This is a genomic window from Halomonas sp. HNIBRBA4712 (assembly GCF_043558675.1).
Lineage (GTDB): Bacteria > Pseudomonadota > Gammaproteobacteria > Pseudomonadales > Halomonadaceae > Vreelandella.
This window is the reverse complement of record NZ_JBIFXR010000005.1, coordinates 170,075-282,305: the sequence shown is the minus strand read 5'-3', so window position 1 is coordinate 282,305 and position 112,231 is coordinate 170,075. Positions and strand designations below refer to the sequence as shown.

The 112,231-nt window shown below is 61.3% G+C and carries 110 protein-coding genes (2 of these 110 cut by a window edge); 68 read left to right on the top strand and 42 right to left on the bottom strand.

Annotation, left to right across the window (positions count from 1 at the left end):
• The 16 genes from ACGK9R_RS12205 to ACGK9R_RS12130 form a co-directional block, all read left to right on the top strand.
• On the top strand, positions 1-767 hold the 3' portion of the coding sequence (locus ACGK9R_RS12205) for an amidase (RefSeq protein ID WP_394581619.1). It extends 397 nt beyond the left edge of the window; 767 of the gene's 1,164 nt are visible here — the last part of the coding sequence; the start codon falls outside the window, past its left edge; its stop codon occupies positions 765-767.
• Positions 748-1,893, top strand: coding sequence for an acyl-CoA dehydrogenase family protein (locus ACGK9R_RS12200; RefSeq protein WP_394581617.1), 1,146 nt, complete (start codon positions 748-750; stop codon positions 1,891-1,893). Before ACGK9R_RS12205 ends, ACGK9R_RS12200 begins: the two co-directional genes overlap by 20 nt.
• A 36-nt stretch (positions 1,894-1,929) precedes the next feature.
• Complete coding sequence (locus ACGK9R_RS12195) at positions 1,930-2,274, top strand: IacB protein (protein ID WP_394581615.1); 345 nt, start codon at positions 1,930-1,932, stop codon at positions 2,272-2,274.
• Between the two features lie 66 nt (positions 2,275-2,340).
• On the top strand, positions 2,341-3,615 hold the full coding sequence (locus ACGK9R_RS12190; protein WP_394581613.1) for a Rieske 2Fe-2S domain-containing protein: 1,275 nt from the start codon (positions 2,341-2,343) through the stop codon (positions 3,613-3,615).
• A gap of 3 nt (positions 3,616-3,618) precedes the next feature.
• Complete coding sequence (locus tag ACGK9R_RS12185) at positions 3,619-4,104, top strand: aromatic-ring-hydroxylating dioxygenase subunit beta (protein WP_394581611.1); 486 nt, start codon at positions 3,619-3,621, stop codon at positions 4,102-4,104.
• The gene (locus ACGK9R_RS12180) at positions 4,104-4,862 is read left to right on the top strand and encodes an SDR family NAD(P)-dependent oxidoreductase (protein WP_394581609.1); all 759 of its coding nucleotides are present in this window, start codon (positions 4,104-4,106) and stop codon (positions 4,860-4,862) included. The genes ACGK9R_RS12185 and ACGK9R_RS12180 overlap by 1 nt, the downstream gene beginning before the upstream one ends.
• 16 nt (positions 4,863-4,878) lie before the next feature.
• A complete protein-coding gene (locus tag ACGK9R_RS12175) occupies positions 4,879-5,832 on the top strand; it encodes a PDR/VanB family oxidoreductase (protein ID WP_394581607.1) in 954 nt (317 codons plus the stop codon).
• A gap of 21 nt (positions 5,833-5,853) precedes the next feature.
• Positions 5,854-6,405, top strand: a complete 552-nt coding sequence (locus tag ACGK9R_RS12170) for a TRAP transporter small permease subunit (protein ID WP_394581605.1) — start codon at positions 5,854-5,856, stop codon at positions 6,403-6,405.
• On the top strand, positions 6,395-7,729 hold the full coding sequence (locus ACGK9R_RS12165; protein WP_394581604.1) for a TRAP transporter large permease subunit: 1,335 nt from the start codon (positions 6,395-6,397) through the stop codon (positions 7,727-7,729). The genes ACGK9R_RS12170 and ACGK9R_RS12165 overlap by 11 nt, the downstream gene beginning before the upstream one ends.
• 41 nt (positions 7,730-7,770) lie before the next feature.
• Positions 7,771-8,799 (top strand): TRAP transporter substrate-binding protein, encoded by a 1,029-nt coding sequence (locus ACGK9R_RS12160; protein WP_394581602.1) that lies wholly within the window; start codon positions 7,771-7,773, stop codon positions 8,797-8,799.
• 116 nt (positions 8,800-8,915) lie between these two features.
• Positions 8,916-9,107: a 2-hydroxymuconate tautomerase gene (locus ACGK9R_RS12155; RefSeq protein WP_394581600.1), complete on the top strand. Its 192-nt coding sequence runs from the start codon at positions 8,916-8,918 to the stop codon at positions 9,105-9,107.
• A 27-nt stretch (positions 9,108-9,134) separates the two neighbouring features.
• Complete coding sequence (locus ACGK9R_RS12150; RefSeq protein ID WP_394581599.1) at positions 9,135-10,064, top strand: flavin reductase; 930 nt, start codon at positions 9,135-9,137, stop codon at positions 10,062-10,064.
• Positions 10,065-10,115: 51 nt separating this feature from the next.
• Positions 10,116-10,682, top strand: coding sequence for a nuclear transport factor 2 family protein (locus tag ACGK9R_RS12145; protein ID WP_394581597.1), 567 nt, complete (start codon positions 10,116-10,118; stop codon positions 10,680-10,682).
• 12 nt (positions 10,683-10,694) lie between these two features.
• A complete protein-coding gene (locus ACGK9R_RS12140; protein WP_394581638.1) occupies positions 10,695-11,705 on the top strand; it encodes a ketopantoate reductase family protein in 1,011 nt (336 codons plus the stop codon).
• 15 nt (positions 11,706-11,720) lie between these two features.
• On the top strand, positions 11,721-12,503 hold the full coding sequence (locus ACGK9R_RS12135) for a class II aldolase/adducin family protein (RefSeq protein WP_394581596.1): 783 nt from the start codon (positions 11,721-11,723) through the stop codon (positions 12,501-12,503).
• A 7-nt stretch (positions 12,504-12,510) separates the two neighbouring features.
• On the top strand, positions 12,511-13,428 hold the full coding sequence (locus ACGK9R_RS12130) for a ketopantoate reductase family protein (RefSeq protein ID WP_394581594.1): 918 nt from the start codon (positions 12,511-12,513) through the stop codon (positions 13,426-13,428).
• Positions 13,429-13,527: 99 nt separating this feature from the next.
• Here ACGK9R_RS12130 and ACGK9R_RS12125 read toward each other — a convergent pair whose 3' ends face one another.
• Entirely contained in the window at positions 13,528-14,580 is a 1,053-nt protein-coding gene (locus ACGK9R_RS12125; protein ID WP_394581592.1) for a TRAP transporter substrate-binding protein, read from the bottom strand.
• 430 nt (positions 14,581-15,010) lie between these two features.
• On the opposite strand from ACGK9R_RS12125, the gene ACGK9R_RS12120 reads away from it, so the two are divergent.
• From ACGK9R_RS12120 to ACGK9R_RS12110, 3 genes are read left to right on the top strand one after another with little or no spacing between them, the layout of a single operon-like run.
• Positions 15,011-16,117 (top strand): NAD/NADP octopine/nopaline dehydrogenase family protein, encoded by a 1,107-nt coding sequence (locus ACGK9R_RS12120; protein WP_394581590.1) that lies wholly within the window; start codon positions 15,011-15,013, stop codon positions 16,115-16,117.
• 24 nt (positions 16,118-16,141) lie between these two features.
• Positions 16,142-17,152, top strand: coding sequence for a 3-hydroxyacyl-CoA dehydrogenase NAD-binding domain-containing protein (locus tag ACGK9R_RS12115; protein WP_394581588.1), 1,011 nt, complete (start codon positions 16,142-16,144; stop codon positions 17,150-17,152).
• Positions 17,149-18,216 carry a TRAP transporter substrate-binding protein gene (locus tag ACGK9R_RS12110; protein WP_394581587.1) on the top strand — a complete coding sequence of 356 codons (1,068 nt, stop codon included), beginning with the start codon at positions 17,149-17,151 and terminating at the stop codon, positions 18,214-18,216. Before ACGK9R_RS12115 ends, ACGK9R_RS12110 begins: the two co-directional genes overlap by 4 nt.
• 16 nt (positions 18,217-18,232) lie before the next feature.
• Here ACGK9R_RS12110 and ACGK9R_RS12105 read toward each other — a convergent pair whose 3' ends face one another.
• Positions 18,233-19,222 (bottom strand): AraC family transcriptional regulator, encoded by a 990-nt coding sequence (locus tag ACGK9R_RS12105; protein ID WP_394581586.1) that lies wholly within the window; start codon positions 19,220-19,222, stop codon positions 18,233-18,235.
• Positions 19,223-19,378: 156 nt separating this feature from the next.
• Between ACGK9R_RS12105 and ACGK9R_RS12100 the strand changes: the two genes are divergently transcribed.
• The gene (locus tag ACGK9R_RS12100; protein WP_394581584.1) at positions 19,379-19,855 is read left to right on the top strand and encodes a MarR family winged helix-turn-helix transcriptional regulator; all 477 of its coding nucleotides are present in this window, start codon (positions 19,379-19,381) and stop codon (positions 19,853-19,855) included.
• Between the two features lie 85 nt (positions 19,856-19,940).
• On the opposite strand, the gene ACGK9R_RS12095 is transcribed toward ACGK9R_RS12100, so the two are convergent.
• Positions 19,941-20,955, bottom strand: a protein-coding gene (locus ACGK9R_RS12095) for an IS630 family transposase (RefSeq protein ID WP_394581582.1) whose coding sequence is annotated in 2 segments (ribosomal slippage) — positions 19,941-20,567 and positions 20,569-20,955 — 1,014 coding nt in all. Because the reading frame shifts where the segments join, the coding sequence is not laid out codon by codon here.
• Between the two features lie 67 nt (positions 20,956-21,022).
• Between ACGK9R_RS12095 and ACGK9R_RS12090 the strand changes: the two genes are divergently transcribed.
• The 4 genes from ACGK9R_RS12090 to catA all read left to right on the top strand — a co-directional run bounded on the left by ACGK9R_RS12090 (position 21,023) and on the right by catA (position 24,050).
• Positions 21,023-21,361 (top strand): hypothetical protein, encoded by a 339-nt coding sequence (locus ACGK9R_RS12090; protein ID WP_394581580.1) that lies wholly within the window; start codon positions 21,023-21,025, stop codon positions 21,359-21,361.
• Positions 21,362-21,566: 205 nt separating this feature from the next.
• Positions 21,567-22,682 carry a muconate/chloromuconate family cycloisomerase gene (locus ACGK9R_RS12085; RefSeq protein ID WP_394581578.1) on the top strand — a complete coding sequence of 372 codons (1,116 nt, stop codon included), beginning with the start codon at positions 21,567-21,569 and terminating at the stop codon, positions 22,680-22,682.
• A 40-nt stretch (positions 22,683-22,722) separates the two neighbouring features.
• On the top strand, positions 22,723-23,013 hold the full coding sequence (gene catC, locus ACGK9R_RS12080) for a muconolactone Delta-isomerase (protein ID WP_394581576.1): 291 nt from the start codon (positions 22,723-22,725) through the stop codon (positions 23,011-23,013).
• A gap of 65 nt (positions 23,014-23,078) precedes the next feature.
• Entirely contained in the window at positions 23,079-24,050 is a 972-nt protein-coding gene (gene catA, locus ACGK9R_RS12075) for a catechol 1,2-dioxygenase (RefSeq protein WP_394581574.1), read from the top strand.
• A 446-nt stretch (positions 24,051-24,496) separates the two neighbouring features.
• On the opposite strand, the gene ACGK9R_RS12070 is transcribed toward catA, so the two are convergent.
• A complete protein-coding gene (locus ACGK9R_RS12070; RefSeq protein WP_394581572.1) occupies positions 24,497-25,399 on the bottom strand; it encodes a LysR family transcriptional regulator in 903 nt (300 codons plus the stop codon).
• Positions 25,400-25,836: 437 nt separating this feature from the next.
• A complete protein-coding gene (locus ACGK9R_RS12065; RefSeq protein ID WP_394581571.1) occupies positions 25,837-26,541 on the bottom strand; it encodes a hypothetical protein in 705 nt (234 codons plus the stop codon).
• A 324-nt stretch (positions 26,542-26,865) separates the two neighbouring features.
• Here ACGK9R_RS12065 and mscL point away from each other — a divergent pair, with 324 nt between their 5' ends.
• Positions 26,866-27,357 (top strand): large conductance mechanosensitive channel protein MscL, encoded by a 492-nt coding sequence (mscL, locus tag ACGK9R_RS12060; protein WP_394581569.1) that lies wholly within the window; start codon positions 26,866-26,868, stop codon positions 27,355-27,357.
• Between the two features lie 101 nt (positions 27,358-27,458).
• On the opposite strand, the gene ACGK9R_RS12055 is transcribed toward mscL, so the two are convergent.
• The 5 genes from ACGK9R_RS12055 to hemC all read right to left on the bottom strand — a co-directional run bounded on the left by ACGK9R_RS12055 (position 27,459) and on the right by hemC (position 32,657).
• Positions 27,459-27,878, bottom strand: coding sequence for a hypothetical protein (locus tag ACGK9R_RS12055; RefSeq protein ID WP_394581568.1), 420 nt, complete (start codon positions 27,876-27,878; stop codon positions 27,459-27,461).
• A 359-nt stretch (positions 27,879-28,237) separates the two neighbouring features.
• Positions 28,238-29,497 carry a heme biosynthesis HemY N-terminal domain-containing protein gene (locus ACGK9R_RS12050; protein ID WP_394581566.1) on the bottom strand — a complete coding sequence of 420 codons (1,260 nt, stop codon included), beginning with the start codon at positions 29,495-29,497 and terminating at the stop codon, positions 28,238-28,240.
• Positions 29,494-30,903 carry a uroporphyrinogen-III C-methyltransferase gene (locus tag ACGK9R_RS12045; RefSeq protein WP_394581565.1) on the bottom strand — a complete coding sequence of 470 codons (1,410 nt, stop codon included), beginning with the start codon at positions 30,901-30,903 and terminating at the stop codon, positions 29,494-29,496. The genes ACGK9R_RS12050 and ACGK9R_RS12045 overlap by 4 nt, the downstream gene beginning before the upstream one ends.
• Before the next feature lie 13 nt (positions 30,904-30,916).
• Positions 30,917-31,699: a uroporphyrinogen-III synthase gene (locus tag ACGK9R_RS12040; RefSeq protein ID WP_394581563.1), complete on the bottom strand. Its 783-nt coding sequence runs from the start codon at positions 31,697-31,699 to the stop codon at positions 30,917-30,919.
• A 13-nt stretch (positions 31,700-31,712) separates the two neighbouring features.
• A complete protein-coding gene (hemC, locus tag ACGK9R_RS12035) occupies positions 31,713-32,657 on the bottom strand; it encodes a hydroxymethylbilane synthase (protein WP_394581561.1) in 945 nt (314 codons plus the stop codon).
• A 157-nt stretch (positions 32,658-32,814) separates the two neighbouring features.
• On the opposite strand from hemC, the gene ACGK9R_RS12030 reads away from it, so the two are divergent.
• From ACGK9R_RS12030 to ACGK9R_RS11995, 8 genes are all read left to right on the top strand, one after another.
• Entirely contained in the window at positions 32,815-34,890 is a 2,076-nt protein-coding gene (locus tag ACGK9R_RS12030) for a putative bifunctional diguanylate cyclase/phosphodiesterase (RefSeq protein WP_394581559.1), read from the top strand.
• Between the two features lie 99 nt (positions 34,891-34,989).
• A complete protein-coding gene (argH, locus tag ACGK9R_RS12025) occupies positions 34,990-36,393 on the top strand; it encodes an argininosuccinate lyase (protein WP_394581557.1) in 1,404 nt (467 codons plus the stop codon).
• The gene (locus tag ACGK9R_RS12020) at positions 36,390-36,503 is read left to right on the top strand and encodes a lipoprotein (RefSeq protein WP_394581556.1); all 114 of its coding nucleotides are present in this window, start codon (positions 36,390-36,392) and stop codon (positions 36,501-36,503) included. Before argH ends, ACGK9R_RS12020 begins: the two co-directional genes overlap by 4 nt.
• Positions 36,503-37,774 carry a diaminopimelate decarboxylase gene (gene lysA / locus ACGK9R_RS12015; protein ID WP_394581554.1) on the top strand — a complete coding sequence of 424 codons (1,272 nt, stop codon included), beginning with the start codon at positions 36,503-36,505 and terminating at the stop codon, positions 37,772-37,774. The genes ACGK9R_RS12020 and lysA overlap by 1 nt, the downstream gene beginning before the upstream one ends.
• Positions 37,774-38,607 carry a diaminopimelate epimerase gene (dapF, locus tag ACGK9R_RS12010; RefSeq protein WP_394581552.1) on the top strand — a complete coding sequence of 278 codons (834 nt, stop codon included), beginning with the start codon at positions 37,774-37,776 and terminating at the stop codon, positions 38,605-38,607. The genes lysA and dapF overlap by 1 nt, the downstream gene beginning before the upstream one ends.
• Positions 38,608-38,623: 16 nt before the next feature.
• Positions 38,624-39,334 carry a DUF484 family protein gene (locus ACGK9R_RS12005; protein ID WP_394581550.1) on the top strand — a complete coding sequence of 237 codons (711 nt, stop codon included), beginning with the start codon at positions 38,624-38,626 and terminating at the stop codon, positions 39,332-39,334.
• The gene (locus ACGK9R_RS12000; RefSeq protein ID WP_394581549.1) at positions 39,327-40,229 is read left to right on the top strand and encodes a tyrosine recombinase XerC; all 903 of its coding nucleotides are present in this window, start codon (positions 39,327-39,329) and stop codon (positions 40,227-40,229) included. The genes ACGK9R_RS12005 and ACGK9R_RS12000 overlap by 8 nt, the downstream gene beginning before the upstream one ends.
• Positions 40,226-40,969, top strand: a complete 744-nt coding sequence (locus tag ACGK9R_RS11995; RefSeq protein ID WP_394581547.1) for an HAD family hydrolase — start codon at positions 40,226-40,228, stop codon at positions 40,967-40,969. The genes ACGK9R_RS12000 and ACGK9R_RS11995 overlap by 4 nt, the downstream gene beginning before the upstream one ends.
• 8 nt (positions 40,970-40,977) lie before the next feature.
• Here the strand turns inward: ACGK9R_RS11995 and yihA are convergent, their stop codons facing one another.
• Positions 40,978-41,640, bottom strand: a complete 663-nt coding sequence (gene yihA / locus ACGK9R_RS11990; RefSeq protein ID WP_394581546.1) for a ribosome biogenesis GTP-binding protein YihA/YsxC — start codon at positions 41,638-41,640, stop codon at positions 40,978-40,980.
• A gap of 227 nt (positions 41,641-41,867) precedes the next feature.
• Between yihA and ACGK9R_RS11985 the strand changes: the two genes are divergently transcribed.
• From ACGK9R_RS11985 to dtd, 6 genes are all read left to right on the top strand, one after another.
• Positions 41,868-42,506, top strand: a complete 639-nt coding sequence (locus ACGK9R_RS11985) for a thiol:disulfide interchange protein DsbA/DsbL (RefSeq protein WP_394581544.1) — start codon at positions 41,868-41,870, stop codon at positions 42,504-42,506.
• Positions 42,507-42,508: 2 nt separating this feature from the next.
• Positions 42,509-43,339, top strand: coding sequence for an endonuclease/exonuclease/phosphatase family protein (locus ACGK9R_RS11980; RefSeq protein ID WP_394581542.1), 831 nt, complete (start codon positions 42,509-42,511; stop codon positions 43,337-43,339).
• A 161-nt stretch (positions 43,340-43,500) separates the two neighbouring features.
• Positions 43,501-44,049 carry a TRAP transporter small permease subunit gene (locus tag ACGK9R_RS11975; RefSeq protein WP_394581541.1) on the top strand — a complete coding sequence of 183 codons (549 nt, stop codon included), beginning with the start codon at positions 43,501-43,503 and terminating at the stop codon, positions 44,047-44,049.
• Positions 44,050-44,057: 8 nt separating this feature from the next.
• Positions 44,058-45,461: a TRAP transporter large permease subunit gene (locus ACGK9R_RS11970; RefSeq protein WP_394581637.1), complete on the top strand. Its 1,404-nt coding sequence runs from the start codon at positions 44,058-44,060 to the stop codon at positions 45,459-45,461.
• A gap of 9 nt (positions 45,462-45,470) precedes the next feature.
• Entirely contained in the window at positions 45,471-46,292 is an 822-nt protein-coding gene (gene thiD / locus ACGK9R_RS11965; protein WP_394581540.1) for a bifunctional hydroxymethylpyrimidine kinase/phosphomethylpyrimidine kinase, read from the top strand.
• Between the two features lie 4 nt (positions 46,293-46,296).
• Positions 46,297-46,737, top strand: coding sequence for a D-aminoacyl-tRNA deacylase (gene dtd / locus ACGK9R_RS11960; RefSeq protein ID WP_394581538.1), 441 nt, complete (start codon positions 46,297-46,299; stop codon positions 46,735-46,737).
• Here the strand turns inward: dtd and ACGK9R_RS11955 are convergent.
• Positions 46,734-48,674 (bottom strand): ABC-F family ATP-binding cassette domain-containing protein, encoded by a 1,941-nt coding sequence (locus ACGK9R_RS11955; protein ID WP_394581536.1) that lies wholly within the window; start codon positions 48,672-48,674, stop codon positions 46,734-46,736. The genes dtd and ACGK9R_RS11955 overlap by 4 nt on opposite strands.
• Positions 48,675-48,699: 25 nt before the next feature.
• On the opposite strand from ACGK9R_RS11955, the gene ACGK9R_RS11950 reads away from it, so the two are divergent.
• The 7 genes from ACGK9R_RS11950 to ACGK9R_RS11920 all read left to right on the top strand — a co-directional run bounded on the left by ACGK9R_RS11950 (position 48,700) and on the right by ACGK9R_RS11920 (position 54,983).
• Positions 48,700-49,272: a TIGR02444 family protein gene (locus tag ACGK9R_RS11950; RefSeq protein WP_394581534.1), complete on the top strand. Its 573-nt coding sequence runs from the start codon at positions 48,700-48,702 to the stop codon at positions 49,270-49,272.
• A gap of 180 nt (positions 49,273-49,452) precedes the next feature.
• Entirely contained in the window at positions 49,453-50,520 is a 1,068-nt protein-coding gene (gene dctP / locus ACGK9R_RS11945; protein ID WP_394581533.1) for a TRAP transporter substrate-binding protein DctP, read from the top strand.
• 209 nt (positions 50,521-50,729) lie between these two features.
• On the top strand, positions 50,730-51,308 hold the full coding sequence (locus tag ACGK9R_RS11940) for a TRAP transporter small permease (RefSeq protein ID WP_394581532.1): 579 nt from the start codon (positions 50,730-50,732) through the stop codon (positions 51,306-51,308).
• Positions 51,309-51,337: 29 nt separating this feature from the next.
• The gene (locus tag ACGK9R_RS11935; RefSeq protein ID WP_394581530.1) at positions 51,338-52,621 is read left to right on the top strand and encodes a TRAP transporter large permease; all 1,284 of its coding nucleotides are present in this window, start codon (positions 51,338-51,340) and stop codon (positions 52,619-52,621) included.
• A 45-nt stretch (positions 52,622-52,666) separates the two neighbouring features.
• Positions 52,667-53,110: a universal stress protein gene (locus ACGK9R_RS11930; RefSeq protein WP_394581528.1), complete on the top strand. Its 444-nt coding sequence runs from the start codon at positions 52,667-52,669 to the stop codon at positions 53,108-53,110.
• Positions 53,111-53,256: 146 nt separating this feature from the next.
• Positions 53,257-53,949 (top strand): FKBP-type peptidyl-prolyl cis-trans isomerase, encoded by a 693-nt coding sequence (locus ACGK9R_RS11925; RefSeq protein ID WP_394581527.1) that lies wholly within the window; start codon positions 53,257-53,259, stop codon positions 53,947-53,949.
• A gap of 2 nt (positions 53,950-53,951) precedes the next feature.
• Positions 53,952-54,983 (top strand): poly(3-hydroxybutyrate) depolymerase, encoded by a 1,032-nt coding sequence (locus ACGK9R_RS11920; RefSeq protein ID WP_394581525.1) that lies wholly within the window; start codon positions 53,952-53,954, stop codon positions 54,981-54,983.
• 23 nt (positions 54,984-55,006) lie between these two features.
• On the opposite strand, the gene ACGK9R_RS11915 is transcribed toward ACGK9R_RS11920, so the two are convergent.
• Entirely contained in the window at positions 55,007-55,612 is a 606-nt protein-coding gene (locus tag ACGK9R_RS11915) for an SCO family protein (protein WP_394581523.1), read from the bottom strand.
• Positions 55,613-55,614: 2 nt separating this feature from the next.
• Positions 55,615-56,115 (bottom strand): hypothetical protein, encoded by a 501-nt coding sequence (locus ACGK9R_RS11910; protein ID WP_394581521.1) that lies wholly within the window; start codon positions 56,113-56,115, stop codon positions 55,615-55,617.
• A 136-nt stretch (positions 56,116-56,251) separates the two neighbouring features.
• Here ACGK9R_RS11910 and ACGK9R_RS11905 point away from each other — a divergent pair, with 136 nt between their 5' ends.
• Together ACGK9R_RS11905 and ACGK9R_RS11900 are read left to right on the top strand one after the other, a co-directional pair.
• A complete protein-coding gene (locus tag ACGK9R_RS11905; protein WP_394581518.1) occupies positions 56,252-57,169 on the top strand; it encodes an AEC family transporter in 918 nt (305 codons plus the stop codon).
• A gap of 271 nt (positions 57,170-57,440) precedes the next feature.
• Positions 57,441-57,578: a DUF2256 domain-containing protein gene (locus ACGK9R_RS11900; RefSeq protein ID WP_394581516.1), complete on the top strand. Its 138-nt coding sequence runs from the start codon at positions 57,441-57,443 to the stop codon at positions 57,576-57,578.
• A 53-nt stretch (positions 57,579-57,631) separates the two neighbouring features.
• On the opposite strand, the gene trmB is transcribed toward ACGK9R_RS11900, so the two are convergent.
• Genes trmB through thiS form a run of 3 tightly spaced genes read right to left on the bottom strand, consistent with a single transcriptional unit; the run spans position 57,632 to position 59,452 of the window.
• Positions 57,632-58,384 (bottom strand): tRNA (guanosine(46)-N7)-methyltransferase TrmB, encoded by a 753-nt coding sequence (gene trmB, locus ACGK9R_RS11895; protein WP_394581514.1) that lies wholly within the window; start codon positions 58,382-58,384, stop codon positions 57,632-57,634.
• A 24-nt stretch (positions 58,385-58,408) separates the two neighbouring features.
• A complete protein-coding gene (locus tag ACGK9R_RS11890) occupies positions 58,409-59,203 on the bottom strand; it encodes a thiazole synthase (protein ID WP_394581512.1) in 795 nt (264 codons plus the stop codon).
• Between the two features lie 27 nt (positions 59,204-59,230).
• Positions 59,231-59,452 (bottom strand): sulfur carrier protein ThiS, encoded by a 222-nt coding sequence (thiS, locus tag ACGK9R_RS11885; RefSeq protein WP_394581510.1) that lies wholly within the window; start codon positions 59,450-59,452, stop codon positions 59,231-59,233.
• A gap of 138 nt (positions 59,453-59,590) precedes the next feature.
• On the opposite strand from thiS, the gene ACGK9R_RS11880 reads away from it, so the two are divergent.
• A complete protein-coding gene (locus ACGK9R_RS11880) occupies positions 59,591-59,971 on the top strand; it encodes a DUF423 domain-containing protein (RefSeq protein ID WP_394581508.1) in 381 nt (126 codons plus the stop codon).
• A 9-nt stretch (positions 59,972-59,980) separates the two neighbouring features.
• Here the strand turns inward: ACGK9R_RS11880 and ACGK9R_RS11875 are convergent, their stop codons facing one another.
• Positions 59,981-60,988 (bottom strand): LacI family DNA-binding transcriptional regulator, encoded by a 1,008-nt coding sequence (locus ACGK9R_RS11875; protein WP_394581506.1) that lies wholly within the window; start codon positions 60,986-60,988, stop codon positions 59,981-59,983.
• A gap of 400 nt (positions 60,989-61,388) precedes the next feature.
• Here ACGK9R_RS11875 and ACGK9R_RS11870 point away from each other — a divergent pair, with 400 nt between their 5' ends.
• The 5 genes from ACGK9R_RS11870 (at position 61,389) to ACGK9R_RS11850 (ending at position 67,208) form a co-directional block, all read left to right on the top strand.
• A complete protein-coding gene (locus ACGK9R_RS11870) occupies positions 61,389-62,441 on the top strand; it encodes a sugar phosphate isomerase/epimerase family protein (RefSeq protein ID WP_394581504.1) in 1,053 nt (350 codons plus the stop codon).
• Between the two features lie 31 nt (positions 62,442-62,472).
• Complete coding sequence (locus ACGK9R_RS11865; protein WP_394581502.1) at positions 62,473-63,642, top strand: Gfo/Idh/MocA family protein; 1,170 nt, start codon at positions 62,473-62,475, stop codon at positions 63,640-63,642.
• Positions 63,635-65,182, top strand: coding sequence for a sugar ABC transporter ATP-binding protein (locus ACGK9R_RS11860; RefSeq protein WP_394581500.1), 1,548 nt, complete (start codon positions 63,635-63,637; stop codon positions 65,180-65,182). Before ACGK9R_RS11865 ends, ACGK9R_RS11860 begins: the two co-directional genes overlap by 8 nt.
• Positions 65,179-66,165, top strand: coding sequence for an ABC transporter permease (locus ACGK9R_RS11855; RefSeq protein WP_394581498.1), 987 nt, complete (start codon positions 65,179-65,181; stop codon positions 66,163-66,165). The genes ACGK9R_RS11860 and ACGK9R_RS11855 overlap by 4 nt, the downstream gene beginning before the upstream one ends.
• Before the next feature lie 74 nt (positions 66,166-66,239).
• A complete protein-coding gene (locus ACGK9R_RS11850) occupies positions 66,240-67,208 on the top strand; it encodes a substrate-binding domain-containing protein (protein WP_394581496.1) in 969 nt (322 codons plus the stop codon).
• 42 nt (positions 67,209-67,250) lie between these two features.
• Here the strand turns inward: ACGK9R_RS11850 and ACGK9R_RS11845 are convergent, their stop codons facing one another.
• Together ACGK9R_RS11845 and ACGK9R_RS11840 are read right to left on the bottom strand one after the other, a co-directional pair.
• Positions 67,251-67,835 (bottom strand): NTP transferase domain-containing protein, encoded by a 585-nt coding sequence (locus ACGK9R_RS11845; RefSeq protein ID WP_394581494.1) that lies wholly within the window; start codon positions 67,833-67,835, stop codon positions 67,251-67,253.
• Between the two features lie 3 nt (positions 67,836-67,838).
• Positions 67,839-68,810 (bottom strand): XdhC family protein, encoded by a 972-nt coding sequence (locus ACGK9R_RS11840; protein ID WP_394581492.1) that lies wholly within the window; start codon positions 68,808-68,810, stop codon positions 67,839-67,841.
• A 187-nt stretch (positions 68,811-68,997) separates the two neighbouring features.
• Between ACGK9R_RS11840 and ACGK9R_RS11835 the strand changes: the two genes are divergently transcribed.
• Genes ACGK9R_RS11835 through paoC form a run of 3 tightly spaced genes read left to right on the top strand, consistent with a single transcriptional unit; the run spans position 68,998 to position 72,683 of the window.
• The gene (locus ACGK9R_RS11835) at positions 68,998-69,555 is read left to right on the top strand and encodes a 2Fe-2S iron-sulfur cluster-binding protein (RefSeq protein ID WP_394581490.1); all 558 of its coding nucleotides are present in this window, start codon (positions 68,998-69,000) and stop codon (positions 69,553-69,555) included.
• Entirely contained in the window at positions 69,552-70,502 is a 951-nt protein-coding gene (locus ACGK9R_RS11830) for an FAD binding domain-containing protein (RefSeq protein ID WP_394581488.1), read from the top strand. The genes ACGK9R_RS11835 and ACGK9R_RS11830 overlap by 4 nt, the downstream gene beginning before the upstream one ends.
• A 3-nt stretch (positions 70,503-70,505) precedes the next feature.
• Positions 70,506-72,683 (top strand): aldehyde oxidoreductase molybdenum-binding subunit PaoC, encoded by a 2,178-nt coding sequence (paoC, locus tag ACGK9R_RS11825; RefSeq protein WP_394581486.1) that lies wholly within the window; start codon positions 70,506-70,508, stop codon positions 72,681-72,683.
• On the opposite strand, the gene ACGK9R_RS11820 is transcribed toward paoC, so the two are convergent.
• Entirely contained in the window at positions 72,680-73,096 is a 417-nt protein-coding gene (locus ACGK9R_RS11820; RefSeq protein WP_394581484.1) for a PaaI family thioesterase, read from the bottom strand. The genes paoC and ACGK9R_RS11820 overlap by 4 nt on opposite strands.
• A gap of 86 nt (positions 73,097-73,182) precedes the next feature.
• A complete protein-coding gene (locus ACGK9R_RS11815; protein ID WP_394581482.1) occupies positions 73,183-75,357 on the bottom strand; it encodes a malate synthase G in 2,175 nt (724 codons plus the stop codon).
• 248 nt (positions 75,358-75,605) lie between these two features.
• On the opposite strand from ACGK9R_RS11815, the gene ACGK9R_RS11810 reads away from it, so the two are divergent.
• The 3 genes from ACGK9R_RS11810 to ACGK9R_RS11800 all read left to right on the top strand — a co-directional run bounded on the left by ACGK9R_RS11810 (position 75,606) and on the right by ACGK9R_RS11800 (position 78,729).
• The gene (locus ACGK9R_RS11810; protein ID WP_394581480.1) at positions 75,606-76,631 is read left to right on the top strand and encodes an alpha/beta hydrolase; all 1,026 of its coding nucleotides are present in this window, start codon (positions 75,606-75,608) and stop codon (positions 76,629-76,631) included.
• A 57-nt stretch (positions 76,632-76,688) separates the two neighbouring features.
• On the top strand, positions 76,689-77,897 hold the full coding sequence (locus ACGK9R_RS11805; RefSeq protein ID WP_394581478.1) for an MFS transporter: 1,209 nt from the start codon (positions 76,689-76,691) through the stop codon (positions 77,895-77,897).
• Positions 77,898-77,973: 76 nt separating this feature from the next.
• Positions 77,974-78,729 (top strand): glutaredoxin family protein, encoded by a 756-nt coding sequence (locus ACGK9R_RS11800; RefSeq protein ID WP_394581476.1) that lies wholly within the window; start codon positions 77,974-77,976, stop codon positions 78,727-78,729.
• A 13-nt stretch (positions 78,730-78,742) separates the two neighbouring features.
• Here the strand turns inward: ACGK9R_RS11800 and ACGK9R_RS11795 are convergent, their stop codons facing one another.
• Complete coding sequence (locus ACGK9R_RS11795; RefSeq protein ID WP_394581473.1) at positions 78,743-79,885, bottom strand: MFS transporter; 1,143 nt, start codon at positions 79,883-79,885, stop codon at positions 78,743-78,745.
• Between the two features lie 89 nt (positions 79,886-79,974).
• On the opposite strand from ACGK9R_RS11795, the gene ACGK9R_RS11790 reads away from it, so the two are divergent.
• Entirely contained in the window at positions 79,975-80,859 is an 885-nt protein-coding gene (locus ACGK9R_RS11790; protein ID WP_394581471.1) for a LysR family transcriptional regulator, read from the top strand.
• 49 nt (positions 80,860-80,908) lie between these two features.
• Positions 80,909-81,739, top strand: coding sequence for a sulfurtransferase (locus ACGK9R_RS11785; RefSeq protein WP_394581469.1), 831 nt, complete (start codon positions 80,909-80,911; stop codon positions 81,737-81,739).
• 15 nt (positions 81,740-81,754) lie between these two features.
• Here the strand turns inward: ACGK9R_RS11785 and ACGK9R_RS11780 are convergent, their stop codons facing one another.
• Positions 81,755-83,584 carry a CocE/NonD family hydrolase gene (locus tag ACGK9R_RS11780; protein WP_394581467.1) on the bottom strand — a complete coding sequence of 610 codons (1,830 nt, stop codon included), beginning with the start codon at positions 83,582-83,584 and terminating at the stop codon, positions 81,755-81,757.
• A gap of 27 nt (positions 83,585-83,611) precedes the next feature.
• Entirely contained in the window at positions 83,612-85,042 is a 1,431-nt protein-coding gene (locus ACGK9R_RS11775) for a YfcC family protein (protein WP_394581465.1), read from the bottom strand.
• Positions 85,043-85,112: 70 nt separating this feature from the next.
• Between ACGK9R_RS11775 and ACGK9R_RS11770 the strand changes: the two genes are divergently transcribed.
• The gene (locus ACGK9R_RS11770) at positions 85,113-86,078 is read left to right on the top strand and encodes a LysR family transcriptional regulator (protein WP_394581463.1); all 966 of its coding nucleotides are present in this window, start codon (positions 85,113-85,115) and stop codon (positions 86,076-86,078) included.
• 114 nt (positions 86,079-86,192) lie between these two features.
• Here ACGK9R_RS11770 and ACGK9R_RS11765 read toward each other — a convergent pair whose 3' ends face one another.
• From ACGK9R_RS11765 to ACGK9R_RS11740, 6 genes are all read right to left on the bottom strand, one after another.
• Positions 86,193-87,704, bottom strand: coding sequence for a YifB family Mg chelatase-like AAA ATPase (locus tag ACGK9R_RS11765; protein ID WP_394581460.1), 1,512 nt, complete (start codon positions 87,702-87,704; stop codon positions 86,193-86,195).
• Positions 87,705-87,797: 93 nt separating this feature from the next.
• Positions 87,798-88,664, bottom strand: a complete 867-nt coding sequence (locus ACGK9R_RS11760) for an ABC transporter substrate-binding protein (protein ID WP_394581457.1) — start codon at positions 88,662-88,664, stop codon at positions 87,798-87,800.
• Between the two features lie 114 nt (positions 88,665-88,778).
• Positions 88,779-90,881, bottom strand: coding sequence for a TonB-dependent siderophore receptor (locus ACGK9R_RS11755; RefSeq protein ID WP_394581456.1), 2,103 nt, complete (start codon positions 90,879-90,881; stop codon positions 88,779-88,781).
• Between the two features lie 154 nt (positions 90,882-91,035).
• The gene (locus ACGK9R_RS11750; RefSeq protein ID WP_394581454.1) at positions 91,036-91,974 is read right to left on the bottom strand and encodes an AraC family transcriptional regulator; all 939 of its coding nucleotides are present in this window, start codon (positions 91,972-91,974) and stop codon (positions 91,036-91,038) included.
• Between the two features lie 28 nt (positions 91,975-92,002).
• The gene (locus tag ACGK9R_RS11745) at positions 92,003-94,129 is read right to left on the bottom strand and encodes a TonB-dependent receptor (protein WP_394581452.1); all 2,127 of its coding nucleotides are present in this window, start codon (positions 94,127-94,129) and stop codon (positions 92,003-92,005) included.
• A 184-nt stretch (positions 94,130-94,313) separates the two neighbouring features.
• A complete protein-coding gene (locus ACGK9R_RS11740; RefSeq protein WP_394581450.1) occupies positions 94,314-94,724 on the bottom strand; it encodes an accessory factor UbiK family protein in 411 nt (136 codons plus the stop codon).
• Between the two features lie 342 nt (positions 94,725-95,066).
• Here ACGK9R_RS11740 and ACGK9R_RS11735 point away from each other — a divergent pair, with 342 nt between their 5' ends.
• The 3 genes from ACGK9R_RS11735 (at position 95,067) to glnK (ending at position 97,215) form a co-directional block, all read left to right on the top strand.
• Positions 95,067-95,405 carry a P-II family nitrogen regulator gene (locus ACGK9R_RS11735; protein ID WP_394581448.1) on the top strand — a complete coding sequence of 113 codons (339 nt, stop codon included), beginning with the start codon at positions 95,067-95,069 and terminating at the stop codon, positions 95,403-95,405.
• Positions 95,406-95,462: 57 nt separating this feature from the next.
• A complete protein-coding gene (locus tag ACGK9R_RS11730; protein WP_394581446.1) occupies positions 95,463-96,710 on the top strand; it encodes an ammonium transporter in 1,248 nt (415 codons plus the stop codon).
• 166 nt (positions 96,711-96,876) lie between these two features.
• Positions 96,877-97,215: a P-II family nitrogen regulator gene (glnK, locus tag ACGK9R_RS11725; protein WP_252108177.1), complete on the top strand. Its 339-nt coding sequence runs from the start codon at positions 96,877-96,879 to the stop codon at positions 97,213-97,215.
• Between the two features lie 211 nt (positions 97,216-97,426).
• Here glnK and ACGK9R_RS11720 read toward each other — a convergent pair whose 3' ends face one another.
• Positions 97,427-98,203, bottom strand: coding sequence for a ferredoxin--NADP reductase (locus ACGK9R_RS11720; protein WP_394581443.1), 777 nt, complete (start codon positions 98,201-98,203; stop codon positions 97,427-97,429).
• A gap of 163 nt (positions 98,204-98,366) precedes the next feature.
• On the opposite strand from ACGK9R_RS11720, the gene ACGK9R_RS11715 reads away from it, so the two are divergent.
• Complete coding sequence (locus ACGK9R_RS11715) at positions 98,367-99,293, top strand: LysR family transcriptional regulator (RefSeq protein ID WP_394581441.1); 927 nt, start codon at positions 98,367-98,369, stop codon at positions 99,291-99,293.
• Positions 99,294-99,302: 9 nt separating this feature from the next.
• Here the strand turns inward: ACGK9R_RS11715 and ACGK9R_RS11710 are convergent, their stop codons facing one another.
• From ACGK9R_RS11710 to phnD, 8 genes are all read right to left on the bottom strand, one after another.
• Complete coding sequence (locus ACGK9R_RS11710) at positions 99,303-101,222, bottom strand: methyl-accepting chemotaxis protein (protein ID WP_394581440.1); 1,920 nt, start codon at positions 101,220-101,222, stop codon at positions 99,303-99,305.
• Between the two features lie 183 nt (positions 101,223-101,405).
• The gene (locus ACGK9R_RS11705) at positions 101,406-103,508 is read right to left on the bottom strand and encodes a methyl-accepting chemotaxis protein (protein ID WP_394581438.1); all 2,103 of its coding nucleotides are present in this window, start codon (positions 103,506-103,508) and stop codon (positions 101,406-101,408) included.
• A gap of 111 nt (positions 103,509-103,619) precedes the next feature.
• Entirely contained in the window at positions 103,620-105,536 is a 1,917-nt protein-coding gene (locus ACGK9R_RS11700; protein WP_394581436.1) for a methyl-accepting chemotaxis protein, read from the bottom strand.
• A gap of 331 nt (positions 105,537-105,867) precedes the next feature.
• Complete coding sequence (locus ACGK9R_RS11695; RefSeq protein ID WP_394581434.1) at positions 105,868-106,299, bottom strand: host attachment protein; 432 nt, start codon at positions 106,297-106,299, stop codon at positions 105,868-105,870.
• Between the two features lie 90 nt (positions 106,300-106,389).
• Entirely contained in the window at positions 106,390-107,199 is an 810-nt protein-coding gene (phnE, locus tag ACGK9R_RS11690) for a phosphonate ABC transporter, permease protein PhnE (protein WP_394581433.1), read from the bottom strand.
• Positions 107,193-107,999: a phosphonate ABC transporter, permease protein PhnE gene (gene phnE / locus ACGK9R_RS11685; RefSeq protein ID WP_394581431.1), complete on the bottom strand. Its 807-nt coding sequence runs from the start codon at positions 107,997-107,999 to the stop codon at positions 107,193-107,195. The genes phnE (ACGK9R_RS11690) and phnE (ACGK9R_RS11685) overlap by 7 nt, the downstream gene beginning before the upstream one ends.
• Positions 107,986-108,783, bottom strand: a complete 798-nt coding sequence (phnC, locus tag ACGK9R_RS11680; RefSeq protein WP_394581429.1) for a phosphonate ABC transporter ATP-binding protein — start codon at positions 108,781-108,783, stop codon at positions 107,986-107,988. Before phnC ends, phnE (ACGK9R_RS11685) begins: the two co-directional genes overlap by 14 nt.
• 53 nt (positions 108,784-108,836) lie before the next feature.
• Complete coding sequence (phnD, locus tag ACGK9R_RS11675) at positions 108,837-109,817, bottom strand: phosphate/phosphite/phosphonate ABC transporter substrate-binding protein (RefSeq protein ID WP_394581425.1); 981 nt, start codon at positions 109,815-109,817, stop codon at positions 108,837-108,839.
• A gap of 148 nt (positions 109,818-109,965) precedes the next feature.
• Here phnD and ACGK9R_RS11670 point away from each other — a divergent pair, with 148 nt between their 5' ends.
• The gene (locus ACGK9R_RS11670) at positions 109,966-110,565 is read left to right on the top strand and encodes a histidine phosphatase family protein (protein ID WP_394581423.1); all 600 of its coding nucleotides are present in this window, start codon (positions 109,966-109,968) and stop codon (positions 110,563-110,565) included.
• Here the strand turns inward: ACGK9R_RS11670 and ACGK9R_RS11665 are convergent.
• Together ACGK9R_RS11665 and ACGK9R_RS11660 are read right to left on the bottom strand one after the other, a co-directional pair.
• On the bottom strand, positions 110,562-111,290 hold the full coding sequence (locus tag ACGK9R_RS11665) for an amino acid ABC transporter ATP-binding protein (RefSeq protein WP_394581636.1): 729 nt from the start codon (positions 111,288-111,290) through the stop codon (positions 110,562-110,564). The genes ACGK9R_RS11670 and ACGK9R_RS11665 overlap by 4 nt on opposite strands.
• Before the next feature lie 60 nt (positions 111,291-111,350).
• On the bottom strand, positions 111,351-112,231 hold the 3' portion of the coding sequence (locus ACGK9R_RS11660) for an amino acid ABC transporter permease (protein WP_394581421.1). The gene runs 220 nt beyond the window's last position; the window shows 881 of its 1,101 coding nt (coding positions 221-1,101); its start codon lies off the right edge, out of view; the stop codon is at positions 111,351-111,353.

The window sequence follows — 112,231 nt, the reverse complement described above, 5'->3', positions numbered from 1 at the left end:
TGAAACCTACCTTTGGTCGTCTTGGTCGAGAAGGCATCATGCCCGCGGTGAGCAGCCTCGACTGTGTCGGCCCCTTGACGACAAATTTGCAAGATTTAGTCGACTTCATGGCGGCGGTAGATCCCACCTTTTCGGTGGCGACAGCCGGAAAGATGGCGTCGTTGGGGATTATCAGCGTCGATGCCGAATCGCCCATTCTGAATGGGCTGAAACAGCAGCTCGACAAAGTGGATATCAAAAAAGAGAGCGTCATCCTGCCGCTGATGGCTGAAGCCTTTCATGGGGCCATGACGGTCATCAACCGGGAAACCTACCTTGCCTGTGAAGCGCTGCTAGGCAGCGGCAAGGTTGGAGACGATGTCGCCAGACGTTTGAGGGCAGCGGCCTCGACCTCCGATTTAGAGCTTGCCGAAGCCGAGCGAGTACGCCGCGCCTTTACCAATGAAGTCGACCGTCTGCTGATGCGTCATGACTATCTGATATTGCCCACACTCCCGCATTTTCCAATGAAAACGAGCGAGGCATTGGCAGGTCGCCAGGATTTGAATATTTCGCTTTTCGTACGTCCTTTCAACCTCTCTGGTCATCCCGCTTTATCCATTCCTTTACCGTCATATCAGGGGCTACCTGTTTCCATGCAGGTGATAGGGCGTAGCGGTGACGATGCAGGCGTATGCCGTGCCGGTTGGCAACTGATGGGTCAGGCAGTACCACCGGAGGCAACAGCTAAACAACAAGGAGGCAACCATGACGCAGTACGTCGATAAAGAGCAGTGGGGAGGCAGGGAGCGGTTTGACGCATTACTCGATGATATCCGCGCTCGACGCGAAGAGATCGAGGCGCTACGCCACCTTCCCAAGGATATCATCGACCAATTCAAGTCCATTGGCGTCTACCGTGCGATGGTGCCTGCTCGATTCGGTGGTGATGAAAAGTCCCCGGCGGAATTTCTGCGCATGGTTGAAGCGATTTCAACTGCCGATGGGTCGGCGGGCTGGGTGGCGAGTTTTGGCATGAGCCCCGCCTATCTTGCCGCCTTGCCTGAAAGCACGTTGGAAGAAGTCTGGCGGGAAAGTCCGGATGTGGTATTTGCCGGGGGTATCTTTCCACCGCAGCCTGCCGAGCGTACCGAGCGTGGCTTCAAGGTAAACGGTCGCTGGAAGTTTGCCAGCGGCTGTATGGGCGCATCGCTTTGTGGTGTGGGCATTCTACCCGAAGAACAAGGCGCGCTGCCGCGGATGGCGGTCATGCCACGCTCTCAAGTGCAGATCGATCCGACCTGGAACATGATCGGAATGGTGGGTACCGGCAGCCATGACCTGGTGGTGGAGAAGATCGAAGTCCCCGAAGAGTGGACCTTCGTTCGTGGAGGAAAGCCTACCATCGATGGCTCTTTCTTTAGCTATCCATCGCTCTCTTTTGCCGCCCAGGTGCTTTCGGTCACCACGCTTGGCATGGCGCGAGAGGCGCTCGACATCGTCCGCAACTCTGTGAAGGGGCGAAAATCGATCACCGGCGCGCCTAATCTTGGGGAGCGCGAGTACGCGCAAATTGCGATCGCCAAGGCGGAAGCTCGGGTGCAGTCGGCTCGCCACTTTTTCTACATGAGCACGGATGACGCTTGGCGCGCCATCGAGCAAGGCGGTGTTCCAAGCCGCGATCAGGTAAACCTTTTACGGTTATCCACTACCCATCTGACGCACGAATGTGCGGACGCTATCCAGTCGCTCTATCGCATCAGTGGAATGAACGGTGCTGACAACGCTCACCCATTATCACGCATCCTGCGCGACTCTCAGCTATGCACTCAGCATGCCTTCATGGGTGAGGTGACTTGGAAGAATGCGGGTGCCATTTTCTTCGGACACGATCCGTTACCGGGCTATCTGTAGCCGACTCTTGATCCACTCATTACGGAGAACATCACTATGCAACGCGTACTTTTCTGTATCGGTATCAACCAGAACTTCATGAATGCCACCGCCGATGAAGGCAAGCAGGTCTGGCAGGCCTTCAGTCAGATGATGCAAGGCATCGATAACCTGCCCGGCGTTAATATTCTGGGCATCATGGATGATGACCGCATCATGGTCGGTCCTTCCGCCACGGCTCCCTGGACGGCGTACATCATGGCCGACGTGCCGGACTACGATACGGTCGTTGAGGCCTGCAACTTCTTCCGTACCACGCCCGTCGGTGATGGCACCTACAAACTCTGGAAGTACGCTCGTGTTGAAGCGCGTATCGGTCGTGAACTGGTCGTTCCCGAATAACTACCGCTTTCCAAGGAGCAGAGGTGGCGCACAAGGCCGCCAGTTAACGCTATCAGGAGAAGTACTGTGAACCAGCTGATTGATATCAAGAATATTACTTTGGACCCGGAGCGGTTGGTCGAGAGCGACAAGGTGGCATCAACGATGTACACCAGCGAAGTGCTTTTTGGGCAAGAGCAAGAGAAGATCTTTCGCAAGACTTGGGTATGGGTCGCCCACGAAAGCGAAATACCTGATAAGGGTTCGTTCAAGCTCTCTACCGTCGGTCGTGAGCCGGTCATCGTCGTGCGTGATCGAAAGCAGAATACCCATGTGATGCTCAACCGCTGCCGGCATCGAGGCGCTACGGTGTGCGAGATCCACAAAGGCAAGACCTCCTCTTTCCAGTGTCCTTACCATGGCTGGGGATACGGGCTGGATGGCAGTCTGCGGGCCATTCCGCACCCCGAACAGTACGGCGAGGCGTTTGACAAGGCCCAAAATAGTCTCTTCTCCCTTCGCACCGAAACCTACAACGGCATGATCTTTGCCACCTTCAACGATGATATCGAGCCGCTCGAGGAGTTTCTCGGGGCTGCCAAAAAGTGGATCGATCTGTTCATGAAGCAAGGCGGCGGCTATCCGGTGAAGACTATGGGCGAGCACCAGTTTTCGGTCCCCATGAACTGGAAAGTTCAGCTCGAGAACACCACCGATGCCTATCACTTTCCCATCGTACATAAATCCTTCTTGCAGTCGCTCGATGCCGAAGCCGAAGACACGTTCACCTTTCTGGACGGTGAGGGGTTTGTGGAGGATTTGGGCAACGGACACTCCGTCATGGTCATGATTCCCGAACTGGTGGATCTCGAAGAGGATCTGGAACGCAAGATCCCGGAGCGTTTCGAGGAACTGGCTGAGGAGCTGCGCGCCGATGGCTACCCGGACGACCAGGTCCGCCGAATCGTCAGGGCTGTCGGTGGCTCTGGCTTCAACCTCAATCTCTTTCCCAATGTGGCGTGCTCGATGGCGTTTTTCCGGGTGTTGACGCCGGTTGCCGTGGACAAGACCGATATTCGCCATATTGCCTTGGGTATGGAGGGGGGCCCCGATGCGGCCAACCGCCTACGCCTGCGTTTGCATGAGCACTTCCAAGGGCCAATGGGCTTCGGTTCTCCCGACGATGCGGAGGTTTGGGAGCGTATTCAGCGCGGCGTCGAGGGCGGCACCGAACTGCCGATCCTGGTAAACCGCGGGCTCGAGAAGGAAGAGCAGGGCGAGGCCGGACCGCGTGGTCACGTATCGGATGAGACGGGCATGCGCGCCGCTTATGGCATGTGGAAACGGATGATGCAGGAGTAAGAAATGAACAATGCCGAACACGACAATTTGCTATGGCAAGTCACGCAGTTTCTGTGGAGCGAAGCGGCCATGCTCGATGCAAAAGAGTATGACACTTGGCTGGCGCTATGGCAGCCCAAGGGGCTCTACATCATTCCTGTCGAGGAAGCCGAGAACTACGCCGACGTCCTCAACCTCTGCTACGACGACGATAAAATGCGGCGCGACCGTATCAAGCGGTTTCAGGATGGCTTCTCGATTTCATCGGCGCCGCCTGCGGTTACCGTGCGGACATTGTCGCGCTTTGTGATCGAAGCGGACGACGGCCAAACGGTCACGGTTTCCTGCGCCCAGCATCTGGTAGAAGACAAATTCGGCCGTCAGCGCCTTTGGGCCGCCAACGTGCGTTACACCCTGACCATCACTGACTCAGGCTTCACGCTCGAGGAGAAAGTGGTTCGCTTGCTCAACTCGGACGGAGTGCTGAATTCGTTCAGCTATTTATTCTGATGGCTACACCACTACCCGACAAGCTTCAAACCGCCGTCGTGACAGGTGGCGCTCGCGGTCTCGGCGTTCACATCGTGCGCGAGCTACATCGCGCTGGTTTTCGCGTCGTGATCACCGATATTGACCCCACTCCTGCCGAAGCGCTCGCCTCCGAGCTGGATCTGGCGGGGGAAACCGCCGTGACCGCTAAGCTGGATGTCGATAAGCCGGAAGACTTCCAATCGGTGCTGGATAAGGTCGTTGCACGCTTCGGTAGCTGCGAAGTGCTGGTCAACAACGCCGCGCGCACGGCCGTGCAAGGGGTGCTCGATATCTCCCCGTCAGATTTCAACGCGGTTATGGCGACCAACGCCGGCGGTACGTTTGCAGGGTGCCAAGTCTTCGGGCGCCACTTCAAGAAAAAAGGCTACGGTCGCCTTATCAATCTCGCATCGCTCGCGGGTCAGAATGGCGGCACCGCGACCGGTGCGCATTATGCCGCATCCAAGGGCGCCATTTTGACGCTCACCAAGATTTTTGCTCGCGATCTCGCTAAAGACGGCGTGACATGCAACGCCATTGCCCCGGGGCCGCTGGATACGCCCATGGTCCATGACGTGCTGGGTGACAATCTGGACAAGGCGCTTGCCAACATTCCGGTTGGGCATCTGGGCGCTCCTGAGCTGGTGGCCCGGATGGTGACTTTCCTGGCAAGCCCCCAAGCGAGTTTTGTCAATGGTGCCTGTTGGGATGCCAACGGTGGCATTTACATGCGCTGAGCAACGGGAGATGAACATGCAAGATGATCTTTTGACACTGCGCATTGATCGCCGAGAAATTCAGTCCAGTGACATCGCGGTGATCGACCTTGTCGCCGTGGATGGAAGTGAGCTGCCGCCTTTTGAGGCGGGAGCCCATGTCGATATCCATCTCGGCGAAGGACTGATTCGCCAGTACTCGTTGAGCAATCCTCCGAGCGAGCGCCATCGTTACCGCTTGGGCGTATTGCTTGATCCTGACTCTCGCGGTGGCTCCCGGGCGGTACACGAGACGCTTCACGAGGGCGTTGAGCTCAAGGTGAGCGCACCGCGTAACCTGTTCCCGCTGGCGCCCTCGGCCCATACGGTGCTGGCCGGCGGTGGTATCGGGGTGACGCCAATGATTGCCATGGCGTATGAGCTACAGGCCGCAGGGCGCTCTTTCGAGCTCCATTACTGCGCCCGGTCGCGAGAAAGAGCCGCTTTCATTGACGAACTTCAGAGTGCCTTCGGCGACGCCGTGGTGCTGCACTTCGATGACGGCGAGGCCCTTCAACGCCTGAATATTGACGAGGTACTGGCCGCACAGCCCAGCGATACCCATCTGTATGTTTGCGGCCCTACCGGCTTTATGAACTGGGTCATGGAGACCGCTAAACAGGCAGAGTGGCCCAATGCCTGTGTACATTCCGAGTTCTTTACCGCCGAGGTCGATACTACGGGCGGGGCCTTCGAGGTGGAGGCGGCTGCCAGCGGTGTGACCGTTCAGGTAGAAGAAGGCATGTCGATTGCCAACGCCTTGAAGGCTGCTGGTGTGAAGGTCAACGTATCCTGCGAAGAGGGCGTATGCGGTACGTGTATCTGCGACGTGATCGAGGGAACGCCAGACCATCGCGATCAGTTTTTAAGCGACGAAGAGAAGGAAGAAAACGACCAGATTGCCGTGTGCTGCTCGCGCGCCAAGAGCCCCAGGCTCGTTATCGATATTTGAACTGACTAAGGGAGTGCCGTCATGCAGCCTTTTGGCACACGGTTTTGCGAGCGGGTTCTCAACCTCTGTGGTATCGGTTTACTGCTGATCGCCCTGATCATTGGCCTTGGCGTGCTGATGCACTTGGTGGGGTGGTCCCAGCTGCTTGAGTTTGATGCTTCCTACACGTTAATAGGGCGGAGTATCACGTTCAACTCGTTGATGGGGCTCCAAATACTGCTCTTTACCTATGCCATGATGCTGGCGGCCGCTCCCGTTTTATGGCTTGACCGCCACGTCAGAGTCGATGTGTTGCATGCGCGTCTTCCCGCTCGCGGCCGGCTCATCATCGACTTGATTGGTCATCTCGTCCTGGGCGTTCCCTTCTTGGTACTGCTACTGCTGCCTGCTTATCGCTTCGCCGAACGGGCGTACATGACGGGCGAGCGCTCAACCGATGGTGGCCTGGTCGATATTTATATCATCAAGGCGGCACTCCCCATTGGGATGACGCTGTTCCTGGCCGTGTTGATACTGATGACCGCGCGACATACCTGGCGTTTAATGGCCAGTAGGAGGTCGCGTGCTGCTTGATATGTGGATGCCGCTGACCATGGTGCTCCTGCTTTTTATCGGTATTTTATCGGGCTATCCGGTAGCGCTGGTTCTGGGCGGTATATCGGCGATTTTTCTTCTGCTCTCGGATTTGCCACTGGCTTTTGCCAATCTGATGCTGACTCGGGTCTACGCCAATGCGTTGAACAATTGGCTTTATATCGCGATCCCCATGTTCATTCTAATGGGGTTGCTGTTGGAAAGAACCGGATTGGCGCGGGAGGCTTTTCGAGTCAGTGAACGTATGCTGCAGCGCCTTCCCGGCCATTTGGCACTAACGGTACTGTTCATTGGCGGACTCATGGCGGCAACCACCGGGGTCGTGGGCGCATCGGTGGTGCTGCTGACCGTGCTAGCGTTGCCCCGCATGCTGGATGCGGGTTATTCCGCACCCTCCGCTTCGGGGTTGATTTCGGCGTCGGGTACGCTGGCCATTTTAATGCCGCCTTCCGTCATGCTGATCATTCTATCCAGCCTGGTCGGTGTTCCTGTGGGTCATCTTTTTCGAGCGGCGCTGGTACCCAGTGCACTGCTACTACTGCTCTATATGCTCTATTCGCTAGGACTCGCCTGGTGGGGAGCTGATCGTAACGCTATCCCTGCTGATGAGAGTGACGCAGTATCGTCCGAGCCTCAAGGACTATGGCGCAATGCGCTGGCGCTTTTTCCATTTTTAATACTGATCCCTGCAGTTCTTGGAACCATTGTTTTCGGCGTGGCAACGCCTACCGAAGCGAGCGGGGTCGGCGTTTTAGCGGTACTTCTCTTTGCAGGCGTCATGGGCAAGATAGATGGTTCGGCCGTCATGACGGCGGCCAGAGAGGCCGTTATCTCTACCGCCATGATCATGATGCTGGTCATGACGGCTACGTGCTTTTCTCTGATTTTCAAAGGGGTCGGGGGAGATGGTTTGATTCGCAGCAGTCTGGAGCTACTGGGAGGAGGGAGCTGGAGCGTACTTTTCCTGATCCTGCTACTGGTCTTCCTGTTGGGATTCTTTCTGGACTGGCTGGAAATCTCTCTAATTTTAATGCCTATATTCGTTCCCATCGTGACACAGCTTGATCTAGCTAATGGCCTCAACGGCGTGTCGTTATTGGTATGGTTCGCCATTGTATTTGCCATCAACCTGCAAACCTCCTTTTTGACGCCCCCATTTGGCGTCTCGCTCTTCTATTTGAAAGGGGCAGTGGGTGAGCGTGTTTCAACTTTGGACATCTATAGGGGAGTAATGCCTTTCATCGCTATTCAGCTGTTTGTGTTGCTGATGATCCTGATCTTTCCAGGAATATTGATGCTGTAACGTGTTCAACAAAAACGACAACCTTAAACGGAGTTGAAACCATGACATTTCCTTTAAAGAAAACCCTTATCGGTGCCAGCCTATCGATGCTGGCATCCTCCGCGATGGCCCAAACGCTTACCCTTCAATCGGCTTTTCCATTCAGCCTAGAGGTGATCGATAGCTCGATCCATCGGTTCGTCGAGAATATTGCCACGGCGACCGACGGTGAATTGACATTCACTCCTTACGATGCGGGTGCTTTTTCTCCTCCGTTTGAAATCCTGGAGAACGTAGGCAACGGGAGTCTCGACGCCGGCTGGTCGGCTGCGAGCTACTGGGCGGGGCAGATACCCGCCGCTGCGCTCTTTCAAAGCATCCCTTTCGGCCCCGATGTGCCCAAGTACTTGGCTTGGCTTTATGGCGGAGGTGGCCTGGAGCTTTGGGAAGAGCTCTACGCGCCGCACAACGTTGTGCCTATTCCCTGTGGCAGCATGATTTCCGAAGCGGGCGGCTGGTTTACGCAGGAGATCAACAGCGTGGACGATTTACAGGGCATGAGCATGCGCATCAGCGGGCTGGGCGGCCAAGCCGTCAGTCAACTGGGGGTGTCGCCCGTCTCAATCCCCGCTGGCGAAACATTTCTAGGGCTGGACACAGGACGTATTGGAGCTGCGGAACTTAGCTTCCCGACGATAGATACGAGTGCAGGCTTTTATGAAGTGGCCAAACATTACTACTTTCCCGGTTGGCACCAGCCTGGCAGTTTGAACGAACTGCTCATCAACGCGGACGTATGGGCTGGGCTTGCCGAAAGCCAACAGGTGTCGGTGCGTAATGCCTGTAGTGACCTGAGTATTCAGATGTACGCGCACGACATGCAGGCGCAGTCGGCCGTACTGAATGAGTTTCGCGATGCAGGTGTGACCGTGGAGCGCTTTCCCGACGATGTCATGAGCGCACTGCAAGCGGCGTCAGAGACAGTGCTGGAAGAGGCCGCTGAAGCGGATGCAGACTTTGCCGAAGTGATTCAGTCGTATCAAACATTCAGCGAAAGTTACGATGAATACCGTGAACTAACGGCTTTCTAATACCCGCTCCGGGGAACGGCCATAGGCCATGGCCCCGGAGCCTTTCATGATGCAAGCCGAGTCAGGCGTGACAGAGCCTGACGCATTACTAATAGAAACTCATAACGAGGATATTCATGCCTACCGTTCACGTTTACATGATGTCGGGTAGAACACAGCAACAAAAAGAAGCGCTCATTAGTGAAGTAACTAACGCCATCGTTTCTTCCCTGGGCGCTCCCAAAGAGAATGTGCGCGTCATTATAAGCGAAGTTCCTAAAAGCGAGTATGGAATTGGCGGTGTAACAGGTGAAAAGCTGGGGCGCTGACGTTCTATTAATAATAAAAGGTGGACCATGAGTATTGATACAAGAGACTTCAGAAACGCACTGGGCAAGTTTGCTACGGGCGTTACCGTCATTACTACCCAGGATGAGCGAGGTGAACAGTACGGTGTAACGGCGAGTAGTTTCAACGCCGTTTCCATGACGCCTCCGCTGATTCTCTGGAGTATCGATAAGAGCGCTTACAGTAAGGAGGTCTACTGTCAGGCCGAGCACTTTGTCGTCAATGTGTTGGCCAGCGACCAAGTGGCCATTTCCAACCGCTTTGCCCAGCGCGGCGAGGACAAGTTCAAGGATATCAAGATTGAAAAAGGGGTGGGAGGCAGCGCTCGCATTGTCGGCGCGGTCGCCCATTTCGAGTGCAGAACCTGGCAGGTTTACGAGGGAGGTGATCACTTCATCATCGTGGGTGAAGTGCTCGAGTATGACTATCAGGATGGCTGCGGATCGCTGGTCTTCCATGGTGGGCGCTACGCACTGCCGGAACCGCACCCCATGATGCTGCCCGGTATCGATCACTCGACCGGTGACGGCGTGCTGGGTCAGCATTTTCTTTACCTGCTACGCCAATCATTGGCTGCCTATCGCAGGGACTTTTATCCCCGGTTGAGCCATCTAGGCGTGGATGAAAAGGAGTGGCGGGTACTGACACTGCTTCTGGATCGAGGTCCTCAGCCATTCACTCAGGTTGCCCAAGGCGTCGCTCAACCGCCGGAAGATTGCGAAGACACGTTGAGTGGACTGGTCCGCCGCGATTTGGTGACCGAGTCTTCGGGCGAGCGCCAACTGGCACTTTCAGCGGCCGGTACCGAGCTTGCGAACAAATTGCTCAAGATGGCGCAAGAGCATGAACAGAAGGTGTTCGATAGCGTCAGCGATGAGGAAATGCGCCATATGAAGTCCGGACTGGTGCATGTCATCGAGCAGCTCGGTTCACGCTAAAAGAAGAGCGTGAGCGACCTTCATCACCACTATGAACCGGGGACAAGAGCGATGAACGAAGTGACGGCCAGCGAATTCAAGGCGCTACAGGAGCGTGTCAATAAACTGGAAGCCGAGGCGGAGATACGCCGCCTCCAGGCGCGCTATATGTTTCTATGCGATACGCCCTTGCCCGAGTATGGCGTCAGCAGTGATGCCGAACGTATCGATCATATCATGGCGCTCTATTCCGAGGATGCGGTGTGGGAGGGAGTCGGCGAGTATTATGATGGACAGTTTGGACGTCTCGAAGGGGCGGCCGCCATTCGTAGTCACTTCGAGAAATTCTGGGGCGAAAAAAAGGACCCTGAGCTGCTGCTCAATGTGCACTATCTGACTTCCGAACAGATCCACATCGAGGGCGACACGGCAACGGGGCAGTGGGTGCACTGTCAGCCTTGGATATTTTCGGACGGCAGCTCCCTGCTACGCTCATCGCGCCTCAACAACGCCTTTGCCAAACAGTCGGATGGGCGCTGGTTGATTACTCGAACGCGTACGGAAAACGTATTCGTGGCGCCGATGACGGCCGGCTGGGCATCGGATTTCTGCACCACCTCTGTACTACTCAAGCCCTGAGGTAAGTACTTGATGAACTCAATCGTGTCGCCGCGCATCGCCATCGTCGGAGCAGGTGCCATTGGCATAACGTTGGCCGCCCGGCTAGCGAAGGCAGGCCATCGCGTCAGTGTATTGGCACGCGGAGAGGCGCTTGCGGCTATCGAGCAGCGGGGTGTCGAGTTGAATGATAGGCAGGGCCATCACTCGGCAAGGGTAACGGTGTCCGATCAAAGCGCTGACCTCGGCGTTCAGGATATCGTGCTTCTCTGTACCAAGGCACACGCGGTACCCGAACTCTTGCCAGCGCTGTCTCCTCTCTTTGGAGAGCATACTTGGCTTGTCCCTCTGCTGAATGGTACGCCCTGGTGGCTGTTCATGGGCGGTCGCGAAACCGAGGGCCATATCGAGGCGGTCGACCCGGGCGGGCACCTGATCGAGCAGCGACCGGCTGAGTGCATTCTGGGATGTGTCGTGTATATCACCGCACGACTCGATGCGCCGGGACGGGCAGTATCAACAACGCCACATCGGTTGGTGCTGGGCGAAATCGCATCGCTTTCCCCTGAGCGCCAGCGCCGTCTTGGCGAGGTTGTCGAAGTATTGACATCGTCAGGAGTTGAAACACGTCATACGCCTCGTATTCGCGATGCTGTATGGAGCAAGATTGCCGCGAATCTGAGCTCCAACCCGCTCTCGGTGATCACCCGCACAACGCTTGACACTCTTTATGGCCATCCCTGGTTACAAAAAGTGGTAGAGGCGCTCTACGAAGAGACCCGGCTTACCGCACAGGCCCATGGCATTCAGCTGGAGATAACCCTGCAAGAACTTCTGGAAATCGGAACCGCCACGCAGGGCGTCAAGACATCCATGCTTCAGGACTATCAGCGTGAGCGCCCGCTTGAACTTACCGCCATTGTAGAGGGCGTGATCGAGTTGGCAGACAGAAAGGGAGTTGCCGTCCCTGTCACCAGGACCATCGTTTATCTCACTCATTATTTGGAAAGCGCGGCGCATCGCCAACGCGAGCAGGCGCCCTGACAGGAGAACGTATCAATGAATATTCAGCCCATCGTAATGCCCGCTCGGATCGAAAAACCGAATTATTGTAGTGAGGAAGAGTGGCAGCAGCGGATCAAATTGGCCTATTGCTATCATCTGGTCGACTTTTTTGGCTGGACGGAGTCCATTTTCAATCATATTTCCGCCCGCGTACCGGGTACCAACGGCCACTATCTGGTCAACCCCTTCGGGCTCAATTATACGGAAGTCACTCCGCTCAATCTGCTGAAAGTCGATCTGGAGGGGAACAAGGTCGAAGAGTCCGAGTATAACGCCAACCCGGCAGGCTTTGCGCTGCATAGCGCTGTGCACGGCGCGCGCGAGGACATCCACTGTATGCTGCATACCCATACCATTCCGATCTCTGCGGTAGTGCAAAAGAAAAATGGCTTTGGTCATCACGACTTTTATGGTGCTCAGCTGTACGGACGAGTGGGCTATCACGAGTTCGAGGGCATCACGTTATTCGAAGACGAGAAGAAGCGTATGTTGGAGAGCCTTGGTGATAAACACATTCTCGTGTTGCGTAATCATGGTATCGCCGTTGGTGAATCCAGCATCGAAAAAGCGATCTTTCTTCTTTGGACCGTTCAGAGAGCCGCCGAGAATCAGTGCGCAGCCGGTGCGCTGGGAGGCGATGACGTCGAAATCGACACTGAGATCAGTCAGAAGTGTGCCAACCTGACATCGCAACTGATTCGCAAAAGTGGCTTTGCCAACGAGTTCTTCACCGCCATGGTACGTAAGATGAAAACTGAGCGGCCGCTACCGTTCTAACGATATGATGAAAATCGCTATCATTGGAGCCGGTGCCATGGGCTGTCTTTTTGCCGCTCGGCTCGCTCTGAGCGGCAACACAGTGCGTCTGATCGATGTCGATTCAGACACATTGGCGGCCATTCGCACTCGGGGGATTAGCCTGAGCTTGGCAGGACAGGTGGAGCAGGTACGCGTGCCTATTGGTCTGGCTGAGCAACTCCGAGAAGACATCGACCTGATACTGATACTCACCAAAGGAAGTGCGACACGAACGGCGATCAGGGCTGTAAGACATATCATTACACCTCAAACGCGGGTACTGACATTGCAAAATGGGCTGGGTAACGCTGCCTTGATTGCCGAGTACGTCGATACCACTCGAGTTTTACAAGGGATTACCACTATCGCGGCGGACTTACGGGCGCCGGGCGTGGTGCATGGCAACGTTAAGGGTGCCATTCACTGGTGGTACTGTACGGGGGAGGAGGACGCATGGATGAAAAAGTTACATGAGGTCCTGATTGGCGCTGGTTTAACTAGCTGTCCGGATCCGGCGGTCGAGAGCAGAATCTGGGAGAAAGCGGCATTCAATGCGGCTCTCAATGGCCTCTGTACGTTGCTTGATCGTGCTGTGGGAGCGGTGGGGGAGCATGCCCAAGGCAAGAACTTGATCGAAGAGGTCGTGAGCGAATGCAGCAGTATCGCCGCGCAATGCGGTATCGCCTTCAACCGGCCGCGCGTGGCGGCCAGTATCGAGAAAGCCCTTCGCTGTCAGGCAGACCATTTGCCATCCATGCTGCAGGATCGTCGCGCAGGCCGTGCCACCGAAGTGGAAAGTATTCATGGGGCGCTGGTCACCACCGCCAGACAGCACCACTTGCGAGTACCGGTACTCGAAACGCTTTACCGCCTGCTGGCCGTGGGAGAGCCCGGCGTTTCCTGACATCGTGCCGATGGCGTCAGAGGCGGTAATCCCTTCACTACACCTTATTTATAATAAAACAGGGATATTACGGAACAGTAGTGCTGCTAAACAGGAGCACTATTGGTCGTACTGCTCGATGAGCTCGAGCATTCGATCATAGAGTGCCTGAGCAGGCAGTCCTTGCGCGGCGATTTTCTCGACATGCTGCGCATTGAGGGGCTCAAGGCGTGCCGACCAACGAGCCTGCTCCTCCTCATCCAGCGTGATGGTGGTCAAATCGTGGTTTTCCTGTGACCAGGCAAGCGACTCCTGAACATGATTATCGAGATAATGGCCTGCAAATTGGGAGGCTTCAGCGCCCAGCTGGTCGATTGCAAGCTGTACGTCCTCGGGCAGGGAGTCCCAGCGTTGGCGGCTCATGACGGCCAGCATGACCACGTTGGACAAGGGATAATCGACGATATAGTCGAGGTAGCGCGCGTACTGAAGGTCCATCAGTGTTTCCCGTGAAGAGGCAATCCCCTGCACAATACCAGCCTGTAGCGCTTCGCCTGTTTCGGCCTGAGACATGCCAATGGGCACGGCCCCCAGCGACCGCATGGTTTCCGACTCGCCGGGTACGCGAATTTCAAGACCCGTTAGGTCCTCGAGAGTGCGAACTTCGTTACGCGTTTGAAGGTACCCCGGCTCAGAAGTAAAGACGGTAATGACCTTGAAGTCCTCGAGATTGAACTGTTCTTGGGGGAACTCCTGGACGAGCTGGTAAGCCACCTGACTGGCTACCTCGGCGTTTATATCCAGACCGTTGATATCGCCAATCATGTTGAGTAGCGGAAAGCGTGCGGGCTCATAGGAGGTGGTGGTCAAGCCGATATCGGCGACGCCGTTAAGCACGCCATCCAGCATGTTACTCGCGGTAAGCAGAGTCCCGCCCGGAAACGTGTTGACCGTCACTTGGCCCTCGGTGCGCTTCTCCAGCTCTTCGGCCCAGAACTGCATTTGCATCCCCGGAAACGTCTGAGCCGGCGCGAAAAAGGCGTAGTTGAGCTTGATGTCGCTCGCCAGCGTAGCGCTGCTCAGCAACACGCCTGCCAAAAGAGAACCCAAGCGTAATGCAGGCGAGCGTAATGAGGGGGCAGGAGTCGAGCAAGTGTCGTCAGTCATGAGCATATTCTCTCGTTTATTATTGGCTGGATGCCATTGTTGAAAGCGCAAAAGCATTCAACATCACATGAAAAGTTAAGTAAATAGCCAGATCGATTATCGTGGAAGTCGTGGTTCATGACGTTTTGCAAGATGAGTTCCTGATTTAAGTAAAATCATTTTGAATCAATACGATGCGTATCAACATAGAGCGGCGAACAAAAACAACGCGCTACTTTTGATCATTTGAAGCACCTTCATGGCGCAGGATCGGGTCGCTCAGGTTTGCTCAAGGCAGCTCCGTGCCATTCTTCGTCCAGCCGTTGGCACTCCTTGGACGCTTTTTCATATGTTTGCGTTTTTTGTATATCGACCGCGCATTATGAATAGCGGCTGCGTGAGAAGTGGCTATACCGTGAAAACTTCTAATACGTCATGACAGCAGTGGGAGAAGACGATGAAGGTCAGCGTGATTGGTGGTGGACACGGGTGTTACGCGGCGGCTATCGAGATGGTCGAAAAAGGCTTCGATGTCACACTGTGGCGCCGTGACAGTGAAGCCCTGAAAGAGCTGAGCCAGCTAGGCTATCTGAATGTCAAGGACGCACGAGGGGAGCGGCAAATTCAAATAGGAAGTGGTCAGGGAGAACTGGCGCTGACCAGTGATTTGACGGAGGCCACCCGTCAGGCAAACCTAGTAATTATTCCATTACCCTCGACCTCTCACGACGCGCTTGCCGAGCAGTTAGGGCCGCTACTTCAAGATGATCAGGTCGTCTTTTTACCGCCGGGCACGTTTGGTTGCTACCTTTTCCACCGCGCGATGAAAGAAGCCGGTAATACCAGTCGCGTCGCGTTCTGTGAAACCGGTACGTTACCTTATCTGGCGCGTAAACATGGCCCCAACAAGGTCGTGATCAGCGTTTATGCAACTCGCCTTCCGACAGGGGTTTTCCCCAGTGAGCTTTCGGAGCATGCGTTTTCGGTACTCCGTGAAGCGTACCCCAGCGTTGAGCCCATCGAAGATGGCCTGAGCGGAGCGCTCATGAATGCAGGCCCCATCATTCACCCTCCTCTGATCATCATGAATGCCGGTCCGCTGGAGCACTTCGATGCTTGGGATATTCACAACGAAGGTACGCAACCTGCTATTCGAAGCGTCACGACTGAGCTCGATAACGAGCGGATTGCCGTGCGTGAAGCGCTTGGCTATCAACCTTCTCATTTCCCGCTGGCCAATCACTATGCCAGCGAAGGCGAAGAGTGGATGTATGGACGTGGGGCCCATGGAAAACTGACGGACAGCGGTGATTGGCGAGAGAACATCGAGTTACATAGTCACCGTTACATGATGGAGGATACTCGGCTAGGCCTATCGCTGATTGTATCGGTTGGCCGTTGGGTGGGGCAGCCGACGCCCGTCGCTGAAGGGTTGTTGAATATCGCATCCGCTATTACCGGACGAGACTTGTACGCCGAAGGGCGCACACTGGAAAACCTTGGGTTGGATTCGCTATCGCAGGACGAGATGCGTCAGCTCATGACGCACGGTATCCAGCGCTGAGACACGACGATGGGAGAGAACAACGTGCAGAATCCGATCATTGTACTGGGTGCAGGTCGAATGGGTGAAGGCATTGCGCTTTCGTTCATTCTGGCCGGACAAGCGGTTGTGCTGGTCGATTTCAAGGTGCGTGAGCCCAATGAGCGAGCGCGCTATTACGATCAGGCGCGAAGCCGTTTGACGACAGAGCTCACGTATCTTCGAGATCAGCGGTTGGTGCAGACCGAGCAGATAGCCTCCATGGTGTCGCGCTTACAGTTTATCGACCATCAAGGGGCGACCGTCCCGATGAGCGGCCGGCTGGTATTCGAAGCGTTGCCAGAGGTGCGTGAGCTCAAGCAGAAAGGACTGGCGTGGGCCAGTCAACAGTTGCCGGAGAACGTCGTGATCGCCTCGACGACCTCTACGTTTCTGGTGAATGAACTTTCCGAGATGGTCACCAATCCTGCGCGTTTCATGAATGCGCACTGGCTCAACCCTGCCCACTTGATGCCTCTGGTTGAGGTCAGTCGTAGTACCGACACCGAGTCACGTTATATCGACGAGCTGTACGGTGTTCTCAAAGGCATCGGTAAGGTACCGGTGTTATGCGAGGCGGCCCCTGGCTACATCGTTCCTCGTCTACAAGTCCTGCTGATGAACGAAGCCGCTCGTCTCGTCGAGGAAGGCGTGGCTAGTGCCAAGGACATCGATGTGGCCATGCGCGTCGGGCTGGGGCTGCGCTACTCCGTACTTGGCGTGCTGGAGTTTATCGACTGGGGCGGCGGCGATACGCTTTATTACGCATCGAATTATCTATGCGACAAGCTCGACGAGCGCTTCAAATCGCCCGACGTGATCGCTCGTAACATGCAGGAGCGCCGGCGCGGTTTTCAGGATGGGCAGGGCTTTTTTGACTATGAGGGCAGCGACCTGGCACAACACCGCCGCCAGCGCTCGGATGATTTTCTCAAGCGGCTAGCACTATTGGAACTCATGCCAGTTGTCGAAGACCGCCCGAATTCATCAGGGCACTCAAGAGGAGTGGAGTCATGAAAACCTATAAGCGGATAGGCAGGTTATCGCTATTGGCCGCTGCTGTCGCCTTGACGGGATGTGGCGATCAGGATGATGAAAGCTCAACCAGCACGCGTGACGATGATCGTGAGGTGATCCGGCTCAGTTACGCTTTCTTTGCACCCGCTCAGAGTTTTCCAGCTATACAGATGGAGCGCTGGGCGAATGAAGTGAGCGAACGGACCGATGGCAAGGTAGACGTCGCGCTGTTTCCTGGCGGGACCCTGCTGAGCGCCAATAACATGTACGATGGAGTACTGAACGGCGTGGCGGATATCGGTCTTTCGGCAACCTCCTATGAGCCTGGTCGTTTTCCACTGATCAATCTGGCCGGGAGCCTGACCGGTCAAAACGTCAATTCTGAAATTGCCAGTCGAACGGTCTATCAGCTCACACAGGAATATGGCCAACAGATGAGCGGATTGGAAAATTTCAAAGTCATCACGGCCTTCACGTCGGAGCCGGCCTATCTACAAACCATCGAGCCGGTGCGTCAACTGGAGGATGCACAGGGTCTGGAGATCAGGATTTCGGGTGATAACTCCAGAGCTCTGGATGCTTTGGGTATGACGGCCGTAGGGATGTCCCAAGCTGAAACCGGAGAGGCGTTGCAGTCCGGGATCATCGATGGGTACGCGTCTTCTCGCGAAGTACTGATGGACCTGCAGTTTGCTCGTACCGTCAAGTACGTCACCGATTATCCCTTGACCAATACCATCTTCGCGGCGGTGATGACCCAGGAGAAATGGGCGTCACTACCTGCCGAGGTGCAGGAGGTGATGGAAGAGCTGGCGCCAGAAATGGCCGGATTCACCGGGCACTATCTGGATGAGCAGATTCAGCGTTCTCTGGAGTGGTCGCAAGCTGAAGAAGGCGTTGAAATCATTTCGCTTACGCAAGAGGAAGCAGCTCGATGGAACGAACGGTTAGCGCCGATCAACGAGGCGATTTTAAGTGACGCAGAGGCGCAAGGCTTGCCCGCTCGCGAGTTCGAGACACGCATGAAGGAGCTCGTTGACACTTACCGTGCCGAGCCCCTTTAACACGCAAAAAGGCGGTTCACGCCGTGTGGTGACGGTTATTTTGCAGGGTCTGTACCGGCGTAACGCCATAGACTTTTTTATAACGGCTGGCGAAATGCCCGGGATTATTAATGCCGTGCTGCAGAACGATATCGGTCACACGGCTGCCTGGCCGGGCGTTAACCAGCGTTGCATGCACGCTTTGCATACGCTGCTGAATAAGGTAGCCCTTGGGTGAAAGTCCCATGAACCGCTGGAAACCATACTGCAGTGTGCGTGCCGAGACCCCCACAAGGCGTGCCAGTGTTTCAAGCGCAATGTCCTTGTTCAGGTGCTGATCGATATACTGTTTGGCGTTTTTCACGTGGTGCGGTAATGGCGACGTATTCAATTGAAGACGTTCACTGTAATTATGTTCGAATAGCCCCAGTAGACTGTCATAAAGATACTCCTCCATTCGCTTCAGCTGCTCCTGAGCATTTGGCGAGTGAAGTTGAAAGTCCGTGAGGTTGGCAAAATACCGGATGGTATTGAGCAAAAAGTCGGTGGTGGAGGAGTGGCCGGGCGCATGGTGCTCAAAGATGAGCGGAAAAGAAATTGGCTGCTGGAGCCGGTAGGCGAGCCGCTGTTCCAACCGGTAGCGCGGAATGCGCATGATAATGTTATGGCAGTGTGGTGAGGTTTGAATCAAGGCTCTTTGGCAGGGCGAACTGACGGTAACCCCGCCGCGCACCATATTGATCTGGTGATCGGCGTAAACGATCTTTCCTTGGCCTTCAAGCGTTACACGAAAGAGATAAACGTTGGACTCCATCTCTGGATCGATTTCGACATTTGCACCATACTGCAGCTCGATAATCGATAGCTGATCAAAGCTGATTGCACTCATTCTGGAGGCCAGCGGTTGACCGCCGAATAAGCGCATATGGTGAGGGCACAGATAATGAGCCACCCGCTCCCGGATATCGTCCTCAGAGTCAGTGTGAAGAACTCCATGTTTTTGCAGCATAAACGACGTTGTCGCCATGTTTCACCTCAAAGGATTGGCCTCATCGATACATCTGAATGGTGAGTGGGCGTGCCATCCAACAGCGTCGAAGACAACCCTTTTCATGGGCGCTCCCACTTATACTGTATGGGGTATATGCTAGAATAATCTACTATTTTTTCAGGAATGATATATATGGTCGACAAGGAAGGGCTATCCTCCTCGTTTTTTCCCCTCGCCAACGATTTTCGTTCACGTGATTTTCCCTTTTATTGGGTAGCGAGGTTGAATGCAAAGCATGGTGCCGATGTCGATTCCTTGCTGAAACCGCATGGGTTGAGTTCATCGAAATGGCGCATACTGATGATCCTGCATGAGCACGGTCGCCTTAGCATGTCCGAAATCTCGGTACATGCTGTCGCAAAGTTATCAACCATTACCAAAACGGTATACCGTATGCAGGAAGCCGGGCTATTGATAACCGAAGCGAGCCAACAGGATGGACGTGTTACGGAAGTTGACATTACTCCGCTCGGAGAGGAGAAACTGGATATCGCCCGGCAGGTTACCAGCCGACTAGTGAAGAAGGCATTTGGCGATTTTAGCGCCCAAGAAATTATTTATATTAACCAGTGTTTAAGTAAAATGTTTCATAATCTTAGCTCTATATGAGTTTGGTGACAACTTGATTATTATTGCTTCTTAATGAAGATTTTGTTACTGAATCCGTTGAAAAAGTTCTTGTCATCGTAAGTGGTTATGCATAATTAATCGTGCGATCCATGCCGTAGCCCCTGAGCAGTCGGCGGACCTCATCGCAAAGCCGGTCAAACGATAGATAAGCTCCCAGGGGAAGCCAGTCGTATTTGATCCGTCGCCACAGGATTTCGATCAAGTTCAGCTCTGGCGAGTAAGCGGATAGGTAGACCAGATGCACGCGATGCGACATCCACTCCAGAATCTTGCGCTTGAACGCCCTGGAGCGATGCATGCTGGCATTGTCCAGAACCACCACGGCGAAGGCATCAGGGCTCTTCTGAGCCACATACTGATCAAACGCCTCGATGACGGTCTCCGCGGTGACCGACTCGGTGGTCGTGTGGTACACCAGCTTCCCTTTTCGGCTCACGAACCCGAGCACGTTCAGCCGATAGCCATGTGAGTACGCCGTCACCTCCCATGGCTTGCCGATAGCGCTCCACGCACAGGGTATCGCTGAAGACTGTGCGAAACCTGACTCATCGAAGTAGTAAAGCTCGTGCTCGCCTCGATCTTCCTGTTCCTGGAGCACTTTCAGAAGGCCCTGGGTATTGCGGAAATCTGTCTCATCACGTCGACCTTTCAGTGAGTGCCTAATGCGTTTGAAGCTATTTTGATTTTTTTTTCAATGCCCGGCGCAAGGTATCCGTACTGAAGGTTTTTCCTGTTTCCTTCTGCAGCCGAGCCTGCAGGCTGCGTAGCTGATGGGGCTGATCCTCCACCAGGGCCTGTAATCGCTCTCGATCGCTGTCATCAAGAATCGGGTTGCGTCCACTACGGGGTTTATCGGCGAGCTCTTCAAGGCCGGAGGCTTCCCACTTCTGGAACCAGATCGTCAGGGTGTTTCTTCCAACCTCCAGAATGTCGCTGATCTGGGCGATGGTATAGCCTTGACCGCTCAAGAGGATCGCATGAGCGCGACGGCGCGAGGCACGTTTCTGACCGTACTGATGCACATCCACCAACGCCTGTCGGTCGGCTTCTGTCAAAGAAGAGATGAAGCGCCTTGCCATGCTGCCGTCCTGATCTAGAATTCTACCAGCATTATGCCTGAAAATATCTGCCTAGGCACTTAGCAGTGTGAAGATCGTCTTGAGCGTTTTCGAGCATGTGCGCTGCCGGCATAACGCCCTTGAGGTTAACGATGTCGAACATGCGGAAATTGGTATTGGCGATGACAAGAGAACACTTATCGATAACCTTGAAAACCGCTTTGGTTGGCTGTGGCATTACGGTTCTCATCATGATGCTATCGCGGCGCATGAGTATCTGAAAAAAATAGCGTGTGAGCCGTCAAAACTCGAGTATATCGTTCCGCAGTTATTCTTTAGTCGTATAGCAAGCCAGCCAGGCAACGAGGCGAAAGGGTCCCTGGATAGCCGTGTCTTTGATAAAAAAAGATGTTATCCAACACTATAAAATCTGAATTACGCGGATCTCAATAGTCTAACATCGATAGTCTCATGTCATGCGGCCACGCATGGAAGTCGCTGCATATCAACAGAAACACAAACTCTTGTGATACCTAATTGGTATGGCTAAGCACTTAAACAATATTGGTTCCTGCTTTGATGGGGAAGCACACTGTTCGATAGCTAAATGATGACCTGATGCCGGAGCTTCCATGCCTATTGTTATCCAGCAAATTGAGACGCTTCTGGTCGATCTACCGACCATTCGCCCCCACAAACTGTCCATGACGACCATGGCGTGCCAGACCATGGTGATTGTTCGTATGCGTCACTCGGATGGCATCGAGGGGCTTGGCGAAGGTACGACCATTGGCGGCCTTGCCTACGGACCGGAAAGCCCTGAAAGCATCAAGTGCAATATCGATACGTATCTTGCGCCCCTACTGATCGGGCAGCCCTCTAGCAATCTTAATAACGCGCGTGCCCTGCTCGCGCGACATACTCGCGGCAACATGATTGCCAAGTCCGCGCTGGAAATGGCCCTGCTCGATGCGCAAGGTAAGCGTTTGGGCCTGAGCGTTGCTGAGTTGTTGGGAGGTGTGCGTCAGGAGCATATGCCCGTACTCTGGACGCTCGCTAGCGGCGATACCGCTAAGGATATCGACGAGGCCATGCTGCGTTTGGAGCAGCGCCGCCACTGTGATTTCAAATTGAAAATCGGAGCCAACCCGGTGGATCACGACGTGCGCCATGTCGCAGCCATCAAGAATGCGCTGGGTGATCGGGCCAGCGTACGTGTAGATGTCAATCAAGCCTGGGATGAGTCTACCGCCGTTCGAGGTATCCAAGCGTTACAGGACGCAGGCATCGAGTTAATCGAGCAGCCCATCGGTGCGCGCGAGCAGGTAGGCCTGGTCCGTTTGGCCAACCGCTTCAACGTACCCATGCTAGCCGACGAAGCGGTACTGGATTCTCGTGATGCTCTGGACCTGATAAGTGCGGGGTTCAGCGGCGCCTTTGCTCTTAAAATCGCCAAATCCGGGGGGATTTATGGCGTACTCGAACTAGCGCATGTCGCTCAGGCGGCTGACGTTGGCTTGTATGGCGGCACATTGTTGGAAGGCACGATTGGTACAGCGGCCTCGCTTCATGCCTGGGCCACTCTGCCAACCATGGCCTGGGGAACAGAGATGTTCGGCCCCCTCTTGCTACAAGACGATATCGTCGAGTCGCCTCTTGAATACACCGAATTTGGGGTGGCACTACCCTCCGGACCCGGGCTCGGCATCACCCTGAATGAAGACAAGCTGGCGTATTATGCGCGTTAATCAACGCGGCGTACGTTAAGACTGAAAACAGGAGAGCTTCATGCTGTTTCAAGTAGAAATGACCGTCAAGTTGCCGCCGGATATGTCCGCTGAGCAGGCCACCAACATCAAAGCCACCGAAAAGGCTTACTCTCAGGGTCTGCAGCGCCAAGGAAAATGGCGTCACCTTTGGCGAGTAGCTGGCAGCTACTCGAACGTCAGTATTTTTGACGTGAAAGATAATGCCGAGCTGCACGACTTGGTCAGTAATCTACCGCTTTTTCCCTATATGGACATTAGCGTCAAGCCGCTTTGCCGCCACCCCTCTTCTGTGCGTGACGACGACAGTTAATAGGTGGCAAATACAGCCAAGTCTCTTTTTAAATAAAACTTTATAATAATTTTGAGAGCTGAACCATGACCGTAAAAATCTTCGACACGCCCGAAGTCCAGACCTTCATCCGTACCATCGCCGGTTTCGACCAAAACGGTGGCAGTGATCGCGCCAAGCACATCGTCCAGCGCTTGGTGGGCGATCTGTTCAAGCTCATCGACGACTTCAACGTCACCGAGGAGGAGTACTGGGCCACCGTCAACCTTCTCAACGCCTTGGGTAGCCAAACCCAGTTCGGCCTGCTATCGCCGGGGCTCGGTTTCGATCACTTCCTTGACATGCGCCACGACGCTATCGATGCTGAGGCCCAGCTTACCGGTGGCACGCCGCGCACCATTGAGGGCCCGCTGTATGTCGCCGGCGCGCCGGAAGCCGAGGGCTTTGCGCGCATGGATGACGAGGGCACCGAGGGCGAGACCATGTGGCTCACCGGTCAGGTACGTAACGTGGACGGCACGCCGATCGCCGGCGCAAAGGTCGAGATCTGGCACGCCAACGACAAGGGAGGCTACTCCTTCTTCGACCCGTCCCAGTCCGAATACAACCTGCGCCGCACGATCTACACCGATGGCGAGGGCCGCTATACCGCCCGCAGCATCATACCCTCCGGATACGGAGTGCCGGAGGGTGCGCCCACCGACGTGGTGCTCAAGGCGCTGGGCCGCCACGGTGAGCGTCCGGCCCATATCCACTACTTCGTCTCCGCCCCGGGCCACCAGCACCTGACTACCCAGATCAACCTGGCCGGCGATCCGTACACCTTCGACGACTTCGCCTTCGCCACCCGCGAGGAGTTGGTAATCCCTGCCGAGCGGATCGAAAGCCCGGAAGAGATCGCTCGGCGTGAACTCGATGGCCCGTTCTCGGAAGTCGTGTTCGATGTCGAGCTGACCGCCGCCGCTGCGCCTGAGCTACAAACACGCCACATCCGTCCACGGGCGAAGGAAGACGAGCAGGATCTGGCCAGCAAGCTGGCGGGCACCGCGAAGGTCTAGCCCACTCGCCGCCCCGTTAGCTTCAGATATGTGATCCCATGATGACGTCCCCGGACCGGTCGTCATGGGCTCCAATGCCAGGTCATAACAACCCAAGCGCGATCATGGCTATAAAGCTCGATCAACTCGGAACCCGCGTTCGCAATGCCATTAAGAACGATCCGGCTAGCTGCTGTCCAGCTGTCACCGCAGCATGTTCAACGGACACCGACGTCTTCGAGCTCAAGATAACGTACGTGTTCGAGGGCAACTGACTATTTCTAGCTCACAAGAGTCCGGTGGCAAAGCCGGGTGACTTAATAACAGCATCATGGTCGTTCAGTCGGTGATCATTCGGGACCCTACAAGTAGTAAGTCAAGCTGGTCATCGAGTATTATAAAAAAGTCAAAATAACGCTACTTGGTAATATCTTTACAGTTTCGAGCCGTTATTGAACTTGGCAGTGCTACGGATAACGCTTGGTGTGACGATTATCAATCAATATATTTAAAATATGATTGGCTTCCAGCATGAGTGGGGAAGGTTTTTCTCCTCGCCGACGACTACAAATAACCGGCGATGAAATAGTCTTATCCTCTAGGTAAACATAAGAAATGCCGTCGCGTTGAACTCTTTTCATTTGTTCTGGGACTAAAGTGATACCAATTCCTGAGGCAACGAGACTCAATGCTGTTTGCACTTCGTGAGCCTCTTGTACAACATCGACTTTCAAGCCCCGACGGCGAAAAATGCCGAGTACCATATCTGCCAGGCTGGGGCGTGGTTTGGCAGGAAATAGGATAAGAGGGTAGCAGGCTAGCTCCTCGCAGGATGGCGAAGTGCCTTCCAGAGGATGTCCGGTTGGCAGGGCTGCGATAAGTGTTTCATTAAAAAGAACTTCCTGTTCGATATCCGGGTCATCTATACGTAGGCGCCCAAAGCCCATATCGATACTACCGGCCTTGAGTGCCTGAACTTGCTGTACCGTAGTAAGTTCCGATAGCGTCAGTTCGATATTGTCCAGACGCCTCATGTCCCGAACCAGCATGGGCAATTGACCATAAAAAACAGAAGGCACAAAACCGATACCAAACAGGTCTCGTTTTTTGCGCGCCATATGCCGGGTAGCATCAATAGTGACTTCGACTTTCTCCAGGATTTGAAGTGCATGTTGTTGAAAGAAAACCCCCGGAGGCGTTAAACGCAAACCACGGGAGCTTCTTTCGAAAAGTTCGGCACCCACCTCTTGTTCCAGCTGTTTGATTTGGCGGGACAGGGGGGGTTGGGACATATGTAAGCGTTCAGCCGCGCACGTAAAGTTCAACTCCTCAGCGACCACACAAAAATACCTTAGATGGCGTAACTCCATGGTCCCCTCCCGGGCATACATGACAACAAGGCAAGACTATGAGGCGACTTTTATCGATCAAGCGCCACTAGTTTAACAATATCCGAGCAGTCATAATTGCTTATATGGTTTCGACCTTGGTCTATATTTGCAGTTTGTTGAAGACGGGTGGCTATATAAATCGTAGGAGCCAAAAGGTAGCCAAACATCCAGTGGCGAAATTTGTGCCTTGGTAGGCATGATGGTTGAAGCGGCGCAGCAATAGGGCAGACGTGTATTCCGTAACCAATGTAGCCAACTACTCGGACTATAAACTTGTCAAGTTGCAGAGCTGGAGACTGGTTGCAGGGGAGTACGCTAACTTTATGATACGGGCCGCCATGAACCGGGTCAGGCCTTGATGGTTCTCAAAACGCGGCATCGATACATTCATGCTATTTGTAAACTCGCTTGGTTTTTTAAAAATAGGGCGCCAGCCTGGCCCGTAGCCGGGTGCGATAAGCGGCGTCGCTGATGCGGCTGTTGGTCAACATATTGTCCAGCAGCGCGGCGCGTTTTTTCGCCGAGGTTGGCAACGCCTTGACGTGGGTGTCGATCCAGACCAGGCGACCCTGGTCATCCACCAGCAGGTTATCCAGATGCAAGTCGCGGTGGTAGTAGCCCGCGCGGGCAAGTTCGACGACTTGCGCAGCCAGCGTGTCGATGAAGACCGTGCGCTCGGTTTCGCTTAGCGTTTCGAAGTGGGCGCTTCCCGTAACGCAGTTCTCCAGCCGCTCCATGGCGTAGAGCGAACCCAGTGGATTCAGAAAGTTGAGCGCTACGCCGTAGCAGCGAACGTCGACGGTGTTCTGTCCCAGCTGCTGCAAAATACGGCGGCTGGCGAACTCCTTGTACGCATCATACGAGCCGGTCAGGCGCTTGGAGATGATGTCCCGCCCCAGCCAGCGCCAGAAGTGCTCTTTGGGCGAGTACTTGTCGCGCACCAGTTTGAACAGCGTACTGGACTGGGCTTGAAAGAAGAAATGGCTGCTGGCGTGGCGGTCGAGCTCCGGCAGCGAGACGAGCTTCTGGCCGCTGCCGATTCCTGGGGTGGGGTGAACGCGGTGAACCAGATACCAGCCGGTCCGTTGTTCGAAATGAAAACGCTGCAGCTTTTTAAGCATGAAGGATAACTCAGTCGATCATCCGCTCAGGGGCCGAATGACGCAGGATAGGGCGCCAGGAGCCAGCCGCTAACGCCATGACGGCACCGATAGGAATCGTCTTTGAAAGAATGCAGACGCCAAAGCGTAATTGAAACGCCGCTAAATTCAAATGTTTTGCCGAATACGCGAAGCGCCGGGCGGACAATAGGCGAATACTCCTTATACTGACGTGAGGCTTTTGATGGGAACGCCGCTTTCGCGTCAAGCGCGCTGGCTTCGCTATCAAAAGCCGGAAGGCATGACGAAGGTCATCGAGAACGAATCTGTACGAGGAACACTGCAATGTCCGGGTTTTTCAAGGAATTTCGCGAGTTCGCGGTAAAAGGCAACGTCATCGACATGGCGGTGGGTATCATCATTGGCGGCGCCTTTACGCTGATCGTGCAGCGGCTGGTGGCGGACATTATGAACCCGGTCATCGGGCTTCTGGTCGGCGGGATCGACTTCTCCAATATCTTCATCGTGCTGCGCGAGGGCGCCGTGGCCGGGCCGTATCTGACGCTTGCGGCCGCCCAGCAGGCAGGCGCGGTGACGCTCAACATCGGGCTGTTTCTCAACGCGGTGATCAGCTTCACCATTGTCGCCTTCGTGGTGTTCATGCTGGTGCGCACCATCAACCGGTTGAAGCGCGAGGAGGTGGAGGAGCCCAAAAGCCCGGTGGAGAAGTCCTGCCCCTACTGCTTCATGACCGTGCCGATCAAGGCTACCCGCTGCGGGCACTGCACGTCGGAGCTGAGCAAGCCAGTCGACGGCACGCCGGCGATTACCGACTGATTGGCTTTTTTCTATAACGAAAAAAAGTGCCCCGTGGGGCACCTTGATCGACTCGAGACCCCACCGGCCGGTGGGGTTTTGCGTCCCTGAAATAGTGATACTTACAGGGTGTGCTGTGCAGCGTCGATGGTCTGTTCACCGGTAGCGCCGTTGCGTGCCTGGAGCAGATCCTTGGACAGCGTGCTGTCGTGGTTCTGCTTGACGCTGGCGACGCCCATGTCCAGGTCGGCATTGATGGTCTGCTCACCGGTGGAACCGTTGCGCGCCTGCAGCTTGGCGAGTGACATTGCCTGGTCGCCGCTTTGCTGGCCATTGGCGTTCGAAGTCGCGTGGGTAATTGGAAGGCCAGCGCCGCTGTTCTTGGCAATTAGCTGCTCAACGGATGCGTTAGCGCTTTCGATCTGAGCGACGGAAGTGCTCGGCATATCGACGCTGTTGAGGGCAGCGGCGCCGCGCTCGGCGAAAGCAGAGCCAGAAACGAGTGCAAGGGCGATGGCGGCAGTAGCAGTCAGTTTTTTCATGGTGGCGTACCTTTTAATCGATTTAATTTCAATTGGTTATAAGGTCCTCGCAGGGCTGTTTGCTCGAGAACATGCGACTATAGTAGTATTCAAAAAGTTGAATAAAAAGCGCTTAAAATCGACTAGACCATTCGTTTATTATAGATATTTTTCACGCTATCTATATTGACGCTTTGTTGACCTGAAAGCGTTATGCCACCTGCAGCGATGGTCCGGGAAATAATAAAAGCGAGAAAAGCCAAAGGGATAGGGCGTTGATTCAGGCACGAACGATATACATGGAAGGGGCCTCCGCTCGCGACGTGGCTACAAAAAAAGGTGCCCGAATGGGGCACCCTTGAGTGTTACCGAGATAGGATCTAGCGGCGCTTTTTGTCGGCCTTGCCGGGGCCGTCGCTGTCGCTGGCATCGCTTGGCTGGGGCAGTGACGGCAGCGATTGGGCCATCATCTCCACGCTGTGGCGGTAGTAGAGCTGGCTCTTGTTGTGCTCGCCAAGGCTTGCGTAAAGGCGCGCAAGCTCGGCGCACACTTCGCCGCTCGGGCGCTGGCGCTGGCTCGCCTCGAAGTACTCCAGCGCCTTTTCCCACTGGCCGGTGCGCAGCGATAGCCGCCCGCAGCTGAGCAGCAGCTCCGGGTCGTTGGGACGCTCCTGCAGCCATTTTTCCGCGCGGGTTAGCTGGCGCGCGGCGTCGACGCCTAAAAGCCCGAAGCGCTTGACCAGCCGCGCGTCCCAGTGGGTATCCAGCGACTGGCTCAGAAGTCGCTCGGCGATCGCTTCTTCATTTGCCTGCAGCAGCGCTTCGACGTAGAGCACGATCAGCTCGGTGTTGCCGCGCAGGTAGTCCGGCATGTCCGCCCACAGCCCGCGCACTCGCTCGATATTGGCCGGGTTGGCGGCCTCGAACACGATCAGCTCGCGGTAGGCCTTGAACTCGAGCTGTTCGCGCTCCTGCTGGGTGATCAGCTTTTTGGCCACCAGCCGCGGGACCAGGTGGCGCAGGCCTTCCCAATCGCTGACGCTGAGATAGACCTGCTTGAGCATTTTCAGCACTTGCGGGTGGTTGGGCAGCTTCTGATCGAGACGGTTGAGAATCGCCAGCGCCTCTTCCGGCTGCTGGCGGTCGATCATCAGCTGCGCCTGCATCAGGCCCACGGCGGTATCGGCGCCGTCGGTGCTGAGCTGGGCCTGGTTGAGGTGCTCCTGGGAGCGCTCGTGATGGCCCTGGTAGTGGGCGGCGAGCGCCGCCGAGAGGTAGTTGACCATCGGCGTGCTGGAGTCCTCCGCGGCGCCGGCCAGGGTGCGCTCGGCGCGCTTGAAGCGGCCTTCGGTCAACGCCACCAGGCCGCGCACCGTGCGCTTGCTGGCGCGGCGGTTACGCGCTCGGGCGTTCCAGGTGCGAAAGCGGCCCACCGGGCGGATGATGCCGGTCAAAAGGCGCAGCGCAAAATGCACCAGGATGAAGGCACCGAGCAGCAGCACCAGACCGAACCAGAACGAGGTCTGCACCGAGGTATCGCCAACCCGAATCAACCAGTAGCCGGGCACCGACATCATCAGGTGGCCGAACAGGGCGCCGACGGCGAGGCCGGCGACGATCAGCAGAAGGAGTTTTCTCATTGCTCACCTCCGCCCTGGCGGCGCGCCTGAAAGCGGTTGTCGATGAAGTCGGCCATGGCCTGCTGCGAGCCGCTGATGTCGGGCAGCTCCGGCTCGACGTCGTTCTGGCGAATCTCGCGCAGGCGCGCCATCACGCTTTGGGTTTCATCGCGCTCGGTGTCGTAGTAGCGCTCGAGCAGATCCAGCGCCTTGTCGAGGCTCGCCTCGAACAGCGGTTGCTCTTCTCTGAGCAGGGCGAGCTGGGACTGCTCGAGAATCAGGCGCAGGCTCTGGCGCAGGTAGGACTCCTGCTCAGGCGTGATCAGCGCTTCCAGCGCCTCGTCGTGATGACGAATGACGACCAGATCGCGCAGCTCGGCGCCAAACTTCGCCAGCTGGCGCTCAAACGACCCGCTCGGCGGCTGCTCCATGCCTTCGCTGATCGCCCGTTCCTCGATCTCCTGAGACAGGCGAAGCCCGGCGATACGCTCCTGCTGGGCGTTGAGCGCCAGGTAAATGCCGGTACGGTCGATGCGGGGGACGGCATCGAGCGCGGCAAGCTCGCTTGCGATCTCGCGGCGTACCGGCGTCAGCGCCGGGTTGTCGGCGTCGACCAAACGAGCGTCGGCGGTGCGCAGAAGGGCCGAGGCGCCTTCGACGTCGCCTTCGAGCTGCAGGCGCTGATTGGCCAGGCGCAGAAGGTACGCGGCTTCGGCGTGGAGCCAGTCGCGCTCGTCGGTCTCCTGGGCCTGGGAGAGCTGATCGAGGACGTCACTGACGGTGTCGTCGACGCTCGCCTGCACGCTTTGAAGCTCGCTTCGAAGCTCACTGACGGTGTTGTCGAGGGTTTCGTTACGCTCGGTTTCGCCGCTGTCGATGCGCGAGGCGAGCTCATCGAGGCTCTGCTGGGTGGCGCTCGACTGGGTCTGCTGGGCGAGCTCGTCGATACGCGCCTGTTGCGCCTCGGTACGTTGCCAGAGCTGCCAGGCGATCACGCCGAGAACCAGCGCCAGGACCAGCACCAGTACGATCGCCACCGCGCCGCCCTTGCCGCCGCCGCTGCGCGGAGGAGTTGGCGGCGTTGTCGGCCCGGACGAAGAGGGTCCGGCAGCGGCGGGTTTTTTCGGCGGCGGGGTCGTGTCGGCCTTCGAGGAATCGCTCGTTGCGACGGGCTTGTTCGAACCCGTGCCGTTGGCGTTTTCTGAAGAACCCGAGGGCTTGCTATTTTGCGCTCTGCCGGCGTTTTTATGGCGCCGGCGCGAACGGCTGTTTTTCGCGGCGTACTCGGCGGCGTGCTTGTTCTCGGCCGGGGCCGGCGGCGCGTTCGATGCGTCGTCCGCCGAGGGCGGTGTGCTCGCAGGCGCCTCGGAGGTGGCATCGTCAGGCGTCTTGTCGGCGCCTTTTTGATCAAATGGTTGTTTGCTCATCTGTCGTTAGCCCTTATTGAGTTCTTTGATCGACATCGGCACCCCGGGCGTCGCAGGACGCGCTAAACGCGGCTACCAGCGCGGCTTGCGAGGCGCCGGACGCCACCTTGAGGTCACAAAAGCCCAGCGCGGCGGCAAGCTCGGCCAAACGGCGGCTGGAAACGATCAGGGGTTGATTCAGCGCTGCCTGTGGGCACCAGTTTGCCAGATATTCGAGCAGTTCGCCGCTGGTCACGATCATTGTATGGAAACGGCCGCTCGCCAGACGCCGTTGCATCTCGGCACCGGGCGGTCGATAGACGCGCCGGTAGAGCGCCACGCGATTAAGCCTTGCACCGCGCTCGGTGAGCGTTTCGGCCAGAAGCATGCGCCCGCCTTCGCCAGCCACCAGCAGCACGCGCTGCTCGTTAAGCCGTGCAAGCGAGGCAAGCGTCAAAAGCGCCTCGCTGGACTCTTCCCCGGCGCCGGTAGGCGGCAGGCGCACGCGCACGCCAAGCGCCCGGTGCAGTACATCGCCGGTGCCGACACCCAGCGCATAAAAGGCGATGCCCACGGGAAGCTGCGGCCAGTAGCGGTCGATGGCGTCAACCAGCTCGCGCGCGGCGAAGGGGCTCGTGACCACGATCTTCTGATAGTGATCGAGATCGAGCCAGACGCTCTTGAGCCAGGCGCTCTCTTCAAGCGGCTCAAGCGTCAGCATGTCGAGCGGCTCGACCCAGGCGCCTTCGGCGCGCAGCGCCCGGGCCAGCGCCTCGCCGCGCTCGCCCGGGCGCGCGATCAGCACCGGCGCTTTCATGGCGTGGCCGCGCTCATACGTTATTGCCGTACACCTCGGCGAGAATCTCGCCGGCGCCCTGGTCGAGCAGGTCTTCGGCCACGCGAATGCCGAGTGCTTCGGGCTCGTGGATCGAGCCGCGGCCTTCGGCGCGCAGCACTTCGGTGCCTTCCGGGTTGCCGACCAGCCCCCGCAGCCAGATGGTGTCGTTGGCCTTGTCGAGCACCGCGTGCCCGGCGATCGGTACCTGGCAGCCACCTTCCAGGCGGGTGTTCATGGCGCGCTCGGCGCGCACGCGGGTGGCGGTGTCGTTGTCATCGAGCGGGGCGAGCAGATTGATCAGCTCCGGGTCGTGCAGCCGGCACTCGATGCCGAGCGCCCCCTGGCCGCAGGCGGGCAGGCAGATCTCCGGCGGCAGTTCCTGGGCGATACGCGCGCCGAGCCCCAGCCGCTTGAGCCCGGAGGTGGCGAGAATGATGGCGTCGAACTCCCCATCGTCGAGCTTGGAAAGGCGCGTCTGGACGTTGCCGCGCAGATTCAGGATCTCGAGGTCCGGGCGCGCTTCGCGCATCTGCAGCCCCCGGCGCAGGCTGGCGGTGCCGATGCGCGCGCCTTCCGGCAGCTCATCGACGCTTTGAAAGCGGTTGGAGACGAACGCATCGGTCGGCTCGGCGCCTTCCAGAATCACCGACAGCCCCAGGCCCTCGGGGAAGTGCATCGGCACGTCCTTCATCGAGTGCACGGCGATGTCGGCGCGGCCGTCGAGCATCGCTTCCTCGAGCTCCTTGACGAACAGCCCTTTGCCGCCGATTTTGGACAGCGGCGTATCGAGGATCTTGTCGCCCTTGGTGGAGAGCGCCACCAGCTCGACCTCGAGGCCCTCGTGTGCCGCCATCAGTCGCTCGCGGACGTGCTCTGCCTGCCACAGCGCCAGTTGGCTTTTGCGCGTGGCGATGCGCAATTTGGTGATGGATGACACGTTATTCTCCCTTTGCCGCTGACACGGCCTGTCGAACTATGATAAATCTCATCATAAAGCACGCGGTTACGTAGTAAAAATCAGCCGGTTCCTGTTGGCTTATGGCCCGCAAGTATGAGTCCTTCAAGCATGGAACCATCAAGCACAGGTAGTGCCCATGCCCTCGGCCGAGCTACAAGGCGATCTCAATCACTTCTTCCTGCTCTCGCAGGATATGCTTTGTTGCATCGATTTCGAAGGCGTGCTTCTCAACGTCAATCCCGCCTTCGCCACTGTCCTCGGCCGTTCGGCCATCGAATTAATCGGCCGCCCGTGCGGGGTCATCGTCGACCCCCGGGATTATCCTATTATAGAGAGTGCACTGGCGCGTATACACCAGGGCGAATCGATCGAGGCATTCGAAGTGCGCGCCCAGGGCCGCGCCAATGAGCTGAAGTGGCTCCAGGTAAGCGCCTTTGCCGACGGCGAGGTGATCTACGTCATCGCCCGCGACATTACCCAGCGAAAGATCTCTGAGCAGCAGCTCGCGCTACTGGAGCGCAGCGTCGAGTCGAGCACCAACGGGGTCATTCTGGTCGACGCCCAGGCGCCTGATCTGCCGATGGTGTACGTCAACCGCGCGTTCGAGAAGATCACCGGCTACGCGCGCGGCGAGGCGCTTGGACGCAACTGCCGCATCCTTCAGGGCGAACAGACCGACGCCGCCACGCTCGACCAATTACGCCGCGGGATTCACGAGCAGCGCGACGTGCACGTGACGCTGCGCAACTACCGCCGCGACGGCACGCCATTCTGGAACGATCTCTACGTCTCGCCGGTGCGCGACGAAACGGGGTTGGTCACTCACTTCATCGGCGTGCAGAACGACGTTACCGCTCAGCGCGGGTACCAGGCGCAGCTCAAGCACAACGCCAATCACGACGCGCTGACCGGGCTGCCCAACCGCCAGCTTTTGAACCAGCGGCTCTCCCAGGGCTGCCTGCTGGCCCAGCGCTACCAGCGCTACGTCGGTGTGCTGTGCATTGATCTTGACGAGTTCAAGCCGATCAACGATTCGCTCGGCCATGAAGTGGGTGATTTCATTCTGATCAGCGTGGCCCGGCGCCTGGAGGAGGAGCTGCGGCCCTGGGACACGGTGGCGCGCATCGGCGGCGACGAGTTCATCGTGCTGCTGCCGGATCTTGCCCAGCAGCAGGACGTGATCCAGGTCGTCGAGCGCCTGCTCGAGTGCATCGCCGCGCCCTACTGGTACCAGGGCCAGGAGCTCCATGTCACCGCCAGCATCGGCGTCGGCACCGACGACGGCAGTGTGGCCCAGCCGCGCAGCCTGGTGCAGCAGGCGGATCTCGCCATGTACAAGGCCAAGCGGCGTGGGCGCAACACCTACCAGTGGTATACCGACGAGCTCAATCGTAAGGTTGGTGAGCGGGTCGATCTGCGCCACGCCCTGCAAAAGGCGATCGAGCGCGAGCAGTTCGAACTGCACTACCAGCCCCAGATCGATCGCGCCCAGGGCCGGATCGTCGGCGTCGAGGCGCTGATCCGCTGGCACCACCCGGAGCGCGGCGATATTTCGCCGATCGAGTTCATCGGGCTTTCCGAGCAGACCGGCCAGATCATTCCGATCAGCGAGTGGGTGCTCAAGCGCGCCTGCGAGGACGCGGTGCGCCTCAATAGCGGCGCCGGCGAGCGCCTCGTGATGGCGGTCAATATCTCGCCCATGCAGTTTCAGCGTCCGGGCTTCGTCGCCTCGATCGAGCGCGTACTGGAAGAGACCGGCCTGGCGCCAGCGCTTCTTGAGATCGAGATCACCGAAGGCGTGTTGATGGAGAGCATCGACAGCGCCATCGACGCGCTGACCCGGCTGCGCGCGCTCGGCGTCAACATTGCGCTCGACGACTTCGGCACCGGCTTTTCGAGTTTGGGCTACTTGAAGCGCCTGCCGATCAACAAGCTCAAGATCGACCGCTCGTTCATTCGCGACGTGACCCACGACGAGAACGACGCCGCGATCGTGGAAGGGGTGATCACCATGGCCGCTCGGCTCGGGCTCGAGGTGCTCGTCGAAGGGGTCGAAACCGACGAGCAGTTGCGCTACTTGTTCGAGCAGCCGCCGACCCAGCTGCAGGGCTACTACTTCTCCCGCCCCGTCGCCTTTGGGGCGCTTCTCGATTACATGAGGCGCTTCGACTGGCCTCGGGCACTTGCCAAGGCCGGGCTCGAGCGCCCTTGAGGCGGCGGGTTCGGCGTAAAACCGCGTGCCGCGAACCGGGTCGACTCTGATACACTCTGCGACAACGACTTCACTAGTTTTTGTCAGCAGGTACTCTTGATGAGCCAAGCAACGAACCAATCCTGGGGTGGCCGCTTCAGCGAGCCTACCGACGCCTTCGTCGCCCGCTTCACTGCCTCCGTGACCTTCGACCAGCGCTTGGCCGGCCAGGACATTCAGGGCTCGATCGCTCACGCCACGATGCTGGCCCGCGTCGGCGTGCTCAGCGACGAGGAGCGCGACGCCATCATCGACGGCCTGACCGAGATCCGGGGCGAGATTGAGCGCGGCGAGTTCGAGTGGTCGGTGCCGCTTGAAGACGTGCATATGAACATCGAGGCGCGGCTGACCCAGAAGATCGGCATCACCGGCAAGAAGCTGCACACCGGGCGCTCGCGCAACGACCAGGTTGCGACCGATATCCGCCTTTTCATGCGCGACGCCATCGACTCGATCGACTCAGAGCTTTCGCGGCTGCGCGAAGGCATGATTGGTTTGGCTGAGCGCGAAGCGGACACCATCATGCCCGGCTTCACTCACCTGCAGACCGCCCAGCCGGTCACCTTCGGCCACCATTTATTGGCCTGGCAGGAGATGCTCGCCCGCGACCACGAGCGCCTGCTCGACACCCGCAAGCGGGTCAACGTGATGCCGCTGGGGGCGGCGGCGCTGGCCGGCACCACCTATCCGATCGATCGCCACGTCACCGCGGAGCTTCTGGGCTTCGATCGCCCGGCGGAAAACTCGCTCGACGCGGTGTCGGATCGCGACTTCGCCATCGAATTCACCAGCTTCGCCAGCATTCTCTTGATGCACCTGTCGCGCATGAGCGAGGAGCTGGTGCTCTGGACCAGCGCCCAGTTCGACTTCATCGACCTGCCGGATCGCTTCTGCACCGGCTCCTCGATCATGCCGCAGAAGAAGAACCCGGACGTGCCGGAGCTGGTTCGCGGCAAGACTGGCCGCGTTTACGGCCACCTGATGAGTCTGCTCACGCTGATGAAGTCCCAGCCGCTGGCCTACAACAAGGACAATCAGGAGGACAAGGAGCCCTTGTTCGACGCCGTCGATACGGTGCTGGATTGTCTCAAGGCCTTCGCCGACATGGTGCCCGCCATCGAGCCGAAAAAAGAGAGTATGCTTGAGGCCGCTCGGCGCGGCTTCTCCACGGCGACGGATCTGGCGGATTATCTGGTGCGTAAGGGCGTGGCCTTCCGCGACGCCCACGAGATCGTCGGCCAGTCGGTAGCCTTCGGCCTGAAGGAGAAGAAGGATCTCTCCGAGATGACCCTTGAGGAGCTCAAGCAGTTCTCCGACACCATCGAGGCGGACGTCTTCGAGGTATTGACGCTCGAAGGCTCGGTGGCCGCGCGCAATCACATCGGCGGCACCGCGCCGGATCAGGTGCGCGCCGCGGCGAGCCGGGCGCTCGAGGCGCTCAAGGCGCACCGGGAGGCGAAATGAAGGCGCTCGCCCTGATCGCGCTGGCGGTACTTTTGCTGGCCGGCTGCGGCCAGAAGGGCCCGCTTTATCTACCGGACGATAACGCCCCGACCGCCGCCGAGGAGTCCTGATGGATCACTTCAACTACCGTGACGGCGTGCTGTTCGCCGAGGACGTGCCGCTCACGCGCATCGCCGACGACATTGGCACGCCCTGCTACGTCTACTCGAAGGCCACGTTAACGCGCCACTTTCGCGCCTACACCGAGGCGCTCGGTGGCCACCCACACCTGATCTGCTACGCGGTGAAGGCCAACTCGAATCTTGCGGTGCTGGGGCTTCTGGCAAGCCTCGGCGCGGGCTTCGACATCGTCTCCGTGGGTGAACTCGAGCGCGTACTCAAGGCCGGCGGCGACCCGAAGAAAGTGGTCTTCTCCGGTGTGGCCAAGCGGCGCGACGAGATGGTTCGTGCGCTGGAGGTCGGCATCAAGTGCTTCAACGTCGAGTCCACGCCGGAGCTCGAGCGTCTGAACGCGGTGGCCGAAGAGCTTGGCGTGGTGGCGCCGGTGTCGCTTCGCGTCAATCCGGACGTCGATGCGGGTACCCACCCGTATATCTCCACCGGGCTCAAGGACAACAAGTTCGGCATCGCCGTGGATGACGCCTTCGAGGCCTACGCGCTCGCTTTTGATCTGCCGAACCTGGCGATCAAGGGACTCGATTGCCACATCGGCTCGCAGCTCACCGAAACCGCGCCGTTTCTCGACGCCCTCGAGCGGCTTCTGGTGCTGATGGAGCGGCTTCGCGAGCGCGGCATCGAGATCGAGCATTTGGATCTTGGCGGCGGCCTCGGCGTGCCCTACCGCGACGAGACTCCGCCCCAGCCCTTCGACTACGCAAGCCAGCTGCTCGCGCGCCTTTCCCGCTGGGAAGGTGGCGAGAAGCTGACGCTCTTGTTCGAGCCCGGCCGCTCGATTGCCGCCAACGCCGGGGTGATGCTCACTCGGGTCGAGTTCTTGAAGCCCGGCGAGACGAAGAACTTCGCCATCGTCGATGCGGCGATGAACGATCTGATTCGCCCGGCGCTCTATCAGGCCTGGCAGGCGATCGTCCGGGTCGATACCCGCGAGGCGCGCGAAAGTGCCGTGTATGACGTGGTCGGCCCGGTGTGCGAAACCGGCGATTTTCTCGGCAAGGAGCGCGAGCTCGCCATCGCCGCAAGCGACTTGCTCGCGGTGCGCTCCGCCGGGGCTTACGGTTTCGTCATGGCGTCGAACTACAACAGCCGCCCGCGGCCTGCCGAAGTGATGGTCGACGGCGACCGCGTACACGTGGTGCGCGCCCGGGAAACCCTCGAGCAGCTCTGGGCCGGCGAGACGCTTTTGCCGGACGAGGCGAACTGATGCTTCTGCACTTCACCAAGATGCATGGCCTGGGCAACGACTTCATGGTGGTCGACCTGGTCACCCAGCGCGCCCGCCTGACCGACGAGGTGGTGGCGCAGCTTGCCGATCGGCGCTTCGGCATCGGCTTTGATCAGCTTCTGGTGGTCGAGCCGCCCCGCGACCCGGACATGGACTTTCGCTACCGTATCTTCAACGCCGACGGCAGCGAAGTGGAGAACTGCGGCAACGGCGCGCGCTGCTTTGCCCGCTTCGTGCGCGAGCAGCGCCTGACCCACAAGGATGAGATCCGCGTGGAAACCGCCGGCGGGCCGCTCACGCTGCAGGTGCAAAACGACGGCCAGGTGCGGGTCGACATGGGCAAGCCGCGCTTCGAGCCGGCCGCGCTGCCTTTTGACGCCCCGGCGGATGCGCTGCTGCACACCATCGAGGTCGAGGGCGAGTCGCTTTCGATCGGCGCGGTGTCGATGGGCAACCCCCACGCGGTGCTGACCGTGGAGAGCGTCGAGCGTGCGCCGGTCGAGCGGGTGGGCCCGCTGCTCGAGGCGCACCCGCGCTTTCCCCGCCGGGTCAACGTCGGTTTCATGCAGGTGGACTCCAAAAGCGAGATTCGCCTGCGCGTTTACGAGCGCGGCAGCGGCGAAACGCTCGCCTGCGGCACCGGCGCCTGCGCGGCGGTGGCCAGCGGCATTCGCCAGGGGCTTTTGCAGAGCCCGGTGACGGTGCACCTGCCCGGCGGGCGGTTGACCATCGAATGGCCCGGCGAGCAGGAATCGCTCATCATGGTCGGGCCGGCCACGCGCGTGTTCGATGGCCGCGTGACGCTCAACTAAACCAGGGAGAACGGTGATGTCGCAAGCCCCGGAGCCCCGCAAGACGCTCGACCCGGATCAGGTAGCGTTCTGGCTCGCTCGTCATCCGGACTTTTTCGTTGGTCGCGAAGGGCTGTTACAGCAGCTCAAGGTGCCCCACCCGAACATCGACGGCGCCGTGTCACTGCTCGAGCGGCTGGTGCTCGATCTGCGCCACCGTGCGCAGAGCGCCGAAGGCCGCCTCGATCATCTGCTGGAAACCGCGCGACACAACGAGGCCCAGTACCGGCGCCTGCGCGAGACGCTGCTTGCGCTGATCGAGGCCGAGGACCGCGACGCCCTGGCCCAGGCGCTGGCGACCCAGCTCAGCGAACGTTTCGACACCCCGGCGATGGCGCTCTGGTGCCCCTCGAGTGTCAGCGACGAGGAGCCCACCCCACCCCAGCCGCCGCGCCACGTGCTCGATCAGCACGCCACGACGCGCTTGACCGCGCTGCTGGACGGCCGCACCAGCCGCTGCGCTAAACTCAGCGTCAGCGACTGGAAGCGCCTGGTGCCCCACGCCAAGGCGCCGCGCAAAGCGGGGTCGTGTGCGATTTCGCGGCTGTCGGCGGGTGAGCCGATGGGCTACCTGGTGCTGGCGAGCCCGGACGCCGAGTGCTACCGCGCGAGTATGGATACGCTGTTCACCGAGTACCTGGGCGATATTGTCGCCAGGCTGTTGCTGCGCCTGGGCCACCGTGGCTAGCCTAACGGCGGCGATCGAGGCGTATCTGGCGAAGCTCGCCGAGCGCGCAAGCCCCGCCACCGTGGCCGGCTACCGCCAGGACTTGGCCGCCTTCGCCCGCTTTGCCGAAGGCCGCGGGGTGGAGGACGCCGAGCGGCTGGACGCACCGCTTGCCCGCGCCTTTCTCGGCGCCGAGCGTAGCCGTGGCCTGGCGCCGAAAAGCCTGGCCCGGCGGCGCGCCGCGCTTTCGCGCTTCGCCGATGCGCTGGCAGGTCAGGGCGTGCTCGCCGACAACCCGGTGCGGCTGGTGCGCACGCCCAAACAGCCGAGCCACCTGCCACGCCCGCTCGACGTCGATAGCCTGGCGCGCTTTCTCGATACCCCGCACGACGACTCGCCGCTTTCGCTGCGCGACCAGGCGATGCTGGAGCTTTTCTACTCCAGCGGCCTGCGCCTGGCGGAGCTGGCCGCCCTCGACCTTGATCACCTGAGCGCCGGCCACGTGCGGGTGCTGGGCAAGGGCGGCAAGCCCCGCCAGGTACCGGTCGGAGCGCGGGCGCGGGCGGCGCTCGGGCGCTGGCACGCCTGCCGCGCGGGGCTTGCTACCGAGGCGGAGCCGGCGCTGTTCGTCGGGATCCGGGGTCGGCGCCTTGGCCACCGCGCGATCCAGAAGCGCCTCGCCGTGCTTGCCGTCGAGCGCGGCTTGCCGGAGCACCTGCACCCGCACCGGCTTCGCCACTCCTTCGCCAGCCATCTGCTGGAGTCGAGTCAGGATCTGCGCGCGGTGCAGGAGCTTCTCGGCCACGCCAATCTCTCCACCACGCAGATTTACACCCGGCTCGACTGGCAGCATCTTTCGCAAAGCTACGACGCTGCCCACCCCCGCGCCAAACGCCGCCCCCGGAGCGAGCCATGACCGAAACAAGAGCCGAGCTGAAAGCGATCACCTTCGATCTCGACGATACCCTCTGGGACAACCAGGGCGTGATGCTCGCTACCGAGCAGGGCCACTACCAGTGGCTTCTGGCAGCGCTCGACGACTGGCGCCGAACGCGCGGAGAAAGCGCGCTAACGCTTTCGCTGGACGGCGGGCTGGCCGATTATCTCGAGCGCCGCCAGGCGCTCGCCAGGGCCACGCCCGAGCGGCGCGGCGACTTTACCTGGCTGCGCCTGCGCGCGCTGGAAGCGCAGCTCGAGGCGGCGGGGCTTGGCCGCAGTGCGGCGATTCTCTGGGCGGGGGCGGCGATGAACGAGTTTCACCGGCTGCGCGTGCAGGTCACCCCGCACGCGGAAGCCCCCGAGATTCTCGAGGCGCTCGGCCAGCGCTACCGGCTGGCCGCGATCACCAACGGCAATATTCACTTGAAGCGCCAGCCCCTGGCGGCCTACTTTTCCGTCGCCGTGGCCGCCGGCGAGCTGTTCACCCCCAAGCCCGACCCCCACGCCTTCCTGCACGTGCTCGAACGCCTCGAGGTGGCGCCGGAGAACGCCATGCACGTGGGGGATTCCTGGGAGGAGGACGTACTGCCGGCCAGTGCCCTTGGCATGCACGCAGTATGGATCGCTCCTGAGGGCGATCGAGCGCTGCCGGAGCGGGTATACCGCATCGATCACATTCGCCGGCTACCGGCGCTCATCGAGCGGCTGGGTCGGTAAGCAGCGGGTCAGGCGGGCTCGGGGGCGTCTAGCCAGCGGTCCAGGGTCTGGCACAGCGTCGTTACGCCGTCGCGCTTGAGCGAAGAAAAGAGCTGCACCGTGACCAGGTCTTCCCACTCGACGAGCCGCGAGCGCACTTTCTGCAGCGCCGCGCTCGCCGGGCCGCGTTTGAGCTTGTCCGCCTTGGTCAGCAGGATGTGCACCGGCAGACCGCGCTGATCGGCTACGTCCAGAAGCGTCAAGTCGAACTCGGTGAGCGGGTGGCGCACGTCCATCAACAGTACCACGCCCTTCAGGCTCAAGCGATCCATCAGGTACTCGGAAAGGTGGCGCTGCCACTCGAGCTTGACCGCTTCCGGCACCTTGGCGTAGCCGTAGCCGGGCAGGTCCACCATGCGCCTGGCCGGGTCGTTCATCAGGCTGAAGAAGTTGATCAACTGGGTGCGCCCGGGGGTGCGCGAGGTGCGCGCCAGCGCCTTTTGCTGGGTCAGCGCGTTGATGGCGCTGGATTTACCCGCGTTGGAGCGCCCGGCGAAAGCGACTTCCGCGCCGGTGTCGTCGGGGCAGAGCGCCAGTTTGGGCGCGCTGATCATGAAGCGGGCGGTGGCGTAATTGAGACGTTGGCTGAGGCGTGGGCTGAGAGGCGCGCTTTCGCGATCTTGAGTCGACATGAAAAGGTCCTGAATACGGGTGTCACATACCAAGGCTACCCTGATGCAGTCGATGGCGGAGCGCGACGGTGGCGGCCTTCAAGCCACAGGCGGGATTCGTTACACTTGATCAGCCGGGTAGGCTTGCCCAAAAGGCGCTAGTGTAACATCGCAATAAACCGCTTGCCCGGGAACCGGTTAACCGCTTTGATAGTCATAGCCTCGGTCCACTTTGGAGAGATTTCATAATGTTTAAAGTATTCGCGGCGGCGTTGGCCGGTCTTGCTCTTTCTGCCACTGCCACTGCCAGCGCCCAGGAGGTGGTGGAAGGTCAGGATTACACCCTGCTGGAAAACCCGGTCGCCACCGTTGCCGACGACGATCATATCGAAGTCACCGAAGTGTTCTGGTTCGGTTGCCCGCACTGCTATGCCCTGCAGGACACCGTTGAGCAGTGGTATCCAACCCTCGATGACGACGTCGAGATCGTCAAGATGCCCGCCACCATGGGCGGCAACTGGAATACCCACGCCACCGCCTTCTACGCCGCCGAGTCGCTGGGAATCGAAGGGGAGCTGCACAGGGACTTCTTCGATGCGATCCACCAGGATGGCCAGACGCTGACCGACGAGGACGACATCGCCGCTTTCTTCGCCAACTACGGCGTCAGTGAAGACGAGGCCAAAAAGGCGCTCAACGCCTTCCCGGTACGCAGCGAAACCAACCGCGCCCATAGCCGTATGCGTGAAATGCGCCTGATGGGCGTGCCGGCGCTAGTGGTCGATGGCCGCTACGTGATCACCCCCAGCACCGCTGGAGGCCTCGAGAACATGCCGGTCGTTGCCGAGGCGCTGATCGAACAGGTACGCAGCGAGCGCGCCGAGTAATCGTGTCGAGCTTTTCGACCGGTGATGCGCCGCGCCAGGCGCCGAGCTCGCTCTGGGAAAGCGGTACGCTGAGGCTTCTGACCTTCAACCTGCAGGTGGGTATTCAAACCTCGGCGTACCACCACTATCTGACCCGCAGCTGGCAGCACCTGCTGCCCCATCCGCGCCGGGTGAAACGCCTGGACGTCATGGGGGGCGTGCTCGGCAAGTTCGACGTGGTGGGCTTGCAGGAGGTCGATGGCGGCAGCTTTCGCTCCAGCCGCATCAATCAGGTGGAGTACCTGGCCGCCCAGGCCGGGTTTCCCCACCACTTTCAGCAGCTCAACCGCAATCTCGGGCGCATCGCCCAGCACAGCAACGGCGTGCTCTCGAAGCTCACGCCGAGTCGCATCGAGGAGCACCGCCTGCCCGGTACCCGCGGGCGCGGGGCGATTCACGTGCGTTTTGGCAACGGCCCCGATGCGCTGCATATCTTCGTCGCGCACCTGGCGCTAAGTCACCGGGGGCGCGTGCGCCAGCTCGACTACCTGAGCGACATCATCGCGCCGCTTCGCCACGTGGTGGTGATGGGCGATCTCAACTGCACGCCGGACCAGCTTCACGCCCACGAGCGTTTCAGCGCTTCGCTGCCGCTGCATCCGGTCAAGCCGCTTCTGAGCTATCCCTCCTGGCAGCCACGCCGGGCGCTCGATCATATTCTGCTTTCGCAGACGCTCGAGGCCGCCGAGGTCAACGTGCTCGATCACCTGTTCTCGGATCACCTGCCGGTGGCGGTCGATCTGCCGCTGCCTTCCGCCTGCCTTGCCGCGCTGAAAGAGACTTGCGGCGGCTGATCATCATCGGCTTGCGAGCGCTATAGCGTCCGATTCGCGGCCATTGGCCGATAAAAACGCGGTAAAAACGCCTGAATGGCCGGTGTTCGGCCCCTGGGGGATGACGTAGGCCGTGGAATCGGCGATCATTTCGGGTCGTTTCTTGAAGGCAGGGCACCCCCATGCGCGCAAACTCTCGTGAGCCGCGGCTTCTGCGCTGGCTCGATGGGCTGACCGAAGGCGTCGGACGAGCGATCGCCTGGCTCATCATCATCATGATGCTGTTGCAGTTCGCCATCGTGGTGATGCGCTATCTGGTCGGCACCAACAGTATCGTCATGCAGGAATCGGTGATGTACATGCACGCCGCCGTGTTCATGCTCGGCGCGGCCTGGACGCTCAAGCACGACGGCCATGTGCGGGTGGACATCTTCTACCGCAAGCTCTCGAGTCGGGCACGGGCCTGGATCGACCTGCTCGGTACGCTGTTTCTGCTGATACCGGTATCGCTGTTCATCGCCATCGGCAGCTTTCACTACGTGCTGTCGAGCTGGCACATCCTGGAGCGTTCGCCCAACGGCGGCATTCCGGCGGTCTACCTGCTGAAAACGCTGATTCTGGTGATGGTGGCGCTGTTGCTGCTTCAGGCCGTCGCCCAGCTGATACGCCAGGCGCTGATCATCCGCGGGCGGCTGTCCAACCCTACCCATGAGCACGAGGAGGTCGTCTAGTGGCCGTCATACTGGACTTCATGCCGCTGGTGCTTTTCGCCGCCGTGTGCGGCGTGCTGATGCTGGGCTACCCGGTGGCGCTGTCGCTGGCCGGCACGGCGCTCGCCTTCGCCGGTATCGGCTACGCGCTCACCTCTCTGGGCGTCGACGTACCCTTCGAGCCGCACATGATGGGGGCGATGCCCAACCGCCTCTACGGCATCATGACCAACTCGACGCTTCTGGCGGTGCCGCTGTTCGTGTTGATGGGCGTGCTGCTGGAGAAATCCCGCGTCGCCGAGACGCTGCTCGACGCCATGGCGATGGCCTTTGGCTCGCTGCGCGGTGGTCTGGGGCTTTCGGTGATCATCGTTGGCATGCTGCTGGCAGCCTCTACCGGCATCGTGGGGGCCACCGTGGTCACCATGGGACTTCTATCGCTGCCGACCATGTTGAAGCGCGGCTACTCACCGGCGCTTGCCACCGGCACCATCTGCGCCACGGGGACGCTGGGTCAGATTATTCCGCCGTCGATCGCGCTGGTGCTGCTGGGCGACGTACTTTCCAACGCCTATCAGCAGGCGCAGCTATCGATGGGCGTATGGAGCCCGAAGACGCTTTCGATCGGCGATCTGTTCATCGGCGCGCTGGTGCCCGGGCTGATCCTGGTCGTCGCCTACATCGTTTATCTACTGGTGCTGGCGTGGTGGAGGCCCGCCTCGGCGCCGGCGGTAGACCGTGAGGAGCTCAAGGCGGAGCTTAACCATAAAGGCTCGATCTGGCCGCTGCTGCTCAAGGGGCTGGTGCCGCCGGTGCTTCTGATCGTGGCGGTGCTGGGCTCGATTCTCGGCGGCTTCGCAACGCCCACCGAGGCCTCCGCCGTGGGCGCCTTCGGCGCGCTGGTGCTGGCGGCGGCCAACCGGCGGCTGAGCTTCACCATGCTCAAGGAGACGCTCTACTCCACCGCCCAGGTCACCAGCATGGTGTTTCTGATTCTGATCGGCGCGGCGCTGTTTTCGCTGGTGTTTCGCGCCTACGGAGGCGAGGAACTGGTCACGGCGCTGTTCGAGTCGATGCCCGGCGGGGTGGTCGGCGCGACGATCATCGTCATGCTGGTGATCTTTCTACTCGGCTTCATTCTCGATTTCATCGAGATCACCTTCGTGGTGGTGCCAATCGTCGGGCCGGTGCTGCTGGCCATGGGGGTCGATCCGATCTGGCTCGGCATCATGATTGCGGTGAATCTGCAAACCTCGTTTCTGACCCCGCCGTTCGGCTTTGCGCTGTTCTACCTGCGCGGCGTGACGCCGCCAAGCGTGCCCACCTCGGCGATCTACAAGGGCGTGATTCCGTTCATTCTGCTGCAGCTTGGTATGCTGCTGGCGCTGTCGCTGTTTCCGGGCATCGCCACCTGGCTTCCCTCCTTGATGTAAGAGGTGATCATGGCTGATATCCCCAGGGTTCTGACCATCGCCGGCTCCGACCCTTCCGGCGGCGCTGGGCTTCAGGGCGACCTGAAGACGTTTTCGGCGCTCGGCGTCTACGCCACCAACGTAATCACCGCGGTGATCGCCCAGAACACCTGCGGCGTTGCCCGGGTGGAGCCGGTCTCCCCGGAGATGATTCGCGCGCAGCTCGAAAACCTTCTGGAAGACGTCGAGATCGACGCGGTGAAGATCGGCATGGTGGCGAGCCGCGAGGTCGCCGAGGTGATTGCCGACGTGCTGAGCGCGTATCGACCGCGCTGGATCGTGCTCGACCCGGTAATGGTCGCCAAGAGCGGCGACATTCTGGTCGACGACGAAGGCATTCGCGCGGTGCGCGACGTGCTGGTACCGCTGGCCCACGTCATCACCCCGAACCTGCCCGAGGCCGCGGTGCTGCTCGACACCGCCGCACCGCAAACGCCAGGCGAAATGGAGGCGATGCTGCCGGGGCTCGCGGCGCTCGGCGCGCCCTACGCGGTGCTCAAGGGCGGGCATTTGACCGGCGAAACCTGCCCGGATCTGCTGGTTACGCCCTTCGAGCACGCCTGGCTCCCCGCCTCGCGCATCAATACGGACAACCTGCACGGCACCGGCTGCGCGCTCTCCTCGGCGGTGGCGGCGTGTCTGGCCAGGCTGCCGCCAGGTGCTGCCGAGCACGCCCCGGTCGAGGCGATCCGTGAGGCCAAGCGCTGGCTACACGAGGCGCTGGCGGCCAGCGAGCGTCTCGAGGTGGGCCAGGGGCGCGGGCCGGTGCACCACTTTCATCGCTGGTGGTAGTGCCATGAAGGCCTTGATTCAGCGCGTCACTCACGCCGAGGTGCGGGTCGAAGGGGAGAGCATCGGTGCCATCGAGCACGGGCTTCTGGCGCTGATCGGCGTCGAGCGCGGCGATAGCGAAACGGACGCGCAGAAGCTTCTGCACAAACTCCTTCACTACCGGGTATTCAGCGACGCCGAGGGCAAAATGAACCACAATCTTCAGCAGGTCGATGGCGGGCTGCTGCTGGTGTCCCAGTTCACCCTGGCGGCGGATACCCGCAAGGGGCTGCGCCCGGGCTTCTCCAGCGCCGCCGCGCCCGCAGAGGGCGAGCGGCTGTTCGACTATCTGGTTGGCCAGGCAAAAGCGGCCTGGCCCAGGATCGAAACTGGCCGCTTCGGTGCCGACATGCAGGTTCGGCTCACCAACGACGGGCCGGTCACCTTCATGCTCGAAAGCCGCTAGCGCTCACCTTCGAGGATTTCGGCCTCCATGGCCTCCAGCGCCTCTTCGGCGGCGAGCCACTGCTGCTCGGCGCTCTCCAGGCGCTCCTTCGCGCGCGCCTGCTCGGCCAGTGCCTCGGTCAGCTCCGCCTTGCGCGCCGGGTCGGTATAGAGTTCGGCATCGGCCAAGCGCTCTTCCAGCTTTTCCAGCGCCGTCTGGGCGGTTTCCATCGTTTTTTCAGCCTGGTCGCGCGCCTTCTTTTGCGGGCGCAGCTTTTCTCGCAGCGCCGCGGCGGCCTTGCGCGAGGCCTTGCGATCTGGCGAGCCCTGGCTCTGGCGCTCGTTTTTCTCGCTGCGCTCCTCGCGCCGGCTCTCCTCCAGGCGCGCCTTCAGCCAGGCGCGGTAGTCGTCCAGGTCGCCGTCGAAGGGCTCGACCCGGTGATCCGCCACGCGCCAGAACTCATCCACCGTGGCGCGCAGCAGGTGGCGGTCGTGTGAGACCAGAATCACCGTGCCCTCGAAGGCCGACAGCGCCTGGGTCAGCGCTTCGCGCATCTCCAGGTCCAGGTGGTTGGTGGGCTCGTCGAGCAGCAGAAGGTTCGGCTTTTGCCAGGCCACCAGCGCAAGCGCCAGGCGCGCCTTTTCACCGCCGGAGAAGTGGGCGACCGTGGCGAAGGCGTCGTCGCCCTTGAAGCCGAAGCCGCCAAGAAAGTTGCGAATCTCCTGGTCGCTGGCGGTAGGGGAGAGGCGCTGCACGTGCACGAAAGGGCTCGCGGAAACGTCGAGCCCTTCAAGCTGGTGCTGGGCGAAGTAGCCGATGGCCAGATGCTCGCCGGCCACCCGTTTACCGCCCAAAAGCTCGAGCTCGCCGGTCAGTGATTTGATCAGCGTCGACTTGCCGGCGCCGTTGGGGCCGAGCAGGCCGATGCGGCTGCCCGGCAGCAGCGTCAGGTTGACACCGTCGAGCTGGACCTTTTCGCCCTTCTCGCCCGAGTAGCCGAGTTTGGCCTGATCGAGCACCAAAAGCGGGTGCGAGGTCTTGTCGGCGGCGGGCAGGGTGAAGTGAAAGGGCGAGTCGACGTGGGCCACGGCGATCTCTTCCATGCGCTCGAGCATCTTCACCCGGCTCTGGGCCTGGCGCGCCTTGGTCGCCTTGGCCTTGAAGCGGGCGACGAAGCGCTCTATCTCCTCGCGACGCGCCTGCTGCTTGGCGGCCTCGGCCTGCTGGAGGGCGAGCTTTTCGGCGCGGGTGCGCTCGAAGCGCGAGTAGTTGCCGCGGTAGAGCTCCACATCCTGATGGTGCATGTGAACGATGTGATCGCACACCGCGTCGAGAAAGTCGCGATCGTGGGAGATCAAAAGCAGCGTGCCCGGGTAGCGCGCCAGCCAGTTCTCAAGCCATAAAAGCGCGTCGAGGTCCAGGTGGTTGGTCGGCTCGTCGAGCAGCAGCAGGTCAGAGGGCATGAACAGCGTGCGCGCCAGGTTGACCCGCATGCGCCAGCCGCCGGAGAAGCTCGAAAGCGGCTGGGTCAGATTCGCCTGCAAAAAGCCAAGGCCGACAAGCAGCTGGGCAGCGCGGGCCTCGGCGGTGTAGCCATCGAGGGTTTCGATCAGCCCGTGAAGCTCCGCTTCGCGGTGTGCCTCGCCACTTTCCCGGGCGGCAGCAAGATCTCTCTGAGCCTGGCGCAGGGCAACGTCGCCATCCTGCACGTACTCGATGATCGGGCGATCCAGCGCCTCGACCTCCTGGGCCATGTGCGCCACGCGCTGACCGCCGCTCATCTCGATGTCGCCCTGGTCCGGGCCCAGCTCGCCCAGAATCAGCTTGAAAAGGCTCGACTTGCCGGCACCGTTGGCGCCGATGATGCCCGCCTTGACGCCGCCGTGAAGGGTCAGGTCGGCCCTGTTTAACAGCGTTTGCGTGCCCCGTTGCAGGGCCACCTGGCGCAGTGCGATCATGCTTTCTCCCGGATGAGGCTTGGTAATGAGCGATTCTAACCGATCGAGGCGCCTGGAGCAGACACCGCTTTGGGATTTCGCCTGTGCGTTCTACGCCGATGACGAAGCGGCCGCGGCGTGCCTGACGCTGCAGGACGAGGCCGGCGTCGACGTCTGCGAGCTTTTGTTTCACGTTTGGCTCTATCGCCACCGTTTAATGGCGCAGCCGGCGGCGCTCGAAAAAGAGCGTGAGGCGCGAAACCGCTGGCAGCAGGGCGTGACGCAAACGCTTCGCGCGCTGCGCCGCGACCTCAAGGAGCAGGCGCGCGCCAGCGAGTCGGTTCACAAGCTGCGTGAGACGATCAAGTGCGCGGAACTTGCCGCCGAGCGTGAAAACCTGGCCGCCTGGCAGGTGTTTGCCTTGGGTGGTAGAAAAGGTGAAACAGTGCTCGAAACGCTGTCGGTTACGCCGCAGGATGTCGCACTTTGGCTGCGAAATCGGCTGTGTTTGCCGAATTTTAGCGGCCACTCCCTCTTGATTGCGGAGCAGAGCGAAAGCGTTGAAAGCGCCTGGCAGCTGATCGCGAGCCGCCTTGATTCTTCGACCCCGGCGCGCTAGCCTCAAATTAAGCTATTTTTGAATAACGCGTGGTGATGGGGGCTTAAGGTGCTCGCTTTCAAGCCATACCCGCTTTCAAACATGGCGGGTAAGGCATCAACCTCTGCGCCGGCCGTTATCTGAAAATGGGTTCTTTGCGCATCACGTTTGACGCGCTTACCAATCGAAGGGGAACACTGCATGAAGGCTAACAAGGCTTTATCAACGCGTTCGGTAACGTCCAAACTGCTGACCACGGCGAGCGTCGGCGCGCTGATGTTCGGCTTGAGCGCCGCCGCCCAAGCGGATAACTGGCGTTACGCCCACGAAGAGTACGAAGGCGACGTCCAGGACGTCTTCGCCCAGGAATTCAAGAACTACATCGAAGAGAATTCCGACCACACCGTTCAGGTCTACCGCTTTGGCGAGCTCGGCGAGTCCGACGACATCATGGAGCAGACGCAAAACGGAATCCTCCAGTTCGTCAACCAGTCGCCCGGCTTTACCGGTGCGCTGATTCCCGAAGCGCAAATCTTCTTCATCCCGTATCTGCTGCCTACCGATGAAGAAACCGTGCTGACGTTCTTCGACGAAAGCGACGCGATCAACGAGATGTTCCCGGAGCTTTACGCCGAGCAGGGCCTCGAGCTTCTGCAGATGTACCCGGAAGGCGAAATGGTGATCACCACCGACGAGCCGATCAGCTCGCCGGAGGACATGAACAACAAGAAAATCCGCACCATGACCAACCCGCTGCTCTCCGAGACCTACAGCGCGTTTGGCGCCACGCCGACACCGCTGCCCTGGGGTGAGGTGTACGGCGGTCTGCAGACCGGCATTCTCGATGGTCAGGAAAACCCGATTTTCTGGATCGAGTCCGGTGGTCTTTATGAGGTATCGCCGCACCTGACCTTTACCGGTCACGGCTGGTTCACCACCGCCATGATGGCCAACCAGGATTTCTACGACGGTCTTTCCGAAGAGGACCAACAGCTGGTTCAGGACGCGACCGAAGCCGCCTACGAGCACACCATGGAGCACATTCAGGGCCTGGCCGAAGATGCGCTGGCGAAAATTCAGGAAGCATCTGACGAAGTCACGGTCACGCGCCTGAACGACGAGCAGATCGAAGCCTTCCGCGAGCGCGCCCCCCAGGTCGAGCAGGCATTCCTCGAGATGACCGGCGAGCGCGGTGCCGAGCTGCTCGAGCAGTTCAAGGCCGATCTCGAAGCCGTCGAAGGGGAGTCGTCCTCCAATAGCGAATCGTAAAGCGCCGGTCGTTCTGCAACGACACCCGCGCGTTGAAGAGAGGGCAGCTACGGCTGCCCTTTTTAGTGTTGGAGGTTAGTGCTAGAGGTTAGTGCTAGAGGTTAGTGCTAGAGGTTAGTGCCAGAGGCCGGTTCGCCGCGTGGACAGCGTGCCTGCCATCGATCGACGATTCTTACCACCACGTTTACCCGATTCAAGGAGAAGCACCCATGACCGACGAGGAAGCCGAAGCCAACTATCACTCGGGGTTACCCGGCGTACTGGGGGTGATCGACACCGCAATTAGCAAAATCGAGGCCGTCATTCTGGCGTTAGGGGTTTTGCTAATGGCGTTGAACACGGTCATCAACGTCATCGCTCGCTTCGTGTTCGGCAACAGCATCATGTTCTCGGGCGAGCTCAACCGCATACTCATCATCATGATCACCTTCGCCGGTATCGGCTACGCTGCGCGCCACGGACGTCACATTCGTATGTCGGCGATCTACGACGCGCTGCCGGTGGGCGGGCGCCGCGCGCTGATGATCGTCATTTCGCTGTTCACCTCGCTGGTGATGTTCTTTCTGCTCTACTACTCGATGATCTATATCCTCGATCTTTACAGCAAGGGCCGGGTGCTGCCGGCAATGAGCCTACCGGTCTGGATGATCTACGTCTGGGTGCCAATAGGCTTTCTGATCACCGGCATTCAATATCTTCTGACCGCGATCAAGAACATGACGAGTCATGACGTCTACCTCTCCACTGGCGTGGTCGACGGCTACAAGGATACCGAAACGGAAGTTTAACCAGAACAACGCAGGTTTAGGGGAACACTATGACGACGATAATGGTAGTGACCATGATCGCCCTGCTGTTGCTGGGCTTTCCCATGATGGTGCCGCTGATCACCGCTGCGGTGATCGGCTTTTACATGATGTTCAACGGCTTCGGCCAGATGGATACGCTGATTCAGCAGATGCTGGCGGGGATTCGTCCGGCCTCATTGATCGCCGTACCCATGTTCATTCTCGCCGCCGATATCATGACCCGGGGCCAGTCGGCCAACCGGCTGATCGACATGGTCATGTCGTTCATTGGCCATATCAAGGGCGGGCTCGCGGTGAGCACCGCCGCGTCGTGCACGCTGTTCGGCGCGGTGTCGGGCTCCACCCAGGCCACGGTGGTGGCGGTGGGCTCACCGCTGCGCCCGAAGATGCTCAAGGCGGGCTATTCCGACTCCTTCACCCTGGCGCTGATCATCAACGCCAGCGACATCGCCTTTCTGATTCCGCCGAGTATCGGCATGATCATCTACGGGGTGATCTCCGGCACCTCGATCGGTGAGCTGTTCATCGCCGGTATCGGGCCGGGGCTTTTGATTCTGTTCATGTTCTCGGCGTACTGCATCGTTTACGCGATCGTCAAGGACGTGCCCACCGAGGCGCGCGCGAGCTGGAAAACCCGCGCCATTGCGGTCAAGGACGCACTCTGGCCGCTGGGTTTTCCGGTCATCATCGTCGGCGGTATCTACGGCGGGGTGTTCAGCCCCACCGAAGCGGCGGCGGCCTGCGTGCTCTACGCGATCCTTCTCGAGTTCGTGGTGTTTCGCTCGCTGAAGATGAGCGATATCTACGCCATCGCCAAGTCCACCGGCCTGATTACCGCGGTAGTCTTCATTCTGGTCGGGGTGGGCAACGGCTTCTCCTGGATCATCTCCTTCGCCCAGATCCCCCAGGCAATTCTCGAGGCGGTGGGCGTCAACGAAGCCGGTCCGACCGGGGTGCTGATCGCGATCTGCGTGTCGTTTTTCATCGCCTGCATGTTCGTCGACCCGATCGTGGTGATTCTGGTGCTCACGCCGATCTTTGCCCCGGCGATCGCCGCTACCGGCCTCGATCCGGTATTGGTCGGGATTCTGATCACGCTGCAGGTCGCTATCGGCTCGGCGACGCCACCCTTCGGCTGCGATATTTTTACCGCTATCGCAATCTTCAAGCGCCCTTATTGGGACGTGATCAAGGGCACGCCGCCGTTCATCCTCATTCTGGTGCTGGCCGCGGCGCTTTTGATCATGTTCCCGCAGATCGCGCTGTTTCTACGCGACGTCGCCTTTCGCTAGCCAAGCGGGCCGGGGAGCCCCGGCCCGATTCAAGGAGAATAACGCATGTTTCACCGTATTCTGATCCCGGTGGACGGCTCCAAAGGGGCGATGAAGGCGCTGGAAAAGGCGGTGAGCCTTCATCTTCTCACCGGCTCGGAGCTTTACCTTTTGTGCGTGTTCAAGCACCACAGCTTGCTCGAGGCGTCGCTTTCGATGGTGCGCCCGAGCCGGCTCGACATTCCCGACGACGCGCTCAAGGAGTACGCTACCGAGATCGCGCTATACGCCAAGACCCACGCGGTAGAGCTGGGCGCGGATGAAAGCCGGGTGCGCGCCTTCGTCAAGGGCGGGCGGCCGTCACGCACCATCGTGCGTTTCGCGCGAAAGCGCGAGTGCGACTTGACCGTGATTGGTGCTCAGGGCACCAACGGCGACAAGAACCTTTTGCTGGGCAGCGTATCCCAGCGGGTGGCGGGGGCATCGCACTGCCCGACCCTGGTGGTGTAATCTAAACCTTTGACGCAATAGCGGGTCCAAAGCGTACGTAGGGTCTTGAAAGTCTGAGTACTGATTGAGTGCCGATCAAGGCCCGTCAGCATGACCGTGACACAGAATCGACAGCCGGCGCACAGCGTCTTGAGGAAGGTTTCAACATGAAAGCAATGGTCTCTACCACGTTCAAAACCGCGGCTCTGACCGGGCTTCTGCTGGCCGCGCCGTTTGCCGCCGCCCAGCCGGAAACCGATGAGCAGCGCCTGGCCTACAGCCTGGGCGTGACCCTGGGCGAAAGCATGCAGGCGGATATCGAGGATCTCGATATCGATACCTTTTCCGACGGCATGCGCGACGTCTTCGAAGGCAACGAGCTGGCGCTTTCTGAAGAGGAGATGATGGAGACGCTGGTCGCCTTCCAGCAGCGCTCGATGCAGGAGCGTGAAGAAGAAGCGGCGGAAATCGCCGAGATGAATCAACAGGAAGGCGAGGAGTACCTGGCCGAGAACGCCGAGCGTGACGGTGTGGAAGTCACCGAGTCCGGCCTACAGTACGAAGTGCTCGAGTCCGGCGACGGCGAATCCCCCGGCCCCGAGGACACTGTCGAGGTGAACTATGAAGGCATGCTGCTCGACGGCACCGTATTCGATAGCTCCTTCGAGCGTGGCGAGTCGGTCACCTTCCAGGTCAACCAGGTGATCGAAGGCTGGCAGGAGGCGCTGCAGATGATGAGCGTCGGCGACAGCTGGATGATCTACATTCCCTCCGAGCTTGCCTACGGTGAGAACGGCCAGGGCCCTATCGGCCCCAACGAGATGCTCACCTTCCGGGTCGAGCTTCTCGGCATCGAGTAAGCATGGCCTCGCGCCTTGCCTGTACACTGCGCCGCCTTTGGGCGGCGCTTTTGTTGCTTGAAGGCGCGAGCGTCCAGGCCTCGCCAGCAGCGCTGCCGGCACTCGAAAGCGACGGCGCCAGCGTCGTCGGGGTCTCTTCCGGCGGCTACATGGCGGCCCAGCTCGCCGTAGCCTGGCCCGAACGCTTTAACGGCGTGGGCGTGGTCGCCGCCGGGCCCTGGGGCTGCTCTCAGGGGGCGCTGAGTCTGGCGCTCAACCAGTGCATGAACACCACGCGGGGGCTGCCCTCGCTCGAAGCGCTCGACGAGCGTTTGGCGCGCTATTGGCAGGAGGATCTGGTCGGCAGTCACGAAGCGCTGAGCTCGCTTCGCGTGTATGTCAGCCACGGCGATGACGATGATGTTATTGCCCCGGAGCTTGGGGCGCTGGCGGCGCGCCAGTGGCGCCGCTGGACCGCCGAGTCGCAGGTACGCTACGCGCCAGGCCCTCAGGGCCACGGCTGGCCGGTGCGGCTTGAAGACGAGGCCGAAGTGGGGCCTTACGCGCTCGGCGGCTGCCGCCAGGGCGGGGGCAGCTTCGTACTCGCCTGCAATGACGACATGGCTACAGAGCTGCTCGACTGGCTCTACCCCGAGCGCGAAAGCGCCCCTTCACCCGGTGAACTCACCGCTTTCGACCAGACCGAGTTCGCCGCCCGAGGGCTAGCGGATGCCGGCTACGTGTTCATTCCCGAGCAGTGCCGCGAGCACGCCTGCCCGGTGACGCTGGCGCTGCACGGCTGCCAGATGAGCGTCGATGCGATCGGCGACGTATTCGTTCGCCACTCAGGGCTCAACCGCTGGGCGGCCGAACACGGTCAAATAGTGCTCTACCCCCAGGCCGAAAGCAGCCTGGTCAACCCCCAAGGGTGCTGGGACTGGTGGGGCTACGCCGAGAGCGCTTTGCAGCTCAACCCGCCATTCGATACTCGCGAAGGCGCTCAGATTCGCGCGCTGATCGCCATGCTCGATCGGCTCGAGGCGAGCGCCGAATGACGCTCCAACTCTGGAGTGAAGCGCTAGCTCTTGCGCGACAGCTCGCGCTCCAGCGCCGACACCAGCGCCGACGGTGTGGGCGAGTAGAGCACCTGCTCCAGAATCTCCCCTTCACGGTCGACCAGAAAAAGCCCCGCGGTGTGATCGACGGTGTACGCCAGGCGCGAGTCCGGCGACTCGACCCGCTGCCACACCACGCCGTAGCGCTCGGCCACGTCCGCAAGCTCCCCGGGGGAGCCGACCAGGCCCACGAACTCGCTGCCGAACGCCTCCATGTACTCGCGCATTCGCGCCAGGGTGTCCCGTTCGAGATCCACCGTGACCATCACCGGGACGATGCGCTCGCGGGTGGCCTCGTCGAACTGTTCCAGCGCCTGGCGCTTGATGGCCAGCGTGATCGGACAGACGTCGGGGCAGTACGTATAGCCAAACGTCACCACCGCGATCTGATCCTCATCGAGGTTGGCAAGCGAGAAGGCGCCGTCGGTCGAGGCCATGGCGATCGGCCCGCCGCGCGGGCCTTCGGCCTTGCGCTCACCGGTAGCGAAAAACGCCACCGCGCCGAGCGCGACCAGCGCTAGAAGCGCGGTCAGAAGCACGCCCGTGCGTGTTTTTATCCGTGTCTGCATGGCTAACTCCGGGTAACATCGAAATCGAACCAGCTGCCGATCTTGCCCTGGGGTGTGGTCAGGATGACCCGCGCGCGCCAAGCCATCACCGCCTGGGTACACAGCCCGACCTGGCCCTGGCCGTTGAAGTGGCCAGGGGCGGTGGCGACCAGATCGAAGCGGTGACGGCCCATCTCCATGTCGCGGCCGACGAACTCGACGCTTGCCAGGCTCGCCTTCGCCCCCTTGACGGTCACTTCGAGGGGCAAAACGCTCAGCGCCTGGATGGCGCCCTCGGTGTCCACCGCGAAGTGAAGCTCGATACCCTCGGCGTGGGCCGAGCAGGGGCCTTCGGCGAGCTGGCAGCCGGGGTCCGGGGCGAACCAGGTGATCGTTTCCTCACCGCGCAGCCAGCTCTGCAGACCGTACACCAGGCACGCCATCAGCGCCAGGGCGGTGATCAGCATGAGCACGTTGAGCACCGGAAAGCCGCTCGAGGCTTTCGATGAGGTTGGCTTGTTCATGGCAAACGCGTCACGATACGCCTCGCGTCCAGAAGAAACGATGAATGGGTGAAGAGTGGGTGCATGGTAGCAGCAAACGCGCCTTGAACGAGCGGCCAGGATGTCGCACGTGCCGGCGCCGGACCAAGGAGAACCAATGAACAGTATCGCCGGCGCCCTGGGGCCGCTTTTTCTTTTGATTCTACTGGGCGCGGCCATCGGCTACCGGCGCTGGCCGAGCAGCGAGTTCTGGCTGCAGATGGAGAAGCTGATCTACTTTCTGCTCTTTCCCGCCATGCTGGTGGCGACGTTGGCCACCGCCGATGTCAGCCAGGTGCCGGTGGCTCGGCTTGCCGGCGTGCTGCTCGTTGCGATTGCGCTTTTGACGCTGCTCCTCTGGTGGCTGCGGGCGTGGCTTTCGCTCCAGGCGCCGGCGTTCACCTCGATCTTCCAGGGGGCGATTCGCTTCAACACCTACGTTGGCGTGGCCGGCGCCGGTGCGCTTCACGGAAGCGCCGGGGTCACCACCGCCGCGGTGGCGGTAGCGGTCATGGTGCCGGTGGTCAATATTCTCTGCGTGGCGAGCTTCATCAAGGCCGGTACCCTCGGCCAGGCGAGCCTTCGCCACAGCGCGCTGACGCTTTTGAAGAATCCGCTGATTCTGGCCTGCCTGGCGGGGATCTTTTTGAACCTGACCGGCATCGGACTGCCCGGCTGGAGTGAAAGTGCCGCCGAGCTCCTGGGCCGCGCGGCGCTGCCGCTGGGGCTGGTGGCGGTGGGCGTGGCGCTGCGCCCGGCGGCGCTATTGCGCCTGGACCGCGGCACCGTGACCACCAACGTCGCCAAGCTCGCGCTGATGCCGGTCATCGTGCTGGCTCTTGCGTGGCTTTGCGGGCTGGACCCGCTAAGCCGCGACGTGGCGCTGTTGTTCGCCGCCCTGCCCACCGCGACCTCGGCCTACATCCTCGCCCGCCAGCTCGGCGGCGACGCGGAGCTGATGGCGGCGATCATTACCGGGCAGACGCTGCTGGCCATGCTGACGCTGCCGTTTTGGCTGAAGCTGGTGGCAGGATAAAAATAAATAAAAAGCATTCGCATTCGTGTTGACGGATTAAATGAGAATGATTATATTGTTCTTGCTGGCGTTTGATGAGACGTCACGACCACGGCAGCGGGCTTTTTCTGTCATGGTTTCTCCCTCTCATTGCTAGTCACGGTCTTTTGCCACTCCTCTGGAGTGGCTTTCTTTTTTTTGGCCTTCCGAAAATTTCTACGCGCTTACAGCCCCGTGGGCGGGTGCACATTGTCTAGACTCAATCGACACTTGATACGCGAGTGCGTCCTTCATGGCCCATAAAAAGCCTCATCTGCCGACCAAAACCTGCCCCGTCTGCCAGAAGCTTTTCGCCTGGCGCAAGAAGTGGGCGCGGGACTGGGACAACGTCGTCTACTGCTCCGAGCGCTGCCGCCGCCGAGGCGTTTAGCGTTCAAAACGAAAAAGCCGCCCGGAAAGGCGGCCTTGAGTGCAGGTAAGGGGTTAGCCTTTCTTGCGGTAGATCAGATCCCACACGCCGTGGCCGAGCTTCTCGCCGCGGGCTTCGAACTTGGTCAGCGGGCGAAAGCTCGGGCGCGGTACAAACGGCGCGGTGTCGGCGTCTGCGGTGTTTTCGTAGCCAGGCGCTGCTTCCATCACCTCGGCCATCCACTCGGCGTAGGCTTCCCAGTCGGTGGCCATGTGGAAGGTGCCGTTAGGTGCCAGCCGCGTGCGGATCAGCTCCACAAACGCAGGCTGCACGATGCGCCGCTTGTGATGCTTCTTTTTCGGCCAGGGGTCGGGGAAAAAGAGCTGCACGGTGTCGATGGACCCCTGCGGCAGGCACTCCTCCAATACCCTCAAGGCGTCCTCGCGGTAGACGCGCAGGTTAGTGAGCCCCAGTTTGTCCGCTTCGTCGAGCAGCTTGCCCACCCCTGGCGCATGCACTTCAATGCCGATGAAGTCAGTCTCCGGGTGGTTTTTGGCCTGTTCGATCAGTGAGTTGCCCATGCCGAAGCCGATCTCGACCACGCACGGCGCATGGCGCCCGAACAGGGCATAAAGATCCTGGGGGCCGTCTTCGAGGCTCAAACCCAGCCGCGGCCAGACGTCCTCGAGACCGCGGGTCTGGGCCGGTGTCATGCGGCCGGCGCGGATCACGTAGCTTTTGATGCCGCGACGGTGAAGGGGGGCGTCCTGACTTTCCGGACCGGTGGTCGCGGTGTCGGCGTTCGGTGTAGCGTTTTTCTCGGTCATGGTGTCTCGGGTCGTTACATCGAATCAGCCGTTGATACGGCCGGCAAAAGGGGTAGACGGATCGGCGGCTGCCCGGCGCGCCATGCGCCCGGCCAGAAACGCCTCGCGCCCGGCCTCGACGGCGAGCTTCATGGCGCGGGCCATGCGCAGCGGCTCACGGGCGTGGGCGATGGCGGAGTTGAGCAGCACGCCATCGCAGCCGAGTTCCATGGCGATCGCCGCTTCCGACGCGGTGCCAATCCCGGCGTCCACCAGCACCGGCACGCTCGACTGCTCGATGATCAGGCGCACGTTGTAGGGGTTCTGGATGCCGTGACCGGAGCCGATCAAGGACCCCAGCGGCATGATCGCGCAGCAGCCGATCGCCTCGAGCTCGCGGGCGACGATCGGGTCGTCGCTGGTGTAGACCATCACGTCGAAGCCGTCGTCGATCAGCGTCTTCGCCGCGCTCAGGGTCTCGACCACGTTGGGGTAGAGCGTGGTCTCGTCACCCAGCACCTCGAGCTTGACCAGATTGTGGCCGTCGAGCAGTTCCCGGGCGAGTCGGCAGGTGCGCACCGCGTCCTTCGCGGTATAGCAGCCGGCGGTATTGGGCAAGAGTGTATAGCGGCTCGGCGAAATCACGTCGAGCAGGTTCGGCTCGCCCGCGTTCTGGCCCAGGTTGGTGCGGCGCACGGCGAAGGTGACGACGTCGGCACCGCTTTCGGCGACCGCCTCGCCGGTCTCGGTCATGTCCTTGTACTTGCCGGTACCGACCAGAAGGCGCGAGGCAAAGGTGCGCCCGGCGACGGTGAACGGCGTATCGTTAAGCTGTGTCATCAATCAAATCCTCAAGCGAAGGGCGGCCTAGCCGCCGCCGATGGCGTGAACCACTTCGATCTGGTCGCCGTCGTTGAGCGCGGTGGCATGAAGCTGGCTTCTTGGCACGATCTGCTCGTTGATCTCCACGGCGATGCGCCGCTCGGTAAGGCCGAGCTGGTCGATCAGGTCCGCCGCCGTCAGCCCTTGGGTGATGGCGTAAGGCTCGCCGTTGAGCCTAAGCTCTATGGAGGCGTTGGGAGTCGACATGGGCGATGAGTGTCCCTGTGGAAAGTCGTGTAAAAAAGTAAAGGGCCCTTATTGTAGCGGTTTCGTGCCTGCCAAGGTATGTCACCGGTAATGATAAGGTGGCCCATTAACCCTTTTGACGGTTCAAGGAGCGTGACGGTGCAGCAAGCCGATAAAGCATGGTGGTGTTGGGTGGCGCTTTCCGGCGCCTCGATGGTGGCGCTCGGCGCCTACGCCGCCCACGGGCTGCCCGCACGGGCAAGCAGCGAGATGGTCAGCGCGGTGGAAACCGGCGTGCGCTATCAGGCCTGGCATACGCTGGCGATGCTGGCAGTGCTCGTCTGGCGTGCCCAGCGCCCGCGCTCGGGGCAGCGGCTGGTGCTCTCGCTGTGGCTTTTGGGCACGCTGGCCTTCTCCGGCTCGCTCTATGCCATGGCGCTTGGCGGAATGAACCTGGGAATCGTCACTCCCATCGGCGGCGTCGCGCTGATCGGCGGGTGGCTGTCGCTCTTGCTGGTCACGCTGATCGCTCGGCCCTGACGCTCGCGTCTACCCCTGGCCGGGTTTGCCGGTGCTTTGGCGCACGATCAGTTGGGTAGCCAGAATTTGCTGGGCAGTGATGGTCTCGCCTCGAATCAGTCCCAGTAGCAGACGCATCGCCTGCTGCCCGATCCGTGATCTGGGCTGGCTGATGGTAGTCAGTTCCGGGTCGCAGTATTCGCTCAAGCGAATATCGTCGAAGCCGACCACCGAGAGATCCTTCGGTACGTCGAGATCGAGCTGGCGCGCGGCCTTCAACACGCCGATCGCCATTTCGTCGCTATGGCAGAAAATCGCCGTGGGGCGGCGCTTCGAGGGTGCGAGGAGCGAAAGTCCCTGGACGTAGCCCGAATGAACGCCGAAATCGCCGCAAAGCGTCAGCGCGTGTTCCGCCAGGCCGTGAGCGGTGAGCGTATCGAGGTAGCCGCGTTCGCGCTCCCGGCAGATCGGGTTGGCGGCGGGTCCGCTGATCGTCGCGATACGCCGGTGGTCCAGTGAGATCAGATAATCGATCGCCTGACAGGCGGCCCGGTAGTTGTCCACCGCGACCGTGGGCAGGTCGATATCGTTGAAGAACTCGCAAGCCATGACCAGTGGAAAGCGCCCCTGGTGTTGGGCGCTCTCCACCAGCGCCCGGGGGACGTCGGCGGTGAGCAGCAGCACGCCGTCGGCCTGGTTGGCCGGCAGCAGATCGAAGTAGGCGCCGGCGCGAGCCGGGTCGCGCTCGCAGTCGCCGATCAACACCCGGTAGCCGGCCTGGTGGGCGACGTCCTCGATGCCGTTGATGATCTCGGAGAAGAACGGATTGGAAATATCCGGCAGCAGCGCCACGATGGTGCGCGACTCGCGCCGGCGCAGGCTGCGCGCGGCGCCGTTGGGGGTATAGCCCACTTGGGCAATAGCGCGAGTGACCCGGCCACGGGTGGCCTCGCTCACCTTGTCGGGGGTGGCCAGTGTGCGCGACACCGTGGCGGTGGAGCAGCCGGCGATGCGGGCGACTTCCTTGATCGTACTCATGGCGGGCCATCCGGGTAAAAGGGGCGATAGCTTAGCGCGACGAGGCGCAGGGCGAAAATGACGGCCAGTGAATCGACAAGCCATCGAGTGCAATCGCCAGGAATTCACGCGCTCAATTCTATTGTAAACGATTACATCATTTGGCAAATAAAGACATTTATTAAAAGACGTTTAAATGGCTGTTAGCCATTGTTTTGACTTTATACTCATACTTTGGTCGCTATTATTATCTTTTTATATTTAGTTTTTACTATGATTTTCAGTATCTTGATTTGGCTATTTGCAGTTTCATGAGCAATCGTCTCGCTTGACCGGAGAAAAACCGTTTGCTGGAATGTAATCCATTACATCGAGTGCCATTTGATCTCTATTGTAAAACGATAAAAACGGCAGGAATCGAATGCAGACCATCAAGGGCCCCGCCCTCTTTCTAGCGCAGTACGTAAGCGACGAGCCGCCCTTTAATAGCCTCGACGCCATTGCCGGCTGGGCGGCCGCCCAGGGGTTCAAGGCGGTGCAGATACCGAGCTGGGATACGCGCCTGATCGATCTGGAAAGAGCCGCCGAGGAGCCTGGCTATTGCCGTGAGATCGAGGCCACGCTTGCCCGCCACGATCTTGTGATCAGCGAGCTTTCCTGCCATCTGCAGGGCCAGCTGGTGGCGGTGCACCCGATCTACGACAGTCTGTTCGACGGTTTCGCCCCCGCGCATCTGCACTGCAACCCGGCTGCGCGCCAAACCTGGGCGGTCGAGCAGCTCACGCTTGCCGCCCGGGCCAGCGCCAATTTCGGGCTGGGCGCCGTGGGAACCTTCTCCGGGGCGCTTTTGTGGCCGTTTCTCTACCCTTGGCCGCAGCGCCCGCCGGGGCTGGTCGAGGAGGGCTTTATTGAACTCGCCAAACGCTGGCGGCCGATTCTCGACGTCTTCGATACCGAAGGCGTGGATCTCTGCTTCGAGATTCACCCGGGGGAGGATCTGCACGACGGCGCTACCTTCGAGCGCTTTCTGGACGCCGTCGATCACCATCCGCGCTGCCATATCCTGTACGACCCCTCGCATCTTTTGCTTCAGCAGCTCGACTATCTCGGCTTTCTCGACCGCTACCGCGAGCGAATCCGCATGTTTCACGTCAAGGACGCCGAATTCACTCCCTCGGCAAGCCAGGGCGTTTACGGTGGCTATAGCAGCTGGGTCGAGCGCGCCGGGCGCTTTCGCTCGCTCGGCGATGGTCAGGTCGACTTCAAGTCGATCTTTTCGAAGCTTGCCCAGTACGACTTCGACGGCTGGGCGGTGATCGAGTGGGAGTGCGCGCTCAAGCACCCGGAGCAGGGGGCGCTGGAGGGCGCGCGCTTCGTCGCCGAGCACATCATCCGCGTCACCGACCGCGCCTTTGACGACTTCGCCGACGCCAAAACCGACCGCCACACCAATCGCGCGCTGCTGGGCCTTTGAGCCCCGCGAGGCACCAACGCAGGAGCCAACCATGAGCGAGACACCTTCTTCAAGACGCCTGCGCGCGGCCATGATCGGCGGTGGTCAGGGTGCGTTCATCGGCGCGGTGCATCGCATGGCGCTACGCCTGGATGACCGCTTCGAGCTGCTGGCCGGGGTGTTCTCCTCACAGCCCGAGCGCAACCGGCAAAGCGCCCTTGAGCTTCACATCGAGCCGGCGCGCTGCTACGCCGACGTGGCCGCGCTGATCGACGGCGAGGCGGGGCGCGAGGACGCCATCGAGGCGCTGATCATCGTCACGCCCAACCATCTGCACTTCGAGGCGGCGCTTTCCGGGCTCGAGGCGGGGCTTCACGTGGTGTGCGAAAAGCCCATGACCCTGACCGCCAGTGAGGCGCAAACGCTAAAGCGAGCGGCCGCGAAAAGCACCGGACATTTTCTCCTGGCCCACACCTATGCCGGCTACCCGATGATTCAGCACGCCCGCGAGCTGGTCGCGAGAGGCGAGCTTGGGTCGCTTCGCCACGTGCAGGTGGAGTACGTGCAGGAGTGGCTGAGCGACGCCCAGAATGATGACAACCGCCAGGCCGCCTGGCGGCTGGACCCGACGAAAGCTGGCGCGGCGGGGTGCTTGGGCGATATCGGCGTGCACGCCTTTCAGCTGGCGCAGTGCGTCACCGGGCAGAAAGTGGCGGGGGTGAGTGCTTCGCTTTCCACCGCGGTGGCGGGGCGCGCGCTCGACGACAGCGTGCAGGCGCTTTTACGCTTTGAGGGCGGCGCCAGCGGGATGCTCTGGGCCAGCCAATGCGCCCCGGGCTTCGAGAACGCGTTGAGCATTCGCGTCGTGGGCGAGAAGGCGAGCCTCTCCTGGGCCCAGGAGAGTCCCAACGAGCTCTGGCTCAAGCCGCTCAACGCCCCGAGCCAGCGCCTGACCCGCCGCGATGATGCGGTCAGCCAGGCGGTGGCGCGCAGTATTCGCCTGCCCGGCGGCCACCCGGAAGGCTACATCGAAAGCTTCGCCAACCTGTATCAGGCCTTCGCCGATGGGGTGCAGGCAAACGGCCGGCCGGACTGGCTGCCCGGCATCGAGGATGGCGTCGACGGCATGCGCTTTATCGAGGCGGCGATCGCTTCCAGCCACGGTGACGGTGTGTGGACCGCGCTTGTCGGCGACGACCACGACGGTGAGCGCGATGGCTGAGCCGCTGCTGCGCCTCGAGGGCGTGGGCAAGACTTTTGGCCCGGTGACGGTGCTCGAGGGCATCACGCTCGATATCGACCAGGGCGAAGTGCTCGGCATTCTGGGTGAGAACGGTGCCGGCAAGTCGACGCTTTTAAAAATCATCAGCGGCATCTACACGCCGAGTGCCGGGCGCATTACCATCGCCGGCCAGCCGTTTGCGGCGCTGGACCCGATCAGCGCCCGCCGCCAGGGCGTGGCGATGATCCCCCAGGAGTTCAACCTGGTGGCTTCACTCAGGGTGTACGAGAACGTCTTTCTCGGCCAGGAGCTTCGCCGGAGCGGGTTTCTCGACCATGCCCGCATGCGCGAGAAAACCCGCGAGCTTCTCGATTCGCTCGAGGTGCATCTCGACCCGAACCAGACCATCGAGCGCTTGAGCGTGGCGCAAAAGCAGATGGTCGAGGTGGCCAGGGTGCTGGTCAACGATGCGCGCATCGTGATTCTCGACGAGCCCACCACGGTACTCACGAGCCACGAAACCGCGGTGCTGTTTCGCGTGGTGAAGGCGCTGGTCGACAAGGGCGTAACGGTGCTATTCATCTCGCACAAATTGAAGGAGGTGAAGGAGCTCTGCGACCGGCTGTTGATTCTGCGCGACGGCCGCCAGGTCGAGCACTGCGCGGTGGCCGGGATGGACGAGGAGGCGATGGCGCGCAAGATGGTGGGCCGCGAGCTTTCGCGGATATTTCCCGAAAAGCCTGAAGCGCCCGCCACGCGCGAACAGCCGGCGCTCGAGGTGCGCGGTCTCTGTGTGACGAACGTGCTCCACGGCATCGATTTCGCGGTCCACCGCGGCGAGGTGCTGGGCCTTGCCGGGCTGGTGGGCGCCGGGCGCACCGAAATCGCCGAGGCGATCATGGGGCTTCGGCGCAAAAGCGCCGGCGAGATCCTCATCGACGGCGAGCCGGTCACGCTCACCTCCCCCCGCGACGCCCACGCAAGGGGGCTTGCCTACCTTTCCGAAGACCGTCAGGGAAAGGGCCTTCAGCTCTCCTTTAGCGTGACGCAAAACGTCACCGACCTGAGCCTTTCGCGCTACACGCGCGGGCTGATTCGCCACGGCCAGGCGCGAGCGCGCGCCGAGGAGTACCAAGCACGGCTTTCGATCAAGGCCGCGCGCCTTGCCGCCCCGGTCGGGCTTTTGAGCGGCGGTAACCAACAAAAAGTCTATTTCGCCAAGCTTCTCGACATCGAGCCGGAGATTCTGCTGCTCGACGAACCTACTCGCGGCATCGACATCAGCGCCAAGCAGCAGATCTATCGCTTGATTCGCGAGCTGACCGCTCAGGGCAAGGCGGTCGTGGTGATCTCCTCGGAGCTCGAGGAGATCATCGGACTCGCCGACCGGGCGCTGGTGATCCGCCAGGGGCGCGTGGCGGCCACGCTTGAAGGTGACGATATCAACGAGGAGCGCCTCATGCTCTACGCCGCTGGCGCTTGGCAGACCAGCGCCGAGCACGCGACAGCGCAAGAACCATCACAAGGAGCGCGCCCATGAGTCCGCTTTCCCAACGCACCACGCCGCTGGCTCAGCGGTTTCGCAATCTGCCGCTCAGCGGGGCGATTCTCGCACCTCTGGCGGCGCTGATTCTGCTGTTTCTGGTTTCGTCGTTTGCCAGCGAGTACTTTCTCAACACGCGCAATCTCTCCAACGTGCTGCGCCAGGTCTCCTACACCGGCATTATCGCCATCGGCATGACCTTCGTGATCATCGCCGGCGGCATCGATCTTTCCGTGGGCTCGATGGTGGCACTGGTCGGGGTGGTCGTGCTTTACGTGCTCAACACCATCACCGACCCTTTCCAGGCGGTGATTCTCGCCATGCTTGCCGCGCTGGTGGGCGGGGCGCTGTTGGGGCTTTTCAACGGGCTTCTGGTCACGCGCGGGCGCATCGCCGCGTTCGTGGTGACGCTGGCGACCATGTCGATCTTTCGCTCGCTGGCGCTCTACTTCACCGATGCCGCCGAGGTCAGCACCCGCAACCCGCTATTTCAGGGCGTGGGTGGCGGCTTCGTGCTCGGCCTGCCGATTCCGGTGTGGACGTTTTTCGCTCTGGCGGTCGTCTCCCACGTGCTGCTGTTTCATACCGCTTACGGACGCCACGTCTGCGCGGTGGGGGCCAACGCCCAGGTGGCGCGCTACTCGGGCATTCGGGTCGAGTGGGTGGTGCTCTCCACTTTTCTGATCGCTGGAGTGTGCGTCGGGCTCTCCGCCATCATGCTCACCTCGCGGCTCAATTCGGTGAGCCCGAGCGATGCGGGCTATTTTTTCGAGCTCGACGCGATCGCCGCGGTAGTGATCGGCGGCACGGCGCTTTCCGGCGGGCGGGGCACCGTGTGGGGTACGGTAATCGGCGCGCTGATTCTCGGCATCATCAACAACATGCTGAATTTGACCGGCGTTTCACCCTACCTGCAGGGGTTGGTGAAAGGCGCGGTCATTCTGCTGGCGGTGCTCTTGCAGTACAAGCGCGCGCCTTGAACCAGGGCCGGCACGCCGGCCATCGCAGGCAAGGCCGGGCCTTGCCCTTTACGCACGCAAACGGGGTAATAACAATGACACTCACACGCGTATTACAAAAAACGGCGCTGGCGGCGGCGTTGATGGGCACCGCGCTCACCGCTTCGGCTCAGGAGTACACCATTGGAGTGACCGTGCCCGCCGCCGAGCACGGCTGGACCGCGGGGCTCTCCTGGTGGGCTCAGCAGGCCACCGAAGAGCTCGCCGAAAAACATCCGGACGTGAACTTCACGGTGCTCTCCGCCAACTCCGGCACCGCCCAGGTCGCCAACGTCGAGGACCTGATGATCCGCAACCTGGATGCGCTGGTGATCCTGCCCTACAACCCGGCCACGCTGCAGGCGGTGATTAGTGAGGCGTATGAAGAGGGCATTTATACCGTGGTGGTGGATCGTGAACTCGAGACCCCGGCCCAGAACGTCTTCATCGCCGGTGACAACCCGGGCCTGGGCGAACAGGCGGCGCGCTACATCGCCGAGGAGCTCGGCGGCGAGGGCAATCTTCTGGTGCTCGAAGGCCCGCCGATTCCGATCAATAGCCAGCGCGTCGACGCCTTCAACCGGGTAATGGAGAACTACCCCGGCATCAACATTCTGGCCTCGCAGAACACCGACTGGAACGCCCAGCAGGCGCTGAGCGTGACCGAGGATCTGCTGGCCAGTAACCCCGAGGTCGACGCCATCTGGGCCGGCGACGACGACGTGCTGGTCGCTGCCCTTCAGGCCATCGAGGAGAATAGCCGCGACGACATCCAGCTCGTGGTGGGCGGCGGCGGCTCCCAGCGGGTGATCGAGATGATCCGCAACGACCATCCGATGGTCAAGGGCACCGTGACCTACCCGCCGAGCATGATCGCCTCGGCCATCGCGCTGGCCGTGCACGGCGTGAAAGGCGAGCGGTTGGGCGACATGTACCACGGCGTACCGTCGCGCATGATACTCGCCGCCGACCTGATCACCGCCGACAACGTCGACGAGTATTACGAGCCCGACGCCGCCTACTGATCCTGCGCGAAAGCGCCTCGCTCGCCTTTCTGCGGGGCGCTATCAGCGGCGGGCAATGTCCGCGGGCCGGTCGATATCCCGCAGCACGCCCATATCGTCGACCGGCACGCGGCGATGCTGCGCCGCGTGGGCTTCGAGCACCGCTCGGGCGCCTTCGCCTTGGGTCAGCCGCGCAAGTTCTGGCCAGAAGGCCCGGCCGAAGATCACCGGATGGCCCTGCCGATCGCCCACCTGGGGGGAGACGATGAGTTCCGCTGCGCTGGCCCGCATCAGCGCGGCCAGGGTGTGAGATCGGATATAGGGCATATCGCCGAGCAGCACGGCGGCGGCTTGAACGTCCGCAATGGTTGGGTCTGCGAGCAGCGCGCCGAACGCCTCGCCGATACTCGCTCCCAGCCCGTGATGGGCGCTTTTTATCCGAATCAGCGCGCACTCCTCGACCCCGCTGGGCGCATCCTCTTCGCGCACCACCACCCGAAGGCTCGAAAACGCGCCCCGAGCGTTGGCAAGGCTTGTGATCAGCAAGGAGCGCCCGTCGCCCAGCACCGCCTCACGCTTATCCGCCGCGCCGAAGCGTCGCGAATAGCCCGCCGCCATCATCAGCCCAATGACCTTGTCGTGGCGCATGGCTCAAAGCTCCTCGAGATTTTTCCCATGCTGCACGCGCACGATATCCGCCATCACCGCCAGGGCGATCTCGGCGGGGGTCTTGCTGCCGAGCGCCAAGCCAATGGGCATGTGGAGGCGCGCGATCTGCGCGTCACTCAAGCCCCCGGAGCGTGCGAGCCGTTCGGCGCGGGCTTTTGATGTGCGCCGTGAGCCCATCACGCCGATGTAGAACGCCTTCGTGCGTAACGCTTCCATCATCGCCAGGTCATCGATGCGCGGGTCGTGGGTGAGGGCCACCACGGCGGTGGCGGCGTGGCAGGTCTGATCGTTGATGTACGCCGAGGGCAACACGTTCTGGACGATGGCGCCGGGTACCTCGAAACCCGCGCAGGCGGCTTCATCCGGGTCGCAGACGATCACCTCGAAGCCAAGCGTGATCGCGAAGGCCGCACAGGGTGCGCTGATCGGCGAGATACCGGCGATCACCAGCCGGTGGGCCGGCGAGACGCGAAGCTCGATGATATCGCCCTCGATCGCTACCCGCAGCCCGGTGGGCGGGGCGGGAATGAAGGTGCGCTCGCCGCGCTGGGTATCGACCCGGCGAATCAGCGGCTCGCGGCCTTGGAGCGCGGCCAGAATCTCGCTCAGGTGCGCGCGGGTATCGGGGGTGGCCGGCAGGCGCTCGATGAGCACGTCGAGCACGCCGCCGCAGGGTAGCGCCACGTTGGGTACGGCGTTTTCGCCTTCGCCGTAGCGGGTCTGGGTGATCGGCGCCTCAAAAACGCCCTGGCCCAGGCGCGCGAGAAAATCCTCTTCCACGCAGCCGCCGGAAAGCGAGCCCACGTGCTCGCCGCGCGCGTTGGCACAAAACCAGGCCCCCGGCGCCCGAGGCGAGGAGCCGAAGGTCTCCAGCACCGTGCAGAGCCAGATCGTCTCGCCCTGATCGCACCAAGTAATCGCCTGCTCGATGACCTTTAAATCCAGATGCTGCATGAAAGGGCGCGTTCCTCGTTGTGGGTGCCTGGCCGAGCCGGCAGAAATCGTCTCTCTAGCGTAGACCAGTCGATGTGTCTTGATATGGGTTATCGGATGAGTTGGGTCGACCGTTTCAATCGCGTCTATGCTTAACCCGTCATGACCGTGACTCGGCATCGCCACATAATTAAAGGCAGTGAAAAAAATGACCTCTACGACGACGTTCGAGAAGCACCGCGAGGGCGCTCAAACGCGCTCGAGCGTTGCTTTGACCATCAACGGCCAGCGCCGTGAGCTTGATCTCGATAACCGCACCACGCTGCTGGACGCCCTGCGCGAGCACCTTGGCCTGACCGGCTCCAAGAAAGGCTGCGACCACGGCCAGTGCGGCGCCTGCACGGTGCACATCAACGGCGAGCGGGTCAACGCCTGCCTGACGTTGGCCGTCATGCATCAGGACGACGAGATTACCACCATCGAAGGCATCGGCGACGTCGAGCACCTGGACCCGATGCAGCAGGCGTTCATCGACCACGACGCCTTCCAGTGCGGCTACTGCACGCCAGGCCAGATCTGCTCGGCGAAGGCCACACTCGAGGAGATTCGCGCCGGCATCCCCAGCCATGTAACGAAAGAGCTTACGGGCTCCATCGAGATCACCGACGAGGAGATTCGCGAGCGCATGTCCGGCAATCTCTGCCGCTGCGGCGCCTACGCCAACATTCTCAAGGCCATTCGACAGGTGGCGGAGGAGCATTCATGAAAGCCTTTTCCTTTGAGCGCATCGACGATGCCGCGAAGGCGGCGGCGCGCGCTTTTGAGCTGCCGGGCAGCAAGTTTATCGCCGGCGGCACCAATCTGCTCGATCTGATGAAGCACGAAATCGAAGTGCCGCCGCACCTGATCGACATCACCCACACGGGGCTCGACGAGATCACCGCTACCGACGAGGGCGGGCTCAAAATCGGCGCGATGGTCAGCAATACCGCGCTCGGCGCAGACGAGCGCATTCGGCGCGACTACCCGGTGCTCAGCCGGGCGCTGTTCGCCGGCGCCTCGAGCCAGCTGCGCAACAAGGCCTCGACCGGCGGCAACCTTTTGCAGCGCACCCGCTGCCCCTACTTCTTCGACCCGAAGATGCCTTGCAACAAGCGCGAGCCCGGGGCCGGCTGCGCGGCGCTCGATGACGGCGCCGATACCCGCCAGCTCGGCGTGATCGGAACGTCCGACGCCTGCATCGCCACGCACCCCTCCGACATGGCGGTGGCGCTTCGCGTGCTCGACGCCGAAGTGGAAACCGTCGATCCCGAGGGCCAGACCCGGCGGCTCACGCTCGACGAGTTCTACCAGCTGCCCGGCGATACCCCGGAGGTGGAGAACGCGCTCACCCCCGGCGAAATCATCACCGCTGTGGTGCTGCCCGCCCCCATCGGCGGCAAGCAGCGCTACTTCAAGGTGCGCGATCGCGCGTCTTATGCCTTTGCGCTGGTCTCGGTGGCGCTGATCGAGCATGAGAACGGCGAAGGGCGCGTGGCGCTCGGCGGCGTGGCGCCCAAACCCTGGCGGCGTGCTGAAGCCGACGCCGAGCTTGCCAACGGCGCGAGCGCAGTGATGGAGAAGCTTTTAGACGGCGCCCGCCCCACCGACGATAACGCCTACAAATTGACGCTTGCCGAACGCACGCTGGCGGCTCTGCTGGCCAAGGAGTGATGTATGGATTTTAACCAGTCAGTCGACGAGAACCTGTTCGACCGCGCGCGCATCATCGGCAAGCCCCACAAGCGCATCGACGGCGCGCTGAAGGTCACCGGCACCGCGCCTTACGCCTACGAGCGCAACGACGTAGTGGAGAACCACCTGGTGGGCTACCCGCTGGGCGCGAGCATCGCCAAGGGGCGCATTACCCGCATGGACGCCTCGGCGGCGCGCAGTGCCGAAGGCGTGGCGGCGGTGATCACCGCGCTCGATATCGACGAGCTGCCCCGCCCGGCGAGCAACGACGCCAAGCTCTTCGGCGGTGATATCGTCGAGCACTACCACCAGGCGATCGCTGTGGTGGTCGCCGATACCCTGGAGCAGGCCCGTGCCGCTACCTCGCTGATCGAGGTGGAGTACGAGCAGACGCCGGGCGAGTTCGATCTGGACGACGCTTGGAAGCGCCTGCAGGACAGCGACGTGATCGCCGAAGTCGGCGATGTCGACGCCGCGTTCAAAAGCGCCGAGGTCACGATCGATGAGACCTACCACACCGCCTCGCAGAGCCACGCGATGATGGAGCCCCACGCTACCATCGCCGATTGGTGTGACGGTAAGCACCTCACGCTCTGGACCTCGAACCAGATGATCGAGTGGTCCCGCCAAGGCCTTGCGAAAATCTTCGGCATCGACGCCGACACCATCCGGCTAGAGAGCCCGTACGTGGGAGGCGGCTTCGGCGGCAAACTCTGGGTGCGCGCCGATGCGGTGCTGGCCGCGCTTGCCTCAAAAGAGACCGGTCGCCCGGTGAAGGTGGCGCTGCCGCGGCCCTTCATCTTCAACAATGCCACCCACCGCTCCGGCACCGTGCAGCGTCTGCGCATCGCCGCGAACAAGGATGGCCGCATCACCGCCTTCGATCACTCGGCGATCTCCCACACCCTGCCCGGTGGCAGCGGCGAGGACGCCGTGAACCAGACGCGCTGCTTCTACGCTGGCGAAAACCGCCGCGTGGCGCACCACGCCATCGACATGAACCTGCCGGAGTCCGCCGACATGCGCGCCCCCGGCGAGGCCTCGGGACTGGCGGTGCTGGAGATCGCCATGGACGAGATGGCCGAGAAGCTCGGCATCGACCCGGTCGAATTCCGCATTATCAACGACACCCAGGTCAACCCGGAAGAGCCACACAAGCGCTACAGCGACCGCCATTTCGTCGAATGCCTGCAAACCGGCGCCGAGGAATTTGGCTGGAGCGAGCGCAACCAGACGCCGGGAAGCCGCCGCGAAGGGCAGTGGCTGATCGGCCAGGGCGTGGCCGGCGCCTACCGCGGCGCGATCACCATGGACTCCGGCGCCCGCGTGCGCGTGAGCGAAGGCAAGCTGGTCGTCGAAACCGACATGACCGATATCGGCACCGGCTCCTACACCATCCTCGCGCAAACCGTAGCGGAAACCATGGGCGTCACGATGGACGACGTAGACGTACGTTTGGGTAACAGCGCTTACCCGGTGTCGTCCGGCTCCGGCGGCCAGTTCGGCGCGGCAAGCTCCACGGCGGGCGTCTACGCAGCGTGCCTGGCACTTCAGGCGGAGATCGGCAAGCGTTTGAACGTCGAGTCGCCGCGCTTCGAGAACGGTCGGGTACAGGCGGAAGGCCAGGATGTGGGGCTTTTCGAGATCGACGGCGAAGAGCTGGTCGGCGAGGATACGCTGCACTTCGGCGACTTCCAGGACGAGATGGAGCTGGGCACCTTCGGCGCGCATTTCGTCGAGGTGGCGGTCAACGCCTACACCGGCGAGACGCGCCTGCGCCGGATGCTTTCGGTGTGCGACGCCGGGCGCATTCTCAATCCGACCACCGCGCGCAGTCAGGTGCTGGGCGGCATGACCATGTCGATCGGCGCGGCGCTGTCGGAAAGCCTCAATATCGATACGAATCGCGGTTTTTTCACCAACCACGATCTGGCGGGCTACGAGATCGCGGTGCACGCGGACATCCCCGAACAGGAGGTGATCTTCCTCGATACGCTGGACGGCGCCGCCACGCCGCTCAAGGCCAAGGGCGTGGGCGAGCTGGGCATCTGCGGCGGCGCGGCGGCGGTGGCGAATGCCATGTACAACGCCACCGGCATCCGCCTTCGCGACTACCCGCTCACACTCGATCGCATGCTCGACCGGCTCCCCGCCATCTAACCCTTGATCGGCAGGGCATAGCTTGCGACGACGTGCGCCACCGGGCGCGCGTCGTCGCTTGTAGAATACACCTGTACTTCCCCCACGCCCGTGCGCCGGCCGAGCTTGATCAGTCGGGCGTGGGCTACGATATCGTGCTCGCCGGAGGCGGCGCGCAGAAAGTGGCAGTTGAAGTCGCTGGTCACCGCCATCGGCTCCGGGCCGATCTGCGCCAGAATCGCCACGTACAGTGCCACGTCGGCAAACCCCATCATCGTCGGCCCGCTCACCCGGGGGCCGGGGCGCAGATGCTCGTGGCCTATTGCCAGACGCATCGTCGCGCACATCTCACCCACGCTTTCGATACGGCCCATGCGCTGGGGGAATACCTCGTCCAGAAACTGCTCGATTTCCTCGATGGTCATGACGGTCATTGTCGTTGTCTCCACATGAGTAGACGCTCTTTCACCATGCCATAAAAAAGCCCCGAGTGGCTCGGGGCTTGTGTTGCTACCTGTGCTTACTTAGCTTTATCCACCTGACGCCACTCGTGCAAAAGCGGCTCGGTGTAGCCCGACGGCTGCTCGCGGCCCTTGAAGATCAGGCTTGATGCCGCCTTGAAGGCGCTGGAATCCTCGAAGTGGCTGCTCATGGCGGTGTAGGTCGGGTCACCGGCGTTCTGCTCGTCGACCACTTTCGCCATGCGCTCCAGCGTCTCTTTCACCCGCGCCTCGTCGACGATGCCGTGGTGCAGCCAGTTGGCGATGTGCTGGCTGGAGATGCGCAGCGTCGCGCGGTCTTCCATCAGGCCGACATCGTGTATGTCCGGCACCTTGGAGCAGCCCACGCCGTGCTCGACCCAGCGCACCACGTAGCCGAGGATGCCCTGGCAGTTGTTGTCCAGCTCCTGCTGGATCTCCTCACTAGACCAGTTGGCGTTCTCGGCCACCGGCACGGTGAGCAGATCGCCCAACAGGTCGGATTCGCCGGCGCTTTCCATCTCGCGCTGAATGTCGGCCACCTTCACCTGGTGGTAGTGCAGCGCGTGAAGCGTCGCGGCGGTGGGCGAGGGCACCCAGGCGGTGTTGGCGCCGGCTTTCGGATGACCGATCTTCTGCTCGAGCATGGCGTGCATCAGATCCGGCATCGCCCACATGCCCTTGCCGATCTGGGCGCGGCCGCGCAGGCCACAGGCAAGGCCCACCTCGACGTTGTTCTTTTCATAAGCGGCGATCCACTTGGCGGCCTTCATGTCGCCCTTGCGTACCATCGGGCCCGCTTCCATGGCGGTGTGCATTTCATCGCCGGTGCGGTCGAGGAACCCGGTGTTGATGAACACCACGCGCGAGGTCGCCTCGGCAATGCATGCTTTCAGGTTGACCGTGGTGCGGCGCTCTTCGTCCATGATGCCCATTTTCAGGGTGTCGCGGCTCATGCCGAGGATGTCTTCCACGCGCGAGAAGAGTTCGTTGGCAAACGCGACCTCTTTGGGGCCGTGCATCTTCGGCTTGACGATGTAGACGGAGCCCGCGCGGGAGTTGCGCGGCTGGTCGGCGTCCTTCTTGAGGTCATACAGCGCGATTAGCGAGGTCATGACGGCGTCGAGAATGCCTTCCGGCAATTCGCTTCCGTTTTCGTCGAGAATCGCTGGCGTGGTCATCAGGTGGCCCACGTTGCGCACGAACATCAAGGAGCGGCCGGGAAGCGTCACGCTGCCGCCGTCGGTGGTTTTCCAGGTGCGGTCGGCGTTCAATTTACGCGTGGTGGTCTTGCCGCCTTTCTCGATCTGCTCTTCCAGGTCGCCGCGCATCAGGCCGAGCCAGTTCTGGTAAACGCCGACCTTGTCCTCGGCATCCACGGCGGCCACGGAGTCTTCGCAGTCCATGATGGTGGTCAGTGCGGCCTCGACGACCACGTCCTTCACGCCTGCGGGGTCCGTCTTGCCGATAGCATCGTTGGCGTCGATCTGGATCTCGAGATGCAGATCGTTGTTCGAGAGCAGAATCGCGCTCGGCGCGCTTTCATCGCCGTCAAAGCCGATCAGCTTGCTCGGGTCCTTGAGGCCGGTTTCACGGCCGCCTTCAAGGCGCACCACCAGCTTACCGTCGCGCAGGGTGTAGCGCTCGGCATCCGCGTGAGAGCCGGTGGCCAGGGGCGCTGCGCGGTCCAGCACGCCGCGGGCGTAGGCCACGACCTTCTCGCCACGCTTGGGATTGAAGCTCTTGCCCTTCTCGGCGCCGTCTTCTTCGGAGATGACGTCGGTGCCGTAGAGCGCATCGTACAGACTGCCCCAGCGGGCGTTGGCGGCGTTGAGCGCGTAGCGGGCGTTGCTCACCGGCACCACCAGCTGCGGGCCGGCCTGAACGGCAACTTCATCATCGACGTTGGCCGTTGTCACGTTGACGCTGGCCGGTGCATCGACCAGGTAGCCTTTCTCTTTCAAGAAACGCTGGTAGGCGGCCATGTCGGTCACCGCACCCGGGTGCTCCTTGTGCCAGCTATCGAGCGCTTGTTGAAGCGTTTCGCGCTCTTCCAGCAGGCGCTGGTTTTTCGGGGTAAGATCATGAAACAGGGCATCGACGCCGGACCAGAAGGCGTCTTCGTCGATACCGGTACCCGGCAGAGCCTGCTCGCTGATGAAGCGGTCAAGCTTTGCCGCCACGTGTAAACGGTGACGCGTGATACGCTCGCTCATGGGGTTTCTCCTTTGAAGGTGCCCGTGGGGATGAAAATGGCCACGGCCAGTCTCGACATGGCTCGATGAAATTGCATTTATGGAAAATAATTCCATAAGCATCGGAGCATGTAAATAGCGTAGACGCTAAAGCGCTGCCATGCTCGACCAAATGATAATAGTGCGCGATGGTCACGGCGGGCGCCGGTTTTTGAGAAAAAGGCCATTCAGAAAGCGCCATTCAGGGAAAGCCTTCAGGGAGGGTTGCAATGCACGAGTTCGACCACCTGGCCTGCGTGTTTCGTCAGGCCCCGAACGCTCAGGCGCTCCACTATTTGGCGTTCGAGTCGCCGCTGACGCGTGCGGTCGAGCCTTACTTTGACCATTACGAGCTTCAGGCGCTTTTCGAAAGCACCCCTTCGGTGTACGCCGGGTTCATCGATACCGGCCGCTTCAATCTATGGTGCCAGGTGTGGAGCCCGATCGCCCCTAGAGGCACGGTGTTCGTGGTGCACGGCTACTTCGACCACCTGGGGCTTTACCGCCACCTGTTGAAACATCTGCTGGAGTGCGGCTGGCTCGTAGTGCTGTGGGACTTGCCCGGCCACGGCCTCTCGAGCGGGCCGAGAGCAGAAATCAGCGACTTCGATGACTATCAGCACTGTTTCAGCCACGTCAAAGGAACGCTCGAGGCGGCGGATCTGGCCCCGGCGCCTTGGGTCGGGGTCGGTCAGAGCACCGGAGCGGCGATTCTAGCCACCGATGCGCTCGAGCAGCGCGAGGCGGCGCGCTGGGCGGGGATCGCGCTACTGGCACCGCTGGTGCGCCCCTGGCGCTGGAGCCAAGCCAGTTGGGTGCATCTGATCGCCAGCCCCTTCGTCAAGGAGCTGCCGCGCAAGTACCGGCCCAACTCGACCGACGAGGCGTTCACCCTTTTTTTGCGCGAGCACGACCCGCTGCAGCCCGAGCGCCTCAGCGTGACCTGGATCACCGCCATGCGCCGCTGGATTCCCAAACTGCTGGCCTTCGAGCCGCTCGCGCTGCCCACGCTGATTCTGCAGGGCGAGCAGGACACCACGGTGGATTGGGAGCGCAACCTGGCCATTCTGATCGACCGCTTTCCCGAGGCGGCGGTGGTGCGACACCCCGAGGCGCGCCATCACCTGGTGAACGAGTCCGCCGCCATTCGCCGGGCGCTGTTCGCCGAGCTCGAAGCGTTTCTCGACGGCGTCGAAGCCGGGCTCGAGGAAAGCGCCGACGACGCCTCAATGGCGCCAAAAACGCTGATGCATTAGCGGTCCCTGGGGCCGTTTCGTCCGGGGTTTCATCCATCGACGCGCAGGGAGGGGCGGGTGGCTCTACGATCCTTTTCACACTCATCAAACGTGCTGGCGCGCCGGCCGGTGACGGTCATTGCGCTGGCGCAGCTTTTGGGCACGTCGCTCTGGTTCAGCGCCAACAGCGCCTTTGACGAGCTTGCGCGCGCCTGGGACGTCAGCGCCGCCGAGATCGGCTGGCTGACCGGGGCGGTGCAGGGCGGCTTCATCCTTGGGACCTTGACGCTGGCCCTGACCGGGCTGGCCGACCGCTTTCGCGCAAGCCACCTGTTCGTGATCTTCGCGATCATTGGGGCGCTTTGCAATGCGCTGTTCGCCTGGACCGCCCAGGGGCTGGCGGACGGCCTCGTCTGGCGTTTTCTGGTCGGGCTGAGCCTGGCCGGTATCTACCCGGTGGGCATGAAACTGGTGGTGAGCTTCGCACCCGAGCGCACCGGCCAGGCGCTGGCCCAACTGGTAGCGATGCTCACCCTCGGCACCGCCTTGCCCCACGGGCTCAAGGAGCTGGGCGCACAACTCCCCTGGCAGGCCGTGATCAGCGCGTCCTCGCTTTTGGCGCTGGTGGGCGCGGCGCTGATTTTTCGCCTGGGCGACGGCCCGCACTTGCCCACCCGCCCGGCGAGCGGCGGCGAGCACCTGCGGGTGTTTGATGCCTTTCGGGTAGCGCGCTTTCGCGCCGCCGCCTGGGGGTACTTCGGCCATATGTGGGAGCTCTACGCCTTCTGGACGGTGGTGCCGCTATTGATCGCAGGCTCGGTGCTGGCCGGCGAGACGCCAGGCGTGGGGGTGTCGGGCATGGCCTTTGGCGTGATCGGCGCCGGGGCGCTGGGGTGTCTGATCGGCGGGGCGCTGTCGCATCGCGTTGGCAGCGCCGCCGTGGCGCTCTCCATGCTGGCGCTCTCTTGCGTTTGCGCCGTAACGTTTGCGTTGTTCTGGCGCTCGCTGCCTCCGCTGGGGTTGGGGGCGTTGCTGCTCGTCTGGGGCGCGGCGGTAGTGGCGGACTCGCCGCAGTTTTCGGCGCTGGCAGCGAAGGCCTGCCCGCCGACGATCGTCGGCGCGTCGCTTGCCATCATGAACGCCATTGGCTTTGCCATTACCGTGGTTTCCATCGGCCTTGTCACCGCGCTGTTCGAGCGGGTGGGCCTGGATGCGGCTTGGCTTCTGGTACCGGGGCCGCTGCTGGGACTGCTGGGGTACGCTTTGACGCGAAAGCGCGCCTGCTAGCGGCTTGAAAAGCGTTGGGGCGCCCTAACGTCTACACTAATAGCTAGCACGCTTAATAGTTTCAGCGAGGTGCATGATGGCAACGACTACACGCGGTACCGCTCGCGTCTATCGCATGAACATGACCAAACACCGCTGCCCCTTCGGCGTGAAAACGGTGGATCTTCTAAAGCGCAAGGGGTTCGAGGTGGAGGATCATTGGCTAACGACCCGTGAGGAGATCGACGCCTTCAAGGCCCGGGAAAACGTCAAGACCACGCCCCAGACCTATATTGGCGATGAGCGCATCGGCGGTTACGAGGAGGTACGCAAGCACCTTGGCCTTCGCGTGCGCGACCCCAACGCCACCACCTACCGCCCGGTGCTCATGATCTTCGCCGTCGCCTTTCTGATCGGCCTGGCGGTGAGCTGGGCGGCCACCGGCACGCTCATGGCGCCGCGACTGCCGGAGTACGCCATTGCCACCGCCATGGTGCTGCTGGGTCTGCAAAAACTGCAGGACGTACAAAGCTTCAGCACCATGTTCATCAACTACGACCTGCTCGCCCAGCGCTATGTGCCCTACGCCTACGCCTACCCTTATATCGAAACTTTGGCGGGGCTTTTAATGCTGGCAGGCGCCTTGATTTGGCTCGCCGCACCGCTGGCGCTGCTCGCCGGCGGCGTCGGGGCGGTATCGGTGTTCAAAGCGGTTTACATCGACAAGCGCGAGCTCAAATGCGCCTGCGTGGGTGGCGGCAAGAACGTGCCGCTGGGCTTCGTCTCGTTGACCGAAAACCTGGTGATGATCGGTATGGGACTCTGGATGGGGCTGCGGCTACTGGCCGGCTAACTCTTGCATCGCTTCAAGCCCTGGTGCGGCGGCATAGCCTCAGCACCAGCAGTGCCGCGGCCAAGTGAGCGCTTGCTATCAGCCAAAGCGTCCCTGCCCAGCCCCAGCGGCTGAAACAGGCCGCCGCCAGCACCGCACCCAGCGCGCCGCCGGCGTAGTAAAAGCTCAAGTACAAGCCGCTGGCAAACGCGGCGGGTACCCGTTCGGCCTTGCTCACCAGCCGGGTGGTCAGGGTTTGCAGCAGGTAGGTGGCAAGCGAAAACCCGGCCACGCTTGCAAGGATCGACGCGTAGCTTGGCTTGGCCAGCGCAAGTGAGGCCCACAGCAGCCCGATGAAGGGGAGAAAGAACGGCGCCTCGCGGCGGTTGCGGTAAAGTTTGGGGCTTGCGATCACCGCGGCGATCGCGGGCAGGCTCATCAGATAGACCAGCCCGATCTGCGCAGCGCTTTGGTGAAACGGCGCCTCGGCAAGCCGTAGCCCCAGCACGGTGAACACCGCGCTCTGGGTGAACAGCAGCGTGAAGCCAATACAGAACGCGACCGTAAGCCCGCGCTCGGTAAAGGCGGCTTTCAACAGCGCAGTGAAGGGCTGAGCCGCGGTAGGGCGCGCGATCGGAAGTGAGCGCCGCTTTGACTGCCAAACAATCACCCACCAGGCCAGCGCCAGAAGCCCCGCCGCGCTGACAAAGCCGCCGGCCCAGCCCAGAAGCTCCACCGCCCAGGCGGGGTAAAAGCGGCTCAGCGTGCTGCCCAGCACCGTACCGGCCACGAAGTAACCCACCCAAACCGCCCGCTGGCGCTCGCTTTCGGCCCCGGCCAGTAGCGCCACGCAAGAGGTCAGCACGCAGGGCAGCACTACGCCCTGAGCCAGGCGTACCAGCCAAACCATGCTCAGGCTGGCGCTGGCGGCCAGCAGCGCGTTCAGCATGATCAACACGGCCAGCCCCGCCAGCATGGCGCGGGCGGGGGCCAAGCGGCGGGTAAGCCGGCTGGCCAGCGGCGCGGTCAACATCATGCCAAAAAGGGTGGCCATATTGAGCAAGCCCGCTTGGGTGAGCGTGGCTTCAAACCGCGCGGCGAGCCACGGGTAGAGCGCCTGTAGCTGGTAAAGGTTGAAAAAGGCGCTGGTCGAGGCGGTCAAAATCAAAAGGCGCACGGTGAGATCCTGGGCTGAATGTGGCGTTCAGGGTATGGTGAACGCTCGCCGCGCGGAATGTCCGCTTTCCTATCACCGTGAGTCGAAAAATGTACGACATCAGGCAGCTGCGCTACTTCGTGGCCGTCGCCGAAGAGCGCAACTTTCGCCGCGCCGCGAAGCGGCTACACATCACGCAGCCGCCGCTAAGCCAAGCCATTCGTCAGCTCGAAGCCGAGCTCGGTGCGACGCTTTTTTCGCGTAACACCCACGGCGTTCGGCTTACTCGCGCCGGCGAGGTATTTCTGGCCGAAGCGACGAGCCTGTTGAGCGCCGTCGAGCAGAGCGCGCGGCGGGCGCGCCAGGCCGAGGCCGGCGAGATCGGGCGGCTGCGGTTGGGCTACTCCGCCAGTGCGCTCTACTTGCAGGCGTTGACCCGGGCGCTGGCGGCACTGGTCGCGCAGCGCCCGCAGATCACCCTTACGCTGTGCGCCGGCAACGCGCAGGGTCACCTGAATGCGCTGCGCGATGGTCAGCTCGAAGCGGCGGTGGTGCGCGCCGAATTCGCCGAGATATCGGCCGATGGGCTCAACATCACCCAGCTGGGAGACGAGCCGCTTTATGCGCTGCTCGAAGGCTCTCATCCGCTGGCCAGCAGAGATGCTCTACGGCTTTCGGAGCTGGCCGGCGAGCGCCTGCTGCTTCAACCCGCGGCGGATCGCACCTTTTTACGCCGCCAGATCGAAGGGCTGGCCGAGCGAGACGGAGTGTCGCTTGCCGGCGCGCTGGATGTGCCGGATCTCGCGGCGATAACCGGCTTCGCCGTGGCCGGGCTTGGGGTCGCGATCGTGCCCAAAAGTGTCGCCCTGAGCGTTGTGGGTGCCTTGGCAATACCGTTGGATGATGAAGGCGCTTCGAGCCCACTTTCGCTGGTCTACGCGGCGGACGATGCCGCCGCGCGGGCGCTTGATGCGCTGATCAAACCTTGGGTATGAGCGACGCTCGATCAAGATGCAATGACTTCAAAACCACAGGAGTTTCATCATGTCCGATATTCTCATCAGCGCTCTCGAACTTGGCCAGCGCCTGGAGCAGCCCGATCCACCCACGCTACTGGATGCCTCGCTGCCCAATAGCCCTATCGCCCCCTTCGTGCCGGAGGATGGCCGCACCCTACCCGGTGCGCTCGAGTTCGATATCGAGCGGGTCTTCTCCGACCCGGATGCGCCGTTTCCCCACACGCTGCCGGCGCTCGAGGCCTTGCAGCAAGCGTGCGGGCAGCTCGGCCTTTCGCTCGATGACGAGATCGTCGTATTCGACAACCGCGGCGTTTTCTCCGCCCCGCGCGCGTATTGGCTGCTGACCCAGGCGGGCTTCACCCATGTGCGGCTGCTCGATGGCGGTCTGCCCGGGTGGGTTGCGCAGTCGCTTCCGGTGCAGCAGGGCTTCAGCGAGCCTACACCGCTCTCGACGCCGCCGGTACTCAAAGCCAACCCGAGCGTGGTCAGCGTGGACGACGTTCAGGCCAATATCGCTTCGCCGCGCTTCACGCTGGTGGATGCCCGAAGCGCCGGGCGCTTTTCCGGTCAGGCGCCGGAACCCCGCCCGGAACTTGCCAGCGGCCATGTGCCCGGCGCCTGCAACCTGCCGTTCGGTGACGTGCTGGAGAACGGCCACTTCAAAAGCCCCGAGGCGATTGGCCAGCTGCTGCATGAAAGAGGACTGTCGTCCGAGGATCACCTGACTTTCAGCTGCGGCTCCGGCATCACCGCCTGCATCCTGTGGGTGGCCGCGGAGCTCGCTGGCTTCGAGCATCTTTCGCTGTTCGACGGTTCCTGGACGGCTTGGGTGATGAGCGGGCGCCATCAGGAGTGAGGCTGAGCACGTTTATCAGGTTCGTCGAGGCTCTTTGATGACCCCGAGCGTCATGTGCGACGGCCACTCCCGCGACGTATGAACGGTATTGATGGCGCGCTCCTTGAGCCGTGATGATCCCTCCTCTTCACCGCTGTTGGGATTAACGTCGAACTTGGGGAAGTTGCTACCGGAGACGTCCAAGCGGATACGGTGCCCTCGCTTGAAAAGATTGCAGGTGGCAAAGGGCTCGACCGTGATCGTGTACACATGGCGGGGCGTCAGCTTGGTCGGCTCCGCGTAAGAGCGGTGGTAACGGCAGCGAAAGATGCCATCCGTGATATTCATGGCATAGCCATGGGGGTAGTCATCGTTGGGCGGGTACACATCGATCAGCTTGGCAGTGAAATCCGTATCCGGGGCGCTCGTTTCTATGTAAAGGGTGGCGGCGACCGGTCCCGAGACATGGATGTCCTCCTCTAGAATGTCCGTCTGGAAGGTCAGGACATCCTGGCGTGCCGAGAGCGGAATGCCATCGCCCCGACTCCCGAAGAACTCCGCGGTTTCCCTCTGGTCGAAGGCGCCACCGCGAAACACCGGGCCACCTGAGGTGAGAGACCCGCCAATGGTAGGTACCGGATGGTCTGGGTCGGCAACGAACAGGCGTTTGCTCGCCGAGCTGGGGTCAGGCTGTTCCGTCAGTTGGCCGCATCCCGTCAAATATAAGGACAGCTGGCGCACGTCGGGCAGTGGCCATTGCGGGCTCGACATCCAATGGCCGCCGTGGGACATTCTGCCCCGAGGGCCTCTCAACCCGCTACCACCGCCCATCATGAACACGCAGACGCCTTCCATCGAGGGCTTGTGTGGCTTGTTCGCCAGGTATCTTTCAAACCACTGAAGGCGGTGCTCCAGCCAGCTCGGGGCAATGTTGCCATCGAAATAGGCTTGCTCGCCAAAATCGACATCGCCGCTGTAAGGCGTATTGCGGTCGCCGTGAAGCCACGGCCCCATGATCAGCTGCTTGTCGCTGCGATGACGTCTTTTCAGCTCGGTATAATTCTCGAGTGTCGAGCGGACATAGGCATCGTACCAGCTGGAGACAAACATCATCGGGATATCGGGAATGGTGTCGTAATACCCTTTGGCGTATATGCCGAGCTTTTTCCAGTACTCATCGAATCGACCATGTTGCCACTGTTCGAAAAGGTAGCTTTCGTAAGCTGGCACATGGCGCAGGGGAGAGTGGCCCGGTATCCAGGGCATTCTTCTAAACCAGGCGCAGATATCCTCCTGGGCCAGCGCTGCTGAAATACGGGTGGCGGAGTGCGCCTCGGGGCTCTTGGCCGCTTGTTTGAAGGCCCAGGTCGCCTGCTTGAGCTCGAAGGCGCCCCCTTGGCGGATCCCGCTTTCGAAGGCGTTGGAGAATCCTCCCGAGTCCAGCACCATGCAGGCCAGCCCCGCCGGTGCCAGGCAAGCAAGCGCCAGTTGCGTATGCGCCGCGTAGGAGAGCCCCATGGTGCCGATCCGGCCATTGCACCAGGGTTGCTCGCGAATCCACTCAAGGGTGTCGACGCCGTCCTCCGCCTCGTGGATATACTTGATGAAGGTGCCTTCTGATTGATAACGGCCTCGGCAGTCTTGAAAGATGATCGCGAACCCGCGATCGACAAACGCCTGTGCCATGGCTTCGCGGCCAAGCTTTCGTCCATGCCGGTCCACTTCCGAGCGTGAGTGGTTTGACTTGTCGTAGGGGGTGCGTTCGAGCACGACGGGCCAGTGACCGATCTTTTCCGGCAAATAAATATCGGTGGCGAGTCGGATGCCGTCGCGCATGGTGACCATGGCATTCTCGATCTTGAACATGGGCGTGTCCTGGTAGCGTAAAGGCGATCAGCTATAAACCTGCAGGCTGATATAGAGAACTGCGAGCGAGAGGGCGCAGAGCAGCAGCCACAGCGGCAAGATGAACTTGGCCCACTGCCCCCAGCCGACCTGAGCGGCGGCCAAAAAGATCAGCAGGCCACTGGAGGTGGGCGTGATGATGTTGGTCAGGCCATTGCCGAGTAGAAAAGCCAGCACAGTGGTATGGGGATCAACGCCGGACAACTGACCCAGCGGACCGAGAATCGGCATGGTCACCGCTGCCTGGCCGGACGTAGAGGGGATCAAGACGTCAATGATGAGTTGAGAGACGAACATGCCGTAGGCCGCGAAACTCGCATTGTTGTCGCCGACCAGGCCTGCCAGCAGATAGACGATGGTATCCAGGACCTTGCCCTGTTCAAGAATCATCGCCACGGAGGTGGCCAGCGCAATCAATACGCCCGCAATCAGCACCTTTTTCATGCCATCGACAAAGGCGACCGCCGTTTCGCTCGGGCTAAGCCCCGCCAGTATCGCAAACACAATTCCCAGGGCCAGGTAGTAAGCGGAGAGATGCTCATATTTCCAGTGCCAGGTTTGCGAGGCATAGACGAGAAAGGCGACCCCCAGCGCCAGTACGCCAAGGATCAGCTTATGCCGGGTCGATAACACCAGAGACGTCGATAACGACTGAAGATCGAAGCTGTGGCCCTGCTTGCGAATGGCATTGAGCATGAACAGGACACCGACGGACATGAAGAGCACGAAGACGAATACTCGCATGCCCATTCCGCTGAAGACCGGAACCCCGACCAGGGGTTGAGCGATGGGCAAGGCATAAGGATTAGTGATCGAGGCGAGATAGCCCACCTTGACGGGAATCGCGACGATTGCCAGCCCCATCAAGCGGCTCATGCCTAAGCGCTCCACCATGGCAACCACCATGGGAATGACGAGCAAGTACTCTTTTGCCATGCCAAGAAAGGTACTGCCCATGGAAAAGACGATCATCATGGGAGGGATGAGCAGGTAGATATTGCCGCGGGTCACGGTCAGCATCCGCTCTAGCCCCGATTCGATGGCGCCCGAGCGATTGAGCACGCCAAACATGCCGCCGATGAAGAGCACCATGAAAATCATCCCCGCTCTTTCATCGATGGCGAGGGGAATGCTGAGCAGCGCGTCCATCAGGCCCACGGGACTGGCTTGTGCCGATGCGTCCGAAACGCCGAACAACTGCCAGGCCGAACGGCTTTTTTCGAGCACCTGGTAAGTGCCCGGGACAATGGACTTGCCCTCTCTTTCAAAAACACCGGAGTCGAAGATATAGGTCATAGCGACCGCGATCAGCACGATCGCCATGAGAATCACCGCCGGATGAAATCTCTCCTTACTTGATGTCTCTTTTTCGGTCTTGTGTGCGAATGAAGGAGAAACCTGGCTCTCATTGATAGGCATGATCTAGAACCTCAGTCGTTTTTGTTGGCGCTATGGGTGTGACCAGGTTCTAAAGTAAGAGAGCTCGTTGATGCCGCGCAACGCTATGAAGAATCGTGATAGGGGTATGCGCTTTTTGAAGGAAAACAACAAAAGCGAGGTAATAGTGAAGATTAAACAGTTGGAAGCCTTCAGGGCGATCATGCTGCTGGGTTCGACCAAGGCCGCCGCCGAACACTTGAACATGACACAATCCGCAGTCAGTCGTTTGTTGAGCCAGCTCGAGGAAGAGATTGGCCTGACGCTGTTCGTACGCAGTAAGGGTCGACTGTTTTCAAAGCCTGAAGCGACCCATCTGCTGTCGAACACGGCAAATGTTCTGGAGCAGGTAAGCGACTTGGCGGCCAAGGTTGATGATTTGAAACGGGGGCGATACAACCATCAATTGATCCGAGTGGCGGTGCCCTACACCCTGGCGATACATTTCATGCCACGCATCTTGAAAGAGTTTTCGCAGCTTTACCCCAATACCGTTGTCGAGATTCTTTCAGGCGATTATCAATACATCGCGAGGCTGGTGGAGAGCGGTGGCGCAGACTTTGGCTTCATCCGGCGAACAGGCCCGGTAAAGATGGAGTTCGAAAAAGTAGTCGAGTCGGGCTTCGTTTGTGTACTGCCGGAAAACCATGCTTTAGGAAAGAGTGAAGCGCTGACGTTATCTGGGTTGAAAAATCTTCCGATTATATTTACCGGACGACGCACGGCGCTGAGAGAGAGCGTGGAAAAAATGTTTCAGGCGTTGGGTGTCCGGCCTCGTATTGGTTACGAAGTTCACTCCGTGGGCGTTGCTTGTGAGCTTGTTCGCTATGGGTTGGGTATCTCGTTGGCCAGCGAACTCATCGTCAAGACCTATAACGAGAGCGGCCTTCACTTGGTATCGATTTTAGAGTTCGAGCCGCACGAATATGGTTTCGTGTATCGAGCCAACAAGGCCATATCGGATCTTGAGAGAAGACTCCTGATGCTGATGGGCGACGCTTTACTGAAAGTGGCCTGATCGATCTCTTGCTGGTCGTTGGTGAGCGGGGTGCTACGTCCATTAAACCTCGCTGTTAACCGATCAGATATACCGGCTGCCACACTACCCCTTGTTTGCCACCCTCCAGGGCGCCTACCCACCCTTGAGCAGTCGGTCCAGTTGCCGGTAGCCGATCGCCTCGATCAGGTGCGCCTGGGTGGGTTTGGGGGCGCCTTCCAGGTCACAAAGTGTGAGCGCCACGCGCAGCACGCGATGATAGGCCCGCGCCGAGAGCTTGAGTTTTTCCAGCACGCCGGCAAGCCAGGTGCGCTCTTCGTCGCTTAAATCGCAGGCGGCTTCCAGCGCTTTGCCGCTTAGCTGGCTGTTGAGCGCGCCTCTTTCCATCTGGCGCGCCCTTGCGGCCATCACGCGCGCGCGCACCGCCTCTGACGACTCGCCTTCGGTCTGGGCAGTAAGCTGCTCCGGCGGCAGCGCCGGGACTTCCACCTGAAGATCGATACGATCCAAAAGCGGCCCGGAAAGCCGCGCCTGGTAGCGTTGGATCTGGCTCGCCGTGCACTGGCAGCGGCTTCGCGGGTCGCCCAGGTGCCCGCAGGGGCAGGGGTTCATCGCGGCGACGAGCTGAAAGCGCGCCGGGTAGCGGCGCTCGTGGCTGGCGCGGGACAGGTGGATTTCGCCGGTTTCCAAAGGCTGGCGTAAGACTTCCAAAACGCTTCTGGAGAACTCCGGCAGCTCGTCGAGAAACAGTACGCCCATATGGGCCAAGGAAATTTCGCCAGGCTTGGGTTTCGAGCCGCCGCCCACCAGCGCGGCGGCGCTGGCGCTGTGGTGGGGTTGGCGAAACGGGCGCTGGCCCCAATCCGCCTCGAGCGCCAGCCCGCACACCGAGCGCACCGCGGCGACCTGCAGCGCGTCGTCTTCCGAAAGCGGCGGCAGAATGCCCGGCAGGCGGCTGGCGAGCATCGTCTTGCCGGTGCCAGGGGGGCCTGCCAACAAGAGGTTGTGGCCGCCGGCGGCGGCGACTTCCAGCGCCCGGCGCGCTTGGTGCTGACCGCGCACATCGGCCAGATCCGGCGCCGGGTTCTGCGCCTTCGGCGGGGCGGGCAGCTCGTGGGGATCGATACGCGTTTGGTCGAGCAGGTGAGCGACCACCTCCCAGAGCGTGGTCGCAGGCAGCACCGTCAGGCCATTGCCGGCAAGCGCCGCCTCATCGGCGCAGGCCGTGGGGACGATGAGCTGACGGCCGGTCACTTTCGTTGCCAGCGCAAAAGGGAGAATACCCGGCACCGGGCGCAGCTTGCCATCAAGGGCCAGCTCACCGGCGCACTCGACGTTGGCGAGCGCTTCTACCGGCAGCTGGCCGGAGGCGGCGAGTAAGCCGAGCGCAATGGGCAGATCGAAGCGCCCGCCCTCCTTGGGAAGATCGGCGGGCGCCAGGTTCAGCGTGATGCGGCGGGTATTGGGAAAATCAAAACCGGCGTTGACCAGCGCACTGCGCACCCGCTCGCGGCTCTCCTTCACCGCGGCTTCGGGAAGACCGACCAGCGTGAGCCCCGGCAAACCGTTGGCCAGGTGCACCTCGACCTGCACGGCGGGGGCGTCCAGCCCCACCCCGGCGCGCGTATTCACGATGGCAAGCGTCATCACCGTTCCCCCGTTGTTGGTCTAATTCTTCTTTTGACGAATTAAACCTGGCACAGTGGGCTCAGGTTGGGCAATGCGTCCGGTCAACGGGGTTCAGGAATCAATGGACGACGGTGCGTCGTTGAGTGCCTGCATCAACTCGCGGGCAAAGCGTTGGGCGGAGGGGAGTGCGCCGAAGCTCCACACGGGCGCCAGGCGAATTACGCGGTTCTCTTCGATGGCGGGCAGGCGCTGCCAGAGCCCGCTACGGGCCAGCTGATCTTCCACTCCGGCGGGGATCGGGTCGACGATCAAGAGCGTCGCGTCGGGAAAGCGCGCCAGCGCTTCGATGCCGGTGAGCGCAAAGCCCCAGGCGTTGGTATCCTCCTGCCAGGCGTTGTCGATGCCCAATCTTTCCAGCACGGCGTTGTAGAGGCTGTTGGCGCCGAACACCCGCACGTGGCGCGCGTCCATGAACTGGACCATCAGCAGCGGCGCGGTGGCGGGGGCCTGCTCGGCCAGGCGTGCCATCAGCGCTTCGGTTTCATCGATCAGCGCTGCCGCCTGGGCCTCTCGGTGAGTCTTTTCGCCCAGCTCGCGGGTGAAGCGCAGTATCTCCGGCCAGGTCTCTTCGCCCTGGGTGTAGAGCGCAAACGAAGTCACCGGCGCCAGGCGCGAAAGCTTCGACGTGAGCCCTTCGAACATCGGCGAAATCAGAAAGCCTTCCGGCGGGGCCTGGGCCATCAGCTCGAAGTTGGGCTGTTGGCGCAGGCCCAGATCAACCACCGAATCCGGAATGCGCGGCTCGCCGACCCAGTCATGGTAGGCGGGGATTTGCGCCACGCCTTCGATCGGCGCGTCGATGGCCAGCAGCGTCTCGGCGATGGTCCAGTCCAGCGTCGCCCACTGCGCTTGGGCACCGGTCGGCAGAAGGCAGGCGGCCAGCAGCAGGCCGCGGGCAAGAAGAGGGGAAAGGCGCATGCAGGGCGTCACTCGAGAAGTCAGCCGGTATTTAAACGATAATATTTATTGTTTGCAAACCCGAAACGGCGAACGCCCGAGCGCGATGGCCCGGGCGCCCGGCGTGGCGCTTGGTTAGAAGCGGTAGTGAACGCTTGCGGTCACGCTGCGCTCGGCGCCGAAGTAGCAATAGTCGAGCGAGTTACAGGTGGCGACGTACTCCTTGTCCAGCACGTTGTTGACGTTGAGCCGGCCCTCGACGCCGGGCGCGCCGAGTCGAGTGAAGTCGTAGCCCAGGCTCGCGTCCACCAGGGTGTAGTCGGGAACCTTTTCGGTGTTGGCACGATCGGCGGCGATATCGGCGTAGTGGCGAACGCCCAGCCCCATGTCGACGCCGCTTAGCCAGCCATCGGTCGGCGTGTAATGGCCCCAGGCCTGGATCTGATGGCGCGGCGCGTAGATGGCGTTGTTACCCTGATTGCCATCATCGCTTTTGGCGTAGGTGATATCGGTGAAGCTGTAGCCCGCTTGGAGTGTCAGGGTGTCGGTCAACCGAGTCTGCGCTTCGAGCTCGAGCCCCTGGGATTCGATCTCGCCCACGGCGCGGTAGGGGTCGGTGGGCTGCTCCTTGGTCGCCACGTTCTCCTGGCTGATATGGAACACGGCGGCGCTGAACTGGCTCTGGCTGCCTTCCGGCTGCACCTTGACGCCAGCCTCCCACTGCTCGCCCTCCATGGGGGCGAGCAGGTCGCCGCGTTCGTCGACGAAGCTGGTGGGTGTGAAGGCGGTGGAGTAGCTCACGTAGGGCGCCACGCCGTTGTCGAACAGATAGACCACCCCGGCGCGCCCGCTCGCCTGGGTGTCGCTGAGCGAGCTGGTATCTTGTGAGTCGCGGTTCACGTTGTCGATGTTCACCCAGTCGTAGCGCCCGCCCAGGGTGAAGCGCCAGTTATCCACCGCGATCTGATCCTGCAGATAAACCCCGGTCTGTTCGATCTCGTGGCGCTCGCGGGTGGGCGCGTAGAAGGTGATCTCATCGGGGGCGACGCCGTAGACCGGCTCGAAGGCGTTCAGCGGCGGAAAGGCGCCGGAGGGCCAGGAGACGTTGTTTTCGCGGTTCTGGTAGTCCACCCCGAACAGCAGCGTGTGCTCGACCGCTCCGGTATTCAGGCGGGCTTCGAGCTGGTTATCGACCGTCCAGGCCTCGAGGGATTCGTCCGCGCCGGAGTAGTAGCGGTTCAGTTCGTTGGACGTGGGCGAGGTCCAGCCGAAGCCGTAGGGCTGATTGAGCACCACGTCGGAATTCAGGTAGCGCAGCAGCTGGCGGGCGCTGACGTCATCGCTGAAGCGGTGCTCGAGTTCGTAGCCGAACATGCGCTGGGTACGCTCGTAGGCGTCGTAGTTCGGTTCGCCATCGAAGAAGGTATTGGGAATCTTGCGCCCGTTGCGCGGCACGACCGAGCCCTCGAAGGGCACGCCGGAGTGGTAGCCGCCTTCGGGTTCGTCCTGCAGGTAGGCCTCGAGCGTCAGGCTGGTGGCGTCGGTCATGTCCCAGGTCAGGCGCGGGGCGATGGCGTAGCGCTGCTCTTCGACGTGGTCGAACTGGGTATCGGCGGCGCTTGCGATGCCGGTCAGGCGAAACGCCAGGCGCTGCTGCTCCCCCAGCGGCCCGGTGAGATCGAAGGCGGCGCTGCGCTGATTGTTGGTGCCCACGCGAAAGCGCAGCTCGCCGCTTTGCTCGAATTCAGGTCGCTTGCTTTCGAGCGCCACCACCCCGCCCGGGGAGGCGCGCCCGTAAAGCACCGAGGCCGGGCCGCGCACGACTTCGATGCTTTCGAGAAACCAGGGGTCGATGCGCATGGTGCTGTGTGAATTGGCGTCGCCCATCAGCTTCAAACCATCGAGAAAGGTATTGCTCAGGCTGCCATCGGAGAAGCCGCGCAGCACCAGATAGTCGAAGCGGTTGGAGGCGCCCACCTGGTTGGTGTACACCCCCGGGGTATAGTCGGCGGCGCGCTGGACGGTATCGACACCGCGGCGCTTCATGTCTTCCTCGGTGATGCGGGACACGCTCTGCGGGGTTTCCAGAAAGGGCGTGACGACCTTGGTGGCGGCGCGCTGAGCGGTCACCGTCACGTTGGCAAGCTCGTCGGCCGAGGTCTGGGCAACGCCGTGAGCTGAAGCCAGCAGCAGAGCGGTGGCAATAGGGGCGAGGGTGAACGGGCGGATGGGCAGCATGACAAATCCTGAAATCGATCGCGTAAAGAGTATCACTGGATAATGAGAATTATTGCTCTTTATGTGCTGAGATAGGTATGCGAGGCGCCAGATTTGCTATGCGCGCTGTCATGTTTCGAGCAACAAGGGAACCTTTGCCGATCTTCTTACCGGGTCAGCGATGGGGAGGGCCGACGGTATGCGGCGTGACGCCAAAGGCGCGCTTGTACGCCGTGGCGAAGTTGGTCGCGTGCTTGAAGCCGCTGGCGTGGGCGGTTTGCTGAACGCTATAGCCCTGTTCAAGATAGCGCCGTGCCTGGTCCAGTCGGCAGCGTCGAATGTGGGTGAAGAGCGTGTAGCCGTAATGACGGCTGAATTTCTCGCGCAGGCTGCTGGCGCTCATGGCGGCGGCATCGGCCAGCTCCGCCAGGCGGTACTCCGCACCGGGATGACGACGAATACGTTCGTGAAGCGCGGCCAGGCAGGCGTGTTCGCGCTTTGAAACCCTGACCGGTCCGGCATCGTCGTTCTCGGGAAGGGCCGTGCCCAAAAGCTGAAGGGCGAGCCCCTGCCACGCCAGCCGCTGGCGCCAGGCGCTGGCGGGTTGGCGCGCCTGCTCGATCAGAAGGCGGTGCAGCGCCGCCGGTAGCGTCCAGACGTGAAGCGCCCCCGGCTGAGGCGGCGAGGGCAGCGCGAAGGGCTCGGTAGCCAGTACCGCGAGATTGACCGTTTGCAGATGCCGCTGCCTTGGCTGATACACGACGAGCGGCCGCGCGGTGCCCAGCGGTGCGCAGAACCCTTTCCCGGCGGTAAGATCATACTTCTGCTCGCCCAGCGTCAGCGATACCTCGCCATCGAGCACGACGCTGACGAACCAGGGCACGCTTTGGCAGGATGACGAGGTATAGCCGCGCTCGACCTCGAGCTCCGACAGCGTCAGGTGCAGCGAGTCGAACAGGCGCACATCCTGGACGCGGCCCCGAGCCACCGGCGTAGCGGCGGCCTCAGGAGTGGCGGCTCCCGGAGCGTCGTCGATGCGATAGCGAATACCGAACCGCTGGCCCAACTGCGCCAGGGTGTGCGGCGTAATGGCGCTCAGGGCGGCGCTTCGCATGACCTTGCCCTCCGAAACACACGCTGCATCAGTACTTGAGCGACCAGCCCAGCGTAAAAGTGCGCCCGCGGGCCTGGTAGTCGTACAGATACTCCGGGCCGTAAGTGGGTGAATAGAAGCCCACGGCGCGCTGACCCCAGGGCGTGGAGTACTGTTTATCGGTCAGGTTGCTGACACCCAGGCTCAGGGTGCCGAAATCCGTGGCCTGGCTTCCGATCAGATCAAAGGTGGTGAAGCCGTCGATGCGTTCGCCTTCGGCGTCCTCGTACTCGCGGGCGTGGCTGCCCTGAAGGCGAAGCGTGCGTGCGTCATCCTGCCAGGCCACGTGGGCAGTCAGGCTGTCCTGGGAGGGATAGGGCGAGACGGTGATGCCGCGATCCTGCCAGTCGCCGTCCACCTTCTGCTCGGAGGTGAGCGCGTGAAGCGTCGTGCCTACTTCCCAGTGGTTGCCGATGTAGCGCGTCAGCGAAGCCTCCAGCCCGTAGTCGCGGCGGTCGTCGTCGACCTGGGAAATGTTAAGATCCTGATCGAGTTCGATCGCGGTATCCGACCAGGCGTAGTAGGCCGCCGCCTGGGCCAGCCAGTCGCCGCCCTGATAGCGCCAGCCGAGTTCGACCTGACGGGTCTTGATGCCGTCGAGCGGATTGTCAGCGACGGTCTGGCCGGCGCGGCCGTAGTACTTCGACGGATCCGGCAGCTCGAAGCCTTCTGAATAGCCCAGCCAGCTCTGGTGACCGTTGTCGAAATCATAAAGGGCGCTGGCGTTGTAAAGGGTGACGTCGTAATCGCTCGAGCCGCCGGGCACACCGTTGAAGTCGTCGATATCGACATCCATGCGCTGGTGGCGCACGCCGCCGCTGAACTTGAGCTGCTCGGTGGCCCACCACTCGCCCTGGCTGAACAGCGAAAGGGTATCGACCTCGAAGCTCGGGTAGCGCGGGGTGACGCTATCGCGACGCTGAACGAGCCCGCCGCTGGCGTCGCTCGCCGCGCGGTCAAAGCGCATCTGCGAGGCATCGAACGACTCACGGTCGATATCCGCGCCGTAGCTCAGGTTGACGCTATCGGTCAGGTCCGCCGAGAAAAGCCCCTTCAAACCGCTCAGCGTGGTGTTCTGCTGAGAGGCGGCAAAGTAGTAGCCTCCCCCCTGGGCGCGGTAGGGGAAGGGGTGGAAGCTCGACTCCTCCTCGCGGTGAAACGCCTGCAGGTAGAAATCCTGATTGAGCAGATCGGCGTGGTGGTAGCTGGCGCTGATCATCTTGCGGTCGGTGCGCGGCTCGCGGTCGGCGGTAAAGCCGCTACGAATATCGGCGTTGTCCAGGTTCGGCGCGGCGGCGGCGATGTTCGGGTAGAAAACGCCGCGGTCGTTCTCCTTGCCGGAGTCGTAGAGCTGGCCGGTGAGCTGGAGCGTCTGCTCGTCGGTGAGCTCGATGTTCAGGTTGCCGAGTATGTCGAGGCTGCGGTTGCCCTGCAGGTCGCTCTGGGCGATATCGGGGAAGATCTCGTCGCCGCTGGCGTCGTACTGGCGGCCGTTTTCGTTGAGCGAGACACCGATGCGCCCGTATACGGTATCGCTTCCACCGCTGGCGGACTGGGAGAGCCGCCGGTCCAGATCGTGGCTGCTGTTGAAGCCGGTGGTCACACTCGCCTGGGTTTCGAACCGGGGGCGGCCGGGCTTGCCCTGCCTGGTGATGATGTTGATCAGCCCGCCGGTGGCGCCGCCGCCGTAGAGGCTGGTGGTACCCGAGAGCACTTCGACACGCGCGATGTTGAACGGGTCGATGGCATCGAACTGGCGCGATAGCCCCCGCGAATTATTCAGCGAGACGCCGTCGATGAGCACCTGCACGCTGCGCCCGCGCATATTTTGCCCCGCATTGGTGCGCCCTTGGGGGCCAAAATCGAGCCCCGGCACCAGCCGGCCCAGCGCCGTTTTCAAATCGCTGCCCGCATTGATCTGCTGGGTGAGCTCCTCGCCTTCGACCACGTGCACCGCGCCGGGAATCTGGCTGATTTGGGTGGGCGTGCGCGAGCCGACCACGACCAGGGTGTCCTGGTCGACCTGAGCCGCGTCGTTGGGCTGGGATTGTGCAAGCGATAGCAGAGGGAAAGCGCCGCTCAGAAAAGCGGCGCTCAATAATACAGGGCGTGTCATGGGTGATCCCGAATCCGGTTGTTATTGAATCAAACGCCAATGGGTGGCGTTGAGAAAAGCAATGATAGTTTTTCTCATTTGTTGATTCAATCGAAGATCACCCGGGCAGGTTTTCAAGCGTGCCGCGCGGCCAAAAAAGCCTTGCACGGCGCGTTGAATGTCAACGCGTTCCAGCGCGTGGTGACTACTCGCCCAGGTCGTCGACCGAGCCCGTGGCATCCTTCGAATCTGCGCCGCTTTTGGTCGCCTTGGTAGTCGCGGCGCGCGGCTTGGGCGTCTTTTTGGCCGGCTCTTTCGGTGTTGGGGTGGTTTGCGCTTCGGCTTCCAGGGGCGTGGTCGGGTCGGCCTGGCTTGCGTCGATCGAGGCCTCCAGCTTCGCCACCTGGCGCTCCAGCGCTTCGACCCGGGACCGGGTGCGCTGGAGGACATCCATCAGAATGTCGAAATCCTCGCGAGAGACCAGCTCCATGCGATCAAACGCGCCGCGCATGACCTGCTGCACGCCTTTTTGAATGTCCTCCGGCGCGTGCGAGGCGTTTTGCAAACGATCGCCAATCTGTTGGGCGAGGCGGCTGATGCGGTCTTGGGTCGCCATGACTCTCTCCTGATAGGAACGCATAAATGTGAACGGCTCTGGCGTAAGGATACGCAACGAATGCTCAATGCGCATGTTTCCGGATCGTTCGTTAGCGCTTTTTACGGTTCTCGATGACGCTGCATCAAAACAATGCAAGTCGATTTTTGATTCGCACTTTAACAGTGCGGTGAGCTTTCACTGCACCGTGATGGCGCGTAATCGTTAGAGCCATGCCTTGAATATGTAAGCTTAAGGTAATGATTTTTTAACTAATTTTAATCACTGGCACGGTATGCGCATTATCGAGGCATTGCATCATTTTCGGCGGCGCGCCGCTATCCATCAGCAGGGAGATCCGGGATGAAACTCATCACCGCTATCATCAAGCCGTTCAAGCTCGACGATGTCCGTGAAGCACTGGCGGACAACGGCGTGCAGGGAATCACGGTTACCGAGGTCAAGGGTTTTGGCCGCCAGAAAGGGCACACCGAACTCTACCGCGGCGCCGAGTACGTGGTCGATTTTCTGCCCAAGGTGAAGGTGGAAGTCGCGGTGGACGATTCGCGCCTGGACAGCGTGCTCGATGCCATCTGTAGTGCGGCGAACAGCGGCAAGATCGGCGACGGCAAGGTGTTCGTCACGCCACTCGAGGACGTCATCCGTATTCGTACCGGCGAGCGCGGCGCCGACGCCGTTTAATCGGTGGCGATGCGTTTTTGGGCTCGATATAACATTTAAGTACATGGGGAACGATTCATGAACGAGGTAACCGATCTGAGCTACGCGCTCGATACCTTCTACTTTTTGATTTGCGGGGCGCTGGTCATGTGGATGGCCGCCGGCTTCTCGATGCTCGAGGCGGGCATGGTGCGCGGGAAGAACACCGCGGAAATTCTGACCAAGAACATCTCGCTGTTCGCTATTGCCTGCACCATGTATCTGCTGGTGGGTTACTACATCATGTACTCAAGCTCCGAAGGCGGCTTTTTGCCGAGCCTGGGCTTTCTGATCGGGGCGGAAAACAGCGTGGAGGCGGCGCTGGGCGGCGGTGAAGACGCGCCTTATTACGCCATGCGTGCCGACTTCTTCTTCCAGGTGGTGTTCGTGGCGACCGCCATGTCGATCGTTTCGGGTGCCGTGGCCGAGCGCATGAAGCTCTGGGCATTTCTGGCCTTCGCCGTGGTGATGACCGGCTTCATCTACCCGGTATCCGGCTACTGGACCTGGGGCGGCGGCTGGCTGGATGCAGTCGGCTACTCCGACTACGCCGGTTCCGGCATCGTACATATGGCCGGTGCGGCCGCTGCACTCGCTGGCGTGCTGATCCTCGGCCCGCGTAAGGGCAAGTACGGCAAGGACGGCGCTATCCACGCCATTCCCGGCGCGAACATGCCGCTGGCAACGCTCGGTACCTTCATCCTGTGGATGGGCTGGTTCGGCTTCAACGGCGGCTCCGAACTCAAACTGTCCGACGTGGCCTCGGCCAACAACGTCGCCCAGGTGTTCGTCAACACCAACGCCGCCGCCGCCGCCGGTGTCATCGCCGCGCTGGTATTGGCCAAGCTGTGGTTCCGCAAAGCGGATTTGACCATGGCGCTCAACGGCGCGCTGGCCGGGCTCGTCGCTATTACCGCTGATCCGCTTTCGCCCACCGCGCTGGGTGCGGCGATCATTGGCGCCATCGGTGGGGTGATCGTGGTCGCGGCCATCGTCACGCTGGACAAGCTGAAGCTCGATGACCCGGTGGGTGCGATTTCGGTGCACGGTGTCGTGGGTATCTGGGGCGTGCTGGCCGTACCGTTCACCAACGGCGATGCCTCCTTCGGCGCGCAGCTGATCGGTATCGCGGGCATCTTCGTCTGGGTCTTCGCAGCGAGCCTGGTGGTCTGGCTGGTGCTGAAAGCCATCATGGGCATCCGCGTCAGCGAAGAGGAAGAGTACGAAGGCGTGGATATCGCCGAGTGCGGCCTCGAGGCTTACCCGGAGTTCAGCGTCAAGAAGTAAGCCGTTTTACAGATTAATGACAAGACGATGTCCGTTTCTTCATGGCCTCCCTCCAGGGAGGCTTTTTATTCTCTGGCGTTCGCGGTGTATGCTGATGGCAGGGGGCGAAGACGCGAACGCGATGTCGCCCGACCCATAATCGGCCACCCAGCGAGAGGATGTCACCATGAAGCTCATATCAGCCATTATCAAGCCGTTCAAGCTTGATGACGTACGCGAATCGCTCTCGGATATCGGTGTACAAGGGATTACCGTGACGGAAGTAAAGGGCTTTGGCCGACAGAAGGGGCACACCGAGCTCTACCGCGGCGCCGAGTACGTGGTCGACTTTCTGCCCAAGGTGAAGCTCGAAGTGGCCGTGGATGACGAGCTGGTCGAGCAGGTGATCGAAGCGATCACCCAGGTTGCCAACACCGGCAAGATCGGCGACGGCAAGATCTTCGTCATGCCGCTTGAGCAGGTGATCCGTATCCGCACCGGCGAAACCGGTAAGGATGCGGTTTAAGTGTGTGAAGGGTAAGTCGTGAATCGTGAGTAGTAAAAAACCCCTGCGGAGTATCTCCGGCAGGGGTTTTTGTTTGCAGCGCGATAAAGGTAGCGCCTAGCATCCTGATTCACGATTCACGATTCACGATTCACGATTCACGATTCACGATTCACGATTCACGATTCACGATTCACGATTCACGATTCACGATTCACGATTCACGAAAAACTCACTTCTCGACGAAGGCGCGTTCGATCACGTAGTCGCCGGGCTCGCCCATACGCGGCGAGATGTTCATGCCGAGTTCGTCGAGCAGGGCGCTGGTGTCGTCGAGCATTGCCGGGCTTCCGCAGATCATGGCGCGGTCCTGGCGCGGGTCGATGGGCGGAAGGCCCGTATCTTCGAAGATCTTGCCGCTCTTGATGTGGTCGGTCAGCCGGCCCATGGTGTGGAACTCTTCGCGGGTGACCGTCGGGTAGTAGACGAGCTTCTCGGCGATCTCTTCGCCCAGGTACTCGTGAGCGGGGAGCTCTTTCGTGATGAAGTCGGCGTAGGCCAGCTCGGACACTTCGCGCACGCCGTGTACCAGCACGACTTTCTCGTAGCGCTCGTACACTTCCGGATCCTGAATCAGGCTCATGAAGGGGGCAAGGCCCGTGCCGGTGGAGAGCATGTATAGGTTACGCCCGGGCAGCAGATCGTCACACACCAGTGTGCCGGTGGGCTTGCGGCTGACCATGATCTGATCGCCGACTTTCAGGTGCTGCAGGCGCGAGGTGAGCGGGCCGTCCGGCACCTTGATGCTGAAGAACTCAAGGTGATCCTCGTAGTTGGGGCTGGCGATCGAGTAGGCACGCATCAGGGGCTTGCCGTTGACTTCCAGGCCGATCATCACGAACTGGCCGGTCTTGAAACGCAGGCTGCGCTCGCGGGTGGTACGAAAGCTGAACAGCGTGTCGTTCCAGTGGTGAACGCTCAGCACTTCTTCGAGGGCAAACTTGCTCATGACGACTCCTTGATTCATGAAGGTGAACCCCGTTCGCATTCAATATTCTCTAAAGGAATAAAAAGCGATGGGTAATGTTGCCGTGAAGTCTAATGGGTGGGCGTATATCTGTTAAGTCAATTATACTGATAAACAATATCTGCAAAATCGATATAGGTGAGCCATGCACTACACCCTGCGCCAGCTCGAAGTCTTTGTGGCAGTTGCCCAGCACGAAAGCGTCTCCCGGGCGGCGCGCTCGCTCGCCATGTCGCAATCCGCGACCAGCACCGCACTGACCGAGCTCGAGCGTCAGTTCGATTGCCAGCTTTTGGATCGCCTGGGCAAACGCTTGAAGCTCAACGCGCTGGGGTTTCAGCTGCTGCCCAAGGCGGTGGCGCTGCTGGATCGCGCCGAAGAGGTCGAAGAGCTTCTGCGCGGGCAGAAGGGGGTGGGGGCGCTCGAGGTCGGCGCCACGCTGACCATTGGCAACTACCTGGCCACGCTTCTGATCAGCGACTTCATGCAGCGCTATCCCGGTAGCCGGGTGCGGCTTGCCGTGCGCAATACGCGCCACATCATCGAAGGCGTGCGCCAGCACTCGCTGGACCTGGGGTTGATCGAAGGTCAGTGTGACGACGAGATGATCATCAGCCAACCCTGGGTCGAGGATGAACTGTGCGTGTTCTGCTCACCGCGCCATCCGCTTGCCGGGCGGGAACATCTCGAACTCGAGGAGCTTCTGCGCGAGGACTGGATCATGCGCGAGGAGGGCTCCGGCACGCGTATGACCCTCGAGCACGCCGCCCGCCACCGCCGCAGCCGCTTCAACACGCTGCTGGAGCTCGAGCATACCGAGGGCATCAAGCGCGCGGTGGAGTCAGGGCTCGGCATCGGCTGTGTTTCGAAACTGGCGCTGCGCGACGCTTTCCGGCGCGGGAGTCTCGTTGCACTCCCTACGCCGGAGCTGGATCTCAAGCGCCAGTTCACCTTCATCTGGCACCGCCACAAGTACCTGACCACCGGCGTGCGCGAGTTTCTGCGGCTGTGCCGCGAAATGACCGCCGGCGCCAGCAAGAGCGACGATATCGCGCTGCCGCCGGTGCCGTAATGATGCGCTCTAGAACTCGTCCCACTCGTCCTGAACCGCGGAGGCCATGGCCGGGCGCGGCTTCGAAGAGGCGAGCTGCGGTGGCTTCGCCGGTGCGGCGATGGGCGTAAGAGCGTGCATCGGTGATCCGGTGCTTGAGACCTTGAAACTGCCGATGATCCGCGCCAGCTGCCCGGACTGCTCCTTCAACTGCTCGGCGGCGGTGGTGGACTCCTCGACCAGTGCGGCGTTCTCCTGGGTCATGCGGTCCAGGTCCGCTACCGCGATGTTGACCTGATTGATGCCGTCGCTCTGCTCGCCGGTCGCCGCCTTGATCTCGCCGAGCACGTCGTTGACGCGGGCGATGTGGGTGACGATATCGTTCATGGTGTCGCCAGCGCTTCGCACCAGCTCGGTGCCGCTGTTGACCTTGCCCTGGGAGTCCTCGATCAGCTTTTGAATGTCGTTGGCCGCGTCGCTGCTGCGCCGCGCCAGAGTACGCACCTCTTCGGCCACCACGGCGAAGCCGCGGCCGTGCTCACCGGCCCGGGCGGCTTCCACCGAGGCGTTGAGCGCCAGCAGGTTGGTCTGAAACGAGATGCTGTTCATCAGGGTGACGATCTCGCCGATCTTCTCGGAGGCCTGGGTGATGTCCGCCATGGTGGTCACGACGTTTTCCATCACCTGACCGCCCTGGCCCGCCACGTGAGAGGCACTCTGCGATAGCTTGCTCGCCTGCTGAGCAGAGGCGGCGGTCTGCTGCACGGTGCTGGTGATCTGCTCGATGGACGCGGAAGTCTGCTGGAGGCTCGCGGCGGTGTTGTCGGTGCGCCGGGAAAGATCCTGGCCGCCGGAAGCGATCTCGTTGGCGGCGTGGTGCACCGCGTCGCTGCTGGCGCGTACGTTGATCAGCACGTGCTCCATCTTGTCGACGAAGCGGTTGAAGGCCGAGCTGATCTGGGCGACCTCGTCCTTGCCGGCTACGGTTAGCCGCCGGGTCAGATCACCCTCGCCAGAGGCGATATCGTTCAGGGCATCGCGGGCGCGCTCGAGGCCGGCCAATGTGCGTTTGAGCCACAGCCCCAGCAGCAGCGCGGTTATAGCGACGACTACGGCAAGCGTGAACAGCGCGGAGTGTAGAAGGAGCCGCAACCCGCTCGTGGCTTCATGCTCGTCCAGGACTACTCCGAGTTCCCAGTCGGTGCCGGTGATCGGCGTGACCGTCAGGCGTTTGAGATGGCTATCGACCTCCAGCGGTGTCCAGGTGCCGGGGTTGGCGCCCAGCCGCTTGAGTTCCTCTGTGGTCAGACCCTGGCCCATCTGCTGGATCGGCTCGAGCGTCAACGACTTATCGGGATGCGCGATCACCGTTTCGCCTCGAGCGCTCAAGAAGGCAAAGCTCGACGGTGTGGGCTGGATGGCGTTGACGTGCTGGATGAGACTGTCGATCGTCACATCGCCGCCAATGACGCCGAGCAGGCGCTGGTTGCGCTTGACCGGCATGGCGAAGGTGACCACCAGACGTCCGGTGGCGTCATCGATATAGGGGAGAGAAATGATCAAGCCATCCTCGGCGGTCGCATCCTGATACCAGTCGCGCGTGCGAGGATCGTATCCCTCGGACACCGGCGTAGTAGAAAGATGGCGCCCATCGGCCTGACCGAAGAAGGCCGCCAGAAAACCGCCGGACTCTTCAAGCTGTGTCAGGGTAGTCAGTGAGGGCTCCTCGCTTACGCGGCGGCTGGCGGCCTCCAGCATCGAAGTGCGGGCCGCCGCCCACTCCTCCAGTATCCCCGCGTTGCCTTGGGAGATGGAGGCCAGCTGCTGGGTAATCTGACGGTCGTTATGAGTCTTGAGGGTGAAATAGCTGACGGTAGCGTTGATCGCCAAGGCCAGCATGATCGTCGCCAGAACGGCGACGATGATACGGTTACGTAGTGAAGACAGCATGAGGGCTCTCAGGGTTAAACGAGCAGGGGTGCGATGACCGCTCCTCGCGCAGGTGGTTTGGCGTTTAGCTATCGGCGAAACCGCCTACTTCTTTAGTCTAATTCCGGGAGATTCATCGCCGCTGCGCTTGCTGGTGGTGTATCTCCTTGCCATGAAAGAAAAGCTTCTTGATAGGCGCTGGTTTCAAAGAGAGGTCGGAGTCGGCAGCGAGCGTGTCGTCGTGACCGGACTCGCTTCCAGCGTGAACCCTCCCACCAGCTCGGCTAGACGCTCGGCCTGCTCCTTGAGCTGTTCGGCAGCCGTCGTGGATTCCTCGACAAGGGCCGCATTCTGTTGGGTCATCTGATCCATGTCACTGACCGCGATGCTCACCTGACCGATGCCGTCGTTCTGCTCGCTGGCGGCGGTGCTGATGTCACCGAGCATCTGGCTGACCCGGGTAACGCTATCGGCCAGATCGTGCATGGCGCGCTCGGCGTCGTGCACCAGTTGGGTGCCGCTTTTGACCTGCTCGGTCGAGGCGCTGATGCGCTGGCGAATGTCCGCCGCGGCGTCGCTACTGCGCGATGCCAGCATGCGCACCTCCTGGGCGACCACGGCGAATCCACGGCCGTGCTCGCCCGCCCGCGCCGCCTCGACCGAGGCGTTGAGCGCCAGCAGGTTGGTCTGAAAGGCGATACCGTCGATCACCTTGACGATGCTCTGAATCTCGTCGGAGGTGGCGCGAATGTCGTCCATGGTCGTCACCACCTGCTCGAAGGCGGCGTTGGTGTGAGCCGCAAGCTGCGAGGCGGTCTGGGAGAGCTCGCTGGCCTCCCGCGAGGCGCCGGTGGTGTGGCCCACGGTACTGCTGATCTCTTCCATCGCCGACGAGGTCTGCTGGAGGCTCGCGGCGGCCTGATCGGTGCGCCGGGAGAGATCCTGCCCGCCCTGGGTAATCTCGCTGGCAGCGTGATGGACGGACTCGCTGCTGGCGCGTACGTCGATCAGCACGTCGTGGATCTTCTCGGCGAATGCATTGAATTGGGTGGCAAGCTCGGCGCTTTCGTCACGCCCGCGTACCGGCAGGCGCTGGGTCAGGTCCCCCTCGCCAGAGGCGATGTCGCGCATGCGGTCGGCCAAGCGACGCAAGGGGCGGGCGATACGTCCGCTGATCCACCACAGCGCCAACATGCCGACGATGGCCAACAGCGCGCCCACCAGCGCCATGCCCAAGGTGGTCTGGTTACGCTGATCGCCTAGCAGATCCTGAAGCGCGTTGATATTGGCGAACACCACCTCTTCAGGCAGTTGCAATACCAATACCCAAGGAACCCGTGTCTCGCCGATACGTACCACTCGGTAGCGATGGATCAAGCCATCATGAGTATCGCCTTCGAAATCGACTTGATTGGTCACTCGAGCGATGCCTTCGATGACGTCATTCGATAGCACGTTGCGTGCGGACTGGCCCAGGGTTTCGGCATGGGCGGTATCGGCGACCAAACCGCCCTGACCGGCGACCAGCATCATGCGACCAGCGCCGTTGTACAAAGACTGGTTGGCTTCGTCGAGCATTTGCTGGATAAAACTGAGCGCGAGATCGACCCCGGCGACACCGCGGAACGCGCCGTCGACCAGAATGGGAGCGTTGAAGGAAGTCACTAGCAGCGACTCGCCGTTGTAGTCGTAAATAGCGGGGTCGATGATGCAGGGGGCAAGGGTTTCTTTAGGACAGAGATAGTACTCGCCTTCACGGATACCGTTGGCCATCTCGGTCTGACTATCCATGGTTTCGCCCAGAGGTAGCACCGAAAGCTCACCCTCGTCGGTGCGATACCACCAAGGCATGAACCGCCCGCTGCCGTCATGGCCGTAGCGCTGTTCGCCACTAAAACGCGTATCGTCACCGAAGGCGTCGGGTTCCCAGCCGATGAAGGCATCCAGCAGCGCCGGATTGTCGGCCACGGTTTGGCGAACGATATTGGAGAGCTGGCGACGGCTCAGGTAGACCGCCTGGCGTCCCTCCTCGTCGGTGATGCCTATCAGTGAATTGACGCGGGCCAACTGCTCGGCAATCTGCAGGGCACTTTCGAGCTTGCTTTGGATACGTGCGCCTGCGGCATCGGTGAGGGCATTCAGGCGTGCGTCGACCGCCGCGGCTGCCTGTTCTCGCGTATGTTGATCGACGGTGGCCGAAGTGCGGTCGGTAGCCATCAGGCTATAGATGGTCAGTGCGGCCACGATGGCCAGCAGACAGGGGCTTGCCAAGGCAAGCATATAGGTTCTCAAGGAGCCAAACTGCATATGATTCTCGGGTGTTGAAGAGGGGAGTCAAGACGTGCGGTGCAGGGAAAAGGATGCCCCGGGGAAGCGCGATCCCCGGGGCCTGACTCGGTCGTGGAGAGGACGATGGCGCTAGAACTCCTCCCAGTCGCCATGGTTGGACATCACCAGAGCCGGGTGGGGCGTTGTGGCGGGAAGCGCCGACGCCCGGGCGGGTGGTGCAACCGGAGCCGGGATGTGACCGGCACTCGACACCTTGAAGCTACCAATGATCCGCGCAAGCTGCCCGGACTGCTCCTTCAACTGCTCGGCGGCGGTGGTGGACTCCTCGACCAGTGCGGCGTTCTCCTGGGTCATGCGGTCCAGGTCCGCTACCGCGATGTTGACCTGATTGATGCCGTCGCTCTGCTCGCCGGTCGCGGCCTCGATCTCGCCGAGCACGTCGTTGACGCGGGCGATGTGGGTGACGATATCGTTCATGGTGTCGCCGGCGCTTCGCACCAGCTCGGTGCCGCTGTTGACCTTGCCCTGGGAGTCCTCGATCAGCTTTTGAATGTCGTTGGCCGCGTCGCTGCTGCGTCGCGCCAGAGTACGCACCTCTTCGGCCACCACGGCGAAGCCGCGGCCGTGCTCACCGGCCCGGGCGGCTTCCACCGAGGCGTTGAGCGCCAGCAGGTTGGTCTGAAACGAGATGCTGTTCATCAGGGTGACGATCTCGCCGATCTTCTCGGAGGCCTGGGTGATGTCCGCCATGGTGGTCACGACGTTTTCCATCACCTGGCCGCCCTGGCCCGCCACGTGAGAGGCGCTCTGCGAGAGCTTGCTCGCCTGCTGAGCGGAAGTGGCGGTCTGCTGCACGGTGCTGGTGATCTGCTCGATGGACGCGGAAGTCTGCTGGAGGCTCGCGGCGGTGTTGTCGGTGCGCCGGGAAAGGTCCTGACCGCCGGAAGCGATCTCGTTGGCGGCATGGTGCACCGCGTCGCTGCTGGCGCGTACGTCGATCAGCACGTGCTCCATCTTGTCGACGAAGCGGTTGAAGGCCGAGCTGATCTGGGCGACCTCGTCCTTGCCGGCTACCGTTAGCCGCCGGGTCAGATCACCCTCGCCAGAGGCGATATCGTCGAGGGCATCGCGGGCGCGCTCGAGGCCTGAAAGGGTGCGCTTGAGCCAGATACCAATCGCGACCGCGGTGATGGCAATTACGATCAGCAGGGTGATCAGCGCCGACTTGATGATGGCGCGCAGGCCGGCGGTGGCCTCGTACTCGTCGAGCGCCACCCCCAGATCCCAGTCTGTGCCAGCGATGGGGGTGACGGCCAAACGTTTGGCTTCACCGTCCACCTCGATAGTTTCCCAAGCGTTGGGATTCGCGCTCAACCGGTTGAGGGTGGCGGGGATCAGCGCCGCACTGATGCGCTCGAGTGGCTCGAGAGAAAGTGCGTTATCCGGGTGGGCGATGATCGTCTCGGCATTGCTGCTCAGAAAAGCGAAGCTTGCCGGGGTGGGCTGAATCGAATTGACCTGTTCGACCAGTTGGTTGATGGTCGCACTACCGCCCACGACGCCATAAAAACGGCCATTTTGCTCGATCGGGGTAGCGATCGTGACTACCAGGTTGCCGCTTTCGGCATCCCGGTAGGGCTCTGAGACGATGGTGCCTTTCTGGGCAACGGCGCTCTGGTACCACCCACGCTCACGGGCATCATAGTCGGCATCCGGTATCCAGCCATCCGAGGCGACCAGGCCGCCGTCGGGAAGCCCGAGATTGGCGGACGAAAAGCCGCCGGAGTCGGCAAGCTGAACAAGCGACGCTGCAGGGTCACCACTGATCATGTGAACGCGCGCCGCCTCGACCATGGAAATACGGGCCGCGACCCACTCCTCGATAGCCAGAGCGTTGCTTTGGGACAGCGATACGAGATTCTGAGCCACCTGGCGGTCATTGTGCGTTTGCAGGGTCTTGTAACTGATTCCGGCGTTGATGAGTAGCGCCAGGGTGATGACAACGAGCGTCATCAGGGTAATGCGTGCGCGTAGAGAGGCGAGCATGGGCGGGTGGTGTTCCTTCTAACGTTCATGAAAAGCGAAAGCGCGAGGTGCGCAGTAGTCGCTTCATTTATCGGCTCGGAACGACACGACTTTAAGGGTTCGCCGCTTCTCAAGGAGAATGAGTACGAAGGCGCTTCAGGGCAGAGAGAAGAGGGGAAAGGCCGAGAGTGGAGGGCAAAAGCGGCTGAAACGCGGCGGGAGCGTCAATACCGGCGAGGCATCCAAAGAGGAGAGCGCCGCTTTCCCGGGGCCGCCCATCGCGCCGAGAGGGTCGGCGGTTGAAGGACCGGGAAAGCGGCGCGAGGTATTGCTTCAGTCAAAGGCGAAAGACTTATCCCAGATTCTTGACCGCCTTTTCGATCTCCTCCTGGGAGGCTTTGGTCAGATCCTTGGAGAGCGTATTCGTCACCAGCTTCTGGGTCGGCTTGTCGAGCTTGTCGCGCAAAAGCCCGAGGAACTTCGGCGCGGCGATCAACACGAGCTCGTCCATCCTGTTGCTGGTACGGGCATCGAACAGGTACTGGGTCACCTGCTTGGCGAACATCTCGTTTTCGTGCTCGAGCGCCTCGCCGCCCTCGGCGGAGGAGCGTGCCGAGCCCTGGGAGCCGGTATGCACGTCCGCTCCGGGGCTATCGGTCACCAGATCCCCTTCGTGCATCTGACCTTCGGCGTGCACCAGGCTCTCTTTCTCGGTGAGCTTGTTGGCGGCGTGGGTGAAGATGCGCGCGCGTCCTGCGTCGGCTACCACGATGTAAGTAGGCATGATCGAACGTCCTCCGTGTCGTTAGTGATGGATTAAACCTGGCAAGCGGTGGGCGTTAGGTCAACCGTCCACCGCGTCCTGGCGCTCGCGTCAGAGCACCTTGCGTCGCAAGAGGCTGGTAACGGCCTCGCCGATCAGCACTAGCACGATGATCGCCAACAGGATCGTGGCCACCGTCGGCCAGGCGAAGGTGTCGATGGCGCCCTGCAGAATCACGCCGATACCGCCGGCGCCCACCAGTCCCAGCACGGTCGATTCACGAATGTTGATGTCCCAGCGCAGAATGACGATGGCGAAAAAGGCCGGCATGACTTGAGGCACGATCGCGTACGCGATGACCTTGGCCTTGGAGGCACCGGTCGCCTCCATCGCCTCGACCGGGCGCCGGTCGATCTCCTCGATCGCCTCGCCCATCAGCTTGCCGATGAAGCCGATCGAGCGGAACACGATGGCGAGAATCCCCGCCAGTACGCCGGGGCCGAAGATCGCCACGAACAAAAGCGCCCAGATAATCGTGTTCACCGAGCGGCTCGAGACCAGAATGAAGCGCCCGAACCACAGGCACGCCCGGTTGGGGGTGGTGTTCTGAGCGGCGATATAGGCTACCGGCAGCGCAAGAAAAATCGTCAGAAACGTTGCGAGCGTGGCGATATGCACGGTTTCGAGCAAGGCGCTGACGATGTTGGCGAACCCATCCGGGCTTGGTGGCCACATGCGTCCGGCGAGCCCGGCGATCTGATCCGGGGCGTCCCACACCCAGGGCCAGAAGATGTCGATATCGCGCAGCGCCCAGACGACGAGTGTCAGGGTCGATAACAGCACGGCGTAGCGAATCAAACGTTCCTTGCGATCAAAACGCTGCCAGACGCGGTCGGCGAGTCGTTCGGCGTGATCTACCATATCTTTTTCCTCACCCAACCGCTGATGCCCTCACTGAGCAGAATCACCGCGATGATCACCAGCAGGATCGCAAAGGCAAAGTCGTAGTCGTAGCGCCCGAAGGCGTTCATCAGGGTGCCGCCGATGCCGCCAGCGCCAACGATACCGACCACGGCGGAGGCGCGCAGGTTACTGTCGAGCTGATACATCGAAAGCCCGATCTGGCGAGGCAGGATTTGCGGAAATACGGCGTAGAAGAGCGTGGCCAGATAGCCGGCTCCGGCGGCGCGCATCGCTTCGACCTGGCCCCAGTCGATCTCTTCGATCTCCTCGGCCAGGAGCTTGCCGACGAAACCGATCGAGTAGAGCGTAAGCGTCAGGATGCCCGCCAGCGGACCAAAGCCCACGGCGGCCACGAAAAGAATCGCCACGATCACCGGATGAAAGCTTCGTGAGACGATGATCACCGCGCGGCCGATCAGATAAATCGGCAGCGGCGCGATATTGCGAGCGGCCATCACGGCGAACGGAATCGAGAGTAGCACGCCCAAAAGCGTTGCCAGTATCGCGATCTGAAAGCTCTCCTTGAAGCCGGTCAGCAAAAGCTCGAAGCGGTCGAAATTGGGCGGAAAGCCGCCGCTGAAAATGCGCGCCGCCCGCGGCAGCCCCTCGCTGATGCGTGCCCAGTTGAACGGCAGCGAACCAAACGCCCATATCAGGTAGGCCGCCGCGATGACCAGCAGGCCGTAGCGCACCACCGGATTGGCGATGAACGGCGGTTTTCGCCACTGTCGCGGTGTCGAGGCTTCAGGTGGCGTCATGGCTTTTTTCCTCGGCCGGGACATCGGTGATCGCATCATCCGGCGCCTCGATGCCACCGTAAATCTCATCCAGGGCATCCTTGTTGAAGTCCGCCGGTATCCCGTCGAAGATCATCTTGCCGTGGCGCAGCCCGACGATGCGCTCGGTGTAGGTTTTGGCCTGGGCGACGTTATGAATGTTGATCAGCACCGGCAGCGAAAGCTCATTTGCAAGGCTTTGCAAGAGCACCATGATCTGCTCCGAGGTGCGCGGGTCGAGCGAGGCGGTGGGTTCGTCGGCCAGCAGCACGTCCGGCTCCTGCATCAGCGCGCGAACCACGCCGACCCGCTGGCGCTCACCGCCGGAAAGCTCGTCGGCGCGCTTATTGGCGTAGTGGGCGATTCCCACGCGCTCCATCAGGTGAAAGGCGCGATCGATGTCTGCCTGAGGGTAGCGCCGGGAAATCGCTTGAAAGAGGTTGACGTAACCGAGCCGTCCCGCCAGCACGTTCTCCATCACCGTCAGCCGGTCGAGCAGGTTGAAGCCCTGAAAGACCATGCCGATCTTGCGTCGAGCGCGGCGCAGCTCCGCGCCTTTCAAATGAACGAGCTCGGTGCCGTTGAGCGTAATCGAGCCCGATGTGGGCTCCACCAGGCGATTGATACAGCGCAGCATGGTGCTCTTGCCCGCCCCCGAGGCGCCCACGATGGACACCACGCTATTGCCTTCGACCTTGAGATCGAGCCCCTTGAGTACGGGCTCGCTGTGGCCATAGCGTTTGACCAGATTCTTGATTTCCAGCATGTTGTCGCTTCCATCGGCAGCCAGCAAACCGCGCCCCGGGGGCGCGGCACGTTTTACTCTTCCATGTTCTCGGGCGTGTAGGTCACGCCATTGGCGGCCTGGATGGTGCGAATCACCTGCCAGTTATCCTTGTAGTTGATCGGAATGAACTTCTCGACGCCCTCGAACTCCTCGCCAAGCTCGGTACCAGCGAAGTCGAAGCTGAAAAACGCCTCTTCGATCTTTTCGACGAGATCCGGATGCAGATTGTAGGCATAGTTGTAGGAGGTGGTGGGGAATCGGTCGGATTCATAGATCAAACGCACGTCCTCCTCGTCGTAGAGTCCACGCGCGGCCATGCGTTCGACCACTTCCGAGGCGACCGGGGCGGCATCGTAGTCGCGCGCGACCACGCCCAGCATGGACTGGTCGTGGCTGCCGGAGTAGACGACTTCGTAGTCCTCGTCTGGCGTGATCCCCAGTTCCGGAAGCAGCGCGCGGGGCGCGAGGTTACCGGAGTTGGACGTCGGCGAAGTGTGAGCGACACGCTTGCCTTTTAGATCCTCTAGGGTTTCGATATCGGAGTCGACGTGGGTGAAAAGCTGCAGCGTATAGCCGAACTGACCGTCGTCGGAGCCCATCAGCGCAAACGGCACCGCGCCTGCCAAATTTACCGCGAAGGGCGTAGGGCCTGTCGAGAATCCGGCGATGTGAAGCCGGCCGCTGCGCATTGCTTCGACCTGAGCGGCGTTGGACTGAACGGCGAAAAAGCGCACGTCGCGCCCGGTCACTTCGGATAAATGATCGATGAATGGCTGCCAGATATCGGAGTAGATAGCAGGATCTTCGACCGGGGTATAAGCGAAGATCAGCGTGTCCGGATTGGCCCACTCGGACTCGTCGGCGGGGCGGTCGGCGACCATGTCGCCGTTTTCATCGCAGTAGATCGTATCCAGATCACCGCGTTCGCACTCGGCAAGGGCGGTAGAGGAGAGCAGCGCAAGCGGAAGCGCCACCGCCAGCGAAAGGGCAGACTTACAAGACAGGATAGTCATGAGAACCTCGGTAACGGTTATTCTTATGATCGACGCGCGATTTTGAGCGTTACAGCGGTGCGCGGCGGGGTTATGGTTTCGTTTCTGCGCATTGAATGTTTATTTTTCGAAAACGACACTTCTTCAACGTAGGGTTTGTGACAAACGTATGTCAAGCACTTTACAGGGCACCTTATACCATTGGCGCAACCGCTATCTGCTGATGCGCCACGGCCACAGCCAGGCCAACGAGCAGGGGCTGATCGTAAGCTCCCCCGAGCGCGGGCTCGACGCCTTCGGGCTTTCCGCAACCGGTGAGCGTCAGCTCGACGAGGTGGTGGAAAACTGGGCCTGGCCGGTGCCTTCGCGCATCGTGCATTCGGATTTTCTGCGCACTACCGAAACGGCGGGGCGTGTGGCGAAGGCGCTGGGTGTGCCGGTGGAAAAGGACGAACGCCTGCGCGAGCGCTATTTCGGCGAGTTCGACGGTCAGAAAGTGGCGTGCTACGAGGGCGTCTGGGTGCTCGATGACTCCAACGCCGAACACGCTTCGCACGGGGTCGAGCCGGTCGCCCGGGTCGCGGCCCGTATGCAGGCGGTGATCGAAGCGCTGGAAGCGCGCTTTGAGGACGAGACGATCCTGCTGGTCAGCCACGGCGACCCGCTGCAGATACTGCTGACCGCGATAGCCGGCAAACCGCTCACCGGCCATCGCAACCAGACGCCGCTAGAGCCTGCCAGCATCACGCTGGTCGACAAAAGCGCCTAGTGACCGAGGATCTGGCTCAAAAAGAGCCGGGTACGCTCGGACTGTGGGTCGTTGAAGAAGGGCTCCGGGGCGTTCTCCTCGATGATCTGGCCCTGATCCATGAAGATCACCCGGTCCGCCACGGTTTTGGCAAAGCCCATTTCGTGGGTCACGCAGAGCATCGTCATGCCCTCGTTGGCGAGCTCGATCATGACGTCGAGCACTTCCTTGATCATCTCCGGGTCGAGCGCCGAGGTGGGCTCGTCGAACAGCATCACGTCCGGGTGCATACACAATGAGCGTGCAATCGCCACGCGCTGCTGCTGACCGCCGGAGAGCTGGCCCGGGTACTTCTTCGCCTGCTCGGCGATGCGTACCCGCTCCAGATACTTCATCGCCTGGGCCTCGGCTTCGCGGCGCGGTTTCTTCTGCACCCACATCGGCGCGATGCAGCAGTTCTCCAGCACGCTTAGATGGGGAAAAAGGTTGAAGTGCTGAAATACCATGCCCACGCTGCGCCGTACCTGCTCGATGCGCTTGACGTCCTGGGTGAGCGGCACGCCGCCGACGACGATCTCGCCCTGCTGGTGCTCTTCCAGGTGATTGATGCAGCGAATCAGGGTGGATTTGCCCGAGCCTGAAGGCCCGCAAATCACGATACGCTCGCCGCGTTTTACTTCCAGGTCGATATCACGCAGCACGTGAAAGTCGCCGTACCACTTGTTGACGCCGCGCATTTCGACCATTCGATCTTCGGTGTTCAAAGCTGCTTCGCTCATGGGATTGTCCTTATTGGGTAAGCGGCGTTAACGCTTGTGACCGGTGTTGAGCCGGCGCTCGAGGTACTGGCTATAGCGCGACATGCTGAAACAGAAAATCCAGAACATGAACGCGGCGAACACGTAGCCTTCCAGCGAGAAACCCAGCCAGCGCGAGTCGGAAAGCGCCGCCTGCACGATGCCGAGAAGATCGAAGAGGCCGATGATCATAACCAGCGTCGTATCCTTGAATAGCGAGATGAAGGTGTTGACGATGCCGGGAATCATCATCTTCAGCGCCTGGGGCATCACGATCAGCCCCATGCGCTTCCAGTAGGTCATGCCGAGCGCGGCGGCGGCTTCGTCCTGGCCGCGCGGAATCGCTTGTAGCCCGCCGCGAATCACCTCCGCCATGTAGGCGCTCTGGAACAGCGTGATACCGATCAGCGCGCGAATCAGCCGATCGACGGTGAGCTCCGAGGGCAGAAACAGCGGCAGCATCACCGAGGCCATGAACAGCACCGTGATCAGCGGTACGCCGCGCCAGAACTCGATGAACACCACTGAGAAGCTCTTGACGATCGGCATGTTCGAGCGCCGTCCGAGCGCGAGCACGATACCGATGGGCAGCGCCCCGATCATGCCCACCGACGCCAGCAAGAGCGTGAGCATCAGCCCGCCCCAGCGGTGGGTGGGAACACGCGGCAGGTCGAAATAGCCGCCGTGGAGCAGAACAAACGCGATCACCGGGAACACCACCAGCGCAAACACCGCCACCCAGCGCTTGAAAGGCAGTCGCGGTATGGCAAGCCAGGCGATCAGCGCGAAGAAGCCGACGAAAACGATGTTGGCGCGCCACAGCTCCGAGCGTGGGTAGAGCCCGTAGATGAACTGGGTAAAGCGCGCCTTGATGAACACCCAGCAGGCGC

Bases quoted from the DNA above. Each gene is read 5' to 3' on its own strand.
- ACGK9R_RS12200 (WP_394581617.1), top strand. From the start codon at position 748: ATGACGCAGTACGTCGATAAAGAGCAGTGGGGAGGCAGGGAGCGGTTT.
- ACGK9R_RS12195 (WP_394581615.1), top strand. From the start codon at position 1,930: ATGCAACGCGTACTTTTCTGTATCGGTATCAACCAGAACTTCATGAAT.
- ACGK9R_RS12185 (WP_394581611.1), top strand. From the start codon at position 3,619: ATGAACAATGCCGAACACGACAATTTGCTATGGCAAGTCACGCAGTTT.
- ACGK9R_RS12180 (WP_394581609.1), top strand. From the start codon at position 4,104: ATGGCTACACCACTACCCGACAAGCTTCAAACCGCCGTCGTGACAGGT.
- ACGK9R_RS12175 (WP_394581607.1), top strand. From the start codon at position 4,879: ATGCAAGATGATCTTTTGACACTGCGCATTGATCGCCGAGAAATTCAG.
- ACGK9R_RS12170 (WP_394581605.1), top strand. From the start codon at position 5,854: ATGCAGCCTTTTGGCACACGGTTTTGCGAGCGGGTTCTCAACCTCTGT.
- ACGK9R_RS12160 (WP_394581602.1), top strand. From the start codon at position 7,771: ATGACATTTCCTTTAAAGAAAACCCTTATCGGTGCCAGCCTATCGATG.
- ACGK9R_RS12155 (WP_394581600.1), top strand. From the start codon at position 8,916: ATGCCTACCGTTCACGTTTACATGATGTCGGGTAGAACACAGCAACAA.
- ACGK9R_RS12150 (WP_394581599.1), top strand. From the start codon at position 9,135: ATGAGTATTGATACAAGAGACTTCAGAAACGCACTGGGCAAGTTTGCT.
- ACGK9R_RS12145 (WP_394581597.1), top strand. From the start codon at position 10,116: ATGAACGAAGTGACGGCCAGCGAATTCAAGGCGCTACAGGAGCGTGTC.
- ACGK9R_RS12140 (WP_394581638.1), top strand. From the start codon at position 10,695: ATGAACTCAATCGTGTCGCCGCGCATCGCCATCGTCGGAGCAGGTGCC.
- ACGK9R_RS12135 (WP_394581596.1), top strand. From the start codon at position 11,721: ATGAATATTCAGCCCATCGTAATGCCCGCTCGGATCGAAAAACCGAAT.
- ACGK9R_RS12130 (WP_394581594.1), top strand. From the start codon at position 12,511: ATGAAAATCGCTATCATTGGAGCCGGTGCCATGGGCTGTCTTTTTGCC.
- ACGK9R_RS12125 (WP_394581592.1), bottom strand. From the start codon at position 14,580: ATGCTCATGACTGACGACACTTGCTCGACTCCTGCCCCCTCATTACGC.
- ACGK9R_RS12120 (WP_394581590.1), top strand. From the start codon at position 15,011: ATGAAGGTCAGCGTGATTGGTGGTGGACACGGGTGTTACGCGGCGGCT.
- ACGK9R_RS12110 (WP_394581587.1), top strand. From the start codon at position 17,149: ATGAAAACCTATAAGCGGATAGGCAGGTTATCGCTATTGGCCGCTGCT.
- ACGK9R_RS12105 (WP_394581586.1), bottom strand. From the start codon at position 19,222: ATGGCGACAACGTCGTTTATGCTGCAAAAACATGGAGTTCTTCACACT.
- ACGK9R_RS12100 (WP_394581584.1), top strand. From the start codon at position 19,379: ATGGTCGACAAGGAAGGGCTATCCTCCTCGTTTTTTCCCCTCGCCAAC.
- ACGK9R_RS12085 (WP_394581578.1), top strand. From the start codon at position 21,567: ATGCCTATTGTTATCCAGCAAATTGAGACGCTTCTGGTCGATCTACCG.
- catC (WP_394581576.1), top strand. From the start codon at position 22,723: ATGCTGTTTCAAGTAGAAATGACCGTCAAGTTGCCGCCGGATATGTCC.
- catA (WP_394581574.1), top strand. From the start codon at position 23,079: ATGACCGTAAAAATCTTCGACACGCCCGAAGTCCAGACCTTCATCCGT.
- ACGK9R_RS12070 (WP_394581572.1), bottom strand. From the start codon at position 25,399: ATGGAGTTACGCCATCTAAGGTATTTTTGTGTGGTCGCTGAGGAGTTG.
- ACGK9R_RS12065 (WP_394581571.1), bottom strand. From the start codon at position 26,541: ATGCTTAAAAAGCTGCAGCGTTTTCATTTCGAACAACGGACCGGCTGG.
- mscL (WP_394581569.1), top strand. From the start codon at position 26,866: ATGTCCGGGTTTTTCAAGGAATTTCGCGAGTTCGCGGTAAAAGGCAAC.
- ACGK9R_RS12055 (WP_394581568.1), bottom strand. From the start codon at position 27,878: ATGAAAAAACTGACTGCTACTGCCGCCATCGCCCTTGCACTCGTTTCT.
- ACGK9R_RS12050 (WP_394581566.1), bottom strand. From the start codon at position 29,497: ATGAGAAAACTCCTTCTGCTGATCGTCGCCGGCCTCGCCGTCGGCGCC.
- ACGK9R_RS12045 (WP_394581565.1), bottom strand. From the start codon at position 30,903: ATGAGCAAACAACCATTTGATCAAAAAGGCGCCGACAAGACGCCTGAC.
- ACGK9R_RS12040 (WP_394581563.1), bottom strand. From the start codon at position 31,699: ATGAAAGCGCCGGTGCTGATCGCGCGCCCGGGCGAGCGCGGCGAGGCG.
- ACGK9R_RS12030 (WP_394581559.1), top strand. From the start codon at position 32,815: ATGCCCTCGGCCGAGCTACAAGGCGATCTCAATCACTTCTTCCTGCTC.
- argH (WP_394581557.1), top strand. From the start codon at position 34,990: ATGAGCCAAGCAACGAACCAATCCTGGGGTGGCCGCTTCAGCGAGCCT.
- ACGK9R_RS12020 (WP_394581556.1), top strand. From the start codon at position 36,390: ATGAAGGCGCTCGCCCTGATCGCGCTGGCGGTACTTTTGCTGGCCGGC.
- lysA (WP_394581554.1), top strand. From the start codon at position 36,503: ATGGATCACTTCAACTACCGTGACGGCGTGCTGTTCGCCGAGGACGTG.
- dapF (WP_394581552.1), top strand. From the start codon at position 37,774: ATGCTTCTGCACTTCACCAAGATGCATGGCCTGGGCAACGACTTCATG.
- ACGK9R_RS12005 (WP_394581550.1), top strand. From the start codon at position 38,624: ATGTCGCAAGCCCCGGAGCCCCGCAAGACGCTCGACCCGGATCAGGTA.
- ACGK9R_RS11995 (WP_394581547.1), top strand. From the start codon at position 40,226: ATGACCGAAACAAGAGCCGAGCTGAAAGCGATCACCTTCGATCTCGAC.
- yihA (WP_394581546.1), bottom strand. From the start codon at position 41,640: ATGTCGACTCAAGATCGCGAAAGCGCGCCTCTCAGCCCACGCCTCAGC.
- ACGK9R_RS11985 (WP_394581544.1), top strand. From the start codon at position 41,868: ATGTTTAAAGTATTCGCGGCGGCGTTGGCCGGTCTTGCTCTTTCTGCC.
- ACGK9R_RS11975 (WP_394581541.1), top strand. From the start codon at position 43,501: ATGCGCGCAAACTCTCGTGAGCCGCGGCTTCTGCGCTGGCTCGATGGG.
- thiD (WP_394581540.1), top strand. From the start codon at position 45,471: ATGGCTGATATCCCCAGGGTTCTGACCATCGCCGGCTCCGACCCTTCC.
- dtd (WP_394581538.1), top strand. From the start codon at position 46,297: ATGAAGGCCTTGATTCAGCGCGTCACTCACGCCGAGGTGCGGGTCGAA.
- ACGK9R_RS11955 (WP_394581536.1), bottom strand. From the start codon at position 48,674: ATGATCGCACTGCGCCAGGTGGCCCTGCAACGGGGCACGCAAACGCTG.
- ACGK9R_RS11950 (WP_394581534.1), top strand. From the start codon at position 48,700: ATGAGCGATTCTAACCGATCGAGGCGCCTGGAGCAGACACCGCTTTGG.
- dctP (WP_394581533.1), top strand. From the start codon at position 49,453: ATGAAGGCTAACAAGGCTTTATCAACGCGTTCGGTAACGTCCAAACTG.
- ACGK9R_RS11940 (WP_394581532.1), top strand. From the start codon at position 50,730: ATGACCGACGAGGAAGCCGAAGCCAACTATCACTCGGGGTTACCCGGC.
- ACGK9R_RS11935 (WP_394581530.1), top strand. From the start codon at position 51,338: ATGACGACGATAATGGTAGTGACCATGATCGCCCTGCTGTTGCTGGGC.
- ACGK9R_RS11930 (WP_394581528.1), top strand. From the start codon at position 52,667: ATGTTTCACCGTATTCTGATCCCGGTGGACGGCTCCAAAGGGGCGATG.
- ACGK9R_RS11925 (WP_394581527.1), top strand. From the start codon at position 53,257: ATGAAAGCAATGGTCTCTACCACGTTCAAAACCGCGGCTCTGACCGGG.
- ACGK9R_RS11920 (WP_394581525.1), top strand. From the start codon at position 53,952: ATGGCCTCGCGCCTTGCCTGTACACTGCGCCGCCTTTGGGCGGCGCTT.
- ACGK9R_RS11915 (WP_394581523.1), bottom strand. From the start codon at position 55,612: ATGCAGACACGGATAAAAACACGCACGGGCGTGCTTCTGACCGCGCTT.
- ACGK9R_RS11910 (WP_394581521.1), bottom strand. From the start codon at position 56,115: ATGAACAAGCCAACCTCATCGAAAGCCTCGAGCGGCTTTCCGGTGCTC.
- ACGK9R_RS11905 (WP_394581518.1), top strand. From the start codon at position 56,252: ATGAACAGTATCGCCGGCGCCCTGGGGCCGCTTTTTCTTTTGATTCTA.
- ACGK9R_RS11900 (WP_394581516.1), top strand. From the start codon at position 57,441: ATGGCCCATAAAAAGCCTCATCTGCCGACCAAAACCTGCCCCGTCTGC.
- trmB (WP_394581514.1), bottom strand. From the start codon at position 58,384: ATGACCGAGAAAAACGCTACACCGAACGCCGACACCGCGACCACCGGT.
- ACGK9R_RS11890 (WP_394581512.1), bottom strand. From the start codon at position 59,203: ATGACACAGCTTAACGATACGCCGTTCACCGTCGCCGGGCGCACCTTT.
- thiS (WP_394581510.1), bottom strand. From the start codon at position 59,452: ATGTCGACTCCCAACGCCTCCATAGAGCTTAGGCTCAACGGCGAGCCT.
- ACGK9R_RS11875 (WP_394581506.1), bottom strand. From the start codon at position 60,988: ATGAGTACGATCAAGGAAGTCGCCCGCATCGCCGGCTGCTCCACCGCC.
- ACGK9R_RS11870 (WP_394581504.1), top strand. From the start codon at position 61,389: ATGCAGACCATCAAGGGCCCCGCCCTCTTTCTAGCGCAGTACGTAAGC.
- ACGK9R_RS11865 (WP_394581502.1), top strand. From the start codon at position 62,473: ATGAGCGAGACACCTTCTTCAAGACGCCTGCGCGCGGCCATGATCGGC.
- ACGK9R_RS11860 (WP_394581500.1), top strand. From the start codon at position 63,635: ATGGCTGAGCCGCTGCTGCGCCTCGAGGGCGTGGGCAAGACTTTTGGC.
- ACGK9R_RS11855 (WP_394581498.1), top strand. From the start codon at position 65,179: ATGAGTCCGCTTTCCCAACGCACCACGCCGCTGGCTCAGCGGTTTCGC.
- ACGK9R_RS11850 (WP_394581496.1), top strand. From the start codon at position 66,240: ATGACACTCACACGCGTATTACAAAAAACGGCGCTGGCGGCGGCGTTG.
- ACGK9R_RS11845 (WP_394581494.1), bottom strand. From the start codon at position 67,835: ATGCGCCACGACAAGGTCATTGGGCTGATGATGGCGGCGGGCTATTCG.
- ACGK9R_RS11840 (WP_394581492.1), bottom strand. From the start codon at position 68,810: ATGCAGCATCTGGATTTAAAGGTCATCGAGCAGGCGATTACTTGGTGC.
- ACGK9R_RS11835 (WP_394581490.1), top strand. From the start codon at position 68,998: ATGACCTCTACGACGACGTTCGAGAAGCACCGCGAGGGCGCTCAAACG.
- ACGK9R_RS11830 (WP_394581488.1), top strand. From the start codon at position 69,552: ATGAAAGCCTTTTCCTTTGAGCGCATCGACGATGCCGCGAAGGCGGCG.
- paoC (WP_394581486.1), top strand. From the start codon at position 70,506: ATGGATTTTAACCAGTCAGTCGACGAGAACCTGTTCGACCGCGCGCGC.
- ACGK9R_RS11820 (WP_394581484.1), bottom strand. From the start codon at position 73,096: ATGACCGTCATGACCATCGAGGAAATCGAGCAGTTTCTGGACGAGGTA.
- ACGK9R_RS11815 (WP_394581482.1), bottom strand. From the start codon at position 75,357: ATGAGCGAGCGTATCACGCGTCACCGTTTACACGTGGCGGCAAAGCTT.
- ACGK9R_RS11810 (WP_394581480.1), top strand. From the start codon at position 75,606: ATGCACGAGTTCGACCACCTGGCCTGCGTGTTTCGTCAGGCCCCGAAC.
- ACGK9R_RS11800 (WP_394581476.1), top strand. From the start codon at position 77,974: ATGGCAACGACTACACGCGGTACCGCTCGCGTCTATCGCATGAACATG.
- ACGK9R_RS11790 (WP_394581471.1), top strand. From the start codon at position 79,975: ATGTACGACATCAGGCAGCTGCGCTACTTCGTGGCCGTCGCCGAAGAG.
- ACGK9R_RS11785 (WP_394581469.1), top strand. From the start codon at position 80,909: ATGTCCGATATTCTCATCAGCGCTCTCGAACTTGGCCAGCGCCTGGAG.
- ACGK9R_RS11780 (WP_394581467.1), bottom strand. From the start codon at position 83,584: ATGTTCAAGATCGAGAATGCCATGGTCACCATGCGCGACGGCATCCGA.
- ACGK9R_RS11775 (WP_394581465.1), bottom strand. From the start codon at position 85,042: ATGCCTATCAATGAGAGCCAGGTTTCTCCTTCATTCGCACACAAGACC.
- ACGK9R_RS11770 (WP_394581463.1), top strand. From the start codon at position 85,113: ATGCCGCGCAACGCTATGAAGAATCGTGATAGGGGTATGCGCTTTTTG.
- ACGK9R_RS11765 (WP_394581460.1), bottom strand. From the start codon at position 87,704: ATGACGCTTGCCATCGTGAATACGCGCGCCGGGGTGGGGCTGGACGCC.
- ACGK9R_RS11760 (WP_394581457.1), bottom strand. From the start codon at position 88,664: ATGCGCCTTTCCCCTCTTCTTGCCCGCGGCCTGCTGCTGGCCGCCTGC.
- ACGK9R_RS11755 (WP_394581456.1), bottom strand. From the start codon at position 90,881: ATGCTGCCCATCCGCCCGTTCACCCTCGCCCCTATTGCCACCGCTCTG.
- ACGK9R_RS11750 (WP_394581454.1), bottom strand. From the start codon at position 91,974: ATGCGAAGCGCCGCCCTGAGCGCCATTACGCCGCACACCCTGGCGCAG.
- ACGK9R_RS11745 (WP_394581452.1), bottom strand. From the start codon at position 94,129: ATGACACGCCCTGTATTATTGAGCGCCGCTTTTCTGAGCGGCGCTTTC.
- ACGK9R_RS11740 (WP_394581450.1), bottom strand. From the start codon at position 94,724: ATGGCGACCCAAGACCGCATCAGCCGCCTCGCCCAACAGATTGGCGAT.
- ACGK9R_RS11735 (WP_394581448.1), top strand. From the start codon at position 95,067: ATGAAACTCATCACCGCTATCATCAAGCCGTTCAAGCTCGACGATGTC.
- ACGK9R_RS11730 (WP_394581446.1), top strand. From the start codon at position 95,463: ATGAACGAGGTAACCGATCTGAGCTACGCGCTCGATACCTTCTACTTT.
- glnK (WP_252108177.1), top strand. From the start codon at position 96,877: ATGAAGCTCATATCAGCCATTATCAAGCCGTTCAAGCTTGATGACGTA.
- ACGK9R_RS11720 (WP_394581443.1), bottom strand. From the start codon at position 98,203: ATGAGCAAGTTTGCCCTCGAAGAAGTGCTGAGCGTTCACCACTGGAAC.
- ACGK9R_RS11715 (WP_394581441.1), top strand. From the start codon at position 98,367: ATGCACTACACCCTGCGCCAGCTCGAAGTCTTTGTGGCAGTTGCCCAG.
- ACGK9R_RS11710 (WP_394581440.1), bottom strand. From the start codon at position 101,222: ATGCTGTCTTCACTACGTAACCGTATCATCGTCGCCGTTCTGGCGACG.
- ACGK9R_RS11705 (WP_394581438.1), bottom strand. From the start codon at position 103,508: ATGCAGTTTGGCTCCTTGAGAACCTATATGCTTGCCTTGGCAAGCCCC.
- ACGK9R_RS11700 (WP_394581436.1), bottom strand. From the start codon at position 105,536: ATGCTCGCCTCTCTACGCGCACGCATTACCCTGATGACGCTCGTTGTC.
- ACGK9R_RS11695 (WP_394581434.1), bottom strand. From the start codon at position 106,299: ATGCCTACTTACATCGTGGTAGCCGACGCAGGACGCGCGCGCATCTTC.
- phnE (WP_394581433.1), bottom strand. From the start codon at position 107,199: ATGGTAGATCACGCCGAACGACTCGCCGACCGCGTCTGGCAGCGTTTT.
- phnE (WP_394581431.1), bottom strand. From the start codon at position 107,999: ATGACGCCACCTGAAGCCTCGACACCGCGACAGTGGCGAAAACCGCCG.
- phnC (WP_394581429.1), bottom strand. From the start codon at position 108,783: ATGCTGGAAATCAAGAATCTGGTCAAACGCTATGGCCACAGCGAGCCC.
- phnD (WP_394581425.1), bottom strand. From the start codon at position 109,817: ATGACTATCCTGTCTTGTAAGTCTGCCCTTTCGCTGGCGGTGGCGCTT.
- ACGK9R_RS11670 (WP_394581423.1), top strand. From the start codon at position 109,966: ATGTCAAGCACTTTACAGGGCACCTTATACCATTGGCGCAACCGCTAT.
- ACGK9R_RS11665 (WP_394581636.1), bottom strand. From the start codon at position 111,290: ATGGTCGAAATGCGCGGCGTCAACAAGTGGTACGGCGACTTTCACGTG.